This window comes from Streptomyces sp. WI03-4A, from assembly GCF_033792105.1.
GTDB classification, from domain to species: domain Bacteria; phylum Actinomycetota; class Actinomycetes; order Streptomycetales; family Streptomycetaceae; genus Streptomyces; species Streptomyces collinus_A.
The window spans coordinates 1-101960 of the sequence record NZ_JARAUO010000035.1 but is presented as its reverse complement, the minus strand read 5'-3'; the positions used below and the strand labels follow the sequence as shown (position 1 = coordinate 101960).

The following is a 101960-nucleotide window of genomic DNA, read 5'->3' as shown; positions in this document are numbered from 1 at the left end:
TCACCCTCTCGGGCTTTCCTCCGGGCGCTTCCCTTCGGTCTTGCGTTTCCAAGTCTATCAGATCTTTTCTCGATCCGATTTCCTCGGTGCTTTCCAGGTCTTCGCTCTCGCGTTTCCCTTTCCGGCGGTTCCGACTCTATCAGATCCTTTCGGCGTCTGACTCCCAGTCAGGGGGGCTTGTCCTCGCGGCCGTTGGGCCGTTCCGACGTCTCAAACCTTAGCGGATCCGCTCGGCGATTCCCAATCGGGCCACCGAGTCCCTATTCGAATTGAATTCGGGCACGCCGAAATCAACCCGGTGAGGTGATCATGCTTGTGGTGTGAGTGCCGCTCGTAGCGGCTGAGGTGCTGCCGAAGAACCGTTACGGCCCCGTGGCAACCCGGAGAACTTTACGGATCGACCAGGGGCGTGTCAAGCATCGCCTGTCAAGATCTTTTCTGGCGGCCGGTCGCCGCTCAGTCGAGGTCGCTGAGCCGGCCGCCGGCGTCCGGCTGGGCGTCCTCCACCCGGCGCAGCAGCCTGGTCAGCACCTCTCCGAGCACCGCGCGTTCCCCGCCGGTGAGGTCCTGGAGGAGGTCCTCCTCGAAGACGGTCGCGAGGCGCATCGCCTCCAGCCACTTCTCCCGGCCCTCGGGAGTCAGCTCGACGATCACCCTGACCCGGTTGGACTCGTCGCGCTCCCGGGTGACGAGCCCCTCGGCGACCATGCGGTCGATCCGGTGGGTCATCGCGGCCGGGGTGAGGCCGAGCCGCTTGGCGAGCTCGCTGGGGCCCAGACGGTACGGGGCGCCGGACAGGACGAGCGCCTTGAGGACCTCCCACTCGGCGTTGCTGATGCCGAGGGCGGCCGTCTGGCGGCCGTACGCCACGTTCATACGGCGGTTCAGCCTGGACAGTGCCGACACGATCTTCTCGACCTGGGGGTCGAGGTCCTGGAACTCGCGCTGGTAGGCGGCGATCTGTTCTTCGAGCGTCGGCTCCGTGACGCGGGGGGTCTCGGCCATGGCCGCAGTATCGCACGGAGGGACTTTGCCTTGAAGTCCTTGCGTGTGTACTCTTTAGCTTCGAACTTTAGCTTCGAAGTCTTCAGGTCTAACTAGTGAGAGAGGTGAACGTGACCAGGGCGATGGTCGCAGCGATGCGCCGGATCCACGTGGGCAACGCACTCAGCGCATTCGGGCTCGGCTTCACGGTCCCCTACCTGTACGTCTATGTGGCGCAGGTGCGGGGGCTCGGGGCCATGACGGCGGGACTCGTACTCGCCGTCTTCGCCGTGGCCGCGCTGATCGTGCTGCCGTTCGCCGGCCGGGCGATCGTGCGGCGCGGCCCACTGCCGGTCCTGCTCACCGCTCTGGTCACGGCCGCTCTGGGGGCGCTCAGCCTCGGACTCGCGAGCAGCGCGGCGGCCGTGCTGCTGTCGGCGGCGGCGCTCGGTGCCGGGCAGGCCGTGATGCAGCCGTCGCTGGCGACGATGATCGTGGACTGCTCCACGGCGGACACCCGGTCGCGAGCGTTCGCGATGCAGTTCTTCCTGCAGAACCTGGGGCTCGGCGTCGGTGGCCTCATCGGCGGTCACCTGGTCGACACGACCCGGGTCTCCTCGTTCACGCTGCTGTTCGCGATCGAGGCCGCGGTCTTCCTGATGCTGGTCGTGGTGCTGGCGACGGTCCGGATGCCGCACTCCCCGCGGATCGCGGACGCGCCGGCCGCGTCGGCCGGGGGCAGCTGGAAGCGGCTGCTCGGGAACCGGGCGATGGTGCAGCTGAGCGTGCTGGGCTTCGTGCTGTTCTTCGCCTGCTACGGCCAGTTCGAGTCGGGGCTGAGCGCCTACGGTGTCGAGGCGGCCGGGATATCCACCTCCGCGCTCGGTACCGCGCTGGCCGCCAACACGCTGATGATCGTCGTCGCGCAGTTCGCCGTGCTGAAGTTCGTGGAGCGCCGGCGGCGCTCCCGGGTGATCGCCGCCGTGGGTCTGATCTGGGCGGTGGCCTGGGTGATCGCGGGGTACGCGGGGCTGGGTCACGGCAGCCAGGAGATGGCGACCGCCGCGTTCGTGTCGACGTACGCGCTGTTCGGGCTCGGTGAGGCCATGCTGTCGCCGACGCTCGCGCCGCTGGTGGCGGATCTGGCGCCGGAGGGCATGGCCGGGCAGTACAACTCGGCGTTCGCCCTGGTCAAGCAGCTTGCGCTGGCCGTGGGCCCGGCGGTGGGCGGGCCGCTGGCGGCCTCGCTGCCCGCGCCGTACGTCGTGACCTTCCTGCTGTTCTCGGTGGGTATCACCGTGCTGGCGCTGCGTCTCGGGCGGCAGCTGACCGCCGCGCAGGACCAGCCGTGGGCCGCCGCGAAGAGCCGGGTGGTCGCCCGGGGCGGGGCGCCCGCGGAGACCCTGGCCGCGTAGTACGGCGGGCCGCGGCGGCCGGCGTAGGGCGGTGCGGCTATCCCTTCGGCAGAAGGAACTCGCACCACACGGCCTTGCCACCGCCCGGGGTTCTTCGGGAGCCCCAGTGGGAGGCGATCGTCGCGACGATGGCGATGCCCCGTCCCGACTCGTCGCCGGGTTCCGCCCGGCGACGGCGCGGCAGGTGGTCGTCGCCGTCGGTGACCTCGATGATCAGCCGGCGGTCGGTGCGACGGAGCCGGAGCCGCATGGGCGGTGTGCCGTGCTGGAGGCTGTTGGCGACGAGTTCGCTCGTCGCCAGGACGCCCAGGTCGTGCAGTTCGGCGGGGAACCGCCAGCTCGTGAGCACACCGGAGGCGAACGCGCGGGCGCGCGGGGCGGCCTCCACGCCGCCGAGGAGTTCCAGGGCCGCGTTGCGGAACAGTTCGCCCTCGGGGCCGGTGCGGGCCGGATGCTGGAGGACCAGGACGGCGACGTCGTCGTCGTGGTCGGCGGTGACGCCCGCGGAGCGGACCAGACGGTCGCAGACGACCTGGGGGGTGCCGGTCGCCCCGGCCAGCGCGTGCTCCAGCGAGGCGATCCCCTCGTCCAGGTCCTCGTCGCGGCGCTCGACCAGGCCGTCGGTGTAGAGGACCGCGGTCGAGCCGGGGCCGAGTGCGATGGAGCCCGAGGCGTGCATCCAGCCGCCGGTGCCGAGCGGCGGTCCGGTGGGTTCGTCGGCGCGCGAGACCCGGCCGTTCTCGTCGCGGACCAGGATCGGCAGATGACCGGCCGAGGCGTAGACCAGGCTGCCCTCGTTCGGGTCGTGGACGGCGTACACGCAGGTGGCGATCTGGTTGGCGTCGATCTCGATGGCGAGGCCGTCGAGGAGCTGCAGGACCTCGTGCGGCGGGAGGTCGAGCCGGGCGTAGGCGCGGACGGCGGTGCGGAGCTGGCCCATGACGGCCGCCGCGCGGACGCCCCTGCCCATGACGTCGCCGATGACGAGTGCCGTGCGGCCGCCGCCTAGGGTGATCACGTCGTACCAGTCGCCGCCGACCGCGGCCTCGGTGCCGCCGGGCTGATAGGTCGCGGCGATGCGCAGGTCGTCGGGCTGTTCCAGTTCCTGCGGGAGCAGCGAGCGCTGGAGGGTGACGGCGGTCTCGCGCTGGCGGCGCTCGCTGGCGCGCAGACGTTCGGCGGCCTCGGCGTGGTCGGTGACGTCGGTGGCGAACACCAGCACACCCCGGTCGGCACGCCCGGCGCGGTCGGTGTCGCCGCCGTCGGCGGCGCCGGTCTCCGCGACCGGGGTGCAGGTGAACGTGTAGGAGCGGCCGTCGACGGCCTTGCGGGACTTCAGGGTGCGGGACTTGCCGCTGCGCAGCACCTGGTCCAGGAGCGGGAGCAGGCCGAGTTCGGCGAGTTCGGGGAGTGCCTCGCGGGCGGGTGCGCCCGGGGCGCGTGCGCCGAAGGCCGCCGTGTAGGCGTCGTTGACGTAGGCGATGCGGTGGTCGGGGCCGTGGACGAGGGCGACGAGGGCCGGGACGCGGTCGAGGACGTCGCGGGCGGGCAGTTCGTCGACGGCGGTCACGGACAGCGGGCGGTCGGCCGGGTGTTCGGCGCGGGCCGCGGGCACGGAGCCTTCCCCCCGCCGGTCGGTGGGGACCGCGGTCTCGGTCCGCGCTGCGGCGCGGCGCTGCGTTCCGGGGAGCCGGGCGCTCCAGCGCGTGAAGTTCACAGTGGGGAAAGCCTCGTGGGTGCTGTGGACGGGCAGGTGCCCGTCCGAGGACGTGGGGCAGTCTGGCAGGTGGCCGTCCGCGGCGATATCCGTCAGACGCCGGGGCGTGCCATGGAGTTCCTGGGACCGGTCAGGACGACCCCTTCGGGTCGTCCGACGGGTCGTGAGGAGGTTTGCCACCGGCCGCGAGTTCGAACTCGGCTCGCGGGTGTTCGAGTGAACCGAGCGAGACGATCTCCCGTTTGAAGAGCCCGGAGAGGGTCCATTCCGCCAGGACACGGGCCTTTCGGTTGAAGGTGGGCACCCTGCTGAGGTGGTACGCGCGGTGCATGAACCAGGCAGGGTAGCCCTTCAGCCTGCGCCCGTAGACCTGGGCGACGCCCTTGTGCAGGCCGAGGGAGGCGACGGATCCGACGTACCGGTGCGCGTACGTCTCCAGGGGTTCGCCGCGCAGCGCGTGGACGATGTTGTCGCCGAGGACCCCGGCCTGGCGTACCGCGTGCTGGGCGTTGGGCGCGGTGTCGGTGCCGGCCTCGGCGGCGGTGACGTCGGGGACGGCGGCGGCGTCCCCGGCCGCCCAGGCGTGCTCCACGCCGTCGACGGTGAGTTCGGCGGTGCACCGCAGCCGGCCGTGGGGGGTGAGCGGCAGGTCGGTGGCGGCGAGCAGCGGGTGCGGTTTGACGCCGGCGGTCCACACGACCGTGCGGGTGGGGAAGCGCTGGCCGTCGCTGAGGACGGCGACGCGGTCGGCGCAGGAGTCGAGGCGGGTCTCCAGCAGGACCTGGATGTTGCGGCGGCGGAGCTGGGTCACGGTGTAGCGGCCCATCGCCTCGCCGACCTCGGGGAGGATGCGGCCGGAGGCCTCCACGAGGACCCATTTCATGTCCTCGGGGCGGAGGTTGTGGTAGTAGCGCGCGGTGTAGCGGGCCATGTCCTCCAGTTCGCCGAGCGCCTCGACGCCCGCGTAGCCGCCGCCGACGAACACGAAGGTGAGGGCGGCGTCGCGGACGGCGGGGTCGCGGGTGGAGGAGGCGATGTCCATCTGCTCGATGACGTGGTTGCGCAGTCCGATGGCCTCTTCGACGGTCTTGAAGCCGATGCCGTACTCCGCGAGGCCGGGGATGGGCAGGGTGCGGGAGACGGAACCGGGGGCGAGGACCAGTTCGTCGTAGCCGATCAGTTCGGCGGCCCTGCCCTCCTCGGCGGTGGCGAGGGTGGTGACGGCGGCGGTGCGCACGGCGTGGTCGATGGAGGTGACCTCGCCGACGACCACGTGGCACCTGTCCAGGACGCGGCGCAGCGGTACGACGACATGGCGGGGCGAGATCGAACCCGCGGCCGCCTCGGGAAGGAACGGCTGGTACGTCATGTAGGGGTCGGGAGTGACGACGGTGATGTCGACCTCGCCCCGCCTGAGCTCCTGCTTCAACCTCCGCTGCAGACGCAGGGCCGTGTACATCCCGACGTAGCCGCCGCCGACAACCAGAATGCGCGCACGTTCCTTCACCGTCCCATGACGCACCCGGCGCTGTTGTTTGTCCACAGCCCCGGCAATTTGTGTGACCGGCGAGCTGGTGTGCGCAGGCCCGGGCGCGCCGTCCGGATGGGGAGGAACCGGGCAGGTCAGCACAGACGTACGGACGGGAGTGGGGGGATGGAATCCGGACATAAATGCCCCGTACTCCGATCGGGGGGCGCACTGTGCGGAACCTGCCCCTTCTGAATTGACTTCCTCTCAACTATGTTCGTGTGTCGACGGGGTGTAGGGAATGTGGTCGAACGGGTTCGCAAGGGTCGGTCCCGCTCGGGACCGACGCCGGTTCCACGCACTCCGGATTCAGTGGCGGGGAGAGTCTCCGGGGGGAGACGTCATTAACCGGGGGAAACACATGCATGTTCAGGACACTCATTGGTCGTCGGCAACCGCTCTCGCTACGGGCGGCCCGGCGGTGACCGCCGAGGCGGGCAACGGGCGCGCGGACGTGTCGCGTACGACGCCGCTGCGGGTGGACGCACAGCGCAATCTGGAGCACGTGCTGCGTGCGGCGCGTGAGGTCTTCGGCGAGCTGGGCTACGGCGCGCCGATGGAGGACGTGGCGCGGCGGGCGCGCGTCGGTGTCGGCACCGTGTACCGGCGCTTTCCCAGCAAGGACGTGCTGGTCCGGCGGATAGCCGAGGAGGAGACCGCGCGGCTGACCGAGCAGGCGCGGGCCGCGCTCGGGCAGGAGGACGAGCCGTGGTCGGCGCTGTCCCGCTTCCTGCGGACGTCCGTGGCGTCGGGGGCGGGCCGGTTGCTGCCGCCGCAGGTGCTGCGGGTCGGGGTCGCGGAGGAGGGCCAGGCCGGGCCCGCCGAGGAGGCCCGGGTGCCGCAGCAGCGGTCGCAGCCGGTCGTGTCGGGCCCGGGTGAGCTGCGGCTGGTGTCGGAGCCGGTCGCGGACCACGGCGGGGCCGACGCGCTGCTGGAGGTCGTCGGGCAGCTGGTGGACCGGGCCAGGGAGGCGGGCGAGCTGCGCGCGGACGTGTCCGTGGCGGACGTGCTGCTCGTGATCGCCACGTCGGCGCCCGCGCTGCCGGACCCGGCGCAGCAGGCCGCCGCGTCGGCACGGCTGCTGGACATCCTGCTGGAGGGACTCCGGTCCCGGCCGGCGTAGGCACCGGGGCCGCCGACGGGTTCGACCGTCCGTCGCCCGCGGTTCCCCCTTCGCCGTCCCACCGTCCCGCGTCCCTCCGTTCCGCCCACGGCGGCCGGGGGGCGCGGGCGTGGTGCCCGTTCGGGTGATGCGCGTGCGCGCGGGGGCAAGTCCGCCCGGACGAGTGGATGGTCGTGCGGGCGGGGCCCGGGCGCGGGGCGTTGTGGCACCCTGAGCCGGTGACGGGTTGGGCTGGTCCGGCGTCGGGGGCTGCGCACGATGGGCGTTGACGGGTGGGACGGGTCGCGCGGTGACGGTGACCCGGCGGAGGCCGGTGGGCTGACCTCGCCCCAGGTGCCCAGTCAGGGCGGCCGGGGCGGGACCCGGGCCGGGGCGCACGCCGACGGAAGCGTGCCCGCCCAGCGCGGACACGAGGCGTCGGCGGCGCGGCGGACGCCGCCCGCGGACGGCGCGTTGATCGAGCGCATGCGGGCGGGCGACGACTCGGCCTACGAGGAGCTGTACCGGCGGCACGCCGACGCGGTGCGCCGGTACGCCCGTACCTGCTGCCGTGACGCGCACACCGCGGACGACCTCACCGCAGAGGTCTTCGCCCGCATGCTGCAGGCGGTGCGCGGCGGCTCGGGGCCCGAACACGCCGTGCGCGCCTACCTGCTGACCTCCGTGCGGCGGGTGGCCGCGCACTGGGGCAGGTCCGCCCGGCGCGAGCAGCTCGTGGACGACTTCGCCGTGTTCGCCCAGCAGGCCGCCCACACCTCGGAGGCGTCCGACGACACCACCGTGGAGCTGGGCGCCGACGTGCGCGCCCTGCACCAGGCCGAGCAGTCCATGGCCATGCAGGCGTTCCGGTCACTGCCCGAGCGCTGGCAGGCCGTGCTGTGGCACACCGAGGTGGAGGACGAGTCGCCCAGCGAGGTGGCCGTCCTGTTCGGTCTCGACGCCAACGGCACCCGGGTGCTGGCGAGCCGCGCCCGCGAGGGGCTTAAGCAGGCCTATCTGCAGGCCCACGTCAGCGCCTCCCTCGTCGGCGACGAGGAGTGCGCCCGCTACGCCGACCAGCTCGGCGGCTACGCCCGCCGCAAACTGCGCGTCCGGGCCGAGCGGGGGCTGCGCAAGCACCTTGAGGAGTGCGCCAGGTGCCGGCTGGCGGCCGCGCAGATCGAGGAGGTCGCGAGCGGTATCCCGGGTGTCGTCCCGGTCGCGGTCATCGGCTGGTTCGGGGCCGCCGGGTACGCGAAGGCGCTCGGGATCGTCGCCGGTGGCGCCGGGGTGGGCGCGGCGGGTGCCGCGGCCGCTGCGGGCGGGTCGTCCGGGGGCGCGGGCGGCGGAGGCGGAGCGGCGGCCGCGGAGGGGCTCGGCGCGCCGGTGAAGGCGGGGATCGCGGCCGGAGTGGTCGCGGTGGCCGCCGCCGCGGTGGCCCTGGCCCTGGTGAACGACGGCCACCCGGCCAAGGAGGTGGCCGAGCCCGCGCCCGCCACGCCTTCCGCGTCCTCCGCTCCTTCCGCTCCTTCCGCTCCTTCCGCGCCGGGAGTCCACCGGCCGCCGACGTCGGCCCGCACGCCCGCGGCGCGGAAGCCCGCACCCGGACCGGCGGTACCGGTGTCGCGCCCGGCCCCGGCGGCGAAGCCCACCCCCACCTCCCAGGCCAGGCCCGGGCCGCACCGGACGCCGGCCCCGACCCCCGCGCCCACCGGCGCCCCCTCGCCCGCGCCCGAGCCGCGGCCCACGCCGACCCCGACGCCCACTCCCCCGCCGGCTCCCGTCGTCTTCGCGTGGAACGGACTGAGGTACGACGTCGGCGGGGACGGTACGAGGCCCGAGATGCGGCTGGGCGAGAGCAGCTGGGTGTGGCGGCGGTACGGGATGTCGGTCGCCGGCACGCGGTACGCGGGCGGTGTCACCGTGCACGGCCGGTCCTCCGTCACCGTCGACCTCAACCGCTCCTGCACGGCCTACGACGCCCTGGTGGGGGTGGACGACCTGGCCCTCGGGCTCGGCCGGGTCACCTTCTCCGTCTACGCCGACGGGGTGCGGCTGTGGCGGTCCGGGCCGGTCGAGGGGCACGACGAGGCCGTGCCCGTCCATGTCGACCTGGCCGGGCGCCGCACGGTACGGCTCGTCGTGGAGCCGCACCGCGACGTCTTCGCCCAGGCCGCGCTCGCGGACTGGGCCGCGGCCAGGTTCACCTGCCGCTAGCGCCTCGGCGCCCCGGTGACGCCCCCGTCGCCGTCGCCGTCAGTTCGCGTACGACGTCCCGCGCGGTGAGGGCCGCGCCCCGCGCCCGCTCGGCCGCGTAGCGGTCCGGGGACAGCGCGGCGCGGGCTCCGGTGTCCACCTGGGCAGCCCGGGTGCGCTCCGGTTCGGGGCGGGGGAGGCCGCTCCGCCAGTGGTCGGCGGCCGCGAACAGCCGGACGGCACCCGGCAGGTCGCCCAGGCGGGCCAGCAGGTCGGCCCCGACGTCCACCAGACCGGCCGTGATCGACTCGGCGCAGTGCCGCTCCACCGCCTCGCGCAGGGCCTCCGCCACGACCGGCAGGGCGGCCGCGGGTCCTGACTCGCCGGCCGTGATCAGGGCCTCGACCGAGCGCAGGGCGGCGACGTACTGCGGAGGCGGCGTGCCGGCCGCCGCGGCCGCGCAGGCCGTCCCGTACAGCTCGCGCGCGCGGGCCAGGTCGCCGTCCTGCTCGGCGATCCGGGCCCGCATGAGCACGACGAACGCCTCCGACTCGGCCACCCCGTACCGTTCGGCCGCCGTGCCTGCCTGGTCGAGGGAGGCGAGGGCGGCGGCCCGGTCGCCCGAGCGCAGGGCGATGTCGGCGAGCCGTGCCAGCAGGAACGGCGACTCGGCGTAGGCGCCCACCTCGTAGGCGAGGCGCAGCGCCTCCTCGTACTCGCCGCGCGCCTCGTCGAACCTGCCCCGCGCCATGGCCGCCTCACCGGCCGCGCTGCACACCTGCGCCCGCATCCAGCGGTCCCCGACGCGACGGCCGAGCGTCCGCAGCTCCGCCAGGTCCTCGTCCACGCCCCGCAGGTTGCCGGGCGAGTCGACGACCAGGTGCGCGCGGTACATGAGGGCGACACCGAGCTCCCAGTCACCGCCGTAGCGGCGGCAGTTCTCGACCGTGGCGGTCAGGTCGGGGCCCAGGTCGGCCGGGTCGCCCAGGTAGTAGGCGGTCAGCGGCCAGACGACGCCGGGCAGGCGGGCCGCCCGGGGACCGCCGTCCTCGAAGGCGGCCCGTACGCGCGCGAGGTACCGCTCGGCCCGTTCGTCGGCCGCGAGGTTCCCGGCGCTCGACTCCGAGGTCAGGAACAGGTCGAGCAGCCGCAGGTCCATGCGCAGCTCGTACAGCGGGTGCCCCGCCTGGCCGTCGGGTGCGGCGAGGAAGGCGCCGACCGGGTCCGCCGACTCCGCCAGCGGGCCCAGCGCGGCCGGGTCGGCGTCCGCGGGCAGGGCGTCCCGGGCGACGCCGAGGCGCAGCACCTGCCGCACCCGGTCCACCGCCTCCTGGCGGTAGTTGCGCAGCCACCAGAACCAGCCCATCGCCCGCACGATCGCGCCCGCCTCCGCCTCGTCGCCGGCGCGCACCGCGCGGTCCAGGGCCGCGCGGATGTTGTCGAGTTCGCCCTCCAGAAGCCGGATGCAGGGCAGTTGGTCCGCCGACCGCAGCCGCGGCTCGGCCTCCTCGGTGAGGGCGCGGACCCAGGCGCGGTGGCGTCGTTCGGCCGCCGCGCGCAGTTCGGGGACCTCGGCCGCGCGTTCGGTGGCGTACTCGTGGATGGTCTCCAGCATGCGGTAGCGCATGCCGGACGGTCGACCGGCGCCGTCCGGGCCGTCCTGGGCGTCCGCCGTGTCCGGGGCGGCCACGACGAGGGACTTGTCCACCAGGGCGCCGATCAGGTCCGCCGCCGGACCCGTGCACACGGCCTCGGCGGCCGCGAGGTCCCAGCCGCCGGCGAACACCGACACCTCGCGCAGCACCGTGCGCTCCCGCTCGTCCAGCAGGTCCCAGGACCAGTCGACCACCGCGCGCAGGGTCTGCTGGCGGGGCAGGACCGTGCGGCTCCCGGAGGTGAGCAGGCGGAAGCGGTCGTCGAGCCGGTCGGCGATCTGCCCGGGGGTCAGCAGCCTCAGCCGGGCCGCGGCCAGTTCGATGGCGAGCGGCAGCCCGTCCAGGCGGCGGCAGATCTCCGCCACGGCCCCGGTGTCGCCCACCGCGCCGGCGTCGGGGCGGACGGCCCGCGCGCGCTCCGTGAAGAGCCGGCGCGCCTGCTCCGGGACGAGGGGGTCGACCGGGCGCACCGACTCGCCGGGGACGCCCAGGGGTTCCCGGCTGGTGGCGAGGATCGTGAGCCCCGGGCACTGGGTGAGGAGGGTCTCGGCGAGGGTGGCGGCCGCGCCGATGACGTGTTCGCAGTTGTCGAGGATCAGGAGCTGTTCGCGCGGGGCGCAGTGTTCGACGAGCAGGGTGGTGGGGTCGGTCTGCGGCATCGCCAGGTCGTTGGCCAGCAGCACGGTCTCGCGCAGACCGAGCGCGCTGACCACCGCGCCGGGCACCGCCTCCGGCCGGTCGAGCGGGGCCAGCTCGACCAGCCATGCCTGGGGCAGCCCCGTGGCGGCCTCCTCGGCGAGGCGGGTCTTGCCCGAGCCGCCCGGTCCGGTGAGGGTGACGAGACGGGCCCTGTGCAGCTCGGAATGGATGGCGGCGAGTTCGGGTTCCCGGCCGACGAAGGAGGTCAGCCGGCGGCGGAGGTTGCCGGTGCGCTCGGGTGGCCGGGTGGGGGGCGGCGCGGGCGCGGGCGGCTGATCGCTCAGCAGCGAGGCGTGCAGGGCCTGGAGTTCCGGGCCCGGGTCGGTGCCGAGGGCGTCGGCGAGGGTGCGGCGGGCGGACTCGTACGCGGCGAGGGCGTCGGCCGGGCGGCCCGTGGCGCGCAGGGCGCGGACGAGGAGGGCCCGCAGGGACTCGTCGTAGGGGTGCGCGGTGGTGAGTTCCGTCAGTTCCGGTACGACGTCCTGGGCGCGGCCGAGGTCGAGGGCGGCGGCGGCGCGGGCGCGGGTCGCCTCCAGGTGCAGCGCCTCGGGGCGGGCGGCTGCGGTGCGGTCCGGGAGGTCGGCCAGGGCGGGGCCGTGCCAGAGGGCCAGGGCCTCGGTGAGGGTGCGGTGGGCGCCGGCGGGGTCGCGGGCGGCGAGCGCCCCGGTGCCCGCGCGGGTGAGGCGGGCGAAGACGTGCAGGTCCACGTCGTCCTCGGTCGCCTCCAGGCGGTAGCCGCCCGCGGCGGAGGAGACGGTGTCCCGGCCGAGGGTGCGGCGCAGGCGGCCCACGAGGGCCTGGAGGGCGGCGGGCGCGTCCTGGGGCGGCGCGTCCGCCCAGACCTCCTCGATCAGCGTTTCGGCACCGGCGGTACGGCCGGGCCGCAGAGCGAGGGCGGTGAGAAGCGCCCGCAGCCGCCGGCCGCCGAGGGGCAGGGGCACGCCCTGGTCGTCCATGACGCGGGCCGTGCCCAGGATTCTGTACCGCACCGGGTCATTGTCGCGGGGGGCCCGGGGCGGGGCCACGGTGTTTCGGTTCGGGGGTGTCCGGGGGCGCGGGCCGGGGCCGGGGCGACTTTGGTGGGCGGGGCGACCGCCACGCGGGGCCGGACGCCCGGTCGGCCGGGCCGACGGAGCTTGTGCCCACGTGCAGGCTGCGGGCGACTGCCACGACCGCGCGGCCCGGCGAACGGCCGGCGGACCCGGGTACCCGGGTCGGCGTGGCTGCCGTGGCCGGGCCGCTCGGTGGAAGGACGGCGGGGCCGGGTGACCGGGGGCAAGCCCCGGGCGGCTGCAGCGACCTCACGGCCTGGACGGCGGGGCGCCGACGGGCGGGCGCCGGAGGGGGGCGGCCGCCGCGACCGCGCGGCTGGGCCGGGCGCCGCACGGCGCGGGGCGTCAGGCGCCTGAGGCCAGGGCGTCGCGTCTCGGCTGGATTCCGGAGGGGACGGCTCGGGCGCGGGCGGGGGTGCCGGTCCAGCAGGTGCCCCGGCGGGAGAGCAGGCGGCGGAGCCAGAGTTCGAGGGAGACCAGGTCGGCCAGGCCGTCCAGGGGCAGGGGTTCGCCGGAGGCGGCGGCGCGCAGGGCCTTGCGGACCACGCGGGCCTCGACCAGGCCGGCCTCGGCCAGGAACGGGGTGGAGAAGAGGTCCACCAGGGAATCGGCGGCCAGCCGCAGCCCCGCGCGCGTGGCCGCGGCCGAGGAGGCGTGGGAGGGGGTGCCCCAGCCCGGTGGGAGGTCGGTGACGCCGGCGCCCTCCAGGACCGTGCGCAGCACGGCGGAGCGGGCCCCGGGCTGGACGCGCAGCGCCTCGGGGAGTTCGCGGCAGGCACGGACGACCTGGTTGTCCAGGAAGGGTGCGTGCAGCCGCTGGGAGCGGATCTCGGCGGCCTGCTCCAGGACGCGCAGGTCGGCGGCGTAGCGGGCGAGCACCGCGCGCGCGTGGTACTCGCCGGGGCGCTGGCTCGCGCCCAGGGTGGAGCGGTCCGCCCCGGAACCGAGCAGAACCGATACTTCAGCCAGTGCCTCTCCGGTCAGCCAGCGTGCCGCCGGCCCGGGTCTCGCCCAGGCGAGCGCGGCGAGGGACGCGCCGACCGCACCCCTGGGCTCGTCGAAGCGGCGCCGGATCAGCCGCTCGGCGAGGAGCTCGAGGCCGGTCCGGTACGGGGTGCGGGCCAGCCGCCGTGCGGCGCCGTACACGCGCGCCGGGACCATCACCGAGCCGTCGGCGCGGGCGAGCGCCGCGACCGGCCGGACCAGGTGGCGCCGCTTGCGGTCCATCAGGAGGTCGGCGAGGCGGGCCGGGTGGGCGTCCAGGACCTGGCGGGCGCCGTGGCCGGTGAAGTGGTCGGCGCTGCCCGCGGCGAACCGGGCGCGATGGCGGGCCGCGGTGACCAGCGAGGGGCCGGGCTCGTCGGTGAGGGGGCCGTCGAGGTCGGCGTACGGCAGGGTCTCCTCGCCGCCGGTGACCACCACGTGGTGCAGGCGCGGGTTGGCCGCGAGGGTCCCGGCGCGCTCCAGTTCGGCCTCCCGGCCGCCCACGGCCAGGTCGTTGAAGGTGACCGCGAGCAGCCGTTCGCCCGCGCCCGTGCCGTGGCCGAGCAGCGTGCCCGGCCGGCCGGGCAGTCCCGCCGCCAGCAGGGCCAGCGTGCCGGAGGCCGGGCCGCCGGAGAGGTCGGCGCCGATCCCGGGCATCGGCATGCCGCGCGCGGCGCGCCGCTCCGCGGGGCCCATCCCCGGCACCGGTCCGGGGTCGAGGTCGGGCACGTGCCGCGGTGCGGACATCCGCGCGCGTACGGCCTCGACGAGCGCGTCCCGTACGGCGTCCACCGCGCGGTCGGGGTCGGCGGGGGGCGCGGCCACGGCGAGGGAGGCCACCGGCTCGTACCCGGTGATCTCGCGCGCTCCCGCGCGCAGCACGAGCGCGTGTCCGGGCGGGATGCGCCGCACCCCTTCGTACGGGGTGGTGTCGCGCAGCGCGGCCGGTACGTCGGGGGCGGCGAGCAGGGCGGCCAGGTGGCCGAAGTCGAGGTTGGCCTCGATGAGGTCGGCGAGCGGCAGGGCGGCCGTGGCGTAGGCCGTGCCGCCGGCCCAGGGGGTGTGGAACACCGGCCGGGCGCCCGCGAGGTCGCCGCAGACGGTGATCCGGCGGCCGACCTGGACGACGGCCGTGTAGCTGCCGGCCCAGGCGGTCAGGTGACGCAGGGCGCCTCCGCGCGCCGTGAACAGCGCGCGCCGCAGTTCCTCGTCGCCGGCCGCGCAGGTGCCGAGAACGGCGATCCGGTTCTGGGCGTCGGCGCGCACCACCCGTACCTCGTCCGGCCGCCAGTCGCCCACGGCCCACAGGGGGTCGGGGTCGCCCCACAGGAGGTGGGAGCCGACCGGGTGCAGGGTCTCGCCGTCGTATCCGGTGGCGCCGGCGGTACCGGTTCCGGAAGCGCCCGCGGCGGTGCTGCTCCACCCCACCAACCACCGCATCGACGCCTCCACAGGCTGTGGACCACCCAGTGCACCGCATGAACCGGGTCCCCATGCTGCCATGAAGAACGCGCCGCGGAGGGGCGGTGACGCCGCCTTCGATCGAGGGAAAATCCCGCACGGGCCGGTACGGCGGGCGGGAGGCCGTCCGCTCGGCCGAGGCGCGGGGGCCGGCGGAAGGGCCGTGCCGCGCAAGGCGGGTGGCGGTGAGGGGCGAGATCGGCGCGGATAGGGTGCGATGCGAATGCGCCCCCGAAACGCGCCCCGAAAACGCCCTTCGCGCCCTCAAGTGCCGTGGTGGGAACGGAAATCAGCACCGGGAGCCGGGGGCGATTTTCAGCCAATTCGACTGCGGCCCACGAGATTTGAGCACGCTCCGTACAGGCCTGGGCAGCGCACACCGCCCCCTGTACGCGCACAGTCCGGGAGGCGGGCATCGCCTCCCGGACCGGTCCGCCACCCGCGGGGATGAAGGTGGCGGTGTCCCCCAGCCCACTGGATCCAGTACAGCGGGCCGACCCACGCAACAGCCATGGAACCGCTCCCCAGGTGGCCGGAGTAAGGCGCACGGACGGGCGCACGGCCACACGGGCGGGGGCACGTCGCGGCGGTCCGTGCACGGTGCGTACAGGGCCGTACTCCCGTACGGACCACAATCCCGCCAACCGGAAGAATGCCCCTTAACGCTTGGGATGCGGCGAACTACGCTGGGTTTACGAATGCCGCACGGTTATGCCAGCGCGGCAGCCGTCTGTGTCGAGGGGTGGCGCATGTCCAGGGAGCAACGCGGGCCGAACGAAAAACTCGGCACCGTTCTCGCCCTCGCGGGAATCAGCAACGCAGGACTCGCGCGACGCGTCAACGACCTTGGCGCCCAACGCGGGTTGACTCTTCGCTACGACAAGACGTCGGTGGCGCGCTGGGTCTCGAAGGGGATGGTGCCGCAGGGAGCGGCACCGCACCTCATCGCGGCCGCCATCGGCCAGAAGCTCGGCCGCCCGGTGCCGCTCCACGAGATCGGCCTTGCGGACGCGGACCCCGCACCCGAGGTGGGCCTCGCCTTCCCCCGGGACGTCGGCCAGGCGGTGCGGTCGGCGACGGAGCTGTACCGGCTCGACCTGGCCGGGCGCCGGGCCGGCACGGGCGGCATCTGGCAGTCGCTCGCCGGGTCCTTCGCGGTGAGTGCGTACGCGACGCCCGCGTCACGGTGGCTGATAACCCCCGCCGACAGTTCGGTCGCGCGGGAGGCGAACGCCGCCGAGGGCTCCGGCGCACCGATCAAAGTCGGCCACAGCGACGTGCAGAAGCTGCGGGAGGCCGCCGAGGACGCCAGGCGCTGGGACTCCAAGTACGGGGGCGGCGACTGGCGTTCGTCGATGGTGCCCGAGTGCCTGCGGGTGGAGGCGGCGCCGCTGCTGCTCGGCTCCTACTCCGACGAGGTCGGCCGCGCCCTGTTCGGGGCCAGCGCCGAACTGACCCGCCTGGCCGGCTGGATGGCCTTCGACACCGGCCAGCAGGAGGCCGCGCAGCGGTACTACATCCAGGCGCTGCGGCTGGCGCGCGCGGCCGCGGACGTCCCGCTCGGCGGCTACGTGCTGGCCTCCATGTCGCTCCAGGCGACGTACCGGGGCTTCGGCGACGAGGGCGTCGACCTCGCGCAGGCCGCGCTGGAGCGCAACCGCGGGCTGGCGACCGCCCGCACCATGAGCTTCTTCCGGCTGGTCGAGGCGCGGGCCCACGCACGCGCTTCGGACGCGCAGGCGGCGGGGGCGGCGCTGAAGGCCGCGGAGAGCTGGCTCGAACGGTCCAGGGAAGGTGACAACGACCCCACGTGGCTTGGCTTCTATGGTTATGACCGTTTTGCCGCTGATGCCGCCGAGTGCTACCGCGATCTGAAGGCGCCGCGCCAGGTGCGGCGGTTCACCGAGCAGGCGCTGTCGAAGCCCACGGAGGAGTTCGTGCGCTCGCACGGGCTGCGGCTGGTGGTCTCCGCGGTCGCCGAGCTGGAGTCCGGGAACCTGGACGCCGCGTGCGAGCAGGGGGTACGGGCCGTGGAGGTGGCCGGGCGGATCTCGTCGGCCCGGACGACCGAGTACGTGAAGGACCTGCTGCACCGGCTGGAGCCGTACGGGGACGAGCCGCGGGTGGCCGAGCTGCGGGAGCGGGCCAGGCCGCTGCTCATGGCTCTGGCGTAGGCGCGCCGCCCTCACCGCGTTTGAAGGCGCTGTCAGTGGCGCAGTGCACTATCGAGGTGGGAGGTGGTGCAGGTGCGGGACGGTGCGTACGACTGTGACGTGCTGGTGGTCGGGGGCGGGATCGTCGGGCTGTCGACGGCGTATGCGATCACGCGGGCGGCGCCGGGTACGCGGGTGACCGTGCTGGAGAAGGAACCGGGACCGGCCCGGCACCAGACCGGGCGCAACAGCGGGGTCATCCACAGCGGGATCTACTACCGCCCCGGCTCGCTCAAGGCGCGGTACGCGGTGCGGGGCGCCGCCGAGATGGTGAAGTTCTGCGCCGAGTACGGCATCGCGCACGCCGTCACGGGCAAGCTGATCGTCGCCACCGAGCGGGACGAGCTGCCGCGGCTGCACGCGTTGGTGCAGCGCGGCCGGGAGAACGGCATACCGGTGCGCGAGCTGGGCGCCGCGCAGATCGGCGAGTACGAGCCGGAGGTGCGGGGGCTCGCCGCGATCCACGTCGGCACGACCGGCGTGTGCGACTTCGTGGGCGTGGCCCGGCAGCTCGCCCGCGCCTCGGGGGCGGAGATCCGCTACGGGGCGCGGATCGTGCGGGTGGACCGCCGGCCGGAGCGGGGCGTGGCCGTGCTGACCGCGGCCGGGGAGGTCGTGCGCGGCCGGGTGCTGGTGAACTGCGCCGGGCTGTACTGCGACGAGGTGGCGCGGCTGGCCGGGGACGAGCCCGGGGTGCGGATCGTGCCCTTCCGCGGTGAGTACTACGAGCTGGCGCGGCCGGAGCTGGTGCGCGGTCTCGTGTACCCGGTGCCGGACCCGGCGTTCCCCTTCCTCGGAGTGCATCTGACCCGCGGGATCGACGGGGGCGTGCACATCGGGCCCAACGCGGTGCCGGCGCTGGCCCGGGAGGGGTACGGCTGGGGGGTCGTCCGGCCCCGGGAGCTGGCCGGGACGGTGGCGTGGCCGGGGTCCTGGGTGATCGCCCGGCGGCACTGGCGGTACGGCGCCGGTGAGCTGCGCCGCTCAATGTCCAAGGGGGCGTTCCTTCAGGCGGTGCGCCGGCTGCTGCCCGCGGTGGAGGAGACGGACCTGGTCCGGGCCCCGGCCGGGGTGCGGGCGCAGGCGGTGCTGCGGGACGGGACGCTGGTGGACGACTTCCTGATCCGCGAGGGCGCCCGGACCGTGCACGTACTGAACGCGCCGTCCCCCGCGGCCACCGCCTCCCTGCCGATCGGCCGGGAGGTGGGGCGCAGGGCACTGTCCATGCTGGCGGCGACGTGAGGCCACGCGGCCGGGGGCGGGCGGAGCGCCGTCGGGAGGGGCTGGTGGAGCGCCGTCGGGAGGGGACGGGTGGCGCCGTAAAATCGTGGCACTGTGTCTGACTCGCTGAACGCCTCCGAAGCCCCCCGGTCCGGTCCCGCCGAGCCGGTGTCCCCGCATCTTTCCGGTGTGTCCGTGCGGCACAGCCGGGCCAAGGGGGAGCCGCGCTTCCCGGACGGTCCGAGGGCCGATCCCGCCGGGTCGCACTTCGAGCGGCGGATCCGGAGCTTCCAGCCGCGGCGCAGCCGGGTGACGGCGGGGCAGGCGGACGCGCTGCAGCGCCTGTGGCCCAAGTGGGGTCTGGACATCGACGGGCAGCGGGTGATCGATCCGGCCGAGCTGTTCGGGAACGACGCCCCGGTGGTGCTGGAGATCGGCTTCGGGATGGGCGAGGCGACCGCGCAGATGGCGGCCGGCGACCCCGGCACCAACATCCTCGCCGTGGACGTGCACACCCCGGGCCAGGGGAACCTGCTCAACCTGGCCGAGCAGAACGCCCTGTCCAACGTCCGGGTGGCCAACGGGGACGCGATCATCCTGCTGCGGGAGATGCTCCGGCCCGACTCGCTCGACGGACTGCGGGTCTACTTCCCGGACCCCTGGCCCAAGAAGCGGCACCACAAGCGGCGGCTGATCCAGCCCGAGTTCCTGACGCTGGCCGCGACCCGGCTGAAGCCCGGCGCGGTCGTGCACTGCGCGACCGACTGGGAGCCCTACGCCGAGCAGATGCTGGAGGTGCTCAGCGCGCACCCCGACTTCGCGAACACCCAGGCGGACGGCGGTTTCGCCCCGCGTCCCGGGTTCCGGCCGCTGACCCGTTTCGAGGGCCAGGGACTGGACAAGGGACATGTGGTGAACGACCTGCTCTTCCGCCGCGTACCGTCCCGGAACCCGTAACCGTCCCGGAACCCGTGACCGCCCCGGTAACCGCCCGGCCCGGCGCCGGCGCCCGCCCCGTCCGTCAGGTCCCCCCGTTAGGGTCGATGCCGTGGCCATCAGTCCTCCGTACCCGACCTTCCCGCCCGGCCCCGGAAGCGGCGCACACCCGCACTGGTGGCAGCGCCGGTGGGTGCGGTACGGGGCGCTGATCACGCTGCTGACGCTGTCCGGCCTCGTCATCCTCGCGATGGTGCGCCGGCAGACCGGCACCGAGGGCTTCCTGGTGGGACTGGGGCTCGCGGTCCTGCCCGTGCCCTGGCTCATAGCCGCCTTCCGCTGGCTGGACCGGGTGGAACCGGGCCCCTGGCGGAACCTGCTCTTCGCGTTCGCCTGGGGCGCCTGCGCGGCCGCGCTGATAGCCATCGTCGCCAACACCTTCGCGACCAAGTGGATCGCCACGGCGACCGCCGACCCGGCCGGCGCCGACACCCTGGGCGCGACCGTGATCGCGCCGATCGTGGAGGAGTCCGCCAAGGCCGCGGCCGTGCTCCTGGTCTTCCTCTTCCGCAGACGGGACTTCACCGGGATCGTCGACGGCGTGGTGATAGCCGGGATCACCGCCACCGGGTTCGCCTTCACCGAGAACATCCTCTATCTCGGCACGGCCTTCGGGACCGACCAGCTCACCGGCGACCGCGGCATCGCCTCCGTCACCGCCGCCACCTTCTTCGTGCGCGTCGTGATGTCCCCCTTCGCGCACCCCCTGTTCACCGTGCTGACCGGCATCGGCTTCGGCGTCGCCGCGCTCTCGGCCGAGCGGCAGCACGCGCGGCGCGCCCTGGTGCCGCTCGGCGGACTGCTGCTCGCGATGAGCATGCACGCCTTCTGGAACGGCTCCTCGACCTTCGGCCAGTTCGGGTTCTTCGCGGTCTACGGCGCCTTCATGGTGCCCGCCTTCGGCCTGCTGACCTGGCTGGCGGTCTGGACGCGGCAGCGCGAGCTGCGGACCGTGCGCGAGGAGCTGCCGGTCTACGTGTACGCCGGGTGGCTGGGGCCGGCCGAACCGTTCGCCCTCGGGTCGATGCGCGCGCGGCGCACGGCGCGGGACCACGCCCGGCAGCACTTCGGGGGGCGGCCCGCGGCCCGGGCGGTGGCCGAGTACGAGGCGTACGCCACCTCGCTGGCGTTCCTGCGGCACCGCGGGCGGCAGGGGCGGGCCGGGGCCGACTTCGTGGACCGGGAGCGGGAGCTGCTGGCCGAGCTGTGGCGGCGCAGGGGGGTGGCCCGGCCGGCGCTGGAGTACGCGGCCAGGGCGTCCGTGCGGGTGCCCGCGGCCACGGCGTACTGGGCGCCTCACGGGTACCCGGGGCACGGGCACCCGGCGGCGCCGTACCCCGTGCACAACCCGTACCGGACCTAGGGCCTGTGTGCGGCCGCCGGGCCGGGCCGGTGGTGACCGGGACCCGGCGCGGCGGGGCTCAGGCGGAGGCCAGGGTCAGCCGGTCCGACTCCTCCTGCGTCAGCTCCAGCTCCGCCACTCCCAGCAGCGCCGGAAGCTGTTCCACGGTGCGGGCCGAGGCGATCGGGGCGGTCACCGACGGCCGGCCGGCCAGCCAGGCGAGGGCGACCGTGGCCACCGGAGCGTCGTGGGCGGCGGCGATCTCGTCGAGGGCCGTGAGGACCTTCTGGCCGCGCTCGGACTGCAGGTGCTTGGCGGCGGAGCCGGCGCGGGCGCTGTCGACCTGCGTGCCGGGACGGTACTTGCCGGTCAGGAAGCCCGAGGCGAGGGCGAAGTACGGGACCGCGGCGAGGCCCTCAGCCGCGGCGAGGTCCTGCAGCGGGCCCTCGTAGGTGTCGCGGGAGACCAGGTTGTAGTGCGGCTGGAGGGCCACGTACCGGGCCAGGCCCTCGCGGTCGGAGAAGTCCAGCGAGGCCCGCAGGCGTTCGGGGCTGATGTTGGAGGCCGCGATGTGCCGGACCTTGCCCGCCCGCACCAGCTCGTCCAGCGCGCCGATGATCTCCTCCACCGGCACTTCGGGCTTGTCGAAGTGGGTGTAGTAGAGGTCGATGTGGTCGGTGTCCAGGCGGCGCAGGGAGGCGTCGGCGGCGGCCTTGATGTTGGCGGCGGTCAGGCCCTGGTACTCCGGGTGCTGGCTGACCTTGGTCGCGACGACGACCTCGGAGCGGTTGCCACGCGCCTTGAGCCACTTGCCGATGATCGTCTCGGACTCGCCGCCCTTGTTGCCCTCGACCCAGGCCGAGTAGGAGTCGGCGGTGTCGACGAAGTTGCCGCCGGCGGCCGTGTAGGCGTCGAGGACGGCGAAGGAGGTCTTCTCGTCGGCGGTCCAGCCGAAGACGTTGCCGCCGAGGGCGAGCGGGAAGACCTCGAGGTCGGAGGTGCCGATTTTGCGCAGGGAAGCAGTCATGTCTGTCTCAACGGTCACCGCGGCGCCGCCCATTCCGGTTCTCCCGCGAACGGTGTGTGAACACGACGGCCCGCAGCCCTGATGTCCGGGGGGTGCCGTCAGGGCTGCGGGGGCCGGTTCAGCGGCCGGTCAGGGGGTGAGGCGGGCGGTCAGGGGGTGAGGCCCTTGCCGCGCAGCCAGGTCATCGGGTCGATGCCGGTGGCCTGGCCGTTGGGGTGGACCTCCAGGTGGAGGTGGGGGCCGGTGACGTTGCCGGTGGCGCCGACCCGACCGATGACGTCGCCGGTGCCGACCTTCTGGCCGACCTTGACGTTGATCGAGGACTGGTGGCAGAACCACAGCTCGGTGCCGTCGTCCAGGGTGAGGATCGTGCGGTAGCCGTAGGCGCCGGCCCAGCCCGCCTCGGTGATGGTGCCGCCGTGGATCGCCTTGATCAGCGTGCCCGTGGGAGCGGCGAAGTCGAGGCCGGTGTGGTAGCCGGAGGACCACATCGAGCCGGGCTGGCCGAAGGTGCCGGTGATCGTGTACGAGACCACCGGGAGCTGGAACTGCTTGGCCAGCTCGGCCAGGCGCTCCTCCTCGGCCTGCTTCTTGGCCGCGGCCTCCGCCTTCTCCTTGGCGTCGGCGGCCTTGGCGGCGGCCTCCTTCTCCGCCTTGGCGGCCGCGTCGGCGGTCTGCTTCTCGGCGGCGGCGACGGCGACGGCGGTGGCCTTGGTCTCGGCCTTGCTCTGCTGCTGCTCGGCCTGGGCCATGATCCGGTTGCGCAGGGCCTCGCCGGCGTCGCTGTGGTCGCTCTCGGCGGAGGCGGTGCCGACGTGGCTCAGCGAGGCCGTGGTGGCCGCGGGCGCGTCGGAGGTGTCGTCACCGAGGAGGGAACCGACGGAGGGGAGGTCGGGCATGGAGATGGACACCGGCGGCTTGCCGGTGTGCGCGCTGGCCATGCCGCCGGCGCCGACGGCGGCGATGACGCCGACGCCGAGGACCGTGGAGCTGCGGGCGAGTCCGCCGCCGCGCTGCTTGGCGACGCGGTGCCGGCCGCGCACGGGGCGAATGGATTCCTCAGTGGGATTCCATTCCTCCCAGGGGCCCTCTTCGGTGCGGTACTCGCCGTAGCCGAAGGTGTCGGACTCACGCTGAGCCGGCACGAACGGGGCTTCTGGGGCAGGCCGGTTGGACGCCACGCGGGCGTACTCCTTTCCTTCCTCCGCCTACCGGGTTAGCTGACGGGTTCGGAGCAGGAAGGTCTCCTACGCGCGTATACGAGCCGTGGACCAGTACGGTTCACGGCGGTATTCGCGTGATTCACCCCAAGGTGGTGGTTCCCCGGTTCCCTCGCGGGATTCGGCGCGTGCGCACGGAGCCGCCTCTGGTGACGGCTGGGACGACCGCGCTGCGTTATCGAACGTTAATAGACCTGACTGTGAGATTCCAAGCCGTTCGGCTTGATCATTAAGGTTCTTTCGGCTGGACGTACGCGTCAGGAACGGCGGAAAACGGGCGAGTTGACCGAAGCTCAGCAGTCTCAGAGGTTTTGATGGTGACTCAGATGTGATGCGGAGGGCTTCCGTCCGGTGACCCTGGGTGAGGGCGCTCGACGCGGCTGCCGGGGAGCCGGTCAGGGCCGCCGTACGGCGAGCAGCGCCATGTCGTCCGCCGTGCCGCCGCCGGAGTGCCGCCGCACCTCGGCGGCGAGGCGGGCGAGCAGCGTGCGCGGGTCGGGGAAGCGGCGTCCGGCGAGCCGGCGCCAGGGGTCGTAGAAGCGGCCGTGCGCGTCCCGCGCCTCGGAGAGGCCGTCGGTGTACAGCAGCAGGGTGGCGCCGCTCGGGAAGGCCGACTCGGTCGCCCGGTCGGGCCACCGGCCCAGGTCGCTCATGCCGAGCGGCAGCGCGCTCTCGCACGGGACCAGGCTGCGCAGCGAGCCGTCGGCGTGCAGCAGCAGCGGCGGCGGGTGGCCTCGGTTGACGATCCGGACGGTGTCCTCGCCGTGCGGGAGTTCGGCGAGGACGGCGGTGGTGAAACCCTCGAAGGCGTCGATCCCGTCGCGCCGGGTGCCCTCGCGGGCCAGCGCGCGCTCCAGCCGCTCGGCCACCGCCTCCAGCGCGCTCTCCTGCTCGGCGGCCTCCCGGAACGCCCCGATCACCACCGCGACGGCGGCGACCGCGCCCAGGCCCTTGCCGCGCACGTCCCCGACGATGAGCCGGACGCCGTGCGGACTGTCCTGCACGGCGTACAGGTCGCCGCCGATGAAGGCGTCCTTGCGCGCCGCCTCGTAGCGGGCCGCGATGTCGAAGCCGGCGATCCGGGCGGCCGGCTGGGGCAGCACGGCCCGCTGGGCGGCCTCGGCGATCTCCCGGGCCGAGGCGAGCCGCCGGTCGCCCAGGCGTACGACCCGGTTGATGGCGACGGCCAGCAGGGCGACGGTGGCCACCGTGACGACCTCGGTCACCAGACTCGCGTCCGCGCCGGTGCCGAAGCGCGCGTGCACGGCGAAGGTGGCGACCAGGGCGGCGAGACCGGTGAGCACGGTGGTGCGCAGCGCGGACAGGGGCGCGGCCACCAGCGGAGCGGCGGTGAAGAAGGGGACGCCGGTGAACACGCGCGGGGTGAGCAGGTCGTACAGGATTCCGCCGGCGATCAGCAGCACCGGCAGGGCGCGGGCGAGGGTGCGCGGGGCCGGGCGGCGGGCGCGGCGCCCGGCCGGCGGGAGCGGCGGGGGCGGGTGACCGGCCCCGGGGTCGGGGACGGATACGCCGGGGATCCGGCCGCCGGCCCTGGCGTACGGGCTCTCCTCCACCTCACCAGGGCGCACTGCTCGTCTCCCGTGTCCTTGATCCCGCGTCCAGCGTGGCGGGGGCGCACGGGCCGGGCGACCGCTGTGGACCGAGCGGGCGACCGACTGTGACGCACGCCACTCGGCGTCCGGGCGGCGCCGGACCGGGGTCCTGGTGGGGTGGGCCGGAAAACACTCAGGGCCGGAATCCATTACTGGATTCCGGCCCTGAGCCTTCAGTAGCGGGGACAGGATTTGAACCTGCGACCTCTGGGTTATGAGCCCAGCGAGCTACCGAGCTGCTCCACCCCGCGTCGTTGTGACTCCAGTGTACGCCATCCGCGGGGTGCCGAGCACACGGCTTTTCCGTGGGGTGCGGATCAGGGCAGCAGGTGGGCGTTGGGCGCCTTCGCGCGGCCCTCGTACTCGGGCAGCTCGACGACGTCCACGCCCGCCCCGGTCAGGACGCCGGTGCCGTCCGCCGCCGTCACGAACGTGTCGGGCTCCCGCCAGGCCGTGACCACCCTGCGGGCGCCCGCCCGCAGGATCAGCTCGGCGCAGGGAGCGGGACGGGAGGCGCGGCGGGAGCAGGGCTCCAGGCTGCTGTAGACGGTGGCGCCGGCGAGGCGCGGGTCGGCGGGGTCGATCTTGGCGAGGGCCGCCTCCTCCGCGTGCACGACGGGGTCGCCGCCCTCCCGCGAGTGGCCGCGCGCCAGCTCGGTGCCGTCGGCGGCGACCACCACCGCGCCGACGCTGAAGGCCGTCCGCGAGGGCGGGCAGAGGGCGGCCAGCTCGCAGGCGGTGCGCAGCCAGCGGTGGTCGGCGGCGGTGGGCAGCGGGCCGGTGCCGGGTGCGGTGGGCTCGTAGCGCATGAGGACGACGTCCTCGATCCGGCGGGTCTCGGTGAGCCGGAGCCGGCCGGACTGGTACGCGCCCGGGCCGAACATCCGCGGGGCCGCCGGGTCGCCCACGAACAGGGGGGCGAGGACGAGCTGGAGCTCGTCGGCGAGGCCCTGCTGGAGGAGCTGGGTGTGGACGGTTCCGCCGCCCTCGACCATCAGGCGCCGGACGCCGCGCTCGTCGTGCAGGTGTTCCAGCAGGGCGCGCCAGTCGAGTCCTGGGCCGAGGGAGACCACGTCAGCGGTGCGGCCGAGGGCGCGGGCGGCCCGGCCGGCGCCCCGGTCCGTGGTGTACACGAGCTTCTCACCGCCGGTGTGCCAGAAGTGCGCCTCGGGGTCGAGGTCGCCGGAGGCGGTGACGGTGACCTTCAGGGGGTAGGCGGGCCTGCCGCCGGCCTCGCGGGCCGCGCGCCGCTCGGGCGAGTTCACCAGCAGGCGCGGGTTGTCGGCGCGGATGGTGCCGGCGCCGATCAGGATGGCGTCGACGGAGGCGCGCACCTCGTCGACCCGGTCGAAGTCGGCGGGTCCCGACAGCAGGAGCCGGTCGGGGCCGGTGTCGTCCAGGTAGCCGTCGAGGGAGACGGCGGCGGACAGCAGGACGTACGGGTACGGCATCGGCGCGCTCCCTCGCGAAGACCCTACCGGATCTTGGTTCAAGTTTGAAACAAACCTACACTGGTGGCATGACGACCCGCTGGCTCACTCCCGAGGAGCAGCGCGCCTGGCGCGCGTACATCGCCGCCTCCAGGCTGCTGGAGGACGCGATCGACCGGCAGCTCCAGCAGGAGGCCGGCATGCCGCACCTGTTCTACTCCGTGCTGGCCAATCTGTCCGAGGCGCCCGAGCGGCGCCTGCGCATGACCGACCTCGCGGAGACGCTGAAGATCACGCGCAGCAGGCTGACGTACGCGGTGTCCAGGCTGGAGCGGGACGGTCTCGTACGGCGGGAGGACTGCCCCCGGGACCGGCGCAGCAGCATCGCGGTGCTGACCGACGCGGGGACGGCCGTGCTGGAGCGTACGGCACCCGGTCACGTCGACACCGTCCGCACGACCCTCTTCGACCGGCTCACGCCCGAGCAGGTGGGGCAGCTGGAGGAGATCTGCTCGGGGATCGCCCGGACCCTGGAGGGGGAGGAGGCGGGCGCGGCTCCCGAGGATGTGCCCTGGCGGCGGCGCTCGTCGCCGTGTGCGGGCCCGCCCGAGGGGACGCCCGGGCGGCCGTCCGCCGGGCCGCCCGGGCCGTCCGTGTAGCGGCCGGGGGCACCGCAAAGGCATTGCTTTAACTTTTAAGCATGGGGTAGGGTCCCTCTCCTGCCTTCTGCTTCAAATCTGAAGCAGAACTCGGCAGCATGGGAACGGAACCCGGAGGCCCGCATGCCCGACACACCCGCCGCAACGCCGCGCGCCCGCGTCCGGGTACCGCTGCACTTCGCCGACGGGTACGCCGTCGACGCCGAACTCGTCACCTTCCACGGCCTGACCGACGGCCAGGAGCACATCGCCGTCGTCCTCGGCGAGCCAGGCCCGGTCCCCCTGGTGCGGCTGCACTCCGAGTGCCTGACCGGGGACGTCTTCGGCTCGGCCCGCTGCGACTGCGGCCCCCAGCTGCGCGAGGCGGTCGAGCGGATCGCCGAACGCGGGGGCGTGCTGCTGTACCTGCGCCAGGAGGGACGCGGCATCGGCCTGTACAACAAGCTCGACGCCTACGCGCTGCAGGACCAGGGCCTCGACACGTACGAGGCGAACGCCGCGCTCGGCCTGCCGGAGGACGGCCGCGACTACACGGCCGCCGCGCAGATGCTGCGCGCGCTCGGCATCGACGAGCTCGACCTGCTCTCCAACAACCCCGACAAGGCGGGACAGCTCCGCGCCCTCGGGGTGGCCGTCCGCGACCGCGTCCCCACGGGCGTGTTCACCACCGCCCACAACGTCCGCTACCTGCGGGCGAAGGTCCTGCAGACCCAGCACACGCTGCCGCTCGCGGAGTTGACGGAACTCAGCGCCGGCTGACACGAAAGGAGCCCCGGCCCGGACGGCGTCCGGACCGGGGCTCTCCCGTAGGCCCTGTGGGACTCGAACCCACAACCAATGGATTAAAAGTCCACTGCTCTGCCAATTGAGCTAAGGGCCCTGGCGATGTTGCCTGTCCGAGCATAGCCGGACGAGGCCGTGTCTCCGATCGGGTATCGGTGACCCGGCCGCGTCGGGTGCGGGAAGGGCTACTTTTCGACCGGCTCGACCGGCTCGGCGGGGGCGGGGCCGGGGACGTGCGCGGGCCTGAGGAACCAGTGGCGGGCGGAGGCCAGCCACCAGGTCGCGGCGAACCCGAGGACGACCAGGACGGCGACCGGGGCGTAGTTGAACGTCTTCCAGGTGACCGGGGAGACCTGGGGCAGCATGAACAGCACGGTGATCACCACGACCCAGGTGACGGACACCATGCCGATCGGCACCGACCAGCGGCCCAGGTGCCAGGGGCCGCGCTCGAAGTCCGCTCCCCTGCGGACGCGCAGGAAGGTCGGCACGACGTAGGCGATGTACAGGCCGATCACCGCGATCGACGTCACCGCCGCGTAGGCCGTCGAGTTGATGAGGTAGGGCAGGCCGAGGGCCAGGGCGCCGAGCGCGGCCAGCCAGACCGCCGCCACGGGGGTGCGGGTGCGCGGGCTGACCGTGTGCCAGACGTGCGAGAAGGGCAGCGCCCCGTCGCGGGAGAAGGCGTAGATCATGCGGCTGTTGGCGGTGACCGAGGCCATGCCGCAGAACAGCTGGGCCCCGATCACCACCAGCAGCAGCAGCTTGCCCGTGGTCGCGCCCAGCGCGTCCAGCAGGATCTGCGCGGGCGGCGCGCCGGTCGGGGAGGCGAGCTCCTTGTCGTACGACTGGATGGCGAAGGTGAAGCCGAGCAGCAGGACGAAGCCCGCGATCCAGGAGGTCCAGATGGAGCGGACGATGCCCTTCGGGCCCGCGGTGGAGGCGTCGTGGGTCTCCTCCGTCATGTGCGCCGAGGCGTCGTAGCCGGTGAACGTGTACTGGGCCATGAGCAGGCCGAGCAGGACCACGTAGAGGCCGCTGCCCCAGCCCGTCTCGTTGACGAACTTCGTGAAGACGAAGGACGCCGACCGGTGGTGGTCCGGGACGAGGGCCAGCGCGCCGACGATCACCGCCACGCCCAGGACGTGCCACCACACGCTCACGCTGTTCAGGAAGGCGACGATCCGGACGCCGAAGGTGTTCAGCAGGCCGTGCAGCAGGAGGATGCCGGCGAAGAGCAGGACCGTGCGGCCGGGGGTCACCTCGAAGCCGAACTGGAGGTTCAGGTAAGCGCCGAGGAAGGACGCGGCGCCGAAGTCGATGCCCGCCGTCACCGCCACCTGGCCCAGCACGTTGAACCAGCCCGTGAACCACGCCCAGGCCGCCGCCGAGCGCGGGGGCGCCAGGCGGTGGGCCCAGAAGTACAGGCCCGCCGAGGTCGGGTAGGCCGAACAGATCTCGGCCATGGACAGCCCCACGAACAGGGTCATCAGCCCGACCGCGACCCAGCCCCAGGTGATCACCGCGGGACCGCCGGTGATCATGCCGAAGAGGTAGAGGGTCAGGCAGCCGGACAGCACCGAGATGATGGTGAAGGAGACGGCGTAGTTCGAGAACGCCGACATCCGGCGGGCGAGGACCTGGGTGTAACCGAGCTGGGCCAGCCGTTCCTCGTCGGACGGCCCTTCCGCTCCGCTGCGCACTGCCGCGTCTTCTGTCATGCCCCCAGCAATTCCCTGTCTCGGGCGGTGACATGCGACACACCGTCATCGCCCTAGCGTGGATGCGTGGTCCGCGGCCCCCGCTCTCCCGCCCCGTCGTCAGGGGGCCGCGGACTCCCAGGTCATCCCGGGCGCGGACCCGCCGCTCCCCGCACCCCACCCGCGCCCCGGCCCGGTCCGTCCCGGTCCGGCGCGGGCCCGCGCACGCACGGAACCCACCGCTCTCGGCCGCCGACGTCAGGAAGTACGGATGAACACACGCGTGGATCTGCTCACCAAGGAATTCCCGCCGGCCGTCTACGGCGGCGCGGGCGTGCACGTCACCGAACTGGCCCGGCAGCTGCGCACCCTGGTGGACCTCAGGGTGCACTGCTTCGGAGAGCCGCGCCCGGAGCCCGGTGTGGCCGCCTACCGGGAGCCGCATCTGGCGGACGGCGCGAACCCCGTGCTGCGCACCCTCGCCACGAACGTGGAGATGGGCGCCGGCTGCGCGGGGGCCGACCTGGTGCACAGCCACACCTGGTACGCGAACTCCGCGGGCCGGCTCGCCCGGACCTTGTACGGCATCCCGCACGTGGTGACCACACACAGCCTCGAACCGCTGCGCCCCTGGAAGGCGGAGCAGCTCGGCGGCGGCTACCGGCTGTCCTCGCTGGTCGAACGGACCGCCGTCACCTCGGCGGACGCGGTGATCGCCGTGTCGCACGGGATGCGCGAGGACGTGCTGCGCGTCTATCCGGAGGTCGATCCCGAGCGGGTGCACGTGGTGCACAACGGCATCGACACCGACGCGCACCGGCCGGACCCGGGCACGGCCGCGCTGGAACACCACGGCATCGATCCGGACCGGCCGCTGGTCCTCTTCGTGGGCAGGGTGACCCGGCAGAAGGGGCTGCCCCATCTGCTGCGCGCCGCCTTCGAACTGGACCCGGCGGCTCAGCTGGTGCTGTGCTGCGGGCAGCCGGACACCCCCGAGATCGCGGCGGAGACGGCCGCGCTGGTCGAGGAGCTGCGCCGGGTCAGGAGCGGCGTCGTCCGGATCGACGGCATGCTCGACCCGGTCTCGCTGCGCCAACTGCTCACCCACGCGGACGTGTTCGTCTGCCCTTCGCTGTACGAGCCGATGGGCATCGTCAACCTGGAGGCGATGGCGTGCGACACGGCCGTGGTGGCCACCGCCACCGGGGGCATCCCCGAGGTGGTGGACGACGGCGTGACCGGGCTGCTGGTACCGGTCGAACAGGAACAGGACGGCACGGGCACCCCGCTGGATCCCGGGCGCTTCGCCGCCGACTTCGCCGCCGCGGTGAACCGGCTGCTCGCCGAGCCGGAGCGGGCCCGGGCCATGGGTGAGGCGGGACGGGCCCGGGCCCGGGACCGCTTCTCCTGGCGCGCGGCGGCCGAACGGGTGCTGGACGTCTACCGCGAGGTGCTCGCGTGACGGGTGGCGCCGCCGGTGCGTCCGGCCCGCTCGACCCCACGGCCGCCTTCCTGCTCGGCCTGTCCGCGCTGCTGTTCCTGACGTACGGCGCCGGCCGGGCGGCCCGTGCGGCCGGACTGCCGCCGGTCGTCGCCGAGATGGCCGTCGGCCTGCTGGCCGGCCCGTCGCTGCTGGGGGCGCTCGCCCCGGGGGCGCACCGTCTCCTCTTCGGTCCGGGCACCCTGCCCGCCCTGGACACCCTGGCCCAGCTGGGCGTGACGCTGTACGCCCTCGGCATCGGCCGCCGACTGGGCCGGGCGGAGGAGACGCCGGACGGGGCTCGGGAGACACACGGCGAGGGGGTGCGGGGTGGGACGGTGGTGGTGTTGGCGGCCGTGTCGTTCGGGGTGCCCATGGTCGCCGGGGTGCTGCTCGCGCTCGGGCCCGTCGGGCGGTTCGCCGGTCCGCGCACCGGCACCACCGGGTTCGCCCTCTTCCTCGGGTGTGCCCTGAGCGTCACCGCGCTGCCGGTGCTCGCCCGGCTGCTGGAGGCCGCCGGGCTGACCCGGACCCGGGTGGGCCGGCTGAGCCTCGGCGCCGCGGCAGCGGGCGACGCGGCCGCCTGGTGCACCCTGACCGCCGCGCTGGTGGTCTCCGGCGCGGTCCGGTCCGGCCGGCTAGTGCTCGCGGGGTGCGGGCTCGCGGCCGTGGCGGTGCTGTGGTGGGCGAGCCGGGGCCGCCGTGCCCGCCGGCCGGGGGCCGGACTCGTCCTGCCGGCGGCCGGCGGGGTGCTGGCCGGCGGCGCCTCGGCCGCGCTCGGGCTGCACCAGCTCTTCGGCGCGCTCCTCTTCGGCTTCCTGTACGGCAGGCTGCGGCCGGGCCCGGCACCCGGACTCGACATGCTGGAGCAGGTGGCCGCCGCGGTGCTGCTGCCCTGTTTCTTCCTGGGCTACGGACAGCGCCTCGACCTGGGCGCGTTCGACTGGAGCGGGACGACGCTCGCGGTCGTCGGGGCGGTGGTGGCGGTCGCGTGCGCGGTGAAGACGGCCGGCTGTGCCGCCGTGGGCGCGCTGCGCGGGCTGCCCGCCGCCGAGTGGCTGCGGCTCGCGGTCCTGATGAACTCCCGGGGACTGACCGAACTGGTGGTGCTCTCCGTCGGCTACCAGGCGGGCCTGATCGACCGCACCCTGCTCATCGCCCTCACCCTCATGGCCCTCCTCACCACCGCCCTCGTCGGCCCCGGCCTGACCCTGCTGGACCGGCTGCGCCCACTGGACGCCGCGCCGGGGACACCGGCCGGGGGCGGGGCGGCGGACCGGGTGCGGGTGGAGGCGTAGGCGAGCCCGGCCCGGTGGACACCCTGGAGTGGACGGCCACACCCGTGCCGGGCGGGCCCTCCCCGCGCCTCCTCGCGTCTCCCCGCGCCTCCTCGCGTCTCGTCGTGTCTCCCCGCGCCTCCCGGGGCGGGGCCAGGCGGAGCCGCGACCGCACGGGGCGCGGACCGGCCCTGCCGGGACCCCGCAGCGGACGGTGGCAGGCGCGCCGGGGGGTGCCCCCCAGCGGGGCGGCGGCACGCGCCGAAGGGCGGCCCCCGCGGTCGGCGGGGCCGCCCTTCGGAAGGGGGCAGGGTCAGGGGTCGCGCAGGGTGTGGGGTACCGCGGGGGCGCGGGTCTCGACGAGGATCTGACAGGACAGGCCGACCACCAGGACCGCTTCCAGCAGGAGGGTGGGCAGGCTGTCGCCGGCCAGGCCGAAGAGGGCGAACACGGCGGCGAGGCCCAGGCGGGACCAGGCGCGCAGGTCGCCCCGCCGGCCCACGTTGAGCAGGTGGATGCCGCCGACGCCGAGCAGGAACACGGCCATGCCGAAGCACAGCACCGGACCGCCGCCCAGGGCCGCGTGGACGCGGCCGTTGGCCGCCTGGGCGGCGAGCAGCCCGCCGACCCCGGTGACCGTGATGCCGCCGTGCACGAACACGTGGCCGTAGACGTACGCCTGGCCGGTCAGCCGCCACTTGCGCAGCGGTGAGGCGTCGACGTGGTCGAAGACCAGCCACCACTGACAGGCGGCGATCAGGAAGGAGCCGGCCACCACGGCCAGCGTCTCGGCCCGCAGCCGGCTGGCCGCGATGCCGGTCGCGTTGAGGGCGACGACCTCCCCCAGCACGATGATGGTGAACAGGCCGAACCGCTCCGGGATGTGCGAGGCGTTGAACGGCACCCGGGCCACCGCCGACGCGGACAGGATCGGGGTCAGCAGCTCGGCCAGCAGGCCCGCCGCCCACAGCGCGTAGCAGTACGGCGCCGGCAGCAGCGCCGAGACGCCCCAGACGGCCGCGCCCAGCCCGTAACCCTGGAGGAAGCGCCGGGTCAGGGAGCGGGCCCGGGGCACGTGGTAGTGGGCCCGCAGGTAGAGGCCGAGCAGGATCAGGCGGACGACGAAGTAGCCGAGGGCGAACCGCTTCGCCCCGGGAGTGCCGCGGAACGCCTGGGGGACGGCGACCGACACCGAGAGCACCGCCATCATCGCGATGATCATGATGAGCCGGTAGATCCGGTCGTCGTTGTCGAAACGGTCGGCGTAGAAGGAGTAGCCGACCCAGGCCCACCAGATCGGCACGAACAGCGCGCCGAACCGCAGCACGCCCGCCCAGGTCGGAGCGTGCAGCAGGACCCCGGTCAGCTCCGCGACGGCGACCACGAAGACCAGGTCGAAGAAGAGCTCCAGCGGCGAGGCGGCCCGGTGACGGCCCTCCTCGGGAACCCTGAGCCGCACCCGCCCCCGGTGCAGGCGCACCTTGCCGGTGTACGTGCCGCGCGCCCCGCCCGCCTCGGGCGCGCCCACCACCCCCCGCATCCCGCTCAGCCCCCGGCGACCTGGGTGTGGGCGTCGTCGTGGTAGCCCTTGATCTCGGTGATCAGGCCGTCGTCGCCGACCCGGAAGGTGTCGATGCCGCGGTCCTCGACGGTGCCGCCGTCCTTCGTGTGGGCGGTGATGTGGAAGGTGAACGCGGCCTCGTCACCGGAGATCACCACGTCGGTGACCCGGAACTCGACGCGGTCGATCACCTCGAAGACGCCGTCGAAGAAGCCGGTCACCGCGGCCCGGCCGCGGTTGGCGGGCGCGCCGACCGGCTCGTACTGCACCACGTCCTCGGCGAGCAGGGCGGCGAACCGCTCCCGGTCCCGCTTGGCGAAACTCTCCGCGTACCCCTCGACGGCGGCGCGGATCTGCTGCTGCTCTGGCATGACTTCTCCGTACGTAGGTGTGGGGCGGTGCCGTGGGAGTGGGGCGGTGCCCCGGGGTCAGCCGGCCGCCTCGATCTCGCGAACGAAGGCGGTCATGAACTCCCGGGTCACCTGCGGGTGCTTGGCCGTGATCAGGTCGCCGTCGACCACCAGGTCGGCGGTGCCGCCGTCGGCGTAGACGATCTCGGCGCCGGCGTTCTCCACGTCGCAGACGATGTTGTGGGCGCAGGTCACCCTGCGGCCCGCCAGCAGGGCGCGGTCGGCGCACAGCAGCCACAGCGAGTGGCAGATGGTGCCGACCTTCAGCCCGGGCACGGCCATCGCGGCGCGCAGGAACTCCACGGCGGGCGCCTTGTTGCGGCTGCCCGGGCCCGGCACCTCGACCTGGTAGCGCAGCCGGTCCATGGCGTAGGCGCCGATCAGGACCACGCCCGCGTAGTCGGCCGGGTCGAGCCGCGCCACCTCCAGGGTGACGGTGACATGCTCCTCGACGTACCCGTTGTCGGGGTTGCTGCCGAACGTCAGCGAGGGCTGGCCCCACAGGTGGGAGACGTAGTCGACGGCGTACCCCTGCTCGGGGAAGAAGGCGTTGAAGTCGCGGAACTCGGAGGGGTCGAAGTGCTCCTCGATCAGGACCGCGACGCGGCCCTTCGGCGCGGGCACCGGCTCACGCCCCCAGGCCGAGCGGGCCGAGCAGCTGGCGCGGGTCGAAGAAGGCGTGGACCTCCTTGATGCGTCCCTCCTCGATCCGGAAGACGTTCGCGCCGCGGACCGTGATGGGCTCGCCGGTCGGGGCCGCGCCCATGAACACGCCGAGGTGGGTGCCGGTGATGGTGAAGGACGCGGCGACCTTGTCCCCCTGCTCCAGCAGGTCCTCGATGGTGAAGACGCGGTCCGGGAAGCCGCCGTACCAGCGCAGCGCGAACTCCTTGTAGGCCGGCAGGCCGTGGATGCCGTCGGGGGAGATCGGGTTGTCGAACACCACGTCGGGGGCGAGGATCTCGTCCGCGATCCGCAGGTCGCCCGGGGCGGTCAGGAACTGCTCGTAGTACGTACGGACGAGCTTGGAGCCCTCGTCGGAAACTTCGGCCATGGGGTCAACTCCTCGGTCTTCAGGGGCACCGGGCCCGGACCGCGCCGGAGGCGGCCCGGACCCGGCAGGGGCGGGGCTCAGGCGTCCGCGAGGAACCACTCGGCGGCGCGCTCGCCGATGACGTAGCAGGTCAGGTTGGGGTTGGCGCTGACGTGCGTGGGCATCACGGAGGCGTCGACGACGCTCAGGTTCTCGATACCGTGCACCCGCAGCCGCTGGTCGACGACCGCGGTCGCGTCGCTGCTCGGGCCCATCTTCGTGGTGCCGACCGGGTGCCACAGGGTGGCGGAGTTCTCCCGGATGTACCGCAGCAGCCGGGCGTCGTCGTCGACCTGGGCCTGCGTGAGCTTGTCCGACAGTCCGCTGGAGAGGTCCCTGATCTGCTTGGAGTTCGCGATGTCCCAGGCGAGGCGGACCCCGTCGAGGGCGATGGCGCGGTCGGCGTCGGTGCCGTAGGAGTTCAGGAAGATGTCCGGCTGCACCGTGGGGTCGGCGCTGCGCAGCGAGACCCGGCCGCGGCACTCCGGCTTCTGCAGCACGCTCATCACGCTGATCGGCCGGTGGGTGACCTCGACGTAGCGGCTGACGAAGTACATCTGCATGTCGTTGAAGTTCTGCGAGCCCGGGTTGGTGTAGCGCACCAGGACCTGGACGTCCGGGTCGTCCGGGTCGGTGACGCCCTCCTTGGGCAGCAGGCCCACCGTGATCTGCTGGTGCTCGATCAGGTTCTCGCCGACGTTCGGCTGGTCGAGGACGACGTCGATGCCGAGGGCGCGCAGCCGCTCCTGCGGGCCGACGCCGGAACGCAGCAGGATGGCGGGCGAGTTGAGGGCACCGGCGGACAGGGTGACGTGGTCGGCGTGGACCTGCTCCAGCCGGCCGCCGGTCTCCACCTCGACGCCGACCGCCCTGGTGCCCTCGAAGAGCACCCGGTGCACGGTGGCGCCGGAGCGGATGGTGAGGTTCTTCCGCTTGCGGGCCTCGGTGAGGTAGGCGACCGCCGTGGACACGCGCAGGTCGCCGCGGCGGTTCATGGGGATCATGCCGACGCCGGTGGACTCCGGGTCGTTGTGGTCGGCGACGTACCCGAAGCCCTGGTCGATGCAGGCCTCCAGGTAGGCCGCCTGGAACGGCACCAGTTCGTCGCGGGTGTGCCGGACGATCGGGGTGGGGCCGCCCTGGCCGTGGAACGGGCCGTCGTAGTCCTGGTCGTCCTCGATCCGGCGGAAGTAGGGGAGGAGTTCGTCCCACGACCACGAGTCGTTGCCCAGCTGGGCCCACTCGTCGTAGTCCGCCGGGATGCCGCGCAGCGCGATGGCGCCGTTGACGGCCGAGCAGCCGCCGGCCACCTTGCCGCGGGCGTACGTCAGCGAACGGCCCGGGACGGCCTCGGCCGAGTAGCCCCAGTCGTGGTCCTCCACGGACACGGTCCGCGCGTTCGTGATGTCGCCGGGGATCTCGGCGAGGTCCGCCCAGTCGGGTCCGGCCTCCAGCAGCAGGACACGGACGCCGGCGTCCTCGGTGAGCCGGCTCGCGAGCACGGCGCCCGAGGAGCCCGCGCCGACGACTATGTGGTCATACTTCATGGGTTCTTCCTCTCCGAACCGCTACCGGGGACCGGGGTCACAGACCCGGGAACTCATCGGTCTCGATCCAGGTCTCGATGGCCTGCTTCTCCGCGAGATCGACGTACTCGTACCGGACCCCCAGGGCGTCGGGCTCCGTGATGATCCAGCCCGGGGTGGCGCCCTCCGCGCTCCGGGACGCCGCCGCGACGCCGATCCCCTCGGCCTCCAGCGCCCTCAGACGGCCCTCCATGTCCGGCTCCCACAGCCCGAGGTAGAGGATCTGTCCCTCGTGGGCGGCCGAGAAGATCCCCTCCTCGCCGTCGGACTCGATCAGCTCGTAGTACGGCGGCCCCTGTTTCGAGAAGGCGACGTGCACGACCTGTTCGTGCGGGTGCGGGTCCTCGAGTCTCGGATTCGTGACGTGCGCGGGCTTGGTGAATTCGAGCCCGTGCGTCCGCGCGTAGTATTCGATCGCGCTCTCCAGATCGGGGACGACCACCCCGATGTGGAAATACGGCTGCTCGCTCATGTCCGCTCCCTGAATTTCCCGTTCACCGGTCGACCGGGACGTACGCGTCGAGTTGCGGCGGCTGCGCGAGGTACGTCAGCATCTCCGGGACGATTTCCTGCAGGTATTTCTTGGCGCTGTGCTCGGCGAGCGCCTCGTCGTCCACGTACTGCTCGACGACCAGGTACCGGCGGGGTGTGGTCCGGTGGCGTACGAACTCGAACACCGGGGTGCCGGGCTCGTTCTCCCGGACCTGCCGCACCAGCAGCTTCAGCACCTTCTCGAAGGGCTCCTCACTGCCTTCGACGACGTCCAGGACGGTGGTGCACGTGATCACTGGCCCTCCAGTGGGCTCGGCCGGCCGGGGGCGTCAGTGCAGCGGCGGCAACAGGATGTCCGCCGTCTCGTCCTGGATCTTGGCCTCGGCCTCGGGGTAGTTGAACAGCTCGGTGCCCACCGGGCCGAACAGCCCGTAGCCCTCGGCGGCGCGGGTGTCGAACCACATCGACATCTCCTTGCCGACCTCCTCGCCGAACAGGTGGGCCACCATCGCGAGCGTGCCGGCGTTGATCGAGGCGGCACCGGCGGTTGTCCAGATGCGGTCCTCGGGCGCGCCGAGCCACATGCGGCGCGGCTCCACGACGTTGGCGCCCTCCTCCTTCAGCCGCCGGGAGATGGGCGGGCTGCAGGTCACCGGGGTCTTGCCGAGGATGCCGGCGCGCTGCAGGATGCCGACGCCGACGCAGTTGGCGCCGATGAACTTCCCGTTGACGTGGTGGTGCCGGATCGTGTCGAGGATCCGCTCGTTCTTGGTGGCGACACCGGAGCCGCGGCCGCCCGGGACGTACAGCACGTCGTAGAGGTCGTCGTCCCGCAGCACCGCGTGCGGCTCGACCCGGGCGCCCATCTGCATGGTGACCGGACCCTCCTCCAGGGCCACCAGCTTGACCTCGACGTCCTCGCCGGTCGTCTCCTTCAGGTAGACCGCGACACCGATCAGGATCTCCCAGGGAATGATGGTGTCCGACTCGCTGCATCGGTCGTAGGCGAGCACGGCGATGCTCTTGATCTCAGTCATGGATTCCTTCTCCGCTCGACTCCGGAATACCGGCCCGGCATTCGCCCGACACGCGGACCCAGCACGGAATTACCGGTCTCTGGTGGCGAAGCTAGCGCGGCCCGGAATGCCGTCAGAGCCTTCGGTGGATACTTCCTGACCTCCTGCCCGGGGCCGGTCGTGAGGGAATTCCCCGCGAACTCGCGAACACTTCCTGAACTCGGCGGCGCTTTCCTTCCTGGGCGCGCGGCGGCGCCGGTCCGCGCGGGCGCCCGCCCGGTGCAGGGGGCGGGCGGCGGGGCCGCGCGCCCCGGCGCATCCGGCCGAGTTCACGAAGTCGATCCGGGTTCCTGGCCGCCCGCCGAGGCACCGGCCAGCCTGACGCCATGACATCTGAGAGCTCTGAGCTGCTGACTCGGACGTCCGGCGAGCCCCGGGAGGCACGGCGGAGCGCCCGGACGGCGGGTCGCTTCGCCGGCATCGTGGTGGGCAACTTCCTGGTCCTGCTCGACGCCTCCATCCTGAACGTGGCGGTGCCCGACCTCCGGGACGACCTGCATGCCTCGGCGAGCGCGCTGCCGTGGACGGTGGACGCCTACACCGTGGTGTTCGCGGGCCTGATGCTGGCCGCCGGTTCCATCGCGGACCGCTGGGGCCCGCGCCGGATCTACCGGACGGCCCTGATCTCGTTCGGTGTCGTCTCGGCGCTGTGCGCGGCGGCGAACTCCGCCGGGGTGCTGATCGCCGGGCGGGCCCTGCTGGGCGTCGCCGCCGCGGGCCTGGTGCCCGCCTCGCTCGCGCTGCTCGCCGGGCTGTACCCGGACCCCGCCAAACGCTCCCGCGCCGTCGGGGCCTGGGCGGCGATCAGCGCGCTCGGCCTGGTCTCCGGACCCGTGCTCGGCGGTGCCCTGGTCGCCCTCGGCGGCTGGCAGCTGGTATTCCTCGTCAATCCGCCGATCGCGCTGGTCACGATGGTGCTGGCGCGGAAGCTGTCGGCCGACCGGCCCAGCACCCACCGGCCGATCGACTACCCGGGCCTGCTGCTGTCCATCGTCGGCCTGGGTGCCCTGACCTTCGGTCTCGTCGACGGCGGCACAGACGGCTGGGCGCACCCCGTGCCGGTGGCCGCCATCGTGCTCGCGGTGCTCGCCTTCGCCCTGCTCGCCGTCGTGGAGCGCCGCGCCGAGGAGCCGGCGCTGCCCCCGGCGCTGCTCTCGCTGGCCCGGGTGCGGGCCGACCTGGTGGCCGGCTCCGCCGCCTCCTTCGCCTTCTACGGGCTGCTGTTCGCGATGACCCAGTGGATGGTCGAGGACCGGGACATGACGGCGCTGCAGACCGGGCTGGCGTTCCTGCCGATGACGCTGCCGCTCGCGGTGCTGCCGTTCTTCACCGGACGCCTGGTCGCGAAGATCGGCACCCGGCCGCTCGTCCTCTTCGGTCTCGCCGCCGGTGCCCTGTCCGGCACGATCCTGTCCTTCTCCGGCACCGAGACCCCCCTCGCGCTGCTCGTCGCGGCCCAGCTCGCCCTCGCACTGTGCGCGACCACCGCGATCCCCGCCTCCACCGCCGACATGGCGACGGCCGCGCCGCAGCGCTTCGCCGCCACCGCCCAGGGCGCGCTGAACGCCTCCCGCCAGGCCGGCTCGGCGCTCGGCGTCGCCGTGCTCGGCACGCTCGGCTCGATGCACCGGATCGGCCTCGGCGTCGTCGTGCTCGGTCTCGGCTCGCTGCTCCTGGTGGCCCTGCTCGGCCGGGCGAGGGCCGGCCGGGACGCCTGAACGACCGGGCGGCACCCGCGGGTCACGCCCACCCCCGCCCCACCCACACGTTGAAAGGAAGCGAGCCATGACCACCGCCCAGGACGCGACCGTCAAGGCCCCGGTCCGGCGCAACGTCGCCTGGATCCGTTCCGCCCTCCAGACGGCGATCGAGCTGGAGCACTCCACGCTCCCCGTCTACACCTCCGCGATGCTCTCGCTCCAGGTGCAGAACTTCACCAGCTACAACGCCATCCGCAGCGTGCTGATGGAGGAGATGGTGCACATGTCCATCGCCGCCAACATGCTCGCCGCGATCGGCGGCCGGCCCAGGATCAAGGACCTGGACCCGAAGTTCCCCTCGCACGGCCTGCCCGGGGGTGTGGAGCCGGACCTGCACATCGGGCTCGCCAAGCTCTCCAAGGCGCAGCTGCGCAACTTCATGCGTCTGGAGTCCCCGCTCTTCCTGCTCCCCGAGGAGTACGGCCACGAGGACTTCCCGACCATCGGCAAGCTCTACTCCCAGATCAGGGACGCGATCGTCGCCAACGCCGCCGAACTGCGCGCCGCGGTCCAGGGCGGCGGGGTGGCGAACCAGGTCGGCGACAACATCGGCTTCAAGACCATCGTGCCGACGCCGGGCGTCGACCCGGTGGACCAGCTCCTGGAGGGCATCGCCGAGATCCTGGAGCAGGGCGAGGGCGCGACCAGCGGGACGATCCGGGCCGGCGCCGCCTTCCAGAACGAGGAGTCCCACTACGGGAAGTTCGCGGAGCTCTGGTACGGCCGCGCCTACCGCGAGCCGGAGCCGGCCGTCCCGCTCACCCCGGAGACCGAGGCCGTGCACTTCCAGGGCGCGAAGATCGGCTGGCCCGAGGTGGTCAACACGCTCGCCGTCCCCTCCGACGGCTACGAGAAGCTGCTGGCCGAGGACCCGGACGGCAAGGAGATCAGGGAGTCGCTGCTGGTCTTCGACCAGGACTACACCGACATGATGGGCCACCTCGACGCCATGTGGAACGGCGATCCGGACACACAGTGGCCGACCTTCGGCGAGGCCGTCCACAACATGATGAAGCTGCGGGTCTTCTCCTCGTTCACCTTCATGCAGCGCCAGATCCCGCCGGCGCTCGTCGACGACCTGCCGCGCCTGTACCCGGCCGAGTTCGGCTTCCTGCACCAGTACACCGACCTCGACCGGCCGGTGTTCTACGGCCCCCGGTTCCGCAACCTCGCCGCCCCCCAGTCCTGAAACCCCGGCAGGAGTCAGCGCATGTCCCGCACCCAGACGGTCCTGATCGTCGTCACCAGCCATGCCGAGCTGGGCGACACGGGCCGCAGCACCGGCTACTACATGCCCGAGGTCGCCCACCCCTGGCGGGTGTTCACCGAAGCCGGCTACCGGGTCGACCTCGCCTCCGTCCGCGGCGGCCGCCCGCCGGCCTCCGGGACCGACCTGGCCGACCCGGTCCAGAAGGCGTTCCTCGACGACCCCGGGATGAGCGCGAAGCTCGCCGACACGCTCCGCCCCGAGGACGTGGACCCGGCCGGCTACGACGCGGTCTTCTTCGCCGGCGGCCACGGCACCATGTGGGACTTCCCCGGTCATCCGGCGCTGTCGGCGCTCGCCCGCGACGTCTTCGAGGCGGGCGGTGTGGTGGCCGCGCTCTGCCACGGCCCGGCGGCCCTGGTCGGGGTGCGGCTCTCCGACGGCCGCCCGCTGGTCGAGGGCCGGCGGCTGACCGCCTTCAGCAACGCCGAGGAGGCCGCCGTCGGTCTCACCGGCGTCGTCCCGTTCGCGCTGCAGACCGCCCTGGAGGAACTGGGCGGCAAGCACGAGGCCGCCGCCGAGTTCACCGCCCACGCGGTGCGCGACGGCCGGCTGGTCACCGGCCAGAACCCGGCGTCCGCCACGGACACCGCGCTGGCGACGGTCGCGGCCCTGGCGGACTCATGACGGCACCGGTCACCGGTGCGGCGGTCGGGACACCGGAGCCGTACCCGGCGCTCGCCGGGGCACCGCTGGGCCGTGCCCGCTGGTTCGTCCTGGCCGTGGGACTGACCTGCACGTTCCTGGTCGTCGGCGGGGTCTCCATCGCGAACCTCGCGATGCCGTCGTTGCAGCGGACCCTGCACGTCGGCTTCGGCGCCGTGCAGTTCGTGGTGGCCGGGTACGGGCTGGTGTACGCGGTCTTCCTGATCACCGGCGGCCGGCTCGGCGACGTGCTGGGCCGCCGCCGGGTGCTGCTCGGCGGCCTCGTCCTGTTCACCGCCGCCGTCCTGCTCAGCGGCCTCGCCCCGAACGCGGCCGTCCTCATCGGCGCCCGCCTCGTGCAGGGCTTCGGCGCCGCGCTGATCTACCCGCAGATCCTGTCGATCATCCAGGACACCTTCGAGGGCGCCGAGCGCAACTTCGCGCTCGGCCTGTTCGGCGCCACCATCGGCGTCGCCATCGTCGTCGGCCAGCTCGTCGGCGGCGCGCTGATCCAGCTCGACCTGGCGGGCCTGGCCTGGCGCCCGGCCTTCCTGGTGCTGGTCCCGCTAGGCACCGCGGCGCTGCTCACCGGCCGCCGGGTGATGGCCCGGGACCAACCCGCCGGACGGCCGCACCTTGACCTGGCCGGCACCGGTCTGCTGGGCGGCGCGCTGCTGCTCCTCGTGCTGCCGCTGCTGATCGGCCCGGGGGCGGGCTGGGCCTGGTGGACCTGGGTGATGTTGGCCGCCGCCGTCCCCGCCTTCACCGTCTTCGTCCGCCACGAACAGCACCTGGACCGCACCGGCCGCACCCCGCTGCTGCGCCCGTCCCTGTTCGGGCAGCGGGCGTTCGGCGTGGGCATCGCGATCGGCGTCCTGTACTTCATCACCATCGTCGGCCTGGCCGTCTACACCTCGCTGACCTTCCAGGTCGGCCTCGGCCTCAACCCCCTGCAGGCGGGCCTCGCCTTCGCCCCCGTCGGCATCGCGTTCTTCGCCTCGTCGCTGGTGGTGCCCCGGCTCGTCCCGCGGCTCGGCCGGACCGTGCTGGTCCTCGGGCACGTGCTGCTGTTCGGCGGTCTGGCCGCCGCCTGGGCCACCGTGCACACGGCCGGGTCCGGGCTGTCGGCCGCCGAGCTGGCGCTGCCGCTGCTGCTGGTCGGCACCGCACAGGGCCTGACGATGTCCCCGCTGATCGGGGTCGTCCTGACCGGCATCCGGCCCACCGACAGGGGCTCGGCCTCGGGCGCCCTCACCACCGCCTTCCAGATCGGCCAGGCGCTGGGGGTGGCCGGAATCGGTACGGTCTTCTCCGTCCTCGGCGCCCACCCCGGTTCGACCGCAGCGTCAAGCCGTTACCAAGTCGCCTATCAATACGCCCTGTTCGTCATGGCGGCGCTTACGCTGGTGTCGTTCCTGCTGGTCTTCCTGCTCCCGAACCCGCACGACAGCCGGCCCCACCACCACTTCCTGTGGGTGCGGCACGGCCGCCGCACCGGCCTCGCCCACGCCTTCTACCTGCTGACGGGCGGCCACGCGGTGGGCCGCCGGCTCAGCCACTGGTTCCACCACCACGAAGGGAAACACTGATGCGTCAGGTCGCTCTGGGCAGCCAGGGGCTGCGGGTCTCCGCGCAGGGGCTCGGCTGCATGGGCATGAGCCAGTCGTACGGGGTCGGCAACGACGAGGAGTCGATCAGGACCATCCACCGGGCCCTCGACCTGGGCGTCACCCTGATCGACACGGCCAACGTGTACGGCGCGACCGGCCTGTACGGCGTCGGCGCCAACGAGAAGCTGGTCGGCTACGCGCTCAGGGAGCGCCGGGACGAGGTCACCCTCGCCACCAAGTGCGGCATCGTGGACGTGCGGCCCGGCGCCGGCATGGAGCTGCGCGCCGACCCGGAGTACGTCCGGCAGTGCTGCGACGACTCGCTGAAGCGCCTCGGCGTGGACCACATCGACCTGTACTACCTGCACCGGATCGACCCGAAGACCCCCGTCGAGGACTCCATCGGTGCCTTCGCCGAGCTGGTGAAGGCGGGCAAGGTCCGCTACATCGGCGTCTCCGAGGTGACCGCCGAGGAACTGGAGCGCGCCCACGCCGTGCACCCGGTCACCGCCGTGCAGAGCGAGTACTCGCTGTGGAGCCGCGAGCTGGAGGCACAGGTCCTGCCCGCCGCCCGCCGGCTGGGCATCGGCGTGGTCCCGTTCTCCCCGCTCGGCCGCGGCTTCCTGACCGGCGCGGTCACCAGCCGGGACACCATGGCGGCGAACGACATGCGCCGCAACCTGCCGCGGTTCTCCCAGGACAACCTGGACGCCAACCAGCAGGTCGTGGACGTCATCCGGGAGATCGCCGACGCCCACGGGGTGCTGCCCGGGCAGGTCGCGCTGGCCTGGGTGCACGCCCAGGGCGACGACATCGTGCCCATCCCGGGCACCAAGCGGATCAGCTACCTGGAGCAGAACACGGCCGCCGCGGACCTCACGCTCTCCGACGACGACCTGTCCCGCCTCGGCGCGGCGGCCGCCCGGATCCAGGGCGCCCGCCGCTGACCCGGGCGTGACCTCAGTCCGCCTTCAGCTCCGGCGGATGCAGGAAGTAGTTGGCGGCCGACGCCGCCTGCGCCCCCTCGTGGACGGCCGCCGTCACCTGGTGGGAGTGCAGCGCGGTGAGGTCGCCGGCCGCGTAGACGCCCGGCACGCTGGTCCGCTGCTCGGAATCCACCCCCACGTATCCGGTGGGGGCGAGCCGGACACCCAGCTGCCGGGCGAGCGCGGTCTCGGGGGTGGCGCCCTGGATGGAGAAGAGCGCGTCGAGTTCCAGCCGCCGGCCCTCCCGCGTCACCACCGCAGACAGCATCCCGTCCGCGCCCTCCGCCTCCGCGATCCGGTCGTGCACCACGGGGATCCCGGCGGCCGCCAGCCGGCGCCGGAACCTGGGACTGATCTCGTCGCTCGCGCTGTTGGTCAGCAGCCGCACCCGGTCGGTGAGGCTGTGCAGCTGCATGGCCTCGCCCGCGGCCGCGTCGGTGTGGCCGACGACCAGGATGCTGCGCCCCCGGTTCTCGTACCCGTCGCAGGCGATGCACCAGAACATCGACCGGCCGACGTACGGCTCCCAGCCCGCGAAGTGCGGGAAGTGGTCGAGGACGCCGGTGGCGAGGACCAGCGACCGGGCCCGCCAGGAGTGCCCCTGGGAGCGGACCGTGAAGCCCTGCCCGGCGTCGCCCTCGGCGTGCGTGACCAGGTGGTGCAGGACCCGGGCCCGGGGATAGCGGGCGAGCTGCTCCCGGCCGAGCTTGCGCAGGTCGACGGTGGGAATGCCGTCCGGGAAGCCGAGGTAGTTGTGGTTGGTCTGGTGGTGGGTCGAGCGTCCGTGCCCGGTGTCGAAGACCAGGACCTCGCGGTTGTAGCGGGCCAGGTAGAGCGCCGCGGACAGCCCGGCCGGGCCGCCCCCCACGACGACGGTGTCGACGATCCCCATGCGCGTGTCCCCTTCCGCAGGTTCCGCAGGTTCCTCAGGTCGCACGGGTCAGCTCCCCGGCCAGCTCCAGCTCCGCGTGGACCGCTCCGAGGCAGCGGTTCATCACCACCCGCAGCCCGCCCGCCTCGGCGATGTCGCGTGCCTCGTCGGAGACGATGCCGAGCTGCAGCCACAGGGCCCGTGCCCCGATCTGGAGGGCCTGCCGGGCCACGGCCGGAGTCTCGGGCGCCGGCCGGAAGACGTCCACGACGTCGACCGGTTCGCCGACGTCCAGCAGCGAGGCGAAGCAGGGCCGGCCCAGCACCTCGCGGTGGTGCGGATTGACCGGGACGATGTTGAAGCCCTTGCGCAGCAGGTAGGCGGGGATCTCGTGGGCGTGCTTGCCCGGCTCCGCCGAGGCGCCGACCACCGCGATCGTGCGGGCCCCGCCGAGGATGCGCCGGTACTCGTCCCACAGGTACTCGCTCATGCTGGTGTCCCCTCTCCGTAGGGTTCGCCGGCCGCGGCGACGCGCCGCGGCCGCAGCCAGATGACGCCGAGCGGCGGCAGGGTGACCTCGGTGCTCCACCGCTGGCCCTGCCACGGCTCCGGACGGGCCCTGAGCGGGCCGGAGTTGATCACACCCGAGCCGCCGTAGCGGTCCGCGTCGGTGTTGAGGATCTCGGTCCACTCGCCGCCGCCGGGCAGCCCGATGCGGTAGCCGTGGCGCACGCCCGGCTGGAAGTGGGCCACGCACACCAGGGGCGTGCCGTCGGTGCCCTGGCGGACGAAGGAGTACACGTTGTCCTCGGCCGCGTCCGCGTCCAGCCAGCGGAAGCCCGCCGGATCGGCGTCCAGGCTCCACAGGGCGGGCAGCTCCAGATAGTGCGCGTTCAGGTCGCGCACCAGGTCGCGCACCCCGGTGTGCGGTGCGTGCCCGAGCGCGGCCCAGTCGAGCCCGGCGTCGTGCGACCACTCGCTCTCCTGGGCGAACTCTTGTCCCATGAAGAGCAGTTGCTTGCCCGGGAAGCCCCACATCAGGGCGAGGTAGGACCGTACGCCGGCGAACCTGCGCCAGGCGTCTCCCGGCATCCTGCCCAGCAGCGAGCCCTTGCCGTGCACCACCTCGTCGTGGCTGACCGGCAGCAGGTGGTTCTCGGTGTAGGCGTACACCAGGGGGAAGGTCAGCGCGTGGTGGTGGTACTGCCGGTGCACGGGGTCCCGGCCCATGTAGTCCAGGGAGTCGTGCATCCAGCCCATGTTCCACTTGAAGCCGAAGCCGAGACCGCCGTGGTCGGTGCGCCGGGTCACGCCGTCCCAGGCCGTGGACTCCTCGGCGATGGTGACCACGCCCGGGTTGCTGCGGTAGACGGCGGCGTTCATCTCCTGGAGGAACTCCACCGCCTCCAGGTGCTCCCGGCCGCCGTAGGCGTTGGGCAGCCAGCCGCCCTCGGGGCGCGAGTAGTCGAGGTAGAGCATCGAGGCGACGGCGTCCACCCGGAGGCCGTCCACGTGGAACTCGGCGCACCAGTACAAGGCGTTGGCGACCAGGAAGTTGCGAACCTGCTCGCGGCCGTAGTCGAAGACGAGGGTGCCCCAGTCGGGGTGCTCGCCGCGGCGCGGGTCGGGGTGCTCGTACAGCGCGGTGCCGTCGAAGCGGGCCAGCGCCCAGTCGTCCTTGGGGAAGTGCGCCGGCACCCAGTCGAGGATCACACCGATGCCGGCGCGGTGCAGGGCGTCGACCAGGTACCGGAAGTCGTCGGGGGTGCCCGGCGCGGCCATGGGCGCGTAGTACGAGGTGACCTGGTATCCCCAGGAGCCGCCGAACGGGTGCTCGGCGACGGGCAGGAACTCCACGTGGGTGAAGCCCAGCGCCTTGACGTAGCCGGGCAGTTCGGTGGCCAGCTCGCGGTAGGTGCGGCCGGGCCGCCAGGAACCGAGGTGCAGTTCGTACACGCTCATGGGCGCCCGCTCGGCGGCCCTGCGGCCGCGTGCGGCCATCCACTCGCCGTCGGACCACCGGTGGCCGGCGGTGAAGACGACGGAGGCGGTGCCGGGCGCCGCCTCGGCCGAGCGGGCGAGCGGGTCGGCCTTCTGCCGCCAGGTGCCGTCGGGGCCGAGGATCTCGAACTTGTACCGGCAGCCGTCGCCGACGCCCGGCACGAACAGCTCCCACACACCCGAGGCGCCCAGCGACCGCATCGGGTGGCCCACGCCGGACCAGTGGTTGAAGTCCCCGACGACCCGTACGGCGCGGGCGTTCGGCGCCCAGACCGCGAACGCGGTACCGGTCACCGACCGGTGCTCCAGCACCCGTGCGCCCAGCACGGTCCACAGCCGCTCGTGCCGGCCCTCCGCGATCAGGTACAGGTCCAGCTCGCCGGGCACGGGCGGGAAGCGGTACGGGTCGTCCGTCTCGCACACGCACTCGGCGTAGCGCACCCGCAGCCGGTACTCGGGGACGCCGTCGGGACCGTCCGGGCCGTCTGTGCCGCCGAGGCCGGGGAGCGTCCCGGTGAACACCCCTCCGCCCTCGTGCCGCAGCTCGGTGAGCACCTCCCCGGCCGGGCCGACGGCCCACACCGCCTCGGCGAGCGGTCTGAGGACGCGCAGCGTCACGCCCTCGGGTCCCGGGTGCGGGCCGAGCAGCGCGTGGGGGTCGCTGGTCTCGCCGGAGGCCAGACGCCTGAGGTCGGTGGCCGGCAGCCGTGCGGGGGCCGTCCGGAGAGGGTGGGGGGAAACCGGCGGGTTCACGAGAGGTGCGTCCTGTCCGTGATGATGTGGGCGACCTGGTGCCGCGGGTCGAGACGTACGTAGTTCTCACGGCCCCAGCGGTACGTCTCGCCGGACAGCGCGTCGTGCGCGTCGAAGGTGTCGGCGCGGTCCAGGCCGAGGGCCGGCAGGTCGAGGTGGATGGTCGCCTCCCGCACGCTGTGCGGGTCGAGGTTGAGCACCACGAGGACCCAGTCGTCCCCGGCCCGCTTGGAGAAGCAGACCACCGCGTCGTTGTCCGCCCGGTGGAAGCGCAGGTTGCGCAGCCGGCACAGGGCGGGGTGGTCCCGGCGCAGCCGGTTGAGCGTGGTGAGGAGCGGGGCGAGGGTGTCGCCCGAGGCGTCGGCCGCCTTCCAGTCCCTGGGCCGGTACTGGTACTTCTCCGAGTCGAGGTACTCCTCGCTGCCCGGCCCCGCGGGCACGTTCTCGTACAGCTCGTAGCCCGCGTACACGCCCCAGGCGGGGGCCGCCGTCGCGGCCAGCACGGCCCGGACCGCGAAGGCCGGGCGGCCGCCGTACTGGAGGAAGGCGTTGAGGATGTCCGGGGTGTTCACGAACAGGTTGGGCCGCAGGTAGGCCGCGCTCTCCTCGCCGCCGAGCCCGGCCAGTTCGGCCAGGTAGGACTCCACCTCCTCCTTGGAGTTGCGCCAGGTGAAGTACGTGTACGACTGGTGGAAGCCGATCCGGGCCAGGCTGTGCATCATCGCGGGCCGGGTGAACGCCTCGGCGAGGAAGAGCACGTCGGGGTCGGTGCCGTGCACCTCCTCGATGAGCCGCTCCCAGAACCAGACGGGCTTGGTGTGCGGGTTGTCCACCCGGAAGATGCGCACGCCGTGCGCCATCCAGTGCCGCAGCAGGCGCAGGCACTCGGCGTACAGCCCCTCCGGCTCGTTGTCGAAGTCCAGGGGGTAGATGTCCTGGTACTTCTTCGGCGGGTTCTCGGCGTAGGCGACCGACCCGTCGATCCGGCGCCGGAACCACTCCGGGTGCTCGGTGACCCAGGGGTGGTCAGGTGAGCACTGCAAGGCGAAGTCGAGCGCCACCTCCAGGCCGAGTTCACCGGCCCGGGCCACGAAGTGGTCGAAGTCGTCGAGCGTGCCGAGGTCCGGGTGGACCGCGTCGTGGCCGCCGGCCGGGGAGCCGATCGCCCACGGCGAGCCCGGGTCGTGCGGGCCCGCCGCCAGGGTGTTGCCGCGGCCCTTCCTGTGGGTGGTGCCGATCGGGTGGACGGGCGGCAGGTACACCACGTCGAAGCCCATCGCGGCGACCGCCTCCAGCCGCTCCGCCGCGGTCCGCAGGGTCCCCGAGCGCGGCGGCTCCAGCACGCCCTCGGCGTTCACCGCGGCGGGCACGGCGCCCTCCGAGCGCGGGAAGAACTCGTACCAGGACCCGAACAGCGCCCGCTCGCGGTCGACGCGCAGCGGCAGCTCGTCGGAGGAGGTGACCAGTTCGCGCAGCGGCCGCGCGGCCAGGACGGCGGTCGTCTCGGCGCCGAGCGCGGCGGCGAGCCGGTCGTCGGGGGGAAGCGTGCCGTCCAGCAGCCGGTCGCGGGCGGCCGCGAGCACCTCGCGGTCGCGCGGCGGGCCGTCCGCCTGCAGCTTGTGCAGCACCCGCTCGAACAGCAGCGCGCCCTCCGCCAGCACCAGCTCCACGTCGATCCGGGCCGGGACCTTGATCCGTGCGGTGTGCCGCCAGGTGGCCACGGGATCGGCCCAGGCCTCCACCCGGTACGTCCACTCGCCCTCCCGGTCGGCCGCGACCTGGGCGGCGTAGCGGTCGGTGCCCGGCGCGATCAGGCGCATGGGCGTCCAGGGGCCCGGCACGCCGTCCGGGTCGGTCAGGACGACGTTCGCGGCGACCGCGTCGTGGCCCTCCCGGAAGACCGTGGCGGACACCTCGAACAGCTCGCCCGGCACGGCGCGGGCGGGTCGGCGGCCCGCGTCCACCTGGGGGCGGACGTCCCGCACGGGTATCCGGCCGACCGTGGGGGCCGGCCGACGGACGTCGGGCTTGCCTTGCATGCTCATGCCTCCTGGCACCGAGGTTCGGTGGTGGGCCCGGTTCCGGTGCGGACCGGGGTCAGGACAGGGAAGGGGGATGCGGCGCCGGCCGGCGCAGCGCCGTGGTCCCGTTGCTCACGTCGGCGATGATGCGGCGGTAGCCCGCCACCAGCGGGTGGTGCGGATAGGCCGTGCTGAACAGCCGCTCCCCGGCCAGCGAGGCCATCTCGGGGGCGTAGGGCAGTGCCACGGTGACCGGGGTGCCGAAGGCGTTCTCCACCTTGGCGCGCAGCGGCCCCGGTTCGGTCCCGGCCGGCACCAGGTTCACCGCCACGCTCAGCCGACCGCAGCCGAGGCGTTCGGCGAGCGACATCGTCTCGGCGGCCCCCGCCATGTCCAGCCGGTCCGCCCGGGTGACCACCACCAGGGCGTCCGAGCTGGCCATCGAGGTCACCGTCTCGTTGTTGAAGCCGGCGTGGGTGTCGAGGAGCAGCACGTCGAGCGCGAGGGAGTCGATCAGCCGGTCGAAGCCCTCCCGCAGCAGCCCGACGTCGTAGCCGCGGCCCATGATCTCGTTGATGCCGGCCGCCCGGCTGCGGGCCGGCACCACGAAGAAGCCGTCGTGCCCGGCGTCCGCCTCCGCGGCGTAGGCGGCGTCCTCGATCTCGCAGCGTCCGACCAGGTAGTCGCTGAGCGAGTGCCGGACCGTGCCGAGCGCGTCCCCGAACAGCACGTCGAGCGCGGGGGTCTGGATGTCGGTGTCCACCAGTGCGACCCTGCGCCCGGCGGAGGCCAGGAGCACCGCCAGGTTGGCGGCCGTGCTGGACTTGCCCGTACCGCCCCGGTACGAGTGCACGGTGATGATCTGCGACATGGTCTCCACCCGGGGTTCGGTCAGGACGTGCGCCGGTGCACGGCCATCATGGTGATGTCGTCCGACTGCTCGGCCGGCCCGACGAACTCGCCCAGCACGCCGTCCATGTGGTCGAGGAGTTCCTCGCCGCGCACCGCCGCCTCGGTCAGCTGTTTGATCATCTGGTCGTTCCCGAAGAACCGGCCCGTCCCGGAGCGCGCCTCGGTCACCCCGTCGGTGTAGATGAAGAGGGTGTCGCCGGGGCTGATCTGCGCGTAGCCGAGCGAGAAGGTGACGTCGGGGATGACGCCGACCGCCGGTCCGGTGGGCTCCAGCAGCACCGGTTCGGAGCCGTCGGCGCTGACCAGCGCGGGCGGGTTGTGGCCGCCGTTGATGTAGACGAGGTTGCCGGTGAGCGGGTCGAGGACGCCGAAGAAGAGGGTGGCGAAGTAGCCCTGCCTGATGTGGTTGCGGGTCAGGTAGTTGTTGGTGCCGGCCACCGCGTTCAGCAGCGGGGTGGCTCCCACGACGGGTATGGCTCGGGTCTGCTCCTCCCAGACGGTGGACTCGTTCAGCACGTCGGCGGCGATCAGGTTCTGCAGTCCGCTCTGCTCGGCGGTGTGCCGCAGCAGGCTGCGGATCAGCGCCATGAACAGGGCGGCGCCCACGCCCTTGTCGCAGACGTCGGCCACGACCAGGGCCAGCCGGCGCCGGTTGACCAGTTCGAAGACGTCGTAGAAGTCCCCGGCGACGGTGCGGGCCGGGCGGAAGCGGACGTCGATCTCCCAGTCGTCGGGGCTGGGCAGCGTCTCCGGCAGGAAGCCGAGCTGGATCTCCCGGCCGATCTCCAGTTCCCGCTCGTAGCTGAGCAGTTCGGCGTGGGCGGTGACGTCCTCCAGGGTGCGGGTGAACTCGGCCCGCTCATGGCAGTTGCGCAGCCGGGCGCGGACCAGTTCGTGGTGGAAGGGCGGCACCAGGTAGTCGAAGCCCGCCTGGACGTGACCGCCCAGCAGGTGCAGGTCGTGGTCGGCGAACGCCACGACGGTCGGCTGCCGCCCCTCGTCGTCGAGCCGCCGTACGACGGCCTTCACGGTGGCCGGCGCGAGCCGGGCGGAGACGAGCAGCACGTCGGTCTCCCCCAGCCCGCCGGGCGCCTGTGCCAGCGCCTCGCCGGGGGTGCGGCGGCGGACCGTGAACCGCAGCGCCTCGAGCGCGGCCAGCAACTCGGCCGGGGCGCGTCGGTGTTCGTCGAGGAGCAGCACCTTCGTCTGTGACATCTCGTCTCATCTATCCGTGGTGGCCGCGGCGGATCGTCAGCGTGCTGACGTTGCGCCCCGCCACCAGCTCGTAGTCGAAGCGGTCCACCGCCGTAAGGGCCAGGAAGACCCCGAGGCCGCCGACGGCCCGGCGGGCCAGCGGCACCTCCAGGTCCGGTGCCTTCATGCCGCCGCGCGGGTCGAAGGCCGGGGCGTCGTCGGTGAAGCGCACCCACACCCGGTCCGCGGCGAAGCCGCCGTCCACGCAGATGGCGCCGGGCGCCCCGCGGTAGCCGTGCATGACGATGTTGGTGGCCAGCTCGTCGGCAGCCAGCCGCAGCCGGTAGGTCTCGCTGCTGCTCAGCCGGCCCGACCGCCCGAGCTCGAGGACGAACCGGGCGACCAGGTCCAGGGACTCCAGGTCGGCCGGGATCCGCAGCCCGGGCGCGGCCTGGGCGGCGAGCGGCCCGGCGGCGCAGTGCGCCTCGCACCACTCCTGCCCGGCGGTGTGTTTGGCCGACGCGGCCCCTGAGTCGATCGCCATCTTCCGCCCCTCTCAGGCGTCGATCAGCTCGATGCTGTGGTCGAAGCCCGCCAGCCGGATGGTCCGGCTCACCGGCTCCGTGGCGCCGATCACGGCGATGCGCACCTCGTCACCCATCTTCTGGCGGGCGAAGACCAGCGAGCGCAGGCCGGCGCTGGACAGGTAGTCGAGGTGGCGGGCGTCTATCTCCAGGCGCACCGCGCCCTCCTCGGCCGCCTGGTCGACCAGGTCGTGGAAGCGGGGCGCGGTGGACGCGTCGAGTTCGCCCTTGACCTCGATGGTCGCGAGGTCCCCGGTGACGTTGAGGATTCCGTCGAACGACATGAACAGCTCTCCTTCGGTGGGGCGGTGATGCCTCGGGTCGAGGCTCGGTACGGCGGTCGGCCGGTACGGCGGTCAGCCGGTGCGCCGGTCCCGGCCGACGAGGATCACCAGCGCGTGCGGGCCCAGGTGGTAGCGCCCCGGATGGTGCAGCTCGCTCTCGCCGCCCACCGGGGCGAGCCCGTGCGGTGCGGCCAGTGAGGTGTCGGCGAACAGGTGCCACGCCTGTCCCTCGGGCAGGCCGGGCAGCTCCAGGTCGTGCGCTTCCCAGTGCGCGTTGACGGCGATGTAGACGTGGTCGTCGGCGACGGTGCCGCCCTTGGCGTGCCGGCCGCAGCGCATCAGGCCGAGCACCCTGCTGTGCGCGGACCAGTCCGGGTGCCAGGCCCGTACGCCGTGCCAGCTGATGTCGGGGTAGCCGCTGCCGACCTGGTCGGAGCCGACGGGGTGGTCGGCGGTGCGCAGGACGGGATGGGCGTGCCGGAAGGCGATCAGGGACCGGGTGAACTCCAGCAGCTCGGCGTTGGCCCCGAGGAGCCCCCAGTCGAACCAGGACAGTTCGTTGTCCTGGCAGTAGCCGTTGTTGTTGCCGAGCTGGGTGCGCCCGACCTCGTCGCCGGCCAGGATCATCGGGACGCCCTGGCTGGTCAGCAGGACGCCGAGCATGTTCTTCATCTGGCGCGTCCTGAGGTCGCGGACGCGCGCCGAGGCGCTGGGCCCCTCCTCGCCGCAGTTCCAGCTGTGGTTGTCGTCGCCCCCGTCGCGGTTGTCCTCGCCGTTGGCCTCGTTGTGCTTGCCGTTGTACGTCACCAGGTCGTTCAGGGTGAACCCGTCGTGCGCGGTGACGAAGTTGACCGAGGCGGAGGCGGTGCGGCCGCGGTACAGGTCGGGGGAACCGGCCATGCGGGTGGCCAGCTCGCCGACCAGACCGGGCTCGCCCTTGACGAAGCGGCGCACGGTGTCGCGGTACTTGCCGTTCCACTCCGACCAGCGGCCGTAGTTGGGGAACGCGCCGACCTGGTAGAGGCCGGCCGCGTCCCACGCCTCGGCGATCAGCTTGGTGTGGCGCAGGATCGGGTCGTGGGCCAGTTGCTCCAGCAGCGGCGGGTTGGGCAGCGGGGTGCCGTCGGGGGCCCGGTCGAGGATGGCGGCGAGATCGAACCGGAAGCCGTCGATGTGGTACTCGGCCACCCAGTAGCGCAGGCAGGACAGCACGAAGTCGCGGACCACGGGGTGGTTGCAGTTGACGGTGTTGCCGGTGCCGCTGAAGTTGTAGTACTCGCCGCGCGGCGTCAGCATGTAGTACGTGGCGTTGTCCAGGCCGCGGAACGAGATGGTCGGACCGTGCTCGTTGCCCTCGGCGGTGTGGTTGAAGACCACGTCGAGGACGACCTCGATGCCGGCCCGGTGCAGCTCCCTGACGAGGGTCTTGAACTCGTCGGCCTGCATCCCGAACCGGCCGGTGGCCGCGTACCCGGCCTTGGGCGCGAAGAACGAGACGGTGTTGTAGCCCCAGTAGTTGTGCAGGCGCCCGCCGGTCGCCGGGTCGGTACGCGGGTTGTCCAGCTCGTCGAACTCGAAGACCGGCAGCAGCTCGACGCAGTTGACGCCGAGGTCCCGCAGGTAGGGGATCTTCTCCCGCAGACCCGTGTAGGTGCCCGGGGCGCTCACCCGGGACGACGGGTGGCGGGTGAAGCCGCGCACGTGGGTCTCGTAGACGACCAGGTCCTCGGTGGGGATACCGAGCGGGGTGTCGTCGCCCCAGTCGAAGTCCTCGTCGAGCACCTTGGCCCGGTAGGGGTAGACGTCGTCCCAGTCCGGCTCCCGCCCCCACACGTCCCGGCCGGAGACCAGCCGGGCGTAGGGGTCGCTGAGCACCTTGCCGGCGTCGAACCGGTCGCCGGCCTCCGGGTCGAAGGGGCCGTCGGCGCGGAAGCCGTACTCCAGGTTCTCCGGGTCGAGCCCGAAGACCGTCATCGCGTACACGCTGCCGGTGCGGAACTCCGGTGGGAACTCCAGTTCGGCCGTGGGGCGGCGGGCACCGCGTTCGAAGAGCACCAGCCGCATCGCGGTGGCCCGGTCGGAGTAGACGGAGAAGTTGATCCCGCCGGGCACCGGATGAGCGCCGTACGGGAAGGGCCGGCCGGCCCTGACCCGGTAGCCGTTGATGCGGCGGGTGGGGAACGCGTCGACGCGCTCGCGTACCTCCGGGGTGGTCATCGGCCCGTGCGTTCCCGTGCGGCGTCCAGGTCTTCCTCGATCCGGAAGAAGTCCAGGAACCCCGTGGCGGACATCACGAACCGGACCTCCTCCGACAGGCCGACCAGGGTCACCCCGGTCTCGAGCTGCTGGGCCCTGCGGTGCACGATCAGCAGGGTGCGCAGGCCCGCGCTGGAGACGTAGCTGACCCCGCTGAGGTCGATGACCAGCCGGCTGCCCTGTCCGACGAAGGGCAGGAGCTGGGCCTGGAGCCCGCCGGACGTGGTCGAGTTGATCTCTCCTTCGAGGACGACGACCGCGGTGTCGCCCTCGCTGCGGGAGCTGAGCTTGACGGTCATCCCGCCACCTCCGTCCGGGCCACGGGGGCCAGTCGCACCTTCACCTTGACCCGCCCCGACGTCTCGGGCAGGTGGACGAGCAGCGCCTCGGCGTCGAACGCCGGGTGCGGCTCGCCGTCGATCTCCACCGACTCGATCCGCACGCGGCCGTGCGGCAGCAGGTCGGGGGCCACCCGCAGCACCCGGCCCTCGATCAGCGCGGGGTCCGGCTTGAACCAGAAGTCCATGGCGCTGCCCCCCAGCAGCAGGTTGTTGTAGACGGCCGCGAGGTAGCACAGCTCGGCCGAGTGGTACATCGACATCGAGTGGCTGCCCTTGAGCCGCTCGACCCCGAGGAGGTACGGCAGCCCGTTCGCCAGCACGTTGAAGTAGACGGCACCCTCGTCGTGGTCGAGGAAGAAGGCGTTGTAGAAGGCCTGCGCGTCCCGGGCCTCGCCCTGGAAGTCGGCGCGGCCCGTCGTGCCGTGCAGGATGAGGTAGGCGAGGATCGCCTGCTCCTGCTGCCACCACGCCTTGCGGTCGTGCCAGGTGAACCGGTGCCGGTCCTCGCCCGCCACCCGGGTCCGCTCCACCACGTCGTACCAGCCGCCGCGCTGGCGGTCCGCGCCCCACTCGGGCATGGTCTCGCCCAGCGAGGTGGCCAGCTCCAGGTAGTCGTCCTTGGGCCGCAGCGCGTGCATCCGCAGCAGGTTCCAGGCGATCTTGAGGTTGTGGCCGACGACGGCGCGGTTCTGCTGCCAGCCGTGCGTGGTGTCGTGCGACCAGTCCTTGTGGAACCGTTCCTGCACGAAGGGGCTGTGCTCCGGGTCCGGGAACCGCCCGACGATGGTGTCGAAGGTGTACTCCAGCATGTCGGCGTACGTCTTCTCGCCGGTGGCCAGGTACAGGTTGATCAGGTAGGCCGGGGCGTGGTCGCCGACGGAGTTCCAGTTCTTACGGGCCCGGTTGGGGCCGAGCGACTCGTGGTCCGGGCTGAGCAGGATCGGGTCGATGTGCGAGAAGTACCCGCCGTGCTCCGGGTCCAGGTAGAACCGGTCGAAGAGGCGGATGGTGGCGTCCGCGTCGGCCTTGATGCGGGGGTCGCCGGTGATCCGGTAGGTCTGCACCGGGCCGGCCAGCGCGTAGATCTGCTCGTATGCGGGCAGGGCGTCGTAGTCGTCGGAGAACTCCGAGGTGAACAGCTTGGTCTCGACGTCCCCGTCCACCTTGAGCCCGTGGTACCAGTACACGACGTTCTCGTCGGCGTCCACGAACCGCATGTGCTCGCGCAGGTACTCGGTGCCCCGCTCGGCGATCTCCAGGTACTCGTCGTCGCCGGTGAGCAGGAACGCGGAGGCCATGCCGTAGACCAGCCGGGAGATGGTGTCCGTCTCCTGGACGTGGCTCGCGGTCTTGTCGCCGCTGAGCCGGATCTCGGTGCGGTAGCGCGTGAAGTCCACCGGTCCGTCGCCGAACTGGGCCTTGCGGTAGAAGGTGGCGATCTCCCGGATCTGCCGGATCCACCAGCCGGCCTCCTCGAACCGGTGGTCGTCCGTCTGCCGCCCCGTGAAGACCAGTCGCTTGGCCTCGAACCGCAGCCCGCCGGCCACCGGGTAGAAGATGCCGTACGCGAGGACGTACCGGTCCTCCTCCAGCAGCGCGTCGATGTGTCCGGAGGCGTCCTGGTAGGGCTCCCCGAGGTTGTGCAGCAGCTCCGCGGAGGGGCCGCCGTCCAGGGAGACCTCGAAGGGGCGGCCGTCGGCGGTGACGAGGGTGAAGACGCGCGCCTCGCGGTCGAATCCGGCCACCCGACCCGCGATGGTGTCGGAAAACGTGAAGTTGACGGTGTCGGACATGGTCACACCCTTCGCATTATGAGTTTGAATTCGTCCGGGACTGATGAACCATCGATTCTCCCGTTCCTGACATTCCGCGAACGTGTCATATCTTCAGCGGGCATGGACCATGCGGACAAAGAGCGTTCGTGGACTTCCTGAACTTTCAGTTATCGTGCCGGAATTCCTCGACGAGGCGGCGGACGGCGGCGAGCGGTATCGGCAGCCACGCGGGCCGGTTGTGGGCCTCGTACACCGCCTCGTACACGGCCTTGTCCGCCTCGAAGGCGCGCACCAGCACCGGGGCACGGCGCGGGTCCTGGCCGCCGCCGGCCGCGTAACCGGCGCAGTACGCCTGCCGGTTGTGCACGGCCCAGGCGGTGGCCCGGCGGGCCGCCCGCGGGTCGCCGGCGGCGGCCTCGGCCGGCGGCCGGCCCAGCACCTCGGCCAGGGCGTGGTGGGCCGCGTAGTCGAAGGAGCGCAGCATCGCCGCCACGTCACGCAGGGCGGGCTGCGGCCGCCGCCGCTCCTCGGGCGAGTGCCCTGGCTCACCCTCGAAGTCGATGAGCACCCAGCCCTCCCCGGTGCGCAGCACCTGCCCCAGGTGCAGGTCCCCGTGGACCCGCTGGACGAGCGGCGGGCGGCCGCCCAGCACGCCGCGGCGCAGCTCCTCGTGCAGGTCCCACAACCCGTCCGCGTACGGCGCCAGCCGGGGCACCGCCCGCAGGCCGTCGGCCAGCCGCTCGCCCAGCAGGTCGAGCAGGGCCTCGCTCTCCGGCCCGGTCAGCGGTCGGCTGCCGAGCTGCCCGGCCAGCGCGGTGTGCACCCGGGCGGTCGCAAGGCCGAGACCGTACGACTCCTCGGCGAAGGCCCCGGCCGGTGACCCGGCGCCGTCCTCGCCCGTCAGATAGGCGCGGGCCCGGCCGGTGGCGGCGGCCCAGCCGTCGCCGCGCGAGCGCACGAACTCCTGGAGGATGCCCAGCGTCAGGGCGCCCACCGGGGACTCGTCCGTGGTGCGCACGTGGGCCAGCGGTGCCGCGCTGGGCACGCCACCGGCCCGCTGCAGCGCGCCGAGCAGCTCCAGTTCCGGGCTGGTGCCGGGCACCGGGCGGCGCAGCACCTTGAACATCGCCCGGTCCGCGAAGGCCACCGAGGTGTTCGACTGCTCCGCCGTGCTCGCCACCCCGGGGACGCCGAGCGGCAGTTCGCTGCCGGGCAGCCGCTCGAAGCGCACCGGGCCCCGCGGGCCGGTGCCGAAGCACTCCAGCAGCCTGGTCATCAGCTCCGGGTCCTCGGTGGCCTCGTACAGGGTCAGGGCCGGGCCGCCGGGTGCGGTCAGCCGTCCGACCACCGCGTCCGGCGGCGCGGCGGCCGGTCCCCGGCGCAGTCCGAGCAGCGCCTGGTAGGGGCCGTCCTCGCCGGCGTCGAAGATCGCGACCAGGAGCGCCGGGTCGCCCGGCAGCACCCGCTCCAGGAGCCGGACGGTGACCTCGGGCGTCCCGGTGTCCTTGCCGGCGAACCAGCGGCGGCCGGGCAGCCAGGACGCGAGCAGCCCGTCGAGTGCGGTGCGCACCCGCTCCAGTTCCGTGTCCACGAGGGTCGTCACGCGGCACGCACCGCCGTCCGCTCGCGGGGCGCGGGCATCCGCACCGCCGGTGGCCAGGCCGCGGGGCGCCGCGCCGCGGACAGCACGGTGGCCGCGTGCGCCAGCGAGACCATCGTCATGTGGTGGTGCCAGCCCCGGAAGGAGCGGCCCTCGAAGTCGCGGATGCCGAGCCCCTCGCTGACCTCGGCCAGGTCCCGGGTGACGCGCTGGGCGAGCATGGCGGTGCGGTAGACGGTGCCGAGCTGCGACTGGGGCAGGTTCGACAGCCAGTACGCGCTCGGGGTGCGCCGGCCCGGGTCCCGCCAGGCGCCGACCAGGATGAGTTCCTGCTGGTCGGCGGGGAGCGGGCGGGGGGCGTCGGGGCCCGTCCGGCGCAGCAGCACCCTGGCGGCGCCCACCGACGTCGCCCGCAGGGCGTCCGCCTCGTGGTCGTACCACTCCACGGGCAGGCACTGCCGGCTGAGTTCCGGCACCAGGGCGAGCGGGGAGCCGGGCGGGCAGGGCGCGCCCGTGTCCTCGGAGAACCGCTCGGGCCCGCCCGGGCGCACCGAGGGGCGCACCGGCCGCACGGCCAGGCCGCGGGCCGCCGGGTCGATCCGTACGACGAAGGGCATACGGCGTTCCAGCAGCACGGCGCAGACGGCGTACGCGTCGCTCTCGCGCAGGTCCATGACCACCGGCCGGTGCGGCAGTCCCCAGTCCCCGGCCATCGCGGAGACGGACTGCACCGCGCACTGCTCGGGCGGGCAGGAGCCGATGTCCTCGGGGATGCAGGCGCGGCGCCGCAGCGACGCCTCGCCCGCCCAGCTCTCGGGCAGCGCCAGGCGCCAGTCGACGGGGCAGGACGCCCGGTCGCCGGCCAGCCACACACCGACGGCCTGCTGGCAGTTGACGACCCGTCCGTGACTCGACACCCACCGGCGCTCCACGCCCACCGAGTGCCGGCCCACCTTGGAGATGACCAGCGGGTGGACCACCCAGGCGCGCGGTTCGAGCCGCAGCAGCAGGTCCGCCAGCTCGCGGCGCACCGGCTCGGCGGCCCACGGCGACTTGGTGATGAACTGGTAGAGGCTCTGCTCCACCCCGCCGCCCGCTCCGTCGGCGATCGCCCGCATCGTCTTCCTGCCGGAAACGGAGAGCAGACCTCTCACATAAAGTTCGCCCCAACGCCTCTGGTCGCTGCGCGGAATGGATCGGAACGTGCGGGAGACGATTTCGGAGACCACATTCTCGGAAATCTCGGCGGACTCCACGATTTGATGTTCGCCGGGCATGGTTCGGCCCTCTCTGGAAAGCGTGTTTTAACGCCGCGGGCCGGCGCCGCGGACGCGCGGTCGCGTCCGCCGGGGCGCCGGCCCCGGCCGGGTCCCGCCGGCTCCGGGGGGGGTGGAGCCGGCGGGTGAGGGACGGGGCGGGCGGTCGGGGGTGGCACCCGCCCCGTCGTCCGTACGGCCCCGGGCCGGGGCCGTACTCCTAGGGCCTGTCGGGAAGGTGGCGTCGTCGCCCGCGGGGCGGCCGGGCGTCGCACGGCAGGCGCCACTTTCGCAACAGGCCCTAGGGCCGCAGGGCGGGCAGCGGGTCCGGGGTCAGCCTGCGGAACAGCGGTTCCCAGTCCGCGGGCGCCGTGCCCGGCTCGTTGTAGAGCTCGAAGGTGCGGCCGGTGGCCGCGGCGGAGCCCAGGGCCCGGACACAGGCCTCGGCCACCGAGGCGCGCGAGACCCAGCCGTCACCGCGGTCGTCCTGTTCGAGCCGGACGCCCGCGCCCGCGCCGCCGTCGTCGGTGAGCCAGCCCGGCCGTACGACCGTGTAGACGAACCCCGAGTCGCGGACCGCGTCCTCGCCGCGCAGCCGCCAGTCCAGCAGCCGCCCGTAGGCGTTCATCGGGTGCTCGCGCCGGGTCACGAAGATCTGGCTCACCAGGAGCAAGCGCGGTCGCACCGGGTTCTCCGCGGCCGCCGCCAGCACGTTGCGCACCCCGCTGTAGACCGTGGTCTCGGGGCTGTCCGGGCCGGAGTCGGCGGTGCCCGGCTCCACGCAGAACACCACGGCGGCCGTGCCGCGCAGCGCGGGCTCCAGCGCGTCCAGGTACCGTACGTCCGCCTGCCGCAGCTCGGTTCCGGGCGGCGGGGCCGCTCCTCGCTCCGGGTGCCGGCTCACCACCCGGACCCGCTCGCCCGCCTCGGCCAGTCTCCTGGTCACGAGGGCGCCGAGCCGACCCGCGCCGCCGATCACCGCTATGGGGCCGTGCATGTGCATGATTCCCCCTCTTCGTCTGACGCCTGTGGTCCGGCCGGGTCACACCCAGCGCAGGACGTCGTCGGCGCTTCTCAGCTCGGTCGCGGCCGGCACGCCGGTCAGCGTGGGCACCCGCAGCCGCGGGTAGACCGTGACGCCGCGGAACCGGGACCCGGGACGCAGCACGGCCCCGTCGCCGATCGCTGTGTGTCCCTCAAGGCGGGTCGGCCGGGCGCGCTCCGAGTGGATGACCGCCATCGGCCCGACGTAGGAGTCCGAGACGTCGGCGTGGGCGCCGATCACCGCGGACTCGCCGACGGCGGAGTGCACGAGCGCGCTGCCCTCACGGATCTCGGCCCCGTCGCCGACGTCCGTGTGCTCCAGCCGTACGCCCGGACCGATCTCGACGTCGTGGCCGATGCGCACCCCGGGACCGATCAGCACCGATCCGTCCTCGATCTTCTGGGCGAGCGTCGTGCCGGTCAGGTCGTCCTTGGTCTGCAGACTGCTCTCGTGGACCCAGCCGTGCGCCCCGGCCTGCCCGGAGCGCTCCATGAGCCGGTTCATGTGCTCGTACGCGCCGTCGAGCACCAGCCGCAGGGTGTGCAGGTAGTCGGGCACGTTGCCCAGGTCGCCGAGCCGGCCGATGGCGTGGGCGGCGACCGGGTGACCGTGCGCGGCCAACCAGGGCAGCAGGTCCCCGCCCCAGTCGAGCCGTTGGTGGGTCTGCCTGAACAGCCCCGGCTCGCGGGCCAGCAGGCGCAGCCGGCCGCAGTCCACCAGGTACATCCCGGCGTTGGTGGGCAGGGTCGCCCGCTCGTCGGCGACCGCGTCCGGGAACAGCTCGCCGAGCCGTGCGGCGGCCGGCTTCTCGACGAAGCCCGTCACCAGCCCCCGCGCGTCGGTGCGCATGACCCCGTACTTGCCGGCGATCTCCCGTGCCGTGCGTTCCACCGCGGCCACCGTCACCACGGCGTCGCGCCGGTCGTGCGTCGCGCGCAGTTCCCTCAGGTCGAAGTCGAAGAGCGAGTCGACCGGCAGCACCAGGGCCTGCCCCTGGAGGTCCCACTGTTCGAGGTTGTGCAGCGTGGCTCCGGCCGAGCCGACGTTGTAGCGGTCGAGGCGCGAGCGCGAGTAGCGCACGTCCACCCCGTGGCGCTCGCCGTGGCCGAGCAGGAGCTTGATCTGGTTGCGGTTCTCCAGACCGTGGGCCACCACGTAGAAGCGGCGGATTCCCTGGTCCCTGCAGGCTTCGACGACCCATTCGACGAGCCGCCTCCCGACGAACGGGATAAGCGCCTTGCTGCGAATGTAGTCGGATGACTCGAGGGTGATGGGCTTGGCCCGCTCCCCCCTGCCGCCCGCGAGAATGATTCCGACGGTTTCCGGATTCCGACGAGGCACTTTCGCTTCCCCCTATGAGTTCGTCGGACGTCCGCCCGGTGCTTCGGTCAGCCCCATTCCGGGTCGTGGGCGGGGGTGTTGGCCGACTGGGCGGCCGTCTGCGCGTGGGTGGCCGCTTCGGCCGACTGGGCTCCGAGCCCGAGGAGGAACATGAGGGCGAATATCGCGGTGAATCGCTTGGCACTCGCTTCTATGGAATTCATACGGATTCCCTCCCAGGTGGCTGATAGGCGCTGCTGCCTTCCGCCGCGAGAAGCATGCCGCAGTCCGGGGCCGGATTTCTTCGCTTGGTAGCCTCGTGATCGCGCATTGCGCATTTCTGAAGGGGGAACGAATGTGCAGGAAGTCGGACAATCCCTCCCATCCTCATGTGGTCAGGCTCTGCGACGAGGGTCTGGCCCGGTACCGGCAAGCGCTTACGAAAGGTCCGATTGATGGGGATGTCCCCGACTGCCTCGTCGAGTTGGGGCTGATGCGGCCTTTGGCCGAAAACCCGCGGATCATGGGCGTGGTGCCGCCGGACATCGCGGTGAGCGAGTTCTGCCGGCCCATCGAGCGCGCCATCCTCGTCCAGCAGCAGGCCGTCGCGGCCGTACGCGAGGCGCTGAGCGCGGCGGAGGACGTCTACCGCGAGGAGCAGGGCACCGCCTCGGCCGACATCCGGCTGCTGCACGGGGAGGACGTGATCAGCGCGGCGCTGCAGAAGTCGGCCGACGCCTGCCGCGCGGAGCTGCTGACCGCCCAGCCGGGCGGGGGCCGGGCCACCGCGCTGCTCAGCAAGGCGCTGCGCCGGACCCTGGAACTGGCCGAGCGCGACATCCGCCAGCGCACGCTGTACCAGCACTCCGTGCGCACCCACGGGCCCACGCTCGCCTACATCGAGCAGGTGTCGGCGGTGGGCGTCGAGGTGCGCACCCTCAACGAGCTGTTCGACCGGCTGATCATCTTCGACCGCAAGATCGCCTTCATCCCCGACCCGCGGCACGACCTGAAGACGACGGCCCTGACCATCGAGCACCCGGCGATCGTCCACTACCTGGCCACGGTCTTCGACCACGCCTGGCAGCGCGCGGAGCCGCTCAGCATCACCCAGGAGCAGGCGCGCCCGCCGCTGATGACCGACGAGACCCGGCGCACCGTCCTGCGGCTGATGATCGAGGGCCACACGGACGCGGCCATAGCCAAGCGCCTGGGCATCAGCGCGCGGACCGTCTCCACCCACATCGGCCGCGCGGCGGAGGCCCTGAACAGCAAGAGCCGCGCCCAACTGGCCTACGCCCTGGCCCAGTCCCGCCTCCTGGAGGACGCCCTGAGCTGACCTCCCGCCCGCGAAGGGACCCGAGCGAAGACCACCCGCGGCCGCCGACGACGGTGCCGAGCGGACCCCACCCGCGGCCGCCGACGACGGTGCCGAGCGGACCCCACCCGCGCCCGCCGACGATGGCCGCACGGGTGGTGGGGTGGGAACGGACTCCCGCCGAAGGCGAAGCCGGGCGTGCGGGCGCTCAGGACCCCGCCGACACCCCGGCGGCGGCCGCCAGCACCTGCGCCACGTCCGCACGCCCCGCGCAGGCCGGCACCCCGAGCACCGGCCGGTCCGGCATCCGCGCCCGCATCGCCCTCAGGACCGGGTCGAGCAGCCGTGGCGCCGCGATCACCACCAGCTTCCCCGGCCGCCCCGCGATCTCCCCGGCCGCAGCGGACAGCCGCGCCTCGTCCACGTACACCAGATGGGCGTGGCCGAGCCGGGGTGCCGCCGCCCGCGCCGCCAGGGCCAGCCGCGTACCGGCCGCGCCCACGGAGACCAGCCGGGTGTCGGCGGCCGTCCCGGTCAGCTCCCAGGACACCAGCGGCACTTCGCCCTCCCCGTAGGCGGCCCGTACCGTCCCCGGCCCCTCGCCCAGCACCAGGCAGTGCGGCCGCGGGGACCGGGCGGCCTGCCGCACCACCGCCCGGATCTCCGCCTCGCCGCACGGCACCGCGAGCGGCACCCCGGGCATCCGCCGCACCTCGTCGTAGCCGTCCGGGAACGCCTCGGGCGGCACCACCACCGTCGCGCCCGCCTCCAGGCAGTCCCGCCACCACGCCGGCGGCACCACCGGCCGCCCCTCCCCCGCGCCGCCGCCCGCCGTGAGCACCACGAACGGCCTGAACCCCGCCGCGCCCAGCCCCGTCGCCATCTGCGTCATCACCGAGCCCACGCTGGGCAGCGAGAAGAAGCGGTCCGGGTGGGCCGCCTCGAACGGATGGTCCTTGGCGCGGGACAGGGTCTCCAGGCAGACGACCCGGCCGTCCCGCCCGGCCACCGCCGTCAGTTCACTGTGAAAGGCGTCCCGCCACGAATGGGTCACCACGCCACCACGCTCCCCCGTCTGCGGGCCCCGGCGGCCGGACCTCACCGGCGCGTGCCCGCGTCCAACCGCCGCCCGGACGGCGGCGGGCCGGTCGTTCCCGCTGCGCCCGTTCCCTCCCGGTCCGCGGCCCGGCCGCCACCCGCGGCGCCCCGAGGCCGGCACCGCCGGTCAGCCGTGGTCCCCGCCGTCCGCGAGGACCTCCAGCAGCAGGTGCTCGACGACGTCGTCGCCGTACTCCCCCTCGACCACTTCCACCGACCGCACCACCCGCAGCTCCCGCCCGCACGCGCGGGCGATCCCGTGCAGCTCGTCAAGGTCCCCGCGGCTGCTGAAGTGCAGCAGGGCCCGGCCGCCCGGGGCGAGCCGCCGCGGCGCCTCGGCCAGGTACCGCCGGTGGGCGCGGTAGCCGGGGTCCACGTAGGCGCGTTCGTGCATGCACCGGTAGGTGTAGTCCTCGGGCGCGCGCACGTAGTTGGAGCTCCAGAAGACCATGTCGAAACGTTCCTGCTGAAGCGCGGAGAACAGATCGCTCCGCACCGCCCGTACCCGGTCACCCACCCCGTGCCGCACCGCGTTGAGCGCCGCGTTCTCGACCGCCCGGGGGTTCACGTCGGCGGCCACCACCCGCTCGCACCCGGCGAGCGCGCCCCGCACCGCGATGACCCCGGTCCCGCAGCCGATCTCAAGGAAGGAACCCGCCCAGTCGCCCGGTCCGGCGTCCGCGAGACCGAGCAGTTCGAGCGCCACGGCGGTCGACGGCGAGAAGACGGGGGCAAACACTTCGTCAAGAAGATCCCAGCGCAACCCCATCAGATCGAACTCGGACGGCCGGTCCGGGCGCGTGAGCGACAGGTGACTGCGCTCCAGCGACCGTACATAGCTCTGCGTTCCCGACATGTTTTCCCGTCCCCCCGTCGGACATCCCACGACCGCGCGAGCGGGCCGACCCGGCGCGCCGTCAGGGCTTATTGTCGGGTGACCGGACGTCACACAGGAATGTGCAGGGGTAACCGCTGCGGACCGGACGGACGGTGTTCCGGTCACCGCGGGGCGGGCCGGTGTGTGCGAATCCGGCCAAAGGTCAGCTCAAGGCTACTGGTTCTAGCCATCGTTGACTCCCGTCATGCACGCAATCTAGGTTCACGAAAGCTCGGCAGAGCCACGCGCCGCAGGCGCCGCAGATCAAACTGGGGGTGAGGTCGGTGCGGCACACGGACGACTTCGTGCAGGACGAACTGGTCAGACTTCTCGAACTGCTCGCGAGCGAGGCCCCGCCCGACCGCTTCGAACCACCCCCGGACGCCGGCACCGGCGAGTTCGTGCCGGCGGAGTCCCTGGCCCTCCTCGAGCGCGCCCGCACCCTCGCCCGCGACATCCACGGCCTGTTCGCCCGCCGCCAGCAGCGCGAGGCCGCCCTCGCCGCGCTCGTGGACACCGCACGGGAACTGACCCTCCCGTACGACGTGGACGCGCTGCTCCAGGTGATCACCCGCCGGGCCAGGCTGCTGCTGAACTTCGACATGTCGTGGATCGCTCTCAGGGACGCCGCCGACGGCCGCTCCTACGTGCGCATCTCCGACGGCCACGCCTCGACCCTGACCCCGGGCTTCGTGGTCCCGGCCCAGGGCGGGGTCGGCAACGCGGCCGCCGACCGCTCCGGACCCTTCTGGACCTCCGACTACCTCGGCGACGACCGCTTCCCGCACTCGGCGGCCACCGACGAGGTGGTCGCGGCCGAGGGGCTGCACGGCCTGATGGCGGTGCCCCTGAAGGAGGGCGGCGACACCTTCGGCGCCCTCTACGGCGCCGACCGCTCGGTCCGCCACCTCACGCCCGACGAGATCACCCTGATGTCCTCGCTCGGCGACCTGGCCTCCCTGGCCATCAAGAAGGCCCGGCTGCTCGCGCAGACCCAGTCCGAGCTGAGCGAACTCGAACTCGACGTGTCCCGGGCACTGGACTCCTCCACCGCCGAGCGCCTGGTCAGCGGTGTACACACCCGGCTCATCGACATGGTGCTCAGCGGCCACGGACTCGGCGAGATGGCGGGCCGCGCCGCCGCCGAACTGGGCGGCGCCCTGATGGTGCGGGACGCCACCGGCCGGACCCTGGCCGTCACCAACGGCTTCCCCCGCGTGGACGAGGCGGAACTGTTCCAGCGCACCCTGGACGCCCACACCGAACTCGCCCCCATCCGCTCCGGCGACGGCCTGTGGCTCTGCCCGGCCGTCGCGGGCCGCGAGGTGCTCGGCACGCTGATCCTGGCCCCGCGCGGCCCCGCCATCGAGCACCAACTGCGCCTGCTGCGCGCCACGGCCCAGTCCGTCGCGGTCCTGCTGCGCATGCAGGCCGGCGCCGAGACCTCCCCCGACGGGGGCCGCAGCCGACTGCTCCAGGACCTGATCGTCGACTCGCCGCGCGCGCCCGAGCAGCTCGCGGTGCACGCCCGGCGGCTCGGGGTCGCCCTGGAGGACCCGCACGTCGTGCTCATCGCCCGGCCGGACGGCGGGGCGAGCGGCCGCGCGCTGGTCTGGGCGTCGTCGTACGCCCACCGGATGGCGGGCCTGCAGACCATCGTCGACGACCGCCTCGTGCTGCTGGTCCCGGGCACCGACTCGGCGGCCGCGGGGCGGGCCGTCACCGCCGAGCTGTCCACGGTGACCGGCCGCCGGGTGACGGTCGGCTCGGCCGGGCCGGTCGCCCACCCCGGCCTGGTCCACGGCACCTACCAGGAGGCCAGACGCTGTCTGGAGGCGCTCACCGCGCTCGGCGCCGACGGCGGCAGCGCCTCGGCGCAGGAACTGGGCTTCCTCGGCCTGCTGCTCGCCGACAGCCCCGACATCACGGCCTTCGTACAGACCACGATCGGCCCGGTGCTCGCCTACGACGACCAGCACTGCACCGGCCTTGTCCGCACCCTGGAGGCGTACTTCGCCTCCGGCGGCAGCCCGCGCCGGGCCGCCGAGGCCCTGCACGTCCACCCCAACACCGTCTCCCGGCGCCTTGAACGGATCACCGAACTCCTCGGGTCCAGCTGGCAGGAGCCGGTGCGGGCCCTGGAGGTGCAGCTCGCGCTGCGGCTGCAGCGCACCCGGCACGCCATCCGCCCACCCATGTCCACCTGCTGAAAAGGCTGCGGGCCCCGGAGAGATCCGGGGCCCGCAGCCTTTGTTCGCGGGGACCGGCGGTCAGCCGGTCACCCTGTGTCAGCCGTTGCGCTTCCAGCGCGGCTTGTCGTCGCGGCGGCCGAAGGAGCCGGAACCGGAGCCGGAACCGGAGCCGGAGCCGCGGTGGTCGTCACGACGGCCGTAGGGGCGGTCGTGACCGGCGGAGCGGAAGCCCGGACGGTCGTCGCGGCGGTCGCGGTTGAACGGACGGTCGCTGCCCCGGTGGCCACCGCGCTCGTCGCGGCGGAAGCCGCCCCGCTCGTCACGGCGCTCGAAGGAACGGCCACCACGGTCGCGGTCGAACGGACGGCGCTCGTCGCGGCGCTCGAAGGAACGCCCGCCACGGTCACCACCGCGGTCGCCACCCCGGTCACCCCGGTCGTCGCGGCGCTCGAAGGAACGCCCGCCACGGTCGCCACCGCGGTCGTCACGGCGCTCGAAACCACGCTCGCCACGGTCGCGGTCGAACGGACGACGCTCGTCACGACGCTCGAAGGAACGGCCACCACGGTCACCGCCACGGTCGTCGCGACGCTCGAAACCACGGTCACCGCGGTCGCGGTCGAACGGACGACGCTCGTCACGACGCTCGAAGGAACGCCCGCCACGGTCACCACCGCGGTCACCACGGTCGTCACGGCGCTCGAAGCCGCGCTCGCCGCGGTCGCGGTCGAAGGAACGGCGCTCCCGGCGCTCGTACGGCGCCGAAGCCGCCGGGCGCTCGTCACGCTCGGTCTCGCGCTGGGCCGGCTCCTCGGCCACGGCCGGCTCGGCCACGGCCTGGGCCGCGGTCGCCTGGGCCTCGGCCACCGCGCTCTCCGGGTCCTCGCCGCGCTCGCGGGCGACCCGGGCGACCAGCCGGTCGGCCTCCTCGCGCAGCTCGGCGGCGCGGCGCTGGGCGCGCTCCAGCTCCCTGGTGAGCTGGGCGAGCTCACGCTCGGCCTGCTGCGCCGCGTTGTTCGCGGACTCCGCCTGGACCTCGGTCATCGACCGGGCGCCGGTGATCTCGGCGACCTCCGGCTCGAAGGCGCCGGCGCCCTGGATGATGTGGCGCGCGGCGTCGACGCCCGCGTCCTCCATCAGGCGGAAGATCTGCCGCCGCTGGTGCGGCAGGGACAGCGAGACGACCGTGCCGGTGCGGCCGGCACGCGCGGTGCGGCCCGCGCGGTGCAGGTAGTCCTTGTGGTCGCCGGCCGGGTCCACGTTCAGCACCAGGTCGATGCCGTCCACGTGGATGCCGCGGGCGGCGACGTCGGTCGCGACGAGCGCGTTGACGTAACCGTCCTTGAAGTCGGCCAGCGTCCGGGTGCGGGCGCCCTGGGTCATGCCGCCGTGCAGCGCGTCGGCCTTCACACCGGCGTCACGGAGCTGCTCGGCGATGCGGTCGGCGCCCAGCTGGGTGCGGACGAAGATGATCGTGCGGCCCTTGCGGGAGGCGATCGCGGCGGTGACCGGCGCCTTGTCCTTGGGCTTCACGATGAGGATGTGGTGCGACATGGTCGTGACGTTGCCCTGGGCGCTGTCGACCTCGTGCGTGACCGGGTTGGTCAGGTAGCGCTTGACCAGCGTGGAGATCTCGTTCTCCATCGTGGCGGAGAACAGCATCCGCTGGCCGCCCGCCGGGACCTGGTCGAGCAGCTCGGTGACCTCGGGCAGGAAGCCCAGGTCGGACATCTGGTCGGCCTCGTCGAGGACCGCGATCTGGGTGTCCTCGAGGGAGCAGGCGCCGCGGTTGATGATGTCGCGCAGCCGGCCCGGGGTGGCGACGAGGATGTCGACGCCGCGCTCCAGGGCGTAGATCTGGTTGCCCATCGACGTACCGCCGCAGACGACCTTCATCTTCAGGCCGAGGACGTCGCCGTACGGCTGGAGGGCGTCGGCCACCTGCATGGCCAGCTCGCGCGTCGGGGTCAGGATGACGGCGCGGGGCTTGTGCTTCTGGGTGCGGCCGCCGGCCAGCGTGGCCAGGGTGGGCAGACCGAAGGAGAGGGTCTTGCCGGAGCCGGTGCGGCCACGGCCGAGGATGTCCTTGCCGGCCAGGGCGTCCGGGATGGTCGCGGCCTGGATCGGGAAGGGGGTGGTCACACCGTTCTGCGCGAGCTTGCGCACGACGCCCTCGGGAAGCCCGAGGTCGGCGAAGGTGATCTCAGGGGTGTCGGTGGTCTGGGGGGTGTCAGTGGTCTCGATGACCTCGGTGGTCACGTCGTCGAGCTCGTTCTCGTTCTCGGACACGACGATGTGATCAGTACTGGACACGGACATGCGAATGCGAAACCTTCCGGAGTCTCTTCGGCACGCGCCCGTCAACTCCGTGATTCGCTCTACGACCGCCTCAATGCGGTCCGCCACGGCAAAGGAGAGTACGCGCCACACGGCGCGCTCTGCAGTGGCGCCGGGCAAATGGGATCAAACGATCTACCACCATACGCACCCCCGGCCCCCGAAGGCAAACCGCTCCATGGAGACCCTCGTCACTCCCTACACCGGCACCCCCGCCCGCGGCGCCGGCTCCCGCTGCGCCAGTTGCGGCTCCGGGTCCTCGTGCGCCGAGGACGACGGCTCGGCCGACGGCTGATCGGTGGGAGGCGCCGGCGGAGTGGTCGCCGGGGGCTCCGGCGGGGCGGAGGTCGCCGGGGGCGTCGGGTGGTCCTCGGTCGGCGCCGGGTCTCCGGAGGCCGCGCCGCCTCCCGGCCGGCCCGGCTTCGACGGCGCCGCGGACGTGCTGTCCGCGCCGGACGGCGTGGCCGACGCCGACGCCGACTCGCCCCGCTTCGCCTTGCCGCCGTGCCCGTGCTTGCCGTCGGCCGCCCGGCCGCCGTACCCCGGACCGCCGCCGCCCCCTCCGGGACCGCCGTCCGGCGCCTCACCGCCGCGCTGCCCCGCCGAGTGCGCCGGCCGGGCCCGGCCCGCGTCGTCACCCACGCTCACACAGCCGGCGGCGGTCGTGACGGCCAGCACCACGACGGCCAGACGGACGGGTACGTACAAGGGGCGCACGGCGGCCACCTCCGCGGAAAAGAAAGGGAGTCAACCTCCCCAACTCCCGTCGCCCGCAAGAGGACACGCGCCACGTTCGAACCGGACCCGGTCCGGCCCCCGGTCACCCGTACCCGAGCGCGTGCAGCCGGGCGTCGTCGATCCCGAAGTGGTGGGCGATCTCGTGCACCACGGTCACCTCGACCTCGGCCACCACGTCCGCCCGGGACGCGCACATCCGCAGCGTCGGGCCCCGGTACACGGTGATCCGGTCCGGCAGTACCCCGGCGTACCACTCGCCCCGCTCGGTCAGCGGGGTCCCCTCGTAGAGCCCGAGCAGCTCGGGATCGTCCGCGGGCGGTTCGTCCTCGACGAACACCGCGACGTTGTCCATGAGCCGCGTCAGCTCCGGGGGGATCCGGTCGAGCGCCTCGGCGACCAGTTCTTCGAACTCCTCGCGCGTCATCTCCAGCACACCGTCATTCTCCGGCACCGGGGCGCGGACCGAGAGTGCGCGGCCGCCGCATACCGGCGACGGTGTCCGGGCATACGGCCCCAATGGCCCGCGTCCCCGTCGCAGCCCTGGACCGCATGCTGAAACGCCGCACCCGCCCGTCCGCCCGCCCGCTCCCCGCCCTCGAACTCGCCGACCGCCCCCGGCCGTGGCTGAACGCCCTCGGCCTCGCCGCGGTGGTGCTCGTCGGCGCCTGGCTGGGCCTGCTCGTCGTCGGCAACGTACGGGCACCGGTCGGCCCGGTGAACACGACCATGGCGCTGCGCCCGTCCCTCACCGGCGGCACGAAGATCAACGTCTCCCCGCTCGGCGCGCTGACCCTGGACAGCCACGTCGCCCCGGTCCGCCTGGACGTCAACGTCGACCAGCTCGACCCGCTGCGCTCGGCGGCCCTCGTCGACCACCCCGAACGGCTCTCCGGCCTCCAGGACGAGGTGGCCCGGGACGTGGAGCACGGCACCCTCGACCTGGCCGTGCGCTCCTCGGTCGCCGTGGTCGCCGGGGCGTGCGCCCTCGGCCTGGCCGTCTACCGCCGTCCGGGCCGCGCCCTGGCGGCCGGCGGCCTGGCGCTCGCCCTGCTCGCCGCCTCGGGCGCGACGGCGTACGCCACCTGGAACCCCAGGTCGGTGCTCGAACCCCGGTTCTCCGGCCTGCTGTCCTCCGCGCCGTCCGTGGTCGGCAACGCACGCAGCATCGTCGCCGAGTTCGACGTCTACCAGAAGGAACTGGCCCGCCTGGTGACGAACGTGACCAAGCTCTACGACGTCACCTCCACGCTCCCGGCCTACCAGCCGGACCCCTCCACCCTGCGGGTCCTGCACGTCTCCGACGTCCACCTCAACCCGGCGAGCTGGAAGATCATCGCCTCGCTGGTGAAGCAGTACAGGGTGGACGTGATCGTCGACTCGGGCGACACGATGGACCACGGAACGGCGGCGGAGAACGGCTTCCTGGACCCGATCCCTGACCTGGGCGCGCCGTACGTCTGGGTCCGCGGCAACCACGACTCGCGGGTCACCCAGCGCTACCTGCGGCACCTGAAGAACGTGCACGTCCTGGACGACGGCCGGGCGCTGACCGTCGGCGGCCTGCGCTTCGCGGGCATCGGTGACCCCCAGTTCACCCCCGACCGCTCCCAGGCCCGCGGCGGGGACGCGGCCGAGCGGCTCGCGGGCGACCGCCTGGCCTCGGCCCTGCGCGACCAGCGGGCGGCCGGCACGCCGGTGGACGTGGCGATCGCCCACGAGCCCGTGGCCGCCCGGGAGACGGACGGCGAGGTGCCCCTGGTGCTGTGCGGGCACCTGCACCACGAGGACACCGAGGTGCTGAAGTACGGCACCCGGCTGCGGATGGAGGGTTCGACCGGCGGCAGCGGCCTGCGCGCGGTGGAGCGCCGGTACCCGGCGCCCATCGAGGCCTCGATCCTCTACTTCGACCGCGACACCCGCCGCCTGCAGGCCTGGGACGCGATCCAGCTCGGCGGTCTGGGCCTGACGACGGCCGAGGTCAGCCGCCACCTGCCGGAGGAGAACCTGCCCGGCGCCACCCCCGCCCCGGTGGCCTCCCCGCCCTCGTCCCCGGCGTCCCCGTAAACCGTTTTGGCGATACTCCCCGCCATCCCATATGCTTCTCACGTCCCCGACGCGCTGCGAAGCGCGCAGGCGGGCCGATAGCCCTCATCGTCTAGCGGCCTAGGACGCCGCCCTTTCAAGGCGGTAGCACGGGTTCGAATCCCGTTGGGGGCACGCAAGATCGTGTGCGACACTGTTGCACACAAGCTTGGTCCTGTGGAGCAGTTTGGAGTGCTCGCCACCCTGTCAAGGTGGAGGCCGCGGGTTCAAATCCCGTCAGGACCGCTGAGGTTTCCCCGGAAGCCTCGTGGCTGGGTAGCTCAGTTGGTACGAGCGATCGCCTGAAAAGCGATAGGTCGCCGGTTCGACCCCGGCCCCAGCCACAACCTCGAAGGCCCCGTCCGTCCGGACGGGGCCTTCGTCGTGCGGCCCGGCGCCCGCTTGGCAGCGGGGGCGGGCGGCGCTACGTTCGGGCGGATCACACGGGTTTTCTCGGGGGGACGGGGGAGCGCATGGGCCAGGACCGGACCAGAGCGGTCGGGGACACCGACCTGGAGAAGTACCGGGCACGGTACGGGCTGATGGCGGTCGTCATCAGCAACTGCGCCATCGCCGCGGTCGCGATCTTCGGCGTGTGGCGGCTCGACGGCGACAAGGCCGTGGTCGTCGGCGTGCTGACCGCCGCCTTCACCGCGGTGAGCGGGACGACCACCGCCTACCTGGGCATCAAGGCCGTCTCCAACACCGCGCGGTCGATCGCCCTCGGGGACGGGTCGGCCCGACGGCCCAAGGAGCCGGACCCCGCCGCACCGCCCGCCCAGCGCGCCCCCTAGACGTGTCGGACACGCGCGGACCCGCCTCGGGGAATGGGCACGTGACGGCCGCGCGGCAAATCGTTCGCCAGCGATTTCCCCGAGGTGAGATCCTGGACCGCGTATGTCTACGCACCCAGCCCCCGCCCTCGGCACCCTCGCCCCCCGTCTGACCGAGCTGTCGCTGCGCGACGCGCACCGGCTCGGCAGGCGGCTCGAGGGCGCGCGCAAGATCCGTAAGCCGGAGGCCCGCGCCGCCGTCCTCGCCGAGATCGACGCCGAGGTCGGCAAGGCCGAGGCCCGGATGGCCGCGCGGCGCTCCCGTGTGCCCGTCGTCGGCTACCCGGAGCAGCTGCCCGTCAGCCAGAAGAAGGACGAGATCGCGGCCGCCATCCGCGATCACCAGGTCGTGATCGTGGCCGGTGAGACCGGCTCCGGCAAGACGACGCAGATCCCGAAGATCTGTCTCGAGCTCGGGCGTGGGGTCCGGGGCATGATCGGTCACACCCAGCCCCGCCGGATCGCCGCGCGCACCGTCGCCGAGCGCGTCGCAGAGGAGCTGGACACCCCGCTCGGCGAGACCGTCGGCTGGAAGGTGCGCTTCACCGACCAGGTGAACCCGGACGCCACCTTCGTCAAGCTGATGACGGACGGCATCCTGCTCGCCGAGATCCAGACCGACCGCGAGCTGCGCGCCTACGACACGATCATCATCGACGAGGCCCACGAGCGGTCGCTCAACATCGACTTCCTGCTCGGCTATCTCGCCCAGCTGCTGCCCAAGCGGCCGGACCTCAAGGTCGTCATCACCTCCGCCACCATCGACCCCGAGCGCTTCTCGCGGCACTTCGGCGACGCCCCGATCGTCGAGGTGAGCGGGCGGACGTATCCGGTGGAGGTGCGCTACCGCCCGCTGCTGGAAGAGGATTCGGACGACGCCGACCGCGACCAGATCACCGCGATCACCGACGCCGTCGAGGAGCTGATGGCGGAGGGCAAGGGCGACATCCTCGTCTTCCTCTCCGGTGAGCGGGAGATCCGCGACACGGCCGACGCCCTCACCAGGAAGCAGTACCGGTTCACGGAGGTCCTGCCGCTGTACGCCCGGCTGTCGCACGCCGAGCAGCACCGGGTCTTCCAGCAGCACACCGGGCGCAGGATCGTTCTGGCGACCAACGTCGCCGAGACCTCGCTGACCGTCCCGGGCATCAAGTACGTCATCGACCCGGGCTTCGCCCGGATCAGCCGGTACAGCCACCGCACCAAGGTGCAGCGGCTGCCCATCGAGCCCGTCTCCCAGGCCAGCGCCAACCAGCGCAAGGGCCGCTGCGGCCGTACCTCCGACGGCATCTGCATCCGGCTGTACAGCGAGGACGACTTCCTCGCCCGGCCGGAGTTCACGGACGCCGAGATCCTCCGCACGAACCTCGCCTCCGTCATCCTCCAGATGACCGCGGCCGGCCTCGGCGACATCGAGAAGTTCCCCTTCATCGACCCGCCGGACCACCGCAACATCCGTGACGGCGTGCAGCTGCTCCAGGAACTGGGCGCGCTCGACCCGGAGCAGAAGGACCCGCGCAAGCGCCTCACGGACACCGGCCGCAAGCTGGCCCAGCTGCCCGTCGACCCGCGCCTGGCCCGCATGGTGCTGGAGGCCGACAAGAACGGCTGCGTCCGCGAGGTGATGGTCATCGCGGCCGCGCTGTCCATCCAGGACCCGCGCGAACGCCCGGCCGACAAGCAGGCCCAGGCGGACCAGCAGCACGCCCGCTTCAAGGACGAGACCAGCGACTTCCTCGCCTTCCTGAACCTGTGGCGGTACGTCCGCGAGCAGCAGAAGGAGCGGGGCTCCAGCTCCTTCCGGCGGATGTGCAAGCAGGAGTACCTGAACTTCCTGCGCATCCGCGAGTGGCAGGACATCTACAGCCAGCTGCGCACCGTGGCCAAGCAGATGGGCATGCACCTGGAGGAGCCCGCTGCGGGTGCCGACGCCCCGGCCGACCGCGTGCACGTCTCCCTCCTGGCCGGCCTCCTCTCCCACATCGGGATGAAGGACGTGAAGGACGGCAACAAGAACGAGTACCTGGGCGCCCGCAACGCCAAGTTCGCGGTCTTCCCCGGCTCGGCGCTGTTCCGCAAGCAGCCGAGGTTCGTGATGTCGGCCGAGCTGGTGGAGACCAGCCGGCTGTGGGCCCGGGTCAACGCGAAGATCGAGCCCGAGTGGGTCGAGCCGCTCGCCGGCCACCTGCTGAAGCGGACCTACAGCGAGCCGCACTGGGAGAAGGACCAGGCGGCCGTGATGGCGTACGAGAAGGTGACGCTGTACGGCGTCCCGATCGTCGCGCAGCGGAAGGTGAACTACGGCCGGATCGACCCCGAGGTCTCCCGCGAGCTGTTCATCCGCAACGCGCTGGTCGAGGGCGACTGGCGCACGCACCACAAGTTCTTCGCCGACAACCGCAGGCTCCTGAGCGAGGTCGAGGAGCTGGAGCACCGGGCGCGGCGCCGGGACATCGTCGTGGACGACGAGACGCTGTTCGACTTCTACGAGCAGCGGGTGCCCGAACACGTCGTCTCCGGCGCCCACTTCGACTCCTGGTGGAAGCGGAAGCGGCACGAGCAGCCGGACTTCCTGGACTTCGAGCGGGAGATGCTCGTCCGCGAGTCGGCCGGGGCGGTCACCAAGGCCGACTACCCGGACAGCTGGCGGCAGGGGCAGCTCACGTTCCGGGTGACGTACCAGTTCGAGCCCGGCGCGGACGCGGACGGCGTGACCGTGCACGTCCCGCTCCAGGTGCTCAACCAGGTCACCGACGAAGGCTTCGACTGGCAGATCCCGGGCCTGCGCGAGGAAGTGGTCACGGAGCTGATCCGCTCCCTGCCCAAGCCGGTCCGCCGCCACTACGTGCCCGCGCCGAACTACGCGAAGGCGTTCCTGGACCGGGCGGTGCCCCTGCAGGAGCCGCTGACGGTGACGATGGCGCGCGAGCTGAAGCGGATGGTCGGCGTGCCCTTCGAGGCGGACGACTTCGACTGGGCCAAGGTGCCGGACCATCTGAAGATCACCTTCCGGATCGTCGACGAGCGGCGCCGGACGCTCGCCGAGGACAAGGACCTGGAGGCGCTCAGGCTGCGGCTGAAGCCGAAGGCCCGCCAGGCGCTCTCCCAGGCCGCGGCGGCGACCGCCTCCCGCTCGGGCGGCGAGTCCCTGGAGCGCACCGGCCTGACGGACTGGACGATCGGCACGCTCACCCGGGTCTTCGAGACGCGCCGGGCCGGACAGCCGGTGAAGGCGTACCCGGCGCTGGTGGACGACGGCGACACGGTCTCGGTCCGGCTCTTCGACACCGAGGCGGAACAGGCCGAGGCGATGTGGAAGGGCACCCGCCGGCTGATCCTGCGCAACATCCCGGTCAATCCCGCGAAGTTCGCTTCCGAAAAGCTGACCAACGCCCAGAAGCTGGCGCTCTCCGCCAACCCGCACGGCTCCGTGCAGGCCCTGTTCGACGACTGCGCGACGGCCGCGGCCGACCGGCTGATCGACGGCTTCGGCGGCCCGGTGTGGGACGAGGAGTCGTACCGCAAGCTCTACGACAAGGTGCGCGCGGACATCGTGGACACGACCGTGCGCGCGGTCGGGCAGGTGCAGCAGGTCCTGGCGGCCTGGCAGGCCTGTGAGCGCCGTCTGAAGGCCGTCCGCAGCCCCACGCTGCTGGCGAACCTGACGGACGTCCGCAAGCAGCTCGACGCCCTCGTGAAGCCGGGCTTCGTGACGTGGGCGGGCATACGGCGGCTGCCGGACCTGATGCGCTATCTGGTGGCCGCGGACCGGCGCCTGCAGCAGATGCCGACGAACGTCCAGCGGGACACCACCCGCATGGAGAAGGTCCACGAGATGCAGGACGAGTACGCCTGGCTGCTGGAACAGCTGCCCCAGGGCCGGCCGGTGCCCGCCGCCGTCCTGGACATCCGCTGGATGATCGAGGAGCTGCGGGTCAGCTATTTCGCCCACGCGCTGGGCACGGCGTACCCGGTCTCCGACAAGCGGATCGTGAAGGCGATCGACGCCGTCGCACCGTGACCGAACGCGCACAGGGGGTGAGTTCGACCAGGCGGCCCACCTCCTGTACAGTCTCTTTTCGCAGCGCAACGCGGTGAGCGGAGCGAGGCGAAACCTGGTCCTGTGGAGCAGTTTGGAGTGCTCGCCACCCTGTCAAGGTGGAGGCCGCGGGTTCAAATCCCGTCAGGACCGCACAGAGAGAAGGGCCCCCGCGAGGGGGCCCTTCTGCTGTTGTCGCCGAGGGCCCTGCCGCCCTCCGGCGCCCTTGACGACGTCCCCTTCCGCCGGTACCCAGGGACCAGGGCCCGTTCTCCCCTGTGCGGCCCCTGGAGGTGGCGTATGGCGGCATCGGCCAGGCACGAGACGCGGGCGCTGCTGAGGGCACACCTGTCGGCCGCCTCGTCGTACGGGCATCTCACCCGTCACTGCCCGATCTGCCACCGCCTGCTCCGGCTGGCCATGGACGCGCCGCCACCGGCCCAGGAAGCGGCCGCCGGGGCCGACGCGGCCGGGACGGCCGACGAGACGCTGGAGGCGCTGGAGGAGGAGAGCCCCCGAAGCGCGTGACCTTCGCGTCCGGCACGGAGCGCCGACTCCCAACACCCGCGTGTACGTGGCACGGTGGTGCGGTGCGGTGGAGCGGCCGGTTCCACTACCGCACCCGGTCCGGAGGCAACAAGCGCTGAGTCGTGTGACGGGTGTCACCGCATGAGTTTTCAAAAGGGCGGTATTTACCCCCCTCCTACAACTGGTCAATTTAATATGTGCAATTGCACCGACCGGAGGGGTCCTTCACAGCGGTTCCGACACCCCTCCCCAGACTCCGACAAGGCCGCTCACAGGCACGCCGGCCCGCCCACGAACAGCGCACAAAAAAGATCGCGCTGGACCCGGCGGAGTCCAGCGCGATCTACGACGCACCCTGTGTCGCTGCCTACAACGTTCTCTTCGGCCTGGGCGTGGGCCCTGTTGGGGCAGGTCCCGCGTCGCTCGGAGCTAGGGTTCCGGGCACGTCGACCAGTTGGGGGACCAGCCGGTTTGCCCGGTATTCAGTTGTTCAGGCCTCGCTGCGCTGCTGCGGGATGCCCGCGAGCAGTGCGCGGACTTCGGCCTCGCGGTAGCGGCGGTGCCCGCCGAGCGTACGGATGGACGTGAGCTTGCCGGCCTTCGCCCACCGCGTGACCGTCTTGGGGTCGACACGGAACATGGTGGCGACCTCAGCCGGGGTCAGCAGCGGCTCGGCATCAGGGGTGCGAGCGGTCATGAGCGGCCTCCTCGGGAGAACCGAACCTTCTCGGTTCTTTCCTCTAAATTCTGCACCTTGACCCGCGTTGCCCGAAATGGCGGACGCGAGTCGAGTCGGTTATAGGACGAACGGCTTGTCCTCGGCACTACAACTACACTATCTGTCCAGCCGCGTCGGCCAAACCGATGGAATTGCCCTCCCAGGTGTTCATCAGCGACGGAAGCCGATGGACCATGCCATAGCGGACAGTCACGCCACTGTGACGATCAGTCACAGTGGCGATCAGGAGGCACCAGACCCCCCAAAGCGTGCAATGCTGAGATTTCGCCCTCGTTGGAGCATAGTTGGGCGAACGGAGCCCTCCCCGGGCTCCTTGTCCTATTTTGGCACGAGGGGCGGCAAGAGGCGCAAGGGCCGTGTAAGTGCCGTCCATCACCCTTGAGGCAAAAGCCCGGATCGGGACCAACATCCCGTCAGGTGGTCTAAGTCCCGTAGACGGTACGTCGTTCGAGGAGATTTCGACCGTGACGTGCGTCACTCAGTTCGCGGAGCGCCGGTCCCGCACCGCACGCCACCGCTCCACCAGCCGCGCGTAGGCCGCGCCCGCGGCCGCCCCGTCGCCCCGTCGCAGCGACTCGATGCCCTCGGCCACGTCCGCCGCCGAGCGGTCGCCCTCCAGGTCGCCGGCCGGCACCGTGTGCACCAGGCCGCCGTAGTCCAGCTCCACCAGGGAGCGCGGGTGGAACTCCTCCAGCCAGCGGCCGACGTCCACCAGGCCGTCGATCAGCGGCCCCTCCCCCATGGCGTCCTTCAGGGTCCGCAGCGCCCGGGCCACCCGGCGCCTGGCCTGGACCATCGGGGTGCGGTAGCGCAGCAGCGGGGGCACCTCGGCGGCCCCCTTCTCGTACCGGCGCTCCTCGTCGGACACCAGGACGAACCAGTTCACCGGCACCTGCCAGGTCGCCGTGCGGATCCAGGGGCGGGCGTCCGGGTTGCGGGCGAGCCAGCGCTCGTAGTCCTGGGTCGCCTGGCGCCGCACGACCTCCGGCAGCACCGCCTCCAGGACGGGCCCCGGCAGCTCCTCGGGCAGCTCCTGCAGGGCCTGCCAGCCGCGCAGCCGGGTCCGCCACGGGCAGACGCAGACCACCCCGTCGGCCTCCAGCACGAACGCGTCACCGCTCTCGTGCACCGGCACCGGGATCGGCGGCGTGGGCAGCAAGTCGGCGAGCGAGCGCCGCAGTTCGTCCTGGTAGGTGGGGCGCTCGGGGCGCCGGGCGTAGCGCGCCCAGTGCGTGCGCTCCGGCTCAGGGAAGGCGGCCAGCGGCTCGTACACACGCAGGTACGCGGCGTACGGGACGACCACGGAGGACACCTTGGGCACGCCTGCTCCCTCCCCATCGGACCCGGCTCGAAACCACTGCAAATCGTCCCACGGTCATGCGTGCACGCACGGCACGGGAGAGTGATCCTTAACACTGCGAGGATGGCTGGTGGGCCGAGGCTCTACGCTCATGCCACAGCACCCGCCACCCGCACGGGCGCTGAGCCCCACCCGCCGCTCTTTACACAGGAGTCACCACAGTGACCGACGTAACCGGCGCACCTGCTGAGGTCCTGCACACCCTGTTCCACTCGGACCAGGGCGGCCACGAGCAGGTCGTGCTCTGCCAGGACCGCGCAACCGGCCTCAAGGCCGTGATCGCCATCCACTCCACCGCCCTGGGCCCGGCCCTCGGCGGCACCCGCTTCTACCCCTACGCCACCGAGGCCGAGGCCGTCGCCGACGCCCTCAACCTGGCACGCGGCATGTCGTACAAGAACGCCATGGCCGGCCTGGACCACGGCGGCGGCAAGGCCGTCATCATCGGCGACCCGGAGCGGGACAAGACCGAGGACCTGCTGCTCGCCTACGGGCGCATGGTCGCCTCGCTCGGCGGCCGCTACGTGACGGCGTGCGACGTCGGCACCTATGTCGCCGACATGGACGTCGTGGCCCGCGAGTGCCGCTGGACCACCGGCCGCTCCCCCGAGAACGGCGGCGCCGGCGACTCCTCCGTGCTCACCGCCTTCGGCGTCTACCAGGGCATGCGCGCCTCCGCCCAGCACCTGTGGGGCGACCCCTCGCTGCGCGACCGCAAGGTCGGCGTCGCGGGCGTCGGGAAGGTGGGCCACCACCTGGTCCGGCACCTGCTGGACGAGGGCGCCGAGGTCGTGATCACCGATGTGCGCGCCGACGCCGTGCAGCGGGTCCTCGACCAGTACCCGGGGCGGGTCACGGCCGTCGCGGACACCGAGGCGCTCATCCGGGTCGAGGGGCTGGACATCTACGCCCCCTGCGCCCTCGGCGGCGCCCTGAACGACCTCTCGGTGCCGGTGCTGACCGCCAAGGTGGTGTGCGGCGCCGCCAACAACCAGCTCGCCCACCCGGGTGTGGAGAAGGACCTCGCCGACCGCGGGATCCTCTACGCGCCCGACTACGTGGTGAACGCGGGCGGCGTCATCCAGGTGGCCGACGAACTGCACGGGTTCGACTTCGACCGGTGCAAGGTCAAGGCGGCGAAGATCTTCGACACCACACTCGCGATCTTCGCGCGTGCGAAGGAGGACGGCATCCCGCCGGCCGCCGCCGCGGACCGCATCGCCGAGCAGCGGATGGCCGACGCGCGCGCCACCCGCTGATCCGGGGGCCCGGGACCCGACCGGGTGTCCGATCGCACGTACGAGCGGTACCCGCCGGCGGGAACTTAGAGAGAACTCTCACTTCCACCGGCGGGTCGTACCCCTATAAGTGGTTAAAATCGCCATTGACCAGCGAGGACAGGGCACCTCGAGGGTCCTGTGCACACGCGCGTGCTGCGGGCGACGTACCGTATGGGCGCGGGCTCAGGTACCGTGGAAGCCCTACGGACCGGCCTCTCTGCGGAGGGTCCGTTTCGGATCATGAACGCGTGTCAGACTCTGGGGCCGTCGAGCCCCGTCACCGAGGGGGTCGAGCCATGGGGCGCGGCCGGGCCAAGGCCAAGCAGACGAAGGTCGCCCGCCAGCTGAAGTACAACAGCGGTGGGACTGACCTGTCACGTCTGGCCAGTGAACTGGGCGCATCGACTTCGAGCCAGCCGCCGAACGGCGAGCCGTTCGAGGACGATGAGGACGACGAAGACGATCTTTATTCTCGCTACGCCGACCTCTATGAGGACGACGACGCGGACGAGGACCAAGGTCCCTCACAGCACCGTCGCGGCGCTTGACCCAGTACTGAGCACCTGCCCGGTCGGTGGTACTCCCACCGACCGGGTTCTGTGCTACCCGCAGGTCTGTGCGACCCCGGGGGGTCAGCCCGCGTAGTCCCCGACCAGCTCGGCGCCGGTCGGCTGCTCGGCCCGGTCGGTGATCTCGCCGGCCACCCAGGCGTCGACCCCACGGTCGGCCAGGGTCGCGAGGGCCACCTCGGTGGACTCCTGCGGGACGATCGCCATCATGCCGACGCCCATGTTCAGGGTCTTCTCCAGCTCCAGGCGTTCCACGTTCCCGGTCCTGCCGACCAGGTCGAAGATCGCGCCGGGGGCCCAGGTGGACCGGTCGACGACCGCGTGCAGCCCGTCCGGGATCACCCGGGCCAGGTTGGCCGCGAGCCCGCCGCCCGTGATGTGGCTGAAGGCGTGCACGTCGGTGGTGCGGGTGAGGGCCAGGCAGTCCAGCGAGTAGATCTTGGTGGGCTCCAGCAGCTCCTCGCCGAGGGTGCGGCCGAGCTCGGCGACCTCGGCCTCCAGGGCCAGGCCGGCACGGTCCAGCAGGACGTGACGGACCAGGGAGTATCCGTTCGAGTGAAGCCCGGAGGACGCCATGGCGATCACCGCGTCACCCGTACGGATGCGATCCGCGCCCAGCAGCCGGTCGGCCTCCACCACGCCCGTACCGGCGCCGGCGACGTCGAAGTCGTCCTCGCCCAGCAGGCCGGGGTGCTCGGCCGTCTCGCCGCCCACCAGGGCGCAGCCGGCCAGCACGCAGCCTTCCGCGATGCCCTTCACGATGGCCGCGACACGCTCGGGGTGGACTTTGCCGACGCAGATGTAGTCGGTCATGAACAGCGGCTCGGCACCGCACACCACGATGTCGTCCATGACCATGGCGACCAGGTCGTGGCCGATCGAGTCGTAGACGCCGAGGCGGCGCGCGATGTCGACCTTCGTGCCGACGCCGTCCGTCGCGGAGGCGAGCAGGGGGCGCTCGAAACGCTTGAGGGCGGAGGCGTCGAAGAGTCCGGCGAAGCCGCCGAGGCCGCCGAGGACCTCGGGTCGCTGGGTCTTCTTCACCCACTCCTTCATCAGTTCGACGGCGCGGTCGCCCGCCTCGATGTCGACGCCTGCCGCTGCGTAGCTGGCACCAGTGGTCTCAGACATGGTCCTTGAGAACTTTCGTGTCGTACTGCTTGAACAGCGGGGGTTACGGGCGCCGGATCGCGTCGGCGGCCGCCGTGGCGGCGGGGCCCGCGGCCAGTTCGGTCTCCAGGAGCTGCTTGCCGAGCAGCTCGGGGTCCGGCAGCTCCATCGGGTACTCGCCGTCGAAGCAGGCGCGGCACAGGTTCGGCTTGGCGATCGCGGTCGCCTCGATCATGCCGTCGATGGAGATGTACGCGAGCGAGTCGGCGCCGAGCGAGGTGCCGATCTCCTCGATGGTCATCCCGTTGGCGATCAGCTCCGCGCGGGTGGCGAAGTCGATGCCGAAGAAACAGGGCCACTTCACGGGCGGCGAGGAGATCCGGATGTGGACCTCGGCGGCGCCGGCCTCGCGCAGCATGCGCACCAGGGCCCGCTGGGTGTTGCCGCGCACGATCGAGTCGTCGACGACGACCAGGCGCTTGCCCTTGATGACTTCCTTGAGCGGGTTCAGCTTCAGGCGGATGCCGAGCTGGCGAATGGTCTGCGAGGGCTGGATGAAGGTCCGGCCCACGTACGCGTTCTTCACCAGACCCGCGCCGAAGGGGATGCCGGAGGCCTCCGCGTAGCCGATGGCGGCCGGGGTGCCGGATTCCGGGGTCGCTATGACCAGGTCGGCCTCGACCGGGGCCTCCTTGGCCAGACGGCGGCCCATCTCCACGCGGGAGAGGTACACGTTCCGGCCGGCGATGTCGGTGTCCGGGCGGGCCAGGTACACGTACTCGAAGACACAGCCCTTGGGCTTCGCTTCCGCGAACCGGGAGGTGCGCAGGCCGTTCTCGTCGATGGCGACGAACTCGCCGGGCTCGATCTCGCGCACGAAGCTCGCGCCGCAGATGTCGAGCGCCGCCGACTCGGAGGCGACCACCCAGCCGCGCTCCAGGCGGCCGAGGACCAGCGGGCGGATGCCCTGCGGGTCGCGGGCGGCGTAGAGCGTGTGCTCGTCCATGAAGACGAGCGAGAAGGCGCCCTTGACCTTCGGGAGGACCGCGTGGGCGGCCTCCTCGATGGTCAGCGGCTTGCCGTCCTCGTCGACCTGGGCGGCCAGCAGGGCCGTCAGCAGGTCGGTGTCGTTGGTGGCCGCGACCCGGGTGGAGCGGCCGTTGTTGTCCTTGGGGAGTTCGGCGACCATCTCGGCGAGCTGCGCCGTGTTGACCAGGTTGCCGTTGTGGCCGAGCGCGATCGAGCCGTGCGCGGTGGCACGGAACGTCGGCTGGGCGTTCTCCCACACGGAGGCACCGGTGGTCGAGTAGCGGGCGTGTCCGACCGCGATGTGACCCTGGAGCGAACCGAGCGAGGTCTCGTCGAAGACCTGGGACACGAGGCCCATGTCCTTGAAGACGAGGATCTGGGAGCCGTTGCTGACCGCGATTCCCGCGGATTCCTGACCCCGGTGCTGGAGGGCGTAGAGCCCGAAGTACGTGAGCTTTGCGACCTCTTCACCAGGAGCCCAGACACCGAAGACGCCGCAAGCGTCCTGGGGGCCTTTTTCGCCGGGAAGCAGATCGTGATTGAGTCGACCGTCACCACGTGGCACGGCACCGAGTGTAGGCGAGATCGACCACTGGTCCGAATTGGGGATGCGTGCCCGCCCCCGGACCACCTCTGTGGATCACCTTGGTGGTTTCGCCGTTTCCGCAGGTCAGCGGCGCGTGGGCGGGTCCTGGCCGTTCCCGGGCGGCCCTCCGGACGGCGGTCGCGGACCCGCTCTCGGCGTGCGTGAGTGAGGTGTCGCACATCAATCGGGTGTGTCGGGGGCGAGGTGGACGACATCGCCGTCGCCGTCGGTGAGGGTCGCCTTCCCGTCATGGACCCGCGCGGTGAGGGTGCCGGTGGTGAGGGTGCGGGCGAGGGCGCGCTCGAAGTCCATCCGTGCCTGGTCGCAGGCCATCCGGGTCGTGCGCAGATCGCCGATCGTGATCCGGTCCCCGTGCACCGTGGCCCGGGCGGCGAACTGGTTGCAGCCGAGGTTGCCGGCCGCCCTTCCGTCCGTGCCGATCCGGATGCGCGCGGAGGCGGGCGCGTGCCGGGTGGTGCCGCCCGTGGTGAGGCCGTCGACCCGCCAGTCGACCCCGGTCACGGGCCGCGGCGCACCGGCCGCGCCGCTGTCCGCCCGCCCGCTCCCGGCGCTGCCGCAGGCCACCGTGAGCGGGACGAGCACGGCGGCGACCGTCAGGATCATGCGCTGCTTGTACCGGTTCATGTGCATTCGACGGTCCCGCGGAGCCGTCGGTTCCATGCCGCCGGTCCTCACGCCAGCAGCGGCAGCAGCTCCCCGAGGTCGGCCCGCTCCCCGCTGGCGCTGACCTGGGCCGCGGCGACGGCGTCCGCCCAGGCCAGCCTGCCGGTCGCGAGCCTGATCCAGGTCAGCGGATCGGTCTCGACGACGTTGGGCGGGGTGCCGCGGGTGTGCCGGAGCCCCTCGACGCACTGCACGACGGCGTACGGCGGCACGCGCACCTCGGTGGAGCCGCCGGGCGCCTTGGTCGCGAGGGCGTCGGCGAGGAGCCGGGTGGCGATGGCCACGGCCTGCCGGTCGAGGGGGACGTCGAGGCCGGGGACGGCGGCGTTGAGGTCGTCGGTGTGCACGACGAGTTCCACCGTGCGGGTGACCAGGTGGTCGTCCACGGAGACGGCGCCCGCGCTGGTGGCCAGCAACCGGGTGCCGGGGTGCTCGTCGAGAGCGGCGCGCAGGTCCTTCTCGACTCCGGCGAGGTAGGCGTCGAGGTCGGGCTCGGCGGCGGCCACTTCCCGGGTGCGGTCGGCGATGCCGGCGGCCCGCGTCGCGGTGCCCAGAGCCCACTCGGCGACCGTCACGGTCGCCTTCGGGGGCGCAGGCGCGGCCAGCGCGCCGTGCACGGCGGTGAGCGCCAGACCGATGTGCGCGACCAGCTCCCGTACGGTCCAGTCGCCGAGCCGGGTGGGCCCGGCGAGCTGCTCGGGGCTGAGACCGCGCACGGCCTCCCTGACGTTCGCGAACTGCGCGAGGACCGCACCGCGGGTCCTGGCGGGGTCATAGCTGCGGGCACGCTTCTTGGCCGGTGACATGACAGCGACCCTATGCCTTCGGCACGACCGTCCTCAGGCCCTTTTCCCCCGCCCGCCGGACGGGAAAGGCCCCGCCCGGATTCCCGGGCGGGGCCTCGCCCGAGGCGTCGGGCGGTTACGCCAGGAGCGCGGGGATCGTGGCCTCGTGCGCCTCGCGCAGCTCGGTGAGGGACAGCGAGAACTCGCCCTGCACCTCCACCGCGTCGCCGTCCACGACACCGATGCGGGTGACCGGGAGGCCCCGGGCACCGCACATGTCGTTGAAGCGGACCTCCTCCGAGCGGGGCACCGCGACGACCGCGCGGCCGGCCGACTCGGAGAGCAGGAAGGTGAAGGCGTCCAGGCCGTCGGGGACGATCAGCCGCGCGCCCTTGCCGCCGAGCAGCGCCGACTCCACGACCGCCTGGACCAGGCCGCCGTCGGAGAGGTCGTGCGCGGAGTCGATCATGCCGTCGCGGGAGGCGGAGATCAGGATCTCGGCCAGCAGCCGCTCGCGCTCCAGGTCGACCTTCGGGGGCAGCCCGCCGAGGTGGTCGTGGACCACCTGGGACCAGGCCGAACCGCCGAACTCCGCACGGGTGTCGCCGAGGAGGTAGAGCAGCTGGCCGTCCTCCTGGAAGGCGACCGGCGTGCGGCGCGCGACGTCGTCGATGACGCCGAGCACGGCGACCACCGGGGTCGGGTGGATGGCCGCCTCGCCCGTCTGGTTGTAGAGCGAGACGTTGCCGCCGGTCACCGGGGTGCCGAGCTGCAGGCAGCCGTCCGCGAGACCGCGCACGGCCTCGGCGAACTGCCACATGACCGCCGGGTCCTCGGGGGAGCCGAAGTTCAGGCAGTCCGAGACCGCGAGGGGCTTGGCGCCGGTGGTGGCGACGTTGCGGTACGCCTCCGCCAGCGCGAGCTGCGCGCCCGTGTACGGGTCCAGCTTGGCGTAACGGCCGTTGCCGTCCGTGGCGATGGCGACGCCGAGGCCGGTCTCCTCGTCCACGCGGATCATGCCGGAGTCCTCCGGCTGGGCGAGGACGGTGTTGCCCTGCACGAAGTGGTCGTACTGCGAGGTGATCCACTTCTTGGACGCCTGGTTGGGCGAGGCGACCAGCTTCAGGACCTGGTCCCTGAGCTCCTCGCTCGACGCGGGCCGCGGCAGCTTGTTCGCGTCGTCGGCCTGGAGCGCGTCCTGCCAGTCGGGGCGGGCGTACGGGCGCTCGTAGACCGGGCCCTCGTGCGCCACCGTGCGCGGGTCGACGTCGACGATCTTGCCACCGTGCCAGAAGATCTCCAGCCGGTCGCCGTCGGTCACCTCACCGATGACGGTGGCGATGACGTCCCACTTGGCGCAGATCTCCAGGAACCGGTCCACCTTCTCCGGCTCGACGACGGCGCACATGCGCTCCTGCGACTCGCTCATGAGAATTTCCTCGGGCGAGAGCGTGGAGTCGCGCAGCGGGACGTCGTCCAGGGTGACGCGCATGCCGCCGGAGCCGTTGGAGGCCAGCTCGGAGGTGGCGCAGGACAGGCCGGCCGCGCCGAGGTCCTGGATGCCCACGACCAGCTTCTCGCGGAAGGCCTCCAGGGTGCACTCGATGAGGAGCTTCTCCTGGAAGGGGTCGCCGACCTGGACCGCGGGCCGCTTCGAGGGCTTGGCGTCGTCGAAGGTCTCGGAGGCCAGGATCGAGGCGCCGCCGATGCCGTCGCCGCCCGTGCGGGCGCCGTAGAGGACGACCTTGTTGCCGGCGCCGGACGCCTTCGCGAGGTGGATGTCCTCGTGCCGCATGACGCCGATGGCGCCGGCGTTGACCAGCGGGTTGCCCTGGTAGCAGGCGTCGAAGACGACCTCGCCGCCGATGTTGGGCAGACCCAGGCAGTTGCCGTAGCCGCCGATGCCGGCGACGACGCCCGGCAGGACGCGCTTGGTGTCGGGGTGGTCGGCCGCGCCGAAGCGCAGCGGGTCCACGACCGCGACCGGACGGGCGCCCATCGCGATGATGTCGCGGACGATGCCGCCGACGCCGGTGGCCGCGCCCTGGTAGGGCTCGACGTACGACGGATGGTTGTGCGACTCGACCTTGAAGGTGACCGCGTAGCCCTGGCCGACGTCCACCACGCCCGCGTTCTCGCCGATGCCGACGAGCATGGCGTCCGACTGCGGCGCCTTCTCGCCGAACTGGCGCAGGTGGACCTTGGAGGACTTGTACGAGCAGTGCTCGGACCACATGACCGAGTACATGGCGAGTTCGGCGCCGGTCGGGCGGCGGCCGAGGATCTCCACCACCCGCTCGTACTCGTCCTTCTTCAGGCCGAGTTCGGCCCAGGGCAGCTCGACGTCGGGGGTCGCGGCCGCGTGCTCGACCGTGTCCAGAGGCGTCCGGCTCATGCGTTGACCAGCTTCTTGAGGATCGAGGTGAAGAAGGGGAGGCCGTCGGTGCGGCCGGTACCGATCAGCGGCTCGACGGCGTGCTCGGGGTGCGGCATGAGGCCGACGACGTTCCCGGCCTCGTTGGTGATGCCGGCGATGTCCCGCAGCGAGCCGTTGGGGTTGAAGTCGAGGTACCGGAAGACGACCCGGCCCTCCGCCTCCAGCTTGTCGAGCGTGTACTCGTCGGCGACGTACCGGCCGTCCATGTTCTTCAGCGGGATGTGGATCTCCTGGCCCTGGCGGTAGTCGCCGGTCCACGAGGTCTCCGCGTTCTCCACCCGCAGCTTCTGGTCGCGGCAGATGAAGTGGAGGTGGTCGTTGCCGAGCATGCCGCCGGGCAGGAGGTGGGCCTCGGTGAGCACCTGGAAGCCGTTGCAGATGCCGAGCACCGGAAGTCCGGCCTTCGCCTGCTCGATGACCGTCTCCATGACCGGCGAGAACCGGGAGATGGCCCCGGCCCGCAGATAGTCGCCGTAGGAGAAACCGCCGGGCAGCACCACGGCGTCGACCTGCTTGAGGTCCTTGTCCTTGTGCCAGAGGGCGACCGGTTCGGCGCCCGCGAGACGGATCGCGCGCTGCGTGTCCCGGTCGTCGAGGCTTCCCGGGAAAGTGACGACGCCAATACGAGCGGTCACTTCGCGGCCTCCGCGACTTCCGCCACCTCTTCCACCTTGACGGTGAAGTCCTCGATCACGGTGTTGGCGAGGAAGGATTCCGCAAGATCGTGGATGCGGGCGAGCGCGGCCTCGTCGACCGGCCCGTCAACTTCCAGTTCGAAACGCTTTCCCTGACGGACGTCCGAGATCCCGTCGAAACCCAGGCGCGGCAGCGCACGCTGGACCGCCTGGCCCTGGGGGTCGAGGATCTCCGGCTTGAGCATGACGTCGACTACGACGCGTGCCACTGGCACTCCCGGTGTGTGGTGCTGAGCAGGTTCCTTCAGACTACCCGCACAAAATTTCTACGCGGGTAGAGTTGGAGGAAACTACGTGAGGCGCGTCACGATCGGGTGACGGGCGGGCGACTTCGCGAAAAGTTCTGGGAAAGTTCCACCGGTCCGCCCGTGGCGGCTATTGCACGGGGACACGCGGGCGGATTTAGTCGGGCTTCACTTTGCATTGCCGGGCACTGTACAAATGAATTGGCAATAGCCGATACTCGGCACGTCATCGCCGATGAGCTGTATCGACGTGCCGCACGAAGGGACCGATATTCGTGGCGCAAAAGGTCGTGGTCACTCTCTTTGACGACATCGACGGCTCGGAAGCGGCGGAAACGATCGCCTTCGGACTCGACGGCAAGTCGTACGAGATCGACCTGAACGAAACCAACGCCAGAAAACTGCGCAAGGCGCTCGCGCCCTACGTGGAGGCCGGCCGCAAGCGGTCCCGGTCGGGCAAGGCGTACAAGCAGACGGAGGTCGCTCCCGACCCCGCGGCCGTGCGCGCCTGGGCCCAGGCGAACAAGATGGACGTGCCGGCGCGCGGACGCATCCCCAAGAAGGTCTACGAGGCGTTCAGCGCCGCGCAGTGAGGGCCCGCGAAGGGGCGGCGCCCGGGGTCCGCCAGCGGGCCCCGGGCGCCGTGCAGTTGGCCGCGCCGGGAACCGACTTGCGCTACCCCCCTGCTGATCAGCTAATGTCTGGGACACGCCGAGGGGCGAGGCCGAAAGGCCGGATCCCACGGACCGTGCGGGTGTAGTTCAGTAGTAGAACATCCCCCTTCCAGGGGGAAGGCGCAGTGTGCAATTCCTGTCACCCGCTCTGGCACCGGTCAGAACCACCCTTGTGGATCAGGTAGGCTGGTGCTCGCACCGATCGGTGGGAGCCGGTCGGGAGCAGTGCGGACGTAGCTCAGTTGGTAGAGCGCAACCTTGCCAAGGTTGAGGTCGCGAGTTCGAGCCTCGTCGTCCGCTCGGGATGAGACCCCGGTCCTCTGGACCGGGGTCTTTTTCGTGCGCGCGTACTCGGTCGCCGTCTGACATTTGTCATGCCGACCGATGACACCACGCACTGCTGGTCCGCCCCACCCGGCGGGACGCTGAGGCCATGGACCACAAAGACGAACACGAGCACGTGATCGAGGTCACCGACCTCCGGCGTGTCTACGGGGGCGGGTTCGAGGCCGTGCGCGGCATCAGTTTCTCCGTCGCACGCGGGGAGGTCTTCGCGCTGCTGGGCACCAACGGCGCGGGCAAGACGTCCACCGTCGAACTGCTGGAGGGGCTCGCGCCGCCGTCCGGTGGCCGGGTCCGCGTCCTCGGCCACGACCCCTGCCGGGAACGGTCCGCCGTGCGCCCGCGCACCGGAGTCATGCTCCAGGAGGGCGGCTTCCCCTCCGACCTCACCGTCGCCGAGACCGCCCGGATGTGGGCGGCCTGCACGAGCGGGGCCCGCCCGGAGGGCGAAGTGCTGGAACGGGTCGGCCTCGGCGGCAGGGCCGGCGTCCGGGTACGCCAGCTCTCCGGCGGTGAGCGGCGGCGCCTGGACCTGGCGCTCGCGCTGCTCGGCGACCCCGAGGTGCTCTTCTTGGACGAGCCGACCACCGGGCTCGACGCCGAAGGCCGTCGCGACACCTGGGCGTTGGTGCGCGCGCTGCGCGAAGCCGGCACCACCGTGCTGCTCACCACGCACCACCTGGAGGAGGCCGAGGGGCTCGCCGACCGGCTCGCCATCCTGCACCGCGGGCGCGTCGCCGCCTCGGGAACCCCCGCCGAGGTCACCGCCGGCCGGCCCTCCCGGATGTCCTTCGAACTGCCCGACGGCTACTTCCTCGGCGACCTGCCGCCCCTCGCGGGGCTCGGCGTCTGCGGACACGAACTCGACGGCAGGACCGTGCGGCTGCGCACCCGGGACCTCCAGCGCACCGCCACCGCGGTGCTCGCCTGGGCCGGCCGGGCCGGGGTCGAACTGCGCGGCCTCGACGCGCGCTCGGCCTCCCTGGAGGAGGCGTTCCTCGGGATCGCGCGCGACCGGGCGGCCGCGGCATGAGCGGCCTCACGGCGGCACCGGCGGGCCGCAGGCTGCGGGCGCTCGCCCGCGCCGAACTCGCCCTCCTCGGCCGCAACCGCAGTGTCGTCCTCACCGCGCTCCTCGTGCCGCTCGCGCTGCCGTTCAGCCTGCGCCCGGCCCTGGACCAGATGGAGCTGAGCGGACAGGGGCTGACACCCGGAGCGGTCATGATGACGGCCGCCGTCGGCTTCTCCTTCCTCTTCGCCGTCTACTCCGCCCTGGTCAACGCCTACGTCGCCCGCCGCGAGGAACTCGTCCTCAAGCGGCTGCGCACCGGCGAGCTCACCGACGCCGAGATCCTCACCGGCACCGCCCTGCCCGCCGTCGGCGTCGGCCTCGCCCAGGCGCTGCTGCTGTGCGCCGGGTGCGCGGTGCTGCTGCGCACCGGGGCGCCCAGGGCGCCGTACCTGATCCTGCTGGGACTGGTGGCGGGGCTCGTCCTCAGCGCCGCGCTGGCCGCGCTCACCGCGTCCTTCACCCGGAGCGTGGAGAGCGGGCAGATCACCGCGCTGCCGCTGGTGCTCGTCACCATGGCGGGCTCCGGGATCGCGGTGCCCACCGAGGCCCTGCCCCACCGGCTCGCCTCCGTCTGCGCGTTCCTCCCGCTGTCCCCGGCGGTCCGGCTGGTCCGCGCGGGCTGGACCGGCCGGCTCGACGCACCGGAGATTCTGGTGACGGTGGCGGCCGCGCTGGCCTGGACCGTCGTCGCGGTGTTTGCTGTACGGCGGTGGTTCCGCTGGGAACCGCGGCGGTGAGCGGGCGGTCAGGGGGGCACATGCTCGGGCGGGTTCGAGGATGGCACCGGCGGCACTGGCGGGACCGGAGCAAGGCCGAGCGGGTCGAACTGCAGAGCCTGGCCACCTGGCACGGCAGCATCTGGGTGTTCCCGCTCGGCTGGCTGCTGCTGCCGATGGTCGGCGGACTCGCCCACCGGCCCGTGGCGGTGGCGCTCGGCATGCTGCTGGTCGCCGTGGTCGTCCTGCAGTGCGCGGCCGCGAGCCGGGTCCTGCGCCCGGCGCTCGACCACTACCTCGGGCGCGCCGCACTGCCCCCGCGCGCCCTGCGCGGTCCCACCGTCCTGCTCGGCCTGGCGCTCGCGGCGATCGCGGCACTCGCCTCGGTCGGCGGCTTCGACCCGGTCGCCACCCGGCTGGCGATCGGGGCCGCCCTCATGTCCTTCGGACTGCCTTACGCGCTCATCGTGTCCGTGCCGGAGTTCCTGCGGCGGGCCGCGGTCCTCGCGGCGCTGATCCTGGCGGCCTTCGCGGTCGTGCGCCCGAGCGCGCCCGGCCTGGTCGCCACGGCGGTGGTGACCGCCTTCGGCGCCGTCTTCTCCCTGACCGCCGCCCGCTGCGGCGCCTGGACCCTGTCCGTGCTGTGGGAGGCGGAGCGCGCCCGGGAGATCGAGGCCCGGCTCGCCGTCGCCGAGGAACGGCTGCGCTTCGGGCGCGACCTCCACGACGTGCTGGGGCGGAACCTGTCCGTGATCTCCCTCAAGAGCGAGCTGGCCGTGCAACTGGCCCGGCGCGGACGGCCGGAGGCCGTGGAACAGATGATCGAGGTGCAGCGCATCGCGCAGCAGTCCCAGCGGGAGGTGCGGGACGTCGTACGCGGCTACCGCGAGGCCGACCTCGGCGTGGAACTCGCCGGCGCCCAGGGCGTGTTGAGTGCCGCGGGGATCGCCTGCGAGGTGCGCGCCGACACCGCCGGGCTGCCCGCCCGCGTGCAGTCGGCGCTGGGCTGGGTGGTGCGCGAGGCGGCCACCAACGTGCTCCGGCACGGCGACGCGGGACGGTGCTCGGTGGAACTGGCGGTGCGCGAGGGACGGGTGGTGCTGGCGGTGGAGAACGACGGGGCGGCGGAGCCGGCCGCGGGCGGCGGCTCGGGACTCGCCGGGCTGCGGGAACGTCTGACCGCCGTGGCCGGGACCCTGGAGGCGGGACCGGTCGGCGGGGACCGGTTCCGGCTGGTGGCCGAGGTGCCCTTGGGGCGGGAAGCGAGTGAAGTCCTCTCATGACCGGTCCGGTACGGCTGCTGCTGGCCGACGACGAGCACCTGATCCGGGGCGCGCTGACCGCCCTGCTCTCCCTGGAGGACGACCTGCTGGTGGTCGCGGAGGCGGCGAGCGGCCCGGAGGCCCTGGCGATGGCCCGGGCGCACACCCCCGACGTGGCCGTGCTCGACCTCCAGATGCCGGGCGCCGACGGTGTGAAGGTCGCCACAACCCTGCGCGCCGAACTGCCCGCGTGCCAGGTGCTGATCGTCACCGGTCACGGCCGGCCCGGACACCTGAAGCGGGCGCTCGCGGCCGGTGTGCGGGGATTCGTCCCGAAGACGGTCAGTGCCCAGCGGCTCGCCGAGATCATCCGGACGGTGCACGCGGGAAACCGTTACGTCGACCCGGAGTTGGCCGCCGACGCGATCTCCGCCGGGGACTCCCCGCTGACCGCGCGGGAGGCCGAGGTGCTGGAGCTGGCCGCCGACGGGGCACCGGTCGCGGAGATCGCCGAGCGGGCCGCGCTGTCGCCCGGGACCGTGCGGAACTACCTCTCCTCGGCCGTCACGAAACTCGGTGCGGGAAACCGTCATGCGGCAGTGCGTCTCGCACGCGAGCGAGGTTGGGTATAGTTGCTCTCGCGCCACGGCGCAGTGCGGACGTAGCTCAGTTGGTAGAGCGCAACCTTGCCAAGGTTGAGGTCGCGAGTTCGAGCCTCGTCGTCCGCTCCACGTCGAAAGGCCCCCGGTTCCCACCGGGGGCCTTTCACGTTCCTACGACCAGCGCACGCCCGTCAGCCGCTCGTACGCCTCCACGTACTTCGCGCGGGTCGCCTCGACGACCTCGCCCGGCAGCGGCGGCGGGGGCTGCTCGCTCCCGCGGTCCCAGCCGGACGCGGCGGAGGTCAGCCAGTCCCGGACGAACTGCTTGTCGTACGAGGGCTGCGCGCGGCCCGGCTGCCACTGGTCGGCCGGCCAGAAGCGGGAGGAGTCCGGGGTGAGCACCTCGTCGGCGAGGACGAGCGTGTCGCCGTCGAAGCCGAACTCGAACTTGGTGTCGGCCAGGATGATCCCGCGGTCCCGGGCGATGTCCCGGGCCCGCGCGTACACCGCGAGGGTGGCCTGGCGCAGTTCGGCGGCGGTCTCCGCGCCGACCTGGCGGGCGACCTCCTCGTAGGAGACGTTCTCGTCGTGCTCGCCGACCTCGGCCTTGGTGGCCGGGGTGAAGATCGGGGCCGGCAGTTCCGAGCCGTCGACCAGGCCCTCGGGCAGGGCGAGGCCGCAGACGGTGCGGGACTCCCGGTACTCCGCCAGGCCGGAGCCGGTGAGGTAGCCGCGGGCCACGCACTCCACGGGGACCATGCGCAGCGACTTGCAGACGAGGGTGCGGCCCGCCCAGTCGGCGGGCGCGCCCTCGGGCAGCGCGGTGCTCAGGACGTGGTTCGGGGCCAGGTCGCGGAGCTGGTCGAACCACCACAGGGAGAGCTGGGTGAGGACACGCCCCTTGTCGGGGATCTCCGTGGGCAGCACCCAGTCGTAGGCGGAGATACGGTCGCTGGCGACCATCACGAGGTCGCCCGCCTCGTTGCGGTACAGCTCGCGCACCTTTCCGGTGTGGAGGTGCACCAGGCCCGGAACCTGGATCGGCTCGGGCTTTTCTACGAATCCGGACACGGTTCCTCCCCGTGGTTCTGTCCAATGCCTCGATTCTCCCGTATGCCGGTGACCGGGGTGTGGCCAGGGGTCAGTCCCGTTTGCAGATGCGGTCCAGCAGGTTCGCCGTGGCCCGCTGGATACGGGGGTCCACATGGCCGGGGCGGTCCAGGGCCGGGGACCAGGCGAAGGTGCCCGAGGCGAACACCCAGGCGCCGGAGGGCGCGCGGTACAGCGAGGTCTCCTGGTGCCGCTGGGCGCCGTCGTTGTCCGTGTAGGGGGAGTGGGCGAGCAGCACGCGCTCCTCGTGCTCGGGCAGCGGGGTGCGCGGGAAGTAGCGGTCCGCCTCCCCGGCGACCAGCCCGTCGATCGGGTCGCCCTCGTGCGCGCCGGCCGCGTCCCACAGCCAGTGGCCGGCGTTGCGCACGATCAGCGGATGCGGCTCGGGGACCCGGCCCGCGTACTGGATGCCGACCACCTGCTGCTCGGGCCGGTCGATCTCGCGCCACAGCACCGGCCGTCCGGGGCCCCGGCGCTTGCGGCAGGTCAGCAGCCGGTCGGGCACGCCGGACGGGGAGGGGCCCAGCTCCACCTGCCAGTACATGGTGTTCGCGGACAGGAAGACCAGCGAGGTGCCGCGGTCCCGGGCGTCCTCGACGGCGCGCCGCATCGGCACCGACCAGTACTCGTCGTGGCCGGGAAAGACCAGGCCGCGGTAGCGGGTGGGGTCGACACGGCCCGCGTGCAGGTCGCGGGCGTCGGCGTAGGCGAGGTCGTAGCCGTAGCGCTCGGCCCAGCGGATGAAGTCGTAGGCGTGACCCACGTGCAGGGGCAGGCCCGCGCCCGCGTACGGGCGGTCGAAGGAGACCGTGGTGGCCGCGTCCGCCTCGCCCAGCAGGCGGCCCTTCTCGTCCCAGGCGTGGTAGAGGCTGGCGCCGGTCCGGCCGTCCTCCGGGTAGAGGTTGTACGCCTGCCAGGTGATGTCCGGCAGCAACAGGAGCAGGTCGGCCGGGTGGTCGTCGCGGACCGTGAAGGGCACGTGGGAGCGGTAGCCGTCGGCGGTGGTCAGGACGGCCACATAGGCGCCCACGCTCCAGTGGGAGGGCACCTGGAGGCGCCAGGACAGCCACCAGTGGTGGCAGGAGACCGTGCGGTCGGCGGCCAGCGGCTGGGGCTGGACGATGCCGGACAGCCGCGGGCTGGTGGTGATCTTCGCGGCGCCGTCGCCGCCGTAGTGGCCGATCCGGTAGATGTCCACGCCGAACTGCTGGGGCGGGTCGACCGTGATGTGGAAGTCGATCGCCTCGCCGGGCGAGACCGCTCCGGTGGAGGTGAAGCCCTTGATCTGGCGGCGCACGTCGTCGGCCGAGCGCGGTCCCGAGCCGGACGAGCGCGGCGCGGGCACCCGCGGCCGCTCCCCGGTGGGCTGCTGCGGGCTCGGGTCGACGTACCACGGCACGACGTGGCCCGTGTCGTCGAAGTACGTCTCACTGCCGCGCAGCCAGGGGACGGGGCCCTGGCCGAAGGGGTCCGTGACGGCGTGCGCGAGTGCTCCGGACTCCCAGCGGCGGATGTGGTCCGAGGCCATGGTCGCTCCCCTCCCTCATGTCCCCCGTGTCCTTGGACGGTGGTGCTCGACGGTGCTCGGTGCTGCTCGGCAGGCGCTCGGTCGCGCTGTCGTATGTCGCGTGCCTTTGCCATGTGCGCGGTCGGTCCCAGCACATCACATAACGCACGGGGACGGTCACTATTCGTTGCGAATTGACCTGAAGTGGAAGAAGGTTTTCCGGTAGTCGCGTCGACCTCCGGCCCGGTCCCGACGCGCCTCCAAGCCGGGACGGCGTCCGGCGGCGGAGGGCGTCAGACGAGCCGCACCGGCTTCTCCGGCCGTATCCCCGACGCGGCCAGCCAGTCGCGCAGCGGGCGCGGGTCCCCTTCCTCGATCAGGCTGAGCACCTTGGGCGCGAGGTCGGCGGCCCGTTCACCGCCCAGCACCAGGGAGGGGCCGTCGAGCCAGTCGAGGCCGGGAGCGGCGCCGGCCGTGTCGACGGCGGCGCAGCAGACCATCGCCGTCACGTGGTCGGCGAGGAGTTCGCGGGCGCCGCGCGGGGGCTGGAGCGGGAACAGCGGGAGGGACCCGTCGTCCCACAGCGCACTGTCCGGAATCAGCCCGCTGGCCGTGGCACCCCGCGGCGCGGCGATCTCCTCCCGCGCCAGCTCCGCACTGAGCCCGGCGGCCAGAGCGGCACTGCGCTCGGTACTCGGATCGGCGTACTCGTCGGAGTCCACGTCCGGATGGGGGGCGTCGACGGCGGCTTCCGGGAGCGGGGCGTCAGCGGCCGCGCCGAGGTGCGGGACGTCGGCGGCTGCGCCGAGCGGGGCGTCGGCGGCTTCCGGGAGCGGGGCGTCAGCGGCCGCGTCGAGGTGCGGGACGTCGGCGGCTGCGCCGAGGTGCGGGGCGTCGGCGGCCGCGTCGAGCGGAGCGTCGGGGGCCGCGTCGAGCGGAGCGTCGGCGGCCGCGTCGAGGGGCGGAGCGTCGGCGGCCACGTCGAGGGGCGGAGCGTCGGCAGCCGCGTCGAGGGGCGGAGCGTCGGCGGCCGCGTCGAGGGGCGGAGCGTCGGCAGCCGCGTCGAGGGGCGGAGCGTCGGCGGCCGCGTCGAGCGGAGCGTCGGGGGCCGCGTCGAGCGGAGCGTCGGGGGCCGCGTCGAGCGGAGCGTCGGGGGCCGCGTCGAGGGGCGGAGCGTCGGGGGCCACGTCGGGGAGCGGCGCGTCTGCGGCCAGATCGGGGAGCGGGGCGTCAGCGGGCGCGTCCTGGAGCGGGGCGGCCCTCCCCAAAGTGGCGGGCCCCGCCTGGTCCGCGGCGGCTTCCGGACGGGCCGGGGCGACCGCTGCCGCGGGGCTCCCGTCGACCGCTGCCGGGGGGCTCCCGTCGGCCGCTTCCAGGGGGCTCCCATCGGCTGCTTCCAGGGGGCTCCCATCGGCCGCTTCCAAGGGGCTCGCGTCGACCGGATCCCGGGGGGTCCGGCCGTCCGGGTGCGGCGGAACCTCGTCCTCCGGTCGGGAGAGGGTTCGCGGGGCCGCTGCCGGGACGGGCTGGTCACCCCGTTCCGAGTGGCCGGGTTCCGTGAGGTGGTCCAGGACGCGGGCCAGGGTGGGGCCGTCGGAACCGGCGGCGGGAGAGCCGGAGGCGGGGCGGACGCCCAGGGTGTCCAGGACCCGGTGCAGCCGGGCCGCGTCCGCGCGCCAGGTGCGGTCGACGACCTCCTCCGGGTACGCCTGCCAGTCCACCGGGGCCCAGTCGGGACCGGACTCGGCCGGGCCGCCGTGGAAGAGGCGGGCGGCGAGCAGGGAGGCGGCCTCGTCGATCGCGCCCGGCTCCTCCAGCAGGTCGCAGGCGGGGCGCTCGCCGAGGCGGGAGGCGAACCCCTCGGCCAGCCGGTCCCGGCGGGACAGCTCGGTGAGCGCCGCCACCACACCGGCGTCCAGCCGGGAGGGCCAGCGGCCCATCCGCCAGGCGGGCAGCGCCACCCGGGTCAGCAGCCGGTCCCAGCCCGCGTAGGCGAGCCCGACCTGCTCCTGGGCGACGATCCGCAGGCCGTAGTCAACGGTCTGGGCGCGCTCGGCCGCCGCCGCCGCGACCCCGCGCTCCATCAGCACCGCGTGCTCGCGGCAGCCGCGCAGCAGCAGCCGGGCGACCCAGCCGAGGATCGCGCACACGCCCCGGGTCAGCGGGCACCGGCCGGGCGTCGCGGCCACGGCCACCGTCGCGTCCAGACCGCGCACGAAGCGGCGGGCGGCGGCTATGTCGGGGTGCGCGGAGGGTCCCGTACCGGCGACGACCGGGGCGAGGACGGCGCGCAGCTCGCCCACGCGCATCCACCACAGGAACGGGGAGCCGATGACGAGGACGGGGGCGGTGGCGGGGCGCCGGTGGGCGCCGGGGCCGGGTGCCGCGGGCTCGTCGTGCGCCGGCCTGGCGGGCGGACCGTGCGCCGGGTGGGTGCGGTCCTCCAGCCAGCTGTCGCAGTCCGGGGTGAGCGCTATCGCCGAGGGCGCGGGGACGTCGAGCCGGTCGGCGAGGTCGCGCACGAGCCGGTACAGGTCGGGAGCCGAGTCCTCGGAGACCGGGACCGTGGGGGTCACGGCGGGGCGGGCACGGGCCACGACCAGGGCGACGCCCGCGGCGGCCAGCAGGACGACCACGGCCACCACGCCCACCACCCAGCGGGCGGTGTCCCAGCCCGGCCCGACGAGATGGCCGGTGGAACCACCGGTCAGCAGGATCACCTCGGCGGCCGCCGGCAGCAGGGCCACGGCCAGCGCCCGGCCCCGGACGCGCAGGACGGCCAGCGCCCGCGAGCGCGCCGCCTGCGCGCCCAGTTCCCCACCGATTCCGGTCATGAGCGGCTTCCACCCCCTCCCTGCCGATCCCGTGCTGTCCTGGCGTTGCTCACTCCCCCACTGTGGCACCCGCCACCGACATCGCAATGCCGGTGGGCCAAGTGCCGGAACGCTTGCGCCGCACCCTAGTTGGGGCCCCGGCCCTCGTCAGCCGTATGGAGGATTGGTCACCCGATGGAATGGCCTTGGTCAGAGGTGGGTGACAGGCAGCAAAGATCAGGCCCCGGATTTTCGTCCGGGGCCTGGAGGACTCAGGGGCAGGTCAGGCGCCTGCCGCCCGGGCCGCGATGTCCGTGCGGTGCTGGGAGCCGTCGAGGCCGATGCGGGCCACCGCCCGGTACGCCCGCTCACGGGCCCGGGTCAGGTCAGCGCCGGTCGCGGTGACGGACAGCACCCGCCCGCCCGCGCTGACGACCGCGTCGCCCTCCCGCCGCGTACCGGCGTGCAGGACGTAGGCGTGCGGGGCGTCCTCGGCGACGACCTCGTCCAGACCGGTGATCGGGTCGCCGGTACGCGGGGTGCCGGGGTAGTTGTGCGAGGCGACGACCACGGTGACCGCCGCGTCCTCGCTCCAGCGCAGGGGCGGGAGGTCGCCCAGGGTGCCGTTCGCGGCGGCGAGCAGGACACCGGCCAGCGGGGTCTTCAGGCGGGCCAGCACGACCTGGGTCTCGGGGTCGCCGAAGCGGGCGTTGAACTCGATGACCCGGACACCGCGCGAGGTGATGGCGAGCCCGGCGTAGAGCAGACCGGAGAACGGCGTGCCACGGCGGCGCATCTCGTCCACCGTCGGCCGCAGCACTGTCTCCAGCACCTCCTCGACCAGCTTCGGGTCGGCCCAGGGCAGCGGCGAGTACGCGCCCATGCCGCCCGTGTTGGGACCCTCGTCGCCGTCCAGGGCGCGCTTGAAGTCCTGGGCGGGCTGCAGCGGGACGACCCCGACGCCGTCGGTGACGGCGAACAGGGAGACCTCGGGCCCGTCGAGGAACTCCTCGATCACCACCCGCTCGCAGCCGGCCGCGTGGGCCTTGGCGGCCTCGATGTCGTGCGTGACCACGACGCCCTTGCCGGCGGCCAGGCCGTCGTCCTTGACGACGTAGGGGGCACCGAACGCGTCGAGGGCCTCGGCGACCTCCGCCTCCGTGGTGCACACGTACGAGCGCGCGGTCGGCACGCCGGCCGTCGCCATCACGTCCTTGGCGAAGGCCTTGGAGCCCTCCAGCTGCGCGGCCTCCCCGGAGGGGCCGAACACGGGGATGCCCGCCTCGCGCACGGCGTCGGCCACGCCGGCGACCAGCGGGGCCTCCGGGCCGACGACGACGAGGTCGGCGGCGAGGTCGCCGGCCAGCGCGGCCACGGCCTTGCCGTCGAGAGCGTCGACCTGGCGCAGCTCGGCCACCTCGGCGATGCCGGCGTTGCCGGGGGCGCAGTACAGCGCGGTGACGTCGGGATCGAGGGACAGGGAGCGGCACAGGGCGTGTTCGCGGGCGCCGCTGCCGATGACGAGGACCTTCACGGGGTCAGCCTACTGGCAAGGTCGCCGAAGACCCGGGGCCGGGGATCCTGTGGGTTCCTACGAACGCATCCGCGCCCGCGCCCGCACCGGCACCGGCCACCACCGCCCTACTCGTGGGTGAACTCCTCCACCACGGTCGCGCCCAGCTCCCGCACGATCAGGTCGTGGCCGGACAGGGCCGACTCGTCGAGGTCGGGGTCGTCGTCCTCGGGGATGTCGTCCTCGGGGGCGACCGGGGCCGGCTCCGGCGGAGCGGACCGCGCGGGAGCCGTGGGCGGGGGAGCGGACGGGGCGCCGCCCTGGGGGGCGGCGGG

At 72.9% G+C, this 101960-nt stretch carries 81 protein-coding genes, 9 tRNA genes, 1 pseudogene and 1 riboswitch; of the genes and pseudogenes, 36 read left to right on the top strand and 55 right to left on the bottom strand.

Going from position 1 to position 101960, the window contains the following annotated elements; translation table 11 throughout:
* Positions 1-456: 456 nt before the first annotated feature.
* Complete coding sequence (locus PV343_RS29210) at positions 457-1005, bottom strand: MarR family winged helix-turn-helix transcriptional regulator (protein ID WP_319149994.1); 549 nt, start codon at positions 1003-1005, stop codon at positions 457-459.
* A 134-nt stretch (positions 1006-1139) separates the two neighbouring features.
* On the opposite strand from PV343_RS29210, the gene PV343_RS29205 reads away from it, so the two are divergent.
* Positions 1140-2399, top strand: a complete 1260-nt coding sequence (locus PV343_RS29205; protein ID WP_319149993.1) for an MFS transporter — start codon at positions 1140-1142, stop codon at positions 2397-2399.
* Between the two features lie 37 nt (positions 2400-2436).
* On the opposite strand, the gene PV343_RS29200 is transcribed toward PV343_RS29205, so the two are convergent.
* Positions 2437-4116 (bottom strand): SpoIIE family protein phosphatase, encoded by a 1680-nt coding sequence (locus tag PV343_RS29200; protein ID WP_319149992.1) that lies wholly within the window; start codon positions 4114-4116, stop codon positions 2437-2439.
* Positions 4117-4246: 130 nt separating this feature from the next.
* The gene (locus PV343_RS29195) at positions 4247-5623 is read right to left on the bottom strand and encodes an NAD(P)/FAD-dependent oxidoreductase (RefSeq protein WP_319149990.1); all 1377 of its coding nucleotides are present in this window, start codon (positions 5621-5623) and stop codon (positions 4247-4249) included.
* Between the two features lie 382 nt (positions 5624-6005).
* Between PV343_RS29195 and PV343_RS29190 the strand changes: the two genes are divergently transcribed.
* A complete protein-coding gene (locus tag PV343_RS29190) occupies positions 6006-6767 on the top strand; it encodes a TetR/AcrR family transcriptional regulator (RefSeq protein WP_319149988.1) in 762 nt (253 codons plus the stop codon).
* Between the two features lie 258 nt (positions 6768-7025).
* Positions 7026-8963, top strand: a complete 1938-nt coding sequence (locus PV343_RS29185) for a sigma-70 family RNA polymerase sigma factor (protein ID WP_319149986.1) — start codon at positions 7026-7028, stop codon at positions 8961-8963.
* Here PV343_RS29185 and PV343_RS29180 read toward each other — a convergent pair.
* Positions 8950-12252: an ATP-binding protein gene (locus PV343_RS29180; RefSeq protein WP_319149995.1), complete on the bottom strand. Its 3303-nt coding sequence runs from the start codon at positions 12250-12252 to the stop codon at positions 8950-8952. The genes PV343_RS29185 and PV343_RS29180 overlap by 14 nt on opposite strands.
* 441 nt (positions 12253-12693) lie before the next feature.
* A complete protein-coding gene (locus PV343_RS29175; protein WP_319149984.1) occupies positions 12694-14772 on the bottom strand; it encodes an asparagine synthase-related protein in 2079 nt (692 codons plus the stop codon).
* Positions 14773-15542: 770 nt separating this feature from the next.
* Here PV343_RS29175 and PV343_RS29170 point away from each other — a divergent pair.
* From PV343_RS29170 to PV343_RS29155, 4 genes are all read left to right on the top strand, one after another.
* Positions 15543-16967: an MFS transporter gene (locus tag PV343_RS29170; RefSeq protein ID WP_319149982.1), complete on the top strand. Its 1425-nt coding sequence runs from the start codon at positions 15543-15545 to the stop codon at positions 16965-16967.
* Positions 16968-17030: 63 nt separating this feature from the next.
* The gene (gene lhgO, locus PV343_RS29165; protein WP_319149981.1) at positions 17031-18248 is read left to right on the top strand and encodes an L-2-hydroxyglutarate oxidase; all 1218 of its coding nucleotides are present in this window, start codon (positions 17031-17033) and stop codon (positions 18246-18248) included.
* A 93-nt stretch (positions 18249-18341) separates the two neighbouring features.
* A complete protein-coding gene (gene trmB / locus PV343_RS29160; protein ID WP_319149980.1) occupies positions 18342-19184 on the top strand; it encodes a tRNA (guanosine(46)-N7)-methyltransferase TrmB in 843 nt (280 codons plus the stop codon).
* 91 nt (positions 19185-19275) lie between these two features.
* The gene (locus PV343_RS29155; protein WP_319149979.1) at positions 19276-20586 is read left to right on the top strand and encodes a PrsW family intramembrane metalloprotease; all 1311 of its coding nucleotides are present in this window, start codon (positions 19276-19278) and stop codon (positions 20584-20586) included.
* Between the two features lie 58 nt (positions 20587-20644).
* On the opposite strand, the gene PV343_RS29150 is transcribed toward PV343_RS29155, so the two are convergent.
* The 5 genes from PV343_RS29150 to PV343_RS29130 all read right to left on the bottom strand — a co-directional run bounded on the left by PV343_RS29150 (position 20645) and on the right by PV343_RS29130 (position 25876).
* Entirely contained in the window at positions 20645-21592 is a 948-nt protein-coding gene (locus PV343_RS29150; RefSeq protein ID WP_319149978.1) for an aldo/keto reductase, read from the bottom strand.
* Between the two features lie 149 nt (positions 21593-21741).
* Positions 21742-22773 carry a M23 family metallopeptidase gene (locus PV343_RS29145; protein ID WP_319149976.1) on the bottom strand — a complete coding sequence of 344 codons (1032 nt, stop codon included), beginning with the start codon at positions 22771-22773 and terminating at the stop codon, positions 21742-21744.
* Between the two features lie 7 nt (positions 22774-22780).
* A riboswitch (cyclic di-AMP (ydaO/yuaA leader) is annotated at positions 22781-22949 on the bottom strand.
* Between the two features lie 258 nt (positions 22950-23207).
* The gene (locus PV343_RS29140) at positions 23208-24401 is read right to left on the bottom strand and encodes a PP2C family protein-serine/threonine phosphatase (RefSeq protein WP_319149975.1); all 1194 of its coding nucleotides are present in this window, start codon (positions 24399-24401) and stop codon (positions 23208-23210) included.
* Between the two features lie 201 nt (positions 24402-24602).
* Positions 24603-24676, bottom strand: a tRNA-Met gene (locus PV343_RS29135).
* A gap of 66 nt (positions 24677-24742) precedes the next feature.
* Entirely contained in the window at positions 24743-25876 is a 1134-nt protein-coding gene (locus PV343_RS29130) for a dihydrofolate reductase family protein (protein WP_319149974.1), read from the bottom strand.
* Positions 25877-25944: 68 nt separating this feature from the next.
* Between PV343_RS29130 and PV343_RS29125 the strand changes: the two genes are divergently transcribed.
* Both PV343_RS29125 and PV343_RS29120 read left to right on the top strand, forming a co-directional pair.
* Positions 25945-26514: a MarR family winged helix-turn-helix transcriptional regulator gene (locus tag PV343_RS29125; protein ID WP_319149973.1), complete on the top strand. Its 570-nt coding sequence runs from the start codon at positions 25945-25947 to the stop codon at positions 26512-26514.
* Between the two features lie 123 nt (positions 26515-26637).
* Positions 26638-27273 (top strand): GTP cyclohydrolase II, encoded by a 636-nt coding sequence (locus PV343_RS29120; protein ID WP_319149972.1) that lies wholly within the window; start codon positions 26638-26640, stop codon positions 27271-27273.
* 48 nt (positions 27274-27321) lie between these two features.
* On the opposite strand, the gene PV343_RS29115 is transcribed toward PV343_RS29120, so the two are convergent.
* Both PV343_RS29115 and PV343_RS29110 read right to left on the bottom strand, forming a co-directional pair.
* A tRNA-Lys gene (locus PV343_RS29115) sits at positions 27322-27394 on the bottom strand.
* An 88-nt stretch (positions 27395-27482) separates the two neighbouring features.
* Positions 27483-29018, bottom strand: a complete 1536-nt coding sequence (locus PV343_RS29110) for an amino acid permease (RefSeq protein ID WP_319149971.1) — start codon at positions 29016-29018, stop codon at positions 27483-27485.
* A 250-nt stretch (positions 29019-29268) separates the two neighbouring features.
* Here PV343_RS29110 and glgA point away from each other — a divergent pair, with 250 nt between their 5' ends.
* The gene (gene glgA, locus PV343_RS29105; protein ID WP_319149970.1) at positions 29269-30459 is read left to right on the top strand and encodes a glycogen synthase; all 1191 of its coding nucleotides are present in this window, start codon (positions 29269-29271) and stop codon (positions 30457-30459) included.
* The gene (locus PV343_RS29100) at positions 30456-31775 is read left to right on the top strand and encodes a cation:proton antiporter (protein ID WP_319149969.1); all 1320 of its coding nucleotides are present in this window, start codon (positions 30456-30458) and stop codon (positions 31773-31775) included. The genes glgA and PV343_RS29100 overlap by 4 nt, the downstream gene beginning before the upstream one ends.
* 292 nt (positions 31776-32067) lie before the next feature.
* On the opposite strand, the gene PV343_RS29095 is transcribed toward PV343_RS29100, so the two are convergent.
* The 8 genes from PV343_RS29095 to PV343_RS29060 form a co-directional block, all read right to left on the bottom strand.
* Positions 32068-33285 carry a low temperature requirement protein A gene (locus tag PV343_RS29095; protein ID WP_319149968.1) on the bottom strand — a complete coding sequence of 406 codons (1218 nt, stop codon included), beginning with the start codon at positions 33283-33285 and terminating at the stop codon, positions 32068-32070.
* A gap of 14 nt (positions 33286-33299) precedes the next feature.
* Positions 33300-33686 carry a nuclear transport factor 2 family protein gene (locus PV343_RS29090; RefSeq protein WP_319149967.1) on the bottom strand — a complete coding sequence of 129 codons (387 nt, stop codon included), beginning with the start codon at positions 33684-33686 and terminating at the stop codon, positions 33300-33302.
* Positions 33687-33743: 57 nt separating this feature from the next.
* Entirely contained in the window at positions 33744-34349 is a 606-nt protein-coding gene (locus PV343_RS29085) for a DJ-1/PfpI family protein (protein WP_319149966.1), read from the bottom strand.
* Between the two features lie 4 nt (positions 34350-34353).
* Positions 34354-34779, bottom strand: a complete 426-nt coding sequence (locus PV343_RS29080; protein WP_317444203.1) for an ester cyclase — start codon at positions 34777-34779, stop codon at positions 34354-34356.
* A 77-nt stretch (positions 34780-34856) separates the two neighbouring features.
* Positions 34857-36365, bottom strand: coding sequence for a mycofactocin system GMC family oxidoreductase MftG (gene mftG / locus PV343_RS29075; RefSeq protein WP_319149965.1), 1509 nt, complete (start codon positions 36363-36365; stop codon positions 34857-34859).
* Between the two features lie 37 nt (positions 36366-36402).
* Positions 36403-36876: a VOC family protein gene (locus PV343_RS29070; RefSeq protein WP_319149964.1), complete on the bottom strand. Its 474-nt coding sequence runs from the start codon at positions 36874-36876 to the stop codon at positions 36403-36405.
* A gap of 22 nt (positions 36877-36898) precedes the next feature.
* Entirely contained in the window at positions 36899-37192 is a 294-nt protein-coding gene (locus tag PV343_RS29065; protein WP_319149963.1) for a putative quinol monooxygenase, read from the bottom strand.
* 33 nt (positions 37193-37225) lie between these two features.
* On the bottom strand, positions 37226-37933 hold the full coding sequence (locus PV343_RS29060) for a DJ-1/PfpI family protein (protein ID WP_319149962.1): 708 nt from the start codon (positions 37931-37933) through the stop codon (positions 37226-37228).
* Positions 37934-38298: 365 nt separating this feature from the next.
* Here PV343_RS29060 and PV343_RS29055 point away from each other — a divergent pair, with 365 nt between their 5' ends.
* The 5 genes from PV343_RS29055 (at position 38299) to PV343_RS29035 (ending at position 44201) form a co-directional block, all read left to right on the top strand.
* Positions 38299-39690 (top strand): MFS transporter, encoded by a 1392-nt coding sequence (locus PV343_RS29055; RefSeq protein WP_319149961.1) that lies wholly within the window; start codon positions 38299-38301, stop codon positions 39688-39690.
* A 67-nt stretch (positions 39691-39757) separates the two neighbouring features.
* Positions 39758-40921 carry a ferritin-like domain-containing protein gene (locus PV343_RS29050; RefSeq protein WP_319149960.1) on the top strand — a complete coding sequence of 388 codons (1164 nt, stop codon included), beginning with the start codon at positions 39758-39760 and terminating at the stop codon, positions 40919-40921.
* A gap of 21 nt (positions 40922-40942) precedes the next feature.
* Positions 40943-41626, top strand: coding sequence for a type 1 glutamine amidotransferase domain-containing protein (locus PV343_RS29045; protein ID WP_319149959.1), 684 nt, complete (start codon positions 40943-40945; stop codon positions 41624-41626).
* A complete protein-coding gene (locus PV343_RS29040; protein ID WP_319149958.1) occupies positions 41623-43233 on the top strand; it encodes an MFS transporter in 1611 nt (536 codons plus the stop codon). Before PV343_RS29045 ends, PV343_RS29040 begins: the two co-directional genes overlap by 4 nt.
* A complete protein-coding gene (locus PV343_RS29035; protein WP_319149957.1) occupies positions 43233-44201 on the top strand; it encodes an aldo/keto reductase in 969 nt (322 codons plus the stop codon). Before PV343_RS29040 ends, PV343_RS29035 begins: the two co-directional genes overlap by 1 nt.
* 13 nt (positions 44202-44214) lie before the next feature.
* Here PV343_RS29035 and PV343_RS29030 read toward each other — a convergent pair whose 3' ends face one another.
* The 16 genes from PV343_RS29030 to PV343_RS28955 form a co-directional block, all read right to left on the bottom strand.
* A complete protein-coding gene (locus PV343_RS29030) occupies positions 44215-45132 on the bottom strand; it encodes an NAD(P)/FAD-dependent oxidoreductase (protein WP_319149956.1) in 918 nt (305 codons plus the stop codon).
* Between the two features lie 34 nt (positions 45133-45166).
* Entirely contained in the window at positions 45167-45601 is a 435-nt protein-coding gene (locus PV343_RS29025) for a CoA-binding protein (RefSeq protein ID WP_319149955.1), read from the bottom strand.
* On the bottom strand, positions 45598-47865 hold the full coding sequence (gene glgB, locus PV343_RS29020; RefSeq protein ID WP_319149954.1) for a 1,4-alpha-glucan branching protein GlgB: 2268 nt from the start codon (positions 47863-47865) through the stop codon (positions 45598-45600). Before glgB ends, PV343_RS29025 begins: the two co-directional genes overlap by 4 nt.
* Complete coding sequence (locus PV343_RS29015; RefSeq protein ID WP_319149953.1) at positions 47862-49910, bottom strand: alpha-1,4-glucan--maltose-1-phosphate maltosyltransferase; 2049 nt, start codon at positions 49908-49910, stop codon at positions 47862-47864. Before PV343_RS29015 ends, glgB begins: the two co-directional genes overlap by 4 nt.
* A 52-nt stretch (positions 49911-49962) precedes the next feature.
* Positions 49963-50757 carry a MinD/ParA family protein gene (locus PV343_RS29010; RefSeq protein ID WP_319149952.1) on the bottom strand — a complete coding sequence of 265 codons (795 nt, stop codon included), beginning with the start codon at positions 50755-50757 and terminating at the stop codon, positions 49963-49965.
* Positions 50758-50777: 20 nt separating this feature from the next.
* Entirely contained in the window at positions 50778-52013 is a 1236-nt protein-coding gene (locus PV343_RS29005; protein ID WP_319149951.1) for a PP2C family protein-serine/threonine phosphatase, read from the bottom strand.
* 10 nt (positions 52014-52023) lie between these two features.
* On the bottom strand, positions 52024-52536 hold the full coding sequence (locus tag PV343_RS29000; protein WP_319149950.1) for an ATP-binding protein: 513 nt from the start codon (positions 52534-52536) through the stop codon (positions 52024-52026).
* Between the two features lie 12 nt (positions 52537-52548).
* Positions 52549-52860, bottom strand: coding sequence for an STAS domain-containing protein (locus PV343_RS28995; RefSeq protein WP_317444220.1), 312 nt, complete (start codon positions 52858-52860; stop codon positions 52549-52551).
* Between the two features lie 72 nt (positions 52861-52932).
* Positions 52933-55077, bottom strand: coding sequence for a glycogen debranching protein GlgX (glgX, locus tag PV343_RS28990; RefSeq protein ID WP_319149949.1), 2145 nt, complete (start codon positions 55075-55077; stop codon positions 52933-52935).
* The gene (locus tag PV343_RS28985; RefSeq protein ID WP_317444222.1) at positions 55074-55415 is read right to left on the bottom strand and encodes an STAS domain-containing protein; all 342 of its coding nucleotides are present in this window, start codon (positions 55413-55415) and stop codon (positions 55074-55076) included. The genes glgX and PV343_RS28985 overlap by 4 nt, the downstream gene beginning before the upstream one ends.
* A complete protein-coding gene (locus tag PV343_RS28980) occupies positions 55412-57250 on the bottom strand; it encodes an AGE family epimerase/isomerase (protein ID WP_319149948.1) in 1839 nt (612 codons plus the stop codon). Before PV343_RS28980 ends, PV343_RS28985 begins: the two co-directional genes overlap by 4 nt.
* 145 nt (positions 57251-57395) lie before the next feature.
* Complete coding sequence (locus PV343_RS28975; protein WP_319149947.1) at positions 57396-58835, bottom strand: maltokinase N-terminal cap-like domain-containing protein; 1440 nt, start codon at positions 58833-58835, stop codon at positions 57396-57398.
* The gene (locus PV343_RS28970; RefSeq protein WP_319149946.1) at positions 58832-60109 is read right to left on the bottom strand and encodes a transposase; all 1278 of its coding nucleotides are present in this window, start codon (positions 60107-60109) and stop codon (positions 58832-58834) included. The genes PV343_RS28975 and PV343_RS28970 overlap by 4 nt, the downstream gene beginning before the upstream one ends.
* Positions 60110-60389: 280 nt before the next feature.
* Positions 60390-61091 carry an SDR family oxidoreductase gene (locus PV343_RS28965; protein ID WP_319149945.1) on the bottom strand — a complete coding sequence of 234 codons (702 nt, stop codon included), beginning with the start codon at positions 61089-61091 and terminating at the stop codon, positions 60390-60392.
* A gap of 39 nt (positions 61092-61130) precedes the next feature.
* On the bottom strand, positions 61131-62474 hold the full coding sequence (locus PV343_RS28960; RefSeq protein WP_319149944.1) for an NDP-sugar synthase: 1344 nt from the start codon (positions 62472-62474) through the stop codon (positions 61131-61133).
* Positions 62475-62521: 47 nt separating this feature from the next.
* Positions 62522-62677, bottom strand: a complete 156-nt coding sequence (locus tag PV343_RS28955; RefSeq protein ID WP_319149943.1) for a hypothetical protein — start codon at positions 62675-62677, stop codon at positions 62522-62524.
* A 278-nt stretch (positions 62678-62955) separates the two neighbouring features.
* Between PV343_RS28955 and PV343_RS28950 the strand changes: the two genes are divergently transcribed.
* Complete coding sequence (locus PV343_RS28950) at positions 62956-63792, top strand: helix-turn-helix transcriptional regulator (protein ID WP_387953697.1); 837 nt, start codon at positions 62956-62958, stop codon at positions 63790-63792.
* Between the two features lie 187 nt (positions 63793-63979).
* Here PV343_RS28950 and PV343_RS28945 read toward each other — a convergent pair whose 3' ends face one another.
* Entirely contained in the window at positions 63980-64828 is an 849-nt protein-coding gene (locus PV343_RS28945) for a hypothetical protein (protein WP_319149941.1), read from the bottom strand.
* 168 nt (positions 64829-64996) lie between these two features.
* On the bottom strand, positions 64997-65725 hold the full coding sequence (locus tag PV343_RS28940) for a methyltransferase domain-containing protein (RefSeq protein WP_319149940.1): 729 nt from the start codon (positions 65723-65725) through the stop codon (positions 64997-64999).
* A 305-nt stretch (positions 65726-66030) separates the two neighbouring features.
* Here PV343_RS28940 and PV343_RS28935 point away from each other — a divergent pair, with 305 nt between their 5' ends.
* Positions 66031-67956 (top strand): helix-turn-helix domain-containing protein, encoded by a 1926-nt coding sequence (locus PV343_RS28935; RefSeq protein WP_319149939.1) that lies wholly within the window; start codon positions 66031-66033, stop codon positions 67954-67956.
* 78 nt (positions 67957-68034) lie between these two features.
* Here PV343_RS28935 and PV343_RS28930 read toward each other — a convergent pair whose 3' ends face one another.
* The 3 genes from PV343_RS28930 to PV343_RS28920 form a co-directional block, all read right to left on the bottom strand.
* Positions 68035-70257 (bottom strand): DEAD/DEAH box helicase, encoded by a 2223-nt coding sequence (locus tag PV343_RS28930; protein ID WP_319149938.1) that lies wholly within the window; start codon positions 70255-70257, stop codon positions 68035-68037.
* 216 nt (positions 70258-70473) lie between these two features.
* Positions 70474-70992, bottom strand: coding sequence for a hypothetical protein (locus tag PV343_RS28925; RefSeq protein ID WP_319149936.1), 519 nt, complete (start codon positions 70990-70992; stop codon positions 70474-70476).
* A 103-nt stretch (positions 70993-71095) separates the two neighbouring features.
* A complete protein-coding gene (locus tag PV343_RS28920) occupies positions 71096-71446 on the bottom strand; it encodes a metallopeptidase family protein (RefSeq protein WP_020940940.1) in 351 nt (116 codons plus the stop codon).
* A gap of 83 nt (positions 71447-71529) precedes the next feature.
* Here PV343_RS28920 and PV343_RS28915 point away from each other — a divergent pair, with 83 nt between their 5' ends.
* The 8 genes from PV343_RS28915 to PV343_RS28880 all read left to right on the top strand — a co-directional run bounded on the left by PV343_RS28915 (position 71530) and on the right by PV343_RS28880 (position 78495).
* Positions 71530-73077, top strand: a complete 1548-nt coding sequence (locus PV343_RS28915) for a metallophosphoesterase family protein (protein WP_319149935.1) — start codon at positions 71530-71532, stop codon at positions 73075-73077.
* Positions 73078-73157: 80 nt separating this feature from the next.
* Positions 73158-73230: transfer RNA gene (locus tag PV343_RS28910), tRNA-Glu, on the top strand.
* A gap of 36 nt (positions 73231-73266) precedes the next feature.
* Positions 73267-73341: transfer RNA gene (locus PV343_RS28905), tRNA-Asp, on the top strand.
* 24 nt (positions 73342-73365) lie between these two features.
* Positions 73366-73439, top strand: a tRNA-Phe gene (locus PV343_RS28900).
* A gap of 129 nt (positions 73440-73568) precedes the next feature.
* Positions 73569-73889: a hypothetical protein gene (locus PV343_RS28895; RefSeq protein ID WP_319149934.1), complete on the top strand. Its 321-nt coding sequence runs from the start codon at positions 73569-73571 to the stop codon at positions 73887-73889.
* Positions 73890-73992: 103 nt separating this feature from the next.
* Positions 73993-77949, top strand: a complete 3957-nt coding sequence (gene hrpA, locus PV343_RS28890; protein WP_319149933.1) for an ATP-dependent RNA helicase HrpA — start codon at positions 73993-73995, stop codon at positions 77947-77949.
* Positions 77950-78045: 96 nt separating this feature from the next.
* A tRNA-Asp gene (locus tag PV343_RS28885) sits at positions 78046-78120 on the top strand.
* 147 nt (positions 78121-78267) lie between these two features.
* A complete protein-coding gene (locus tag PV343_RS28880; protein WP_319149932.1) occupies positions 78268-78495 on the top strand; it encodes a DUF6274 family protein in 228 nt (75 codons plus the stop codon).
* Positions 78496-78985: 490 nt separating this feature from the next.
* Here PV343_RS28880 and bldC read toward each other — a convergent pair whose 3' ends face one another.
* Together bldC and PV343_RS28870 are read right to left on the bottom strand one after the other, a co-directional pair.
* Entirely contained in the window at positions 78986-79192 is a 207-nt protein-coding gene (bldC, locus tag PV343_RS28875; protein ID WP_003949541.1) for a developmental transcriptional regulator BldC, read from the bottom strand.
* A 520-nt stretch (positions 79193-79712) separates the two neighbouring features.
* Positions 79713-80555: a hypothetical protein gene (locus tag PV343_RS28870; protein ID WP_319149931.1), complete on the bottom strand. Its 843-nt coding sequence runs from the start codon at positions 80553-80555 to the stop codon at positions 79713-79715.
* Between the two features lie 200 nt (positions 80556-80755).
* On the opposite strand from PV343_RS28870, the gene PV343_RS28865 reads away from it, so the two are divergent.
* Both PV343_RS28865 and PV343_RS28860 read left to right on the top strand, forming a co-directional pair.
* Positions 80756-81853 carry a Leu/Phe/Val dehydrogenase gene (locus PV343_RS28865; protein ID WP_319149930.1) on the top strand — a complete coding sequence of 366 codons (1098 nt, stop codon included), beginning with the start codon at positions 80756-80758 and terminating at the stop codon, positions 81851-81853.
* 317 nt (positions 81854-82170) lie between these two features.
* Positions 82171-82422: a DUF3073 domain-containing protein gene (locus tag PV343_RS28860; protein WP_319149929.1), complete on the top strand. Its 252-nt coding sequence runs from the start codon at positions 82171-82173 to the stop codon at positions 82420-82422.
* Between the two features lie 84 nt (positions 82423-82506).
* Here the strand turns inward: PV343_RS28860 and purM are convergent, their stop codons facing one another.
* The 7 genes from purM to purS form a co-directional block, all read right to left on the bottom strand.
* Positions 82507-83574 (bottom strand): phosphoribosylformylglycinamidine cyclo-ligase, encoded by a 1068-nt coding sequence (gene purM, locus PV343_RS28855; protein WP_319149928.1) that lies wholly within the window; start codon positions 83572-83574, stop codon positions 82507-82509.
* A 43-nt stretch (positions 83575-83617) separates the two neighbouring features.
* Positions 83618-85147, bottom strand: coding sequence for an amidophosphoribosyltransferase (gene purF / locus PV343_RS28850; RefSeq protein ID WP_319149927.1), 1530 nt, complete (start codon positions 85145-85147; stop codon positions 83618-83620).
* Between the two features lie 201 nt (positions 85148-85348).
* On the bottom strand, positions 85349-85813 hold the full coding sequence (locus PV343_RS28845; RefSeq protein ID WP_319149926.1) for an META domain-containing protein: 465 nt from the start codon (positions 85811-85813) through the stop codon (positions 85349-85351).
* A 47-nt stretch (positions 85814-85860) separates the two neighbouring features.
* The gene (locus PV343_RS28840) at positions 85861-86658 is read right to left on the bottom strand and encodes a maleylpyruvate isomerase family mycothiol-dependent enzyme (protein WP_319149925.1); all 798 of its coding nucleotides are present in this window, start codon (positions 86656-86658) and stop codon (positions 85861-85863) included.
* A 115-nt stretch (positions 86659-86773) separates the two neighbouring features.
* Positions 86774-89032, bottom strand: a complete 2259-nt coding sequence (purL, locus tag PV343_RS28835; protein WP_319149924.1) for a phosphoribosylformylglycinamidine synthase subunit PurL — start codon at positions 89030-89032, stop codon at positions 86774-86776.
* On the bottom strand, positions 89029-89709 hold the full coding sequence (gene purQ / locus PV343_RS28830; RefSeq protein ID WP_100827068.1) for a phosphoribosylformylglycinamidine synthase subunit PurQ: 681 nt from the start codon (positions 89707-89709) through the stop codon (positions 89029-89031). The genes purL and purQ overlap by 4 nt, the downstream gene beginning before the upstream one ends.
* Positions 89706-89978 carry a phosphoribosylformylglycinamidine synthase subunit PurS gene (purS, locus tag PV343_RS28825; protein ID WP_319149923.1) on the bottom strand — a complete coding sequence of 91 codons (273 nt, stop codon included), beginning with the start codon at positions 89976-89978 and terminating at the stop codon, positions 89706-89708. Before purS ends, purQ begins: the two co-directional genes overlap by 4 nt.
* 311 nt (positions 89979-90289) lie before the next feature.
* Here purS and PV343_RS28820 point away from each other — a divergent pair, with 311 nt between their 5' ends.
* The 8 genes from PV343_RS28820 (at position 90290) to PV343_RS28785 (ending at position 94811) form a co-directional block, all read left to right on the top strand.
* Positions 90290-90607, top strand: a complete 318-nt coding sequence (locus PV343_RS28820) for a histone-like nucleoid-structuring protein Lsr2 (protein WP_061921893.1) — start codon at positions 90290-90292, stop codon at positions 90605-90607.
* A 157-nt stretch (positions 90608-90764) separates the two neighbouring features.
* A tRNA-Gly gene (locus tag PV343_RS28815) sits at positions 90765-90836 on the top strand.
* 79 nt (positions 90837-90915) lie between these two features.
* Positions 90916-90988: transfer RNA gene (locus tag PV343_RS28810), tRNA-Gly, on the top strand.
* A 133-nt stretch (positions 90989-91121) separates the two neighbouring features.
* A complete protein-coding gene (locus PV343_RS28805; RefSeq protein ID WP_319149922.1) occupies positions 91122-92063 on the top strand; it encodes an ABC transporter ATP-binding protein in 942 nt (313 codons plus the stop codon).
* On the top strand, positions 92060-92839 hold the full coding sequence (locus PV343_RS28800; protein ID WP_319149921.1) for an ABC transporter permease: 780 nt from the start codon (positions 92060-92062) through the stop codon (positions 92837-92839). The genes PV343_RS28805 and PV343_RS28800 overlap by 4 nt, the downstream gene beginning before the upstream one ends.
* A 20-nt stretch (positions 92840-92859) precedes the next feature.
* Positions 92860-94101, top strand: coding sequence for a sensor histidine kinase (locus PV343_RS28795; RefSeq protein ID WP_319149920.1), 1242 nt, complete (start codon positions 92860-92862; stop codon positions 94099-94101).
* Positions 94098-94712 carry a response regulator transcription factor gene (locus tag PV343_RS28790; protein ID WP_319149919.1) on the top strand — a complete coding sequence of 205 codons (615 nt, stop codon included), beginning with the start codon at positions 94098-94100 and terminating at the stop codon, positions 94710-94712. Before PV343_RS28795 ends, PV343_RS28790 begins: the two co-directional genes overlap by 4 nt.
* 23 nt (positions 94713-94735) lie before the next feature.
* Positions 94736-94811: transfer RNA gene (locus PV343_RS28785), tRNA-Gly, on the top strand.
* A 42-nt stretch (positions 94812-94853) separates the two neighbouring features.
* Here the strand turns inward: PV343_RS28785 and PV343_RS28780 are convergent.
* The 5 genes and pseudogenes from PV343_RS28780 to PV343_RS28760 form a co-directional block, all read right to left on the bottom strand.
* The gene (locus PV343_RS28780) at positions 94854-95753 is read right to left on the bottom strand and encodes a phosphoribosylaminoimidazolesuccinocarboxamide synthase (RefSeq protein ID WP_319149917.1); all 900 of its coding nucleotides are present in this window, start codon (positions 95751-95753) and stop codon (positions 94854-94856) included.
* Positions 95754-95823: 70 nt separating this feature from the next.
* Positions 95824-97320, bottom strand: a complete 1497-nt coding sequence (locus tag PV343_RS28775; RefSeq protein WP_319149916.1) for a N,N-dimethylformamidase beta subunit family domain-containing protein — start codon at positions 97318-97320, stop codon at positions 95824-95826.
* Between the two features lie 272 nt (positions 97321-97592).
* Complete coding sequence (locus tag PV343_RS28770; RefSeq protein ID WP_319149915.1) at positions 97593-100133, bottom strand: hypothetical protein; 2541 nt, start codon at positions 100131-100133, stop codon at positions 97593-97595.
* 262 nt (positions 100134-100395) lie between these two features.
* Positions 100396-101646, bottom strand: coding sequence for a phosphoribosylamine--glycine ligase (gene purD / locus PV343_RS28765; RefSeq protein WP_319149914.1), 1251 nt, complete (start codon positions 101644-101646; stop codon positions 100396-100398).
* A gap of 107 nt (positions 101647-101753) precedes the next feature.
* Positions 101754-101960: pseudogene (locus PV343_RS28760) on the bottom strand (DNA polymerase III subunit gamma/tau); the annotation flags it as partial.

Bases quoted from the DNA above. Each gene is read 5' to 3' on its own strand.
- PV343_RS29210 (WP_319149994.1), bottom strand. From the start codon at position 1,005: ATGGCCGAGACCCCCCGCGTCACGGAGCCGACGCTCGAAGAACAGATC.
- PV343_RS29205 (WP_319149993.1), top strand. From the start codon at position 1,140: ATGCGCCGGATCCACGTGGGCAACGCACTCAGCGCATTCGGGCTCGGC.
- PV343_RS29190 (WP_319149988.1), top strand. From the start codon at position 6,006: ATGCATGTTCAGGACACTCATTGGTCGTCGGCAACCGCTCTCGCTACG.
- PV343_RS29185 (WP_319149986.1), top strand. From the start codon at position 7,026: ATGGGCGTTGACGGGTGGGACGGGTCGCGCGGTGACGGTGACCCGGCG.
- PV343_RS29180 (WP_319149995.1), bottom strand. From the start codon at position 12,252: ATGGACGACCAGGGCGTGCCCCTGCCCCTCGGCGGCCGGCGGCTGCGG.
- PV343_RS29175 (WP_319149984.1), bottom strand. From the start codon at position 14,772: ATGCGGTGGTTGGTGGGGTGGAGCAGCACCGCCGCGGGCGCTTCCGGA.
- PV343_RS29170 (WP_319149982.1), top strand. From the start codon at position 15,543: ATGTCCAGGGAGCAACGCGGGCCGAACGAAAAACTCGGCACCGTTCTC.
- PV343_RS29150 (WP_319149978.1), bottom strand. From the start codon at position 21,592: ATGACTGCTTCCCTGCGCAAAATCGGCACCTCCGACCTCGAGGTCTTC.
- PV343_RS29130 (WP_319149974.1), bottom strand. From the start codon at position 25,876: ATGCCGTACCCGTACGTCCTGCTGTCCGCCGCCGTCTCCCTCGACGGC.
- PV343_RS29125 (WP_319149973.1), top strand. From the start codon at position 25,945: ATGACGACCCGCTGGCTCACTCCCGAGGAGCAGCGCGCCTGGCGCGCG.
- PV343_RS29120 (WP_319149972.1), top strand. From the start codon at position 26,638: ATGCCCGACACACCCGCCGCAACGCCGCGCGCCCGCGTCCGGGTACCG.
- PV343_RS29110 (WP_319149971.1), bottom strand. From the start codon at position 29,018: ATGACAGAAGACGCGGCAGTGCGCAGCGGAGCGGAAGGGCCGTCCGAC.
- glgA (WP_319149970.1), top strand. From the start codon at position 29,269: ATGAACACACGCGTGGATCTGCTCACCAAGGAATTCCCGCCGGCCGTC.
- PV343_RS29090 (WP_319149967.1), bottom strand. From the start codon at position 33,686: ATGCCAGAGCAGCAGCAGATCCGCGCCGCCGTCGAGGGGTACGCGGAG.
- PV343_RS29080 (WP_317444203.1), bottom strand. From the start codon at position 34,779: ATGGCCGAAGTTTCCGACGAGGGCTCCAAGCTCGTCCGTACGTACTAC.
- mftG (WP_319149965.1), bottom strand. From the start codon at position 36,365: ATGAAGTATGACCACATAGTCGTCGGCGCGGGCTCCTCGGGCGCCGTG.
- PV343_RS29070 (WP_319149964.1), bottom strand. From the start codon at position 36,876: ATGAGCGAGCAGCCGTATTTCCACATCGGGGTGGTCGTCCCCGATCTG.
- PV343_RS29060 (WP_319149962.1), bottom strand. From the start codon at position 37,933: ATGACTGAGATCAAGAGCATCGCCGTGCTCGCCTACGACCGATGCAGC.
- PV343_RS29055 (WP_319149961.1), top strand. From the start codon at position 38,299: ATGACATCTGAGAGCTCTGAGCTGCTGACTCGGACGTCCGGCGAGCCC.
- PV343_RS29050 (WP_319149960.1), top strand. From the start codon at position 39,758: ATGACCACCGCCCAGGACGCGACCGTCAAGGCCCCGGTCCGGCGCAAC.
- PV343_RS29045 (WP_319149959.1), top strand. From the start codon at position 40,943: ATGTCCCGCACCCAGACGGTCCTGATCGTCGTCACCAGCCATGCCGAG.
- PV343_RS29040 (WP_319149958.1), top strand. From the start codon at position 41,623: ATGACGGCACCGGTCACCGGTGCGGCGGTCGGGACACCGGAGCCGTAC.
- PV343_RS29035 (WP_319149957.1), top strand. From the start codon at position 43,233: ATGCGTCAGGTCGCTCTGGGCAGCCAGGGGCTGCGGGTCTCCGCGCAG.
- PV343_RS29030 (WP_319149956.1), bottom strand. From the start codon at position 45,132: ATGGGGATCGTCGACACCGTCGTCGTGGGGGGCGGCCCGGCCGGGCTG.
- PV343_RS29025 (WP_319149955.1), bottom strand. From the start codon at position 45,601: ATGAGCGAGTACCTGTGGGACGAGTACCGGCGCATCCTCGGCGGGGCC.
- PV343_RS29015 (WP_319149953.1), bottom strand. From the start codon at position 49,910: ATGAGCATGCAAGGCAAGCCCGACGTCCGTCGGCCGGCCCCCACGGTC.
- PV343_RS29010 (WP_319149952.1), bottom strand. From the start codon at position 50,757: ATGTCGCAGATCATCACCGTGCACTCGTACCGGGGCGGTACGGGCAAG.
- PV343_RS29005 (WP_319149951.1), bottom strand. From the start codon at position 52,013: ATGTCACAGACGAAGGTGCTGCTCCTCGACGAACACCGACGCGCCCCG.
- PV343_RS29000 (WP_319149950.1), bottom strand. From the start codon at position 52,536: ATGGCGATCGACTCAGGGGCCGCGTCGGCCAAACACACCGCCGGGCAG.
- PV343_RS28995 (WP_317444220.1), bottom strand. From the start codon at position 52,860: ATGTCGTTCGACGGAATCCTCAACGTCACCGGGGACCTCGCGACCATC.
- glgX (WP_319149949.1), bottom strand. From the start codon at position 55,077: ATGACCACCCCGGAGGTACGCGAGCGCGTCGACGCGTTCCCCACCCGC.
- PV343_RS28985 (WP_317444222.1), bottom strand. From the start codon at position 55,415: ATGACCGTCAAGCTCAGCTCCCGCAGCGAGGGCGACACCGCGGTCGTC.
- PV343_RS28980 (WP_319149948.1), bottom strand. From the start codon at position 57,250: ATGTCCGACACCGTCAACTTCACGTTTTCCGACACCATCGCGGGTCGG.
- PV343_RS28970 (WP_319149946.1), bottom strand. From the start codon at position 60,109: ATGCCCGGCGAACATCAAATCGTGGAGTCCGCCGAGATTTCCGAGAAT.
- PV343_RS28965 (WP_319149945.1), bottom strand. From the start codon at position 61,091: ATGCACATGCACGGCCCCATAGCGGTGATCGGCGGCGCGGGTCGGCTC.
- PV343_RS28955 (WP_319149943.1), bottom strand. From the start codon at position 62,677: ATGAATTCCATAGAAGCGAGTGCCAAGCGATTCACCGCGATATTCGCC.
- PV343_RS28940 (WP_319149940.1), bottom strand. From the start codon at position 65,725: ATGTCGGGAACGCAGAGCTATGTACGGTCGCTGGAGCGCAGTCACCTG.
- PV343_RS28930 (WP_319149938.1), bottom strand. From the start codon at position 70,257: ATGTCCGTGTCCAGTACTGATCACATCGTCGTGTCCGAGAACGAGAAC.
- PV343_RS28915 (WP_319149935.1), top strand. From the start codon at position 71,530: ATGGCCCGCGTCCCCGTCGCAGCCCTGGACCGCATGCTGAAACGCCGC.
- PV343_RS28895 (WP_319149934.1), top strand. From the start codon at position 73,569: ATGGGCCAGGACCGGACCAGAGCGGTCGGGGACACCGACCTGGAGAAG.
- hrpA (WP_319149933.1), top strand. From the start codon at position 73,993: ATGTCTACGCACCCAGCCCCCGCCCTCGGCACCCTCGCCCCCCGTCTG.
- PV343_RS28880 (WP_319149932.1), top strand. From the start codon at position 78,268: ATGGCGGCATCGGCCAGGCACGAGACGCGGGCGCTGCTGAGGGCACAC.
- bldC (WP_003949541.1), bottom strand. From the start codon at position 79,192: ATGACCGCTCGCACCCCTGATGCCGAGCCGCTGCTGACCCCGGCTGAG.
- PV343_RS28860 (WP_319149929.1), top strand. From the start codon at position 82,171: ATGGGGCGCGGCCGGGCCAAGGCCAAGCAGACGAAGGTCGCCCGCCAG.
- purM (WP_319149928.1), bottom strand. From the start codon at position 83,574: ATGTCTGAGACCACTGGTGCCAGCTACGCAGCGGCAGGCGTCGACATC.
- PV343_RS28845 (WP_319149926.1), bottom strand. From the start codon at position 85,813: ATGAACCGGTACAAGCAGCGCATGATCCTGACGGTCGCCGCCGTGCTC.
- PV343_RS28840 (WP_319149925.1), bottom strand. From the start codon at position 86,658: ATGTCACCGGCCAAGAAGCGTGCCCGCAGCTATGACCCCGCCAGGACC.
- purL (WP_319149924.1), bottom strand. From the start codon at position 89,032: ATGAGCCGGACGCCTCTGGACACGGTCGAGCACGCGGCCGCGACCCCC.
- PV343_RS28805 (WP_319149922.1), top strand. From the start codon at position 91,122: ATGGACCACAAAGACGAACACGAGCACGTGATCGAGGTCACCGACCTC.
- PV343_RS28800 (WP_319149921.1), top strand. From the start codon at position 92,060: ATGAGCGGCCTCACGGCGGCACCGGCGGGCCGCAGGCTGCGGGCGCTC.
- PV343_RS28795 (WP_319149920.1), top strand. From the start codon at position 92,860: ATGCTCGGGCGGGTTCGAGGATGGCACCGGCGGCACTGGCGGGACCGG.
- PV343_RS28790 (WP_319149919.1), top strand. From the start codon at position 94,098: ATGACCGGTCCGGTACGGCTGCTGCTGGCCGACGACGAGCACCTGATC.
- PV343_RS28775 (WP_319149916.1), bottom strand. From the start codon at position 97,320: ATGGCCTCGGACCACATCCGCCGCTGGGAGTCCGGAGCACTCGCGCAC.
- PV343_RS28770 (WP_319149915.1), bottom strand. From the start codon at position 100,133: ATGACCGGAATCGGTGGGGAACTGGGCGCGCAGGCGGCGCGCTCGCGG.